Source organism: Actinomycetes bacterium (assembly GCA_035506535.1).
Lineage (GTDB): Bacteria > Actinomycetota > Actinomycetes > DATJPE01 > DATJPE01 > DATJPE01.
The window spans coordinates 1-89,895 of the sequence record DATJPE010000075.1 but is presented as its reverse complement, the minus strand read 5'-3'; the positions used below and the strand labels follow the sequence as shown (position 1 = coordinate 89,895).

The window sequence follows — 89,895 nt, the reverse complement described above, 5'->3', positions numbered from 1 at the left end:
GGTCGACCAGCACGAGGCGTACGGCGTCCTCGCCGTCCAGGGCCCCCGCTCCGCGGCCGTCCTCGACGCGCTCGGCCTGCCCAGCGGGCAGGCGTACCTGGGCTGGGCCGACGGGCGGTGGGAGGGCCGCCCCGTCCTGGTGTGTCGCACCGGCTACACGGGCGAGCACGGCTACGAGCTGCTCCCCGCGTGGGAGGACACCGCCGCGCTGTGGGACGCGTTGCTCGCCGCCGGCGCGGCGGAGGGCATCCGGCCCTGCGGACTCGGTGCCCGCGACACCCTGCGCACCGAGATGGGCTACCCACTGCACGGCCAGGACCTCTCCCCGTCCATCACGCCGGTCCAGGCCCGGCTGGGCTGGGCGGTCGGCTGGGACAAGCCGGCGTTCTGGGGCCGGGAGGCGCTGCTCGCCGAACGGGAGCGAGGTGCCGAGCGGCTGCTGCGCGGCCTCGAGGCGCTGGACCGGGGCATCCCGCGGCCGCACATGAGCGTGCTCGACGGCGCGGGGGAGCCGGTCGGTGAGGTCACGAGCGGGACGTTCTCCCCGACGCGGGGGCTCGGGATCGGCCTGGCCCTGCTCTCCCGCGCGGTCGGCGACGGCGACGAGGTCGTCGTGGACGTCCGCGGGCGGCCGAGCGCCTTCCGGGTCGTCCGCCCGCCCTTCGTGACGGCCGACCCGAGGCGCTGAACCGGGTGTATCAGGCGGGGCCGGGGTGGCTCTGTGCGACATGGGTTCGCTCTGCGTGATCCACCCGGACGACCGAGGCCGCGCCCGCAGGCGTGCGACAGAATGGCACCGACCGATCACCGTCCGCAGAGGATCTGTGACCCAGATGATGTCCGGCGAGGAGGTCTCGGCGCTGCTCGCGCGAGCCGCCGCGGGGGACCAGGCCGCGTGGGACGCCCTGGTGGACGGCTTCGCCAGCCTGCTCTGGGCCGTCGCCCGCGCGCACCGGCTCGACGACGCCGACTGCGCCGACGCGGTCCAGACCGCCTGGCTTCGCCTCCTGGAGAACCTCGAGCGGATCACCGAGCCCGACCGCCTGGGCGCCTGGCTGTCCACCACCGTGCGCCGGGAGTGCCTGCGCGTGATCCGGCGATCGGGGCGCGAGTACGTCGCCGACGCCGACCACCTCACGGCCATCCCCGAGCCCCGGGCCCCCGAGATGGGGGCCCGGCTCATGCTCGCCGAGCGAGACGCCGCGCTGTGGGCCGCCTTCGAGCGCATCCCCGACCGCTGCCGGCGCCTGCTTCGGGTGCTCCTGGCGGACCCGGCGCCGTCCTATCAGGACGTGTCCGCCGCTCTTGAGATGCCGATCGGCAGCATCGGGCCCACGCGCCAGCGCTGCCTGGAACGCCTTCGCCGCTTCGCGGAGGCCAACGACATGCTGTCGCTGGACAACCTGGGGGGTGCCTCGACATGAGCGAGGGCTTGGAGGAGTTCGAGGCGCGCCTTCGCCGCCTCGCCGCGGTGGCCGACCCGGTCCCGCGCCTGGTCGTCGAGTCCGGCCGGGCGGCCTTCGCGCTGCGAACGCTGGACGCCGAGCTGGCCGAGCTGGTGCACGACTCCGCGGTCGACGCCGAGCTCGTGCTGGTCCGTGGGCCCGGCGACGACGTACGGATGCTGTCCTTCGAGCACGGCAGCGTCGCCGTCGACGTGCAGGTGTCGGAGACCCCCGACGGGTGTGAGCTGCTCGGGCTGGTCACCGGCGCCGCCGGCGACGTAGAGCTCGAACAAGGCGGAGCGCGCGTCCCGGTGCCGCTCGACGCCGCCGGACGCTTCGTCGTCAGGGCGCTGCCACCCGGGCCGGTGCGGCTGCACGTGCGGGCCGCGGACGGTACCGCCGTGGCCACCTCGTGGGTGACCCTCTAGCCGGACCCGTCGTCCACAGCCTCCCCGCGGCGCCCTGTCCCGCGCGACTAGATTCGTCGGCACGCGAGGGCGCGTGCGGTGTCCCTCCGGTCCGGGGGTGGTGGGTGTGAGGACCCGATCGTCGAGCACGGGGCAGGGGCGCCCAGCACGTCAGCTCAGCGCGGCGCGGCGGCTCAGCGCAGCACGCTGGCCCGGGTCAGCGCCCGAGCCAGCCGACGCCGCTGCGTCGACGAGCGCTGGGCCGGGACCCTGACCTGAGCCACCCGCGCGGTCGCCGGCCCGCGATCGGAGGCCGCGACCGCCCGGCGGACCACCTCCGCCAGCCGGTCGGTCGTCGCCTCCGAGCGCAGGACCAGGGCAGTCGTCCCCGCCTCCAGGGCGGCGAGGACGTCGAAACCGTCGACGTCCGCGGCGACCAGGACGACGGGTACGCCGGCCCGGCGGGTGACCCGCAGCCGGATCAGCGTGGTGCGGTCCACCCGCTCGGTGGCGAGGACGGCGACCTCGGGCTGCCAGCGTGACGTCGACGGGCCGTCGATCGCCCGTACGTCGAGCTCGTGCGCGAGCGACAGGACGCCGAGCGCACCGGCGCGGCTGATCGGGTCGGCGGCGATCACCTGGACGCGGGTGCGGTGCGGCATGGGGACCGTCTCCTCCGCTGGGGGCTGTCCGCGGACAGAGCCGCGGGCACCGCACCTGATACGGACCTGCAGCTGATACGGACCCGGCCGGCGTGCGGTTCGGCCATGACCCGAAGGGGGGTGAGGGGTGTGCGCGTGCGAGCCACGACGTGGGTCGCGCGGGCGATGAGCGCCGCGGCGATGGCCGCGGTCCTCTACGCGCTCGCGGCCCCGAAGTACAAGGGCGGCTGATCGAGCGGCGGCCGGGTGAGGAGGAGCACGTGGCGGACCTGGCGTTCTTCCTGGTCCCGGCCGTCGCCGGCGTGGCGCTGGGGCTGCTCGCCGGCGGCCGGATGGGCCGCATCCGGCCGCTGCCGGCCCTCGCCTCGTCGTTCCTACTGGTCGCGGCCGCTGCCCAGGGCGTGGAGTACCGGACCCCGAGCACCCGGACCTGGGTCGAGACCCGGCTGCACCTGTCCCTGCTCGTCGTCGTGTACGTGCTCGGCGTCTGCGGCCTGCTCCTCGCCGCGGCCTCGCGCCACGGGTCCCGCTGCCGGGCGACCGCGCTCGCCGTGGTGCTCGGCGCGGTCATGAACGGCGCCGTCATCCTCGCCAACCAGGGGATGCCGAGCAGCGGGTGGGCCACGACGGCCGCGCGGGTCACCGCGAGCGATGAGCGAAAGGCCGAGCGCTCGCCCAAGTACCGCCCGCGACCGCATCCGCGCCTCGTGGCCCTCGGGGACGTGCTGCCGCTCCGGCCGGTGCACACGGTCGTCAGCATCGGCGACGTGGTCATGGCGCTCGGCCTCATGGCGTGGGTCGGCGCCGAGATGGGCTCGCGCGGCCCCGTCGTCACGTCACGACCGGCCGGGTCACGCCTCAGTGGAGAACCCCGTCGGACTCGGGCACAGTCGGGGGGTGACCGGCGTCGATTCCTCCGCCGATCTCGAGCTCTCCGCCCGCCGGGCGCTGGACCTGGTGGGCACCGACCCACGAGCAGCCCTGGGCGCGGCCGATGAGGTCCTCGCGGCGCCCCGCCGACTCCTGTCGGCCGAGGCCCGCGGCACTGCTGCCCGTGCGGCCGCGCTCGCCCTCAAGGAGCTCGGTGACCTGGACGCCGCCGAGGCGGTGCTGCGGAACGCCGTACGGGCCATCGGCGGGCAGTCCGACACGGCCGCTGCCGAGACGCGGATGTCGCTCGCCTTCATCCTGCTCGAGCGCGGCCGGACCAGGGCCGCGCTCCGCCAGGCGGACCGCGCCGCCGCCGCGCTGAGCGGGGCAGAGCATGCGCGCCTGCTCGGCCAGCGTGCGCTGGTGCTGCAGCGCTGCGGCGAGACCGAGCAGGCGCTGACCGCCTACGCGAGCGCCCTTCCCGTGCTCAGGCGGGCTGGGGACAGCCGGTGGGAGGCGCGGCTGCTCAACAACCGCGGTCTCCTCCACGCCTACCGCGGCTCGGCCGCCCAGGCCAGGGCCGACCTGCTCCGAGCCCGCGCGCTGACCCTCGCCGCCGGCCAGCACCTCGACGTCGCGGACGCCGACTGGAACCTGGGCTTCGTCGCGGCGGTGGAGGGCGACGTGCCGGAGGCGCTCACGCGGTACGCCGAGGCGGAGGCGTTCTACGCCTCCGCCGGACTTCCCCTCGGCCGCCTGCTCGTCGACCGCGCGCTGGTCCTCATGCGCTGCGGGCTGTTCGAGGACGCGCGCCGGGACGCCGGGCGGGCGGTCGAGGACCTGGCCGCGGCCGGAGCGGTGGCGGACGAGGCCGAGGCGCTGGTGGCCCTGGCCCAGGTGGAGCTGGCCGACGGGCGTACCGATCGCGCCCAGGCCGTGGCCGCATCGGCGGCGGCGCTGCTGCGTCGCCAGGACCGGCCGGCCTGGCTGCTGCTGGCCCGGTGGACGCAGCTCGTCGCGCGCTCCCCGGAGGCCGCCGATGCCCGCGTCGCGCTTCGGGCCGAGGTCCTCGCGAACGAGCTGCACGCGGCGGGCTGGCGCGAGGAGGAGCGGGCGGTGCGTCTCTGGCTGGCCCGACGCGCCCTCGCACGGGGCCGTCCGCAGCGGGCGCGCGCGTTGCTCGAGCGCGCGCGGTCGGCCGCCGCGGTCGGCACCGCGTCCCTCGAGTGGTGGGTGGTCGCGGCGATGCTGCGGCGGGCCGAGGGCAACCCGGCGGGCGCGACGCGCGCCGTCCGGGCCGGCTTGGCCCAGCTCGACAAGCAGCGCGCTCTGGTCGGCGCCACGGACCTGCGCGCCGGCGTGGCCGCTCGTGGCACCGACCTCGGCGAGCTCGCCCTCGTCCTGAGCCTCGACAGCCGTCAGGCCCGGCGCGTCCTCGAGGTCGCCGAACGGACCCGGGCCAACGCCCTGCTCATGCCGCCCGCGCGACCGCCCCGGGACCGCGACCTGGCTCGCGCCCTCACCCGGGTGCGGCGGGCGAGCGCCGCGCTCCAGGCATCCCGGCTCTCCGGCGGGCGCGACGTCGCCGCGGCCGCGGCGCTGGAACGAGCCGAGCGGGATGTCATCGCGCTGACCCGCGCGGCCCGCGGGGCGGCCTCCGCCCATCGCTCGGTCACGGTCGAGGAGCTGGCCGGCCGGCTCGGGTCGGCTGCGCTGGCCGAGTACGTCGTAGCCGGGGGCCGGCTGCACTTGCTCACCCTCGTCGACGGCCGGCTCCGCCTGCGCGACCTCGGCCCCGTCGACGCGGTGGGCGTCGAGGCCGACACGCTGCGCTTCGCCCTCCAGCGGCTGCTCACCGTCGGCTCGCCACGGCTGCACGGCGTCCTCGCGCGCTCGGCGGCGGCGGTCGCGCAGCTGGTGCTGGACCCGGCGCCGGAGCTGGGGGGCCGTGACCTGGTCATCAGCCCCGTCGGTCCCCTCCAGGCGCTCCCATGGCACTGCCTGCCCGGCCTGGAGGACCGCGCTGTCGCGGTCACCCCGTCGGCCACCCTGTGGGCCCGCGCGCCGCGCTCCGCGGCGGCGACGGAGGTCCTGCTCGTCGCCGGGCCGGACCTGCCCGCAGCCGGCCGCGAGGTCCGTGGCATCAGGCGGGCGTGGCGGCGAGGCAGGGTCCTGGAGGGGAGCGTGGCGAGCGTCGAGGCCACCATGAGGGAGCTCGGCCGCGCCGACGTGGCCCACGTGGCGGCCCACGGTCACCTGCGCGCGGACAACCCGATGTTCTCCTCGCTGCGGCTCGCCGACGGCGCCCTCACCATCTACGACCTGGAGCGGCTGCCCAGGGTCCCGCGGCTGGTCGTGCTGCCGGCCTGCCGGAGCGCGGTGAGCTCCGTGCGATCGGGCGAGGAGCTGCTGGGGCTCTCGGCCGGCTTCCTCGGGCTCGGCAGCTCGGCGGTGATCGCCGCGGTGGTCCCGCTGCCGGACGATGCGAGCGAGGTCGTCATGCGACGCGTGCACGCCCACCTGGCCCTGGGCGAGACCCCCTCCCGCGCGCTCGCTGCGGCCAGGGTCGAGCCCGCCGAGCCCGCCGTGGGGCTCGTGGCGGCGTCCTTCGTGTGCCTCGGCGCCGGGTGACTACCGCGCGACCACGTCCACGGGCGGTGAGTAGACCAGCCCCACGACGGGGTCGACGGGCAGCTCGGCCAGCAGGTCGTGCATGGCGGCGCGGGCGCTGCCGTTGACGGCCCGACGTGCGATCTCCGCCGCGACGAGGGGTGCCGCGAAGGACGTACCGCTCCATTTCGCCCAACCGGCGAACTGCGCGTCCTCATCAGCGGTCCGCCAGTGCCCGTCGACGTAGGTGCTGGCCAGGTCCACTCCCGGCGCCCAGACGTCCACCCACGACCCGTGGTTGCTGAAGGCGGCCGGCCGCGGGTGGTCGGGGTCGGTGGTGTCCAGCGCGCCCACCGCGACCACGTGCTTGAACGCGGCCGGCCAGAACGGCCGCGTGGTGGCGTCGTTGCCGGCCGCGGCCACGACGACGCGGTCCGGCCCGAGTGCCCCGAGCACGCCGTCGAGGGCGAGGGGTGCGCGGTCCTCGGCCGTGTAGCACCCCAGGGACAGGTTGATGACGGGCGCCTCGGTTCGCAACAGCTCGAGGGCCACCGAGAAGTCGGTGCCGATGCCGGTGGGGTCCAGCACCCGACCGGGGTCGATGCGCAGCGCGGGCGCCACCTGGGCCACCAGGCCGCAGATGAACGTGCCGTGACCCGCCTCGGTGTCGAGGATCCCGTCGTGGTCGGCGTCCAGGACGTCGATGTCGTCGGGGCCGAGCACGACGACCTCGCGCAGCGGGAGCTGGCTGGTCCAGCCGGCCCAGACGCCGGTGTCGAGGACCGCGATCTGCGCGCCGTCGGTGCGGGGCCGGTCCTCCCCGAGCGCCATCGCGGCGACCGGCTCCGGCTCGGTGGCCGGACCGCCCTTGTACTTCGGCCCGCCGCGCAGCACGTGGTTGGGCGCCACCGAGACCTCGGGGTCGTCGTCGGCCAGCCGCTGCAGGGTGGCGACGAGGGCTGGCACGTCGTGGTCGCCGAGCAGCCAGCGCCGTACGTCGACGCCGCCGCGCCGCATCACCTCGTTGGACTCCTGGTCGGGCTTCGCGAAGCGCTGCAGCAGCCCGTGGAAGCGGTCCTCGGCGGCCGTCGAGAGGAGCACCTCACCGGGGACGTACCAGTAGTCCGGTCCGGGGGCGACCTGGACAGCGCCGTCCCAGGTGCGGTGGCCGAGGTCGGCCGCGAGTCGCTGCTGGTAGGTGAGCCCGTCCCGCTTGCGCGGCGAGTACGACGAGTCCTGCACGGTGCCTCTCCCTCGTGTCGACCCCCAGCCGAGTGTCTATCGGGTCCACCGAGCCGGGCGGAAGCGTCCGCGCGGGTCAACGGGACGGCCGACCGACCGATCGACCGCCACCTCAGCACGCGGTCGGGCCACTCGTCCCGGTCGCGATCATCGTGACCAGTGCGGCGAGGCTAGCGCCCACCCAGAGCACGAAGAGCACTCCGAGCGCCCACGTGCGTGCACGCAGGTGGCGCGCACCGCCGGTGGCCCGTCGGCTTGGGCGCCCGGCGATGAGCAGACCGACAGCGAGGATGACCGCTTCGCCCGCGACCAGCAGGGCCACGCGCATCCCGCCGCGGCCGACCAGGCCCACCAGCAAGGCGATCGAGGCGAGCGCATAGACGAGGCGGAAGACGCGGTCCAGTCGGGGATACGCCGGAGGCGGCGCCGCCTCCGGAGCCCCTGAGCGTTCTTGCAGGAGCCCGCCCCAGAGACCACCGAGGATCAGGGCGCCCAGCCCGCCGACTACTGCCACCTCGACCAGCCAGTCGGGGCCGCCCGGGGACCAGCAGCCCCCTCCGCTGGCGCTGCTCGACGTGATGAGCCCGTGCCGCTCCAGTGAACGCGTCCCGAGGACCGCGGCGGGAATTCCGACGGCGGCGATGAGCGCCAGCGCACCCAGTCCGATCGCCCAGCCCAGGATCGTCCGCTGCCGCGTCGGGCGCTCGGCACGGTAGCCGTCCCCCATGCTGGGAAGGCTGCCACACCGGCTGGGCCGCCCGGCAGCGTTGTGCCCACTTGTGGCGGGATCGACGTCACTCCGCGGGCCCTGAGTGACGAGCAGGCCGCCACATGACGGGCAACGGGGACGAGACGCGGGCGCGCACTTGTGCTGGTGGCGCGCGGAGTGTTCGGTACCCGAAGGTGGGTCGGTCCGTTCGACGGCGTACGTCAGGAGGGGTGCGGATGATCTTCATCGTGGTGCGCTTCAAGGTGAAGCCGGACTGGCGCGACAGATGGCTGGACCTGGTCGCCGACTTCACCGCGGCCACCCGCGCCGAGCCGGGGAACCTGTGGTTCGACTGGTCGCGCAGCGTCGACGACCCGGATGAGTTCGTCCTGCTGGAGGCCTTCCGCGACGGTGCCGCCGGCGCGGCGCACGTGAGCTCCGAGCACTTCAAGAAGGCGGTGGTCGACCAACCGCAGGCGCTGGCCGAGGTCCCGCGCATCGTCAACGTCGAGGTGCCGGGTGAGGACTGGTCACGCCTGGCCGAGATGGCCCTGCCGAGGGAGTAGGTCGGCGATGGAGGACTTCGCGGGGCGCGACGCCGCGCTGGAGTACTGGTTCCTCAAGGTCGTGAGCGGCGACCTCGCGTTCCTCGTCGACTGGATCGTGCGCCGCGAGGTCGGCGAGGCCGAGGTCCGCGTCAGCCTGTGGGTGCGCGGGCGGGGCCGGGTCCTGCGCGACACGGCGCACACGTGGCGGGTGCGCGAGACGACGGTCGAGATCGCCGACGCCACGTTCACCCCCACGCTGATCGACGGCGCGGTCGACGACGTTCGGTGGGACCTGCGCGTCGTCCCTGGCACGGCCCGCCTCGATCCGGTGCCGCCCGCGGCGAAGCGGCTGCACCCCTTCGACCTGGAGCTCGTGTCGCGGCCCCGTGCCCGCTTCTCCGGGGTGGTGGAGGTCGCGGGGGAGCGCTTCACGCTGCTCGACGCGCGCGGAACGCTCACCCACTACTGGGGGCGGCGCCTGCCGGCCTCGTGGGTGTGGATCTCCGCCGACGGCCTCGACGGCGGCGACACGATCCTCGAGGCCGTCCTCATGCGGACCCGGCTGTGGCGGGTCCCGCGGGCGAGCGTGTACGGCGGGTACGTCGTCGTGGACGGTGGCGGGCGCACGACGCAGGTCGTCGCGCCGGCGTACGGCCGGATCACCGGCTCCGGGGACGAGACCTCGTTCGCGCTGCGCGCGCGGGCGCCGCGACGCCAGGTGCGGCTGACCGCGAGCGCCGACCGCGAGTCCTACAACGACCTCGGCGAGGACATCCGGCAGACGCTGCTGGCCGACGTCGCCGTCGAGGGGTGGGGTGGCGTCCGGGGCCGCTGCGGACTGGAGTTCCGCGGCCCGACGTAGCCGAGCCGGGCCCGGCGTCGGGTCAGATCAGGCCCTTGCGGACGGCGAACGCGACCGCGTGCGAGCGGTTGCGCAGCCCCAGCCGGGTCGTCATCGCGTGGACCGCGGCCTTGATGGTCCGCTCGCTGTAGGCGAGCTCGCGCGCGATCTCCAGGGTGGACAGGCCGTCGGCGAGCAGCCGCAGGATGCGCAGCTCGCGATGAGTGAAGGCGGGGACGGGTTCGCGCTGCTCGACCGGGTCGCGTTCTGCCCCGACCTGCTGCAGGAGGTGGTCGACCAGGTCGCCCGGCAGGGAGCCGTCCCCGGCGGCCGCCACCCGGATGGCCTCGGTCAGGCGTTCGTCGCTCGCCTCGACGCGGCGGACCATCGCGCTGACTCCCGCGTCGACCGTCTCGAGCGGGTCGACGCCGTCGAGGTCCCGCGCGAGCAGGACGACCCGGGCGCCGGCCTGACGGATCGCGCGCACCCGTCCCAGAGTCTCTCGGTCGATCCGGTCGGCGACGACCACGGCGACGTCGGCGCGGGCGCCGCTCGGGTCGGTGAGGGCGCTGAGCCCCACCATCTCGAGCTCCCCGCGGAAGCGGAGCACGCTGGCGACGCCGGCGCGGGAGACGGGGTCGGGGGCGAGGATGACGACGCGGGTACGGGTCGTCCGGCGGCCGAGAGTCTGGGTCATGGCGTGCTCCGGGGGCGGTCGTGGGCCTTTCGTCGTCCCGACAGAGCCCTCGCGTGCTGGCCTGATACGACCCACCTGTCCGTCCCGGGCCGCCGACGCTCAGCCGGGGGGCAGCCCGACCGGCCAGGCCGCGAGCACGAGCAGCGCCGCGGCGGTGGCCACCTCCAGGCAGGCGCCGAGGACGTCGCCGGTGATCCCGCCCAGCCGACGGCAGGCCGCGACGACGACGAGCCCGCCCGCGGCCACCCCGACGGGGACCGAGAGCACGGCCAGCAGCGCGGGCGTGCGCCCGGCGTCGTCGTCGAGGACGCCGCCGACCAGGAGACCGCCCCCGAGGACGGCCGCGGTGACGACGAGCGCGCCCGCGAGGGGTACCGAGCCCGCCACGGCCGACCCCAGGCCGTCGGGGCGTGCGGCGGGGACACCGCGCAGGCAGGCGTAGGTCACCGCGAGCCGCCCCACGACCGCGGCGCCGATCACCGCCTGCGTCCCGAGGCCGTGCAGCACCGCGTCGGAGAGCGCGGCGACCTGGAGCAGGACGACGAGCACCACGGCGGCGACACCGAACGGCCCGACGTCGCCGGACCGCATCACCTCCAGGGCCCGGGCACGGCCACGGGTGGCCCCCGCGCCGAACCCGTCGGCGGTGTCGGCCAGCCCGTCGAGGTGCAGCCCGCGGGTGAGCAGCGCCCACGTGGCCACCGCGAGCGCCGCGGGGAGCAGCGGCTCGTGGTAGGCGTGGCGGGCCGCGAAGAGCACGACCGCCGCCACCAGCCCGAGCACCCCGCCGGTCAGCGGGGCCAGCAGCATCGCCCGGCCCGCCACCGCACGGTCGACCCGGTCGGGAGGACGTACGGGCAGGGCGGTGAACGTGCCCACACAGAGCCGGGCGGCATCGCGCCACCGGGACCGTGCCGTCACGTCACGTCGGTGATGCCGTCGGACGCACCGGCCCGCTCGGAGACACCCGCCTCCTCGAAGGTCGCCATCTCGGCCAGGGTCGCCTGGGCCGCGCGCAGCAGGGGGAGGACGACGAGGGCCCCCGAGCCCTCGCCGAGGCGCAGCCCGAGGTCGAGGACCGGCTCGAGCTGCAGCCGTTCGAGGGCGTAGTGCTGGGCTGGCTCGGTCGAGCGGTGGGCGGCGAGGTACCAGCCGGTGGTCCGCGTCGAGATGCGCTGCGCCACGAGGGCGGCTGTCGCCGACACGACCCCGTCGAGCAGCACCGGGGTCCGGCGTACCGCGGCTTGCACGACGAAGCCGGTGGTGGCCGCGATGTCCGCGCCGCCGCACTCGGCGAGCAGGCCGATCAGGTCGCCGACCAGCGGGCGGCCACGGCGGGCGGCGTCGCGGACCGCCGCCGCCTTGCGCATCCACGTCTGGTCGTCGATCCCGGTGCCGCGACCCACTACCGAGGCCACGTCGGTCCCGGTCAGGACCGCGGTCAGCGCGGCGGCCGGCGTGGTGTTCCCGATCCCCATGTCACCGGGGACGAGGAGGTCGGCTCCGGCGTCGACCTCCTCGTCGGCGACGGCCACGCCCGCCTGGAAGGCCGCCTCGGCCTCCTCGCGGGTCAGCGCGGGTCCCGTCGACAGGTCGCCGCTGCCACGGCACACCTTGTACGCCGTCACGGCCTCGGGTACCGGTCCGGCGGCCTCCCAGTCCACGTCGACCCCGATGTCGAGGACCCGCACCGACGCCCCCGCGAGTCGGGCCAGCACGTTGACCGCCGCGCCGCCGGCCAAGAAGTTGCGGACCATCTGCGCGGTGACCTCGGGCGGGTACGCGCTGACGCCGGCCCGCGCCACGCCGTGGTCCGCGGCGAACACCACGACGCTCACCCGGTCGAGGGGGCGGGGCGGGCAGTCGCCCTGGACCCCGGCGAGCCACACGGCGAGCTCCTCCAGCCGGCCGAGCGACCCGGCCGGCTTGGTCAGCCGCGCCTGGCGCTCGGCCGCGCGCTGGGCGGAGAGGTCGTCGGGCAGCCCGACGGTGCGCTCGAAGGCGCCGAGGTCGACGCTCACGGTGCTTGCCTCCAGGTGGGGTCGCTTCGCTGCGCGTCCGGGGTCGACGCGTCCACGATGGTGCCCGACGGCTCGGCCAGCGCGAGAGCGCGCCCGGCGACCAGCCAGACGACCTCTTCGCACGCGGCGGCGACGGCCGCGTTGAGCCGGCCCAGCTCGTCACGGAACACCCGTCCGGACCGGGTCGCGGGGACGATCCCCTGCCCGACCTCGTTGGAGACGACGACCACACGGGCGGGGGTGGCGCGCAGGGCCGCGACGAGGTCGGCCGCTGCGGCGTCGGTGACGGCCGCCGCCCGGTCCGGGTCCTCCCACGCGCCGGAGACGTCGAGCAGCCGGGTCAGCCACAGGGTGAGGCAGTCGATGAGGACGGCGTCGCTGGGCGCGGCAGCGCGTACCGCCGCCGCCGGGTCCCCGGCCGTCCCCGGCGAGTCCCCGGCCTCGACCGTGCGCCACGACGGCGGCCGGCGACGCCGGTGGGCCGCCACCCGGGCCGACCACTCCTCGTCGCCGGGCCGCTCGCCGCCGGTGGCCACATAGGTCACCGCGGCCCGGTCGGCGAGCAGCGCCTCGGCGTACCCAGACTTCCCCGACCGTGCGCCACCCACCACGAACGTCCGCCCCCCACCCCCCGCCGGAGCTTGCTTCGAATGAACGCGGCGTTCAGTCGGACCTATTGGAGGAATGCCGCGTTCATTCGAACAAAGCTGCAGGAGGGTGGCGTCGTCGAGGACCTCGGCGCCCCAGGGGGCGAGACGGCGGCGCAGCTGGGAGGTGGGCGGGTTGTGGTGGCTCAGGTGGATGGCGACCACCCTCGTCGCGGGCGTCACCGCGCCGCGCCGGCGCAACTCGGCCAGGGTCGCCGGGAACGAGCGGAGGTCGTGGTGGTCGCCACCCAGCCCGACCGCGTCGCCGAAGGTCTCCTCCAGCAGCAGGAGGTCGTAGGTCCCCAGCGAGGCGAGCGCCCCCTCGGAGAGCGGGCCGGTGTCGGTCGCGTAGAGCAGGCGTGCGGCGTCCGGGCCGGTCACGTCCCACAGCACGCACTCGCCGGTCACCTCGTCGCCGTGGGTGGCGGGCAGCGCGGCGACCCGGTACCCGTCGCACTCGAACACCTCGCCCGCCCGCACCTCGTGCAGCGTCACCGGGTCCCGCGGCCCGAGCCACGGCCGGCACGCCTCGACCGCGGCCGCCGGCCCGTGCAACGTCAGCGGCTCCGCCCGCTCGGCCCAGGCCCGCCACAGCAGCGCCGCCGGCGCGGTGTGGTCGACGTGCGCGTGGGTGAGCAGCAGGTGCCGGACGCCAGCGAGCGAGCGCCCGGCCCGCCCCGCCGCGAACGGGGCGGTCGGCCCGCAGTCGAGCAGCAGGACGCCGTCGACCAGCGCGCACGTCTGCAGGCGGACCCGCCCCGCCGAGCGCTCGGCCGCGCAGGAGGCGCAGCGGCAGAACGCGTTCGGCCAGCCGTCCGCGGAGCCCGTACCGAGCAGGACGACGTCCATCAGCGACCCGCGGTGACGAACTCGACCGGGGCGTCGAAGGCCGCCCGCCGGGCCGAACGCCGCAGCGCGCGCAGCACCGGCCCGCCGACGACCAGGACCAGCACGAGGTTGCCCACGGCCCGCGGTACGTCGAACCCGAGCGACGTCGTCAGCCAGAACACGAGGAAGCGGTGCAGGTTCTCGGCCAGAGGTGCCCCGGCTACGAACGAGACGCTGGAGGTCGGCCCGGCGGTGAACGGCCAGAACCACAGATCGAGGAGGGCGCCGTACGCCAGGCCCGCGAGGGCCCCGTACGCCGCCACGAGCCGGACCTCCGCCCGCCCGGTCGCCCGCGGCAAGCAGCCCGCGAGCATCCCGACCCAGGCCGCCCCGAGCATCTGGAACGGCAGCCACGGCCCGACCCCGCCGGTGAGCAGCGCCGAGGCGAACAGCGTGGTCGCGCCGAGGACGAACCCGAAGCCGCGGCCCAGCGCCCGGCCGGCGAGCACGACGAGCAGGAACACGGGCGAGAAGCCGGTCACGCCGCCGCCGAGCGGTCGCAGCGCCGCGCCGACGGCGGCGAGCACGCCGAGCATCGCGATCGCCTTGGCGTCCAGGGCGCCGTCGCCGAGCTCGGCCAGCACGACGGCCAGCAGCAACGGCACCAGGACCGCGAACAGCAGCGGGGCGTCGCCGGCGTGCGCCAGCCCGCTGCCCGGGTCCGCGAGCAGCGGCCAGCCGAAGGCGACCACGCCGACCAGCGACACCAGCCCGAGTGCGGCCGTGGACCTCGGGGTCAGCCGCACGGCGCTCATCCGGTCGCCCGCAGGGTCTCGGCGGCGTCGGCCACCGTCAGCCACGGCAGGGGGGCGAACACCTTCGCGACCTGGGGGGCGTAGGCGGGGGAGGAGGTGATGACGGCGGTCGTCGGGCCGTCGGCGACCACCTCGCCGTCGGCCAGCACGACCACTCGCGTCGCGACCTCGGCGACGAGCTCGACGTCGTGCGTCGCGAGGACGACCGCGTGCCCGGCGGCGGCGCGGGCCGCGAGGATGGCGACCAGGCGCGCCTTGGTCGGGTAGTCCAAGCCGCGGGTCGGCTCGTCGAGCAGCAGCAGCGGCGGGTCTGCGGCGAGGACCACCGCCAGCGCCAGCGCCAAGCGGCCGCCCTCGGAGAGGTCGCGGGGGTGGGCGTCGGGCGCGACACCCGGCGCGAGGTGGGCGAGCAGCCGGTACGTCGTCCCGGCCGCGACGCCCGCATCCCGGTCCGCGGCCGCGCACTCCTCGGTGACGCTCTCGGCCCACAGCAGGTCACCGGCGTCCTGGGGGACCAGCCCCACGCGCTCGAGGAGGGCGGGGCCGGTCAGGGTGTCCGGGGGGACGCCGCCGACGCGGACCTCCCCGTGGTCGGGCTCGACCGCGCCGACGAGGGCCTGGAGCAGCGTGGACTTGCCGGCCCCGTTGCGGCCCATGACCGCGACCACCTCTGCTGGCCCCACCGCGAGGTCCACGGCGCGCAGCGCCACCGTGGCGCCGTAGCGCACGGAGAGGCCCCGCGCCGCGGCGATCCCAGGAGATGCCTGTCGTGAGCCGGCACCCGGGGAGACGCCGGGTCGGGAGGCGGCTGTGCTGAGGGGGTGGGGCGGGGCTGCCGCGGTGAGGCGCTCGCGCAGCGGGGCGGCGCGGCGGCGGGCGTCGCGCACCGACAGTGGCAGCGGGTCCCAGCCGGCGATGCGGCCGAGCTCGACGACGGGCGGGACCACCGGGGAGTCCGCCAGCACGGTGGCCGGGTCGCCGGCCACCAGTGGCCCGCCGTCCCCGGTGAGGCGGACCACGCGGTCGGCGTACTGCACCACCCGCTCGAGGCGGTGCTCGGTGACGAGCACGGTGAGCCCGAGGTCGTGGACCAGCCGCTGGAGCGCGGCGAGGACCTCCTCGGCCGCCGGGGGGTCCAGCGCCGAGGTCGGCTCGTCCAGGAGCAGGACCTTGGGGTGCATCGTGAGCACGGCCCCGAGCGCGACCCGCTGCCGCTGGCCCCCGGAGAGCGACAGCAGAGGCCGGCGACGCAGGTCGGCGAGCCCGAGCAGGTCCAGGGTCTCCTCGACCCGCCGCCGCATGACGTCGGCCGGCACGCCGAGGCTCTCCATGCCGTAGGCCAGCTCCTCCTCGACGACGTCGGCCACGAAGCCGGCCAGCGGGTCCTGGCCCACGATGCCGACCAGGTCAGCGAGCTCGCGCGGCGGGTGGGTCCGCGTGTCGCGGCCGCCGACGCTGACCCGTCCGGCGAGGCGCCCCCCGGAGAAGTGGGGGACCAGCCCGTTGACCGCCCGCAGCAGCGTGGACTTCCCCGACCCGGTGGGGCCGACGACGAGGCACAGCTCGCCCTCGGGCACGACGAGGTCGACCCCCGCGAGCACCGGCCGGGCCGCGCCCTCGTAGGTGATGGTGACGTCCTCGAAGCGGATCACGCCCGCACCCCCGCCCCGGCGCGCAGCGCGCTGTCAGGCGTTTCGCCAAGCCCTCGTTGCCGAACGCCTGACACGTCAGTCGGGTGGGGGGTGACCCAGGCCGGGAGCAGGCCGAGGAGGACGGCCAGCGCCGGCAGCACGGGCAGGCCCGGCCAGGTGAGGGTCCCGGCGGCCCCCTGCAGGGCCGCCGGGTCGAGCGTCGAGACGGCGACGAGCACCCCCGCCGCGACGGCCCCCGAGCCTGCGGTCAGCCACTCCGGGACCCGCCACGGGTCGGGGCGGTACCGCGAGCGCACGCGCCGCCGTCCGCCCAGCACGAGCCCGGCGACCGCGAGCAGCACCCCGCCGAGCAGGATCGGCAGTCCCAGCCAGGACGGCGAGCCCGCGTCCAGCAGGCCGTACGTCCCCGCGGTCACCCCGACCAGGCCGGCGAGCGTGCACGCGGCCGTCGTCCGGCGCACCGAGGGGCTGACGTCGGCGCGGCGCCCGTACCCGCGGGCGTCCATCGACGCGGCCAGCTGCACCGAGCGCTCCAGCGCGTCCTCCAGCACCGGCAGGCCGGTCGAGCGCACCGCCGCCATCCCGCGGGTCGGCCGGCCCCGCAGCCGTCGCGCCGCCCGCACCCTCCGGACGTCGGCCACGGCCTGCGGCGCCAGGCTCAGCGCCACCACGACGGTGAGGCCGACCTCGTACAGCGCCGTGGGCAGGCTGGCGAGCAGGCGCGACGGGCTGGCCAGGGACGACGCCGCCCCGATGCACGCGATCACCGCGGCGACTCGCAGGCCGTCCTGCAGGGCGGCGAGCAGTCCCTCCGCCGAGACCGGGCCGCCGACGCCCACCCCCGCCATCCACCCGGGCATCGGCACCTGGGGCAGCCGGAAGAGGACGGTCGGGCCGGCGTCGGCGCCGAACACGATCTCGAAGGCCATCCGCACGAGCAGGAACATGGCCCCCACGACCAGGGCGGCGCGGTAGGTGCCGGCCCACGGCGCGTCGGTACGCCGTGCCGCGACGACGTAGGCCGTCACGGCGATGACGAGCAGGAGCAGCAGCACCTGAGTCGTCCGGCTCGCGGCGGTCGCCAGGCCGAGGGCCCACAGCCACCAGGCTCCCGGATGCAGCGCACGCGGCAGTCTCACGCGCGCCTCCGCGCGGCCCAGGCACCGCCGGCCACGACCGCGACGACCGCGATCCCGCCGACGAAGGGCCAGGGCGAGCCGTGCCCCGAGGCGGCCCCGACATCACCGACGACGAGCGAGGGTCCCGCCGCGGCGATCGCCGGGGGAGGACTGGTTGCCGGGCCCGAGCTGGGCGGCCCGGCGGGGGCGTGGCTGGGCGCCGCGGAGCTCCTCGTCCCCGCGGGCGACGTCCGGGAGGCCGTGGCCGTCGCGGCCGACCGCGCCGACGCCCGGGTCGGGGAGGGGTCGGTCGGCCGGCTCGACGAGGGCCGCGCCGACGAGGGTGCCGGTGCGCCGTGCGCTGGCGAGGTGTGCGTCCCCCCGCTGTGCGCCGACCCGCTGTGCGCCGCCGAGGGCGTCGTCGTGACCAGCGGCGCGCACTCGGTTCGCGGATAGCCGTCGAGGCCGCAGACCAGGCCGCCCTGCTCGCGCACGCTCACGTGGGCGGCCCGCAGGACGTCGAACCCGTCGGCGTTCGCCGCCACGGTGGTGCAGGTGGCGACGACGCCACCCGGTGGCTTCTCGCCAGGCGGGGCGTCGGAGGCCGTCCCGTAGTCGACGACCAGCGCGACGAGCTTCTGCCCGGCGGCGGCCGTGAGTCCGGAGCAGGCGCGGTTGTACGCCGTCGCCGGGTCCGCCCGTGGCGCTGGCGCGCTGGCCGTGCCCGGCGAGACGGCGAAGCGCCAGCCCTCGACCGCGCCGGGGCTCGGTCGGTACGTCGCCCCGGCGCCGGCGAAGGTCCAGGTGGCGGACCCGGGTGCGGCGTGCCAGTACGACCAGTACCGGTACGCCGACGCGCGCGCTGGCGTCACCCCCAGCGCGAGCACCCCCGCCACGGCCGCCAGGACGGCCACCACCGCTGCGGCGGCGGCCCGGGGCGCGACGTAGCGGGAGGTGGGTCTCACGTCCGTCGCCGCCCGAACCGAAGCAGGGCAGCGCCCGCGACGACGAGCAGCAGCCCAGCGACGCCCAGGCCGGGTGCAGCCCCCGTCCGGGGCAGCGTGGCTGCGGGGGTCGTCGACGCGGCGGACGTCGCCGTCGACGGCGACGAGCTCGCTGACCCACCCTCCGAGGCTGAGGAGCTCGGGGACGGCGACGCTGAGGCACCTTCGCCGGTCAGCGTGGCCGCGATGCGCGAGGCGTAGGTCCGGGCCGTCCCGGGGTGGCCCAGCACCGCGGAGCTGAGCGCGGCCAGCCCGAGCGCTCCTGGGCTGTCCGTGCTCTGCGCGGCGCGGGCCGAGCCGCGAGCTCCCGCGGTGGTGATGGTCGAGGGCAGGCCGGCGTACAGCGACTCCGCGGCGTCGTGGTGGGTGAGCGTTGCAGCGAAGGACAGGATCGCCCAGCCCACGTTGGTGCCGGTCACCGCGCCGGACCTCGCCTGGGCGGCCAGCCAGGTGGCGGCCCAGTGCGCGACGTCCGCGCCGCTGGGCGAGGCGCTCGACGCGGTGCTCGGGGCGCTGGGGTCGGCGGCGGATGGGCTCGACGGCGTGGACGGCGACGTGGTGGGGGTGGCGGACGAGCTCGAGGTCGGCGTGCTGGTCGACGCGGCCGGGCACGGCAGCGCCGCGCCGCCGTCGGCCCAGGTGCCGGCGGCGGGGACGGGGTCGACGAGGCTCAGGCCGGCCAGCCCCGGCACCGCCTGCACCGTGGCCAGGACGTTGGGGGCGCCGCCGGAGTACGGCGTGGCCAGGCCGCCGCGATCGGCCTGGTCCGTCGGTGCCGAGCCGCTGCCGCAGCCGACCTGCAGGCCGGCCAGGTATGCCGTACCGCCCGCATCGACCCCGTCGCCCGCGGCGGCGAGCGCCGCCATCACCAGGCCGGTCGAGTTGGGGTCCGACGACCCGCCGCCGACGATGAACGGCCAGCCCCCGTCGCGGTCCTGGGCCTTGCGCAGCACCGTGGCGGCGCGATCGGCCTGCGCACGATGGCCGGTCGCGAGCAGGGCCTCGAGGGCGAGGGACGTCGCGTTCGTGTCGATGCCGCCGGTGTACTTCGCCGGGTCGTAGCCCGGGCAGCCCTTGGCCGGGTTCGGGTTGTACGACGAGAAGCCGCCGCCGGCGCACTGCTGGGCCAGCAGCCACGCCACCGCCGAGGCGTCCGGCGCGACCCCTGCCGCGTGGAGGCCGAGGATGGCCAGGGACTGGCGGAAGACACCGTCGTAGGTGGGGTCCCCGGAGCCGTACAGGCCGACGTTCGACCCGCCGGCCGCCTGCGACGGCGCGGCCCACCCGAGCAGGATCGCGGTCGTGACCGTGACGGCCGCGGCCACGCGGCGGGTGATGATCGGCACGGCAGGCCTTTCGCGCTGGGTCCGCGCGGGCGGGGCTCGGATGGCCCCGACATGGCTGCGCCCTCGCCGCAGGGATGCGGGCGAGGGCGCGAGCGGGTCGGTGACCCGGGCTCCGTCCCGCAGACCACGACGGGTTGGTGAGCATCTCGCGCCCGGCAGGTATCCCGGCTCGCCACGCGATGCGTGGCCCACGGTTGCGGGTCAGCGCCGGAGTTCGACCGGCTTCCCCTGCGCGAGTGCGTGTGTGGAGTTGTGCGCGTGACGCTCTCATGCGCCACGCGGCCTGTCAAAGCCCTGCGGGTCGGGGTTGTTGGTTGGCTCCGTCATGATGATGGCCGCCAGCCGAGTGCACATGGCTGTGCACCGTCTCGCCGCTGGGGCCGCCGTGGCGGTGGGTGTGCTCGTGCACCAGGTTGGTCGCCAGGAGCAGCGCACGGTCGGCCAGGATCTCTCCGGGCGAGCCGGTCGCCATGACGGTGTGATCCTCGCCGAAGACCACGCACCGGTCGGCGACCTGTTCGAGGACCTCGAGGTCATGGGTGGCGAGCACGATGGTCCTCCCAGCCTTGTTCAGCTCGAGGATCAGCTCAGCCAGCCACTGCTGGGTGCGTGGGTCCAACGCCGCGGTGGGCTCGTCGAAGAGCAGCACTTCCGGGTTCATCACCAGCACCGACGCGATGGCGACTCGCTTCTTCTGCCCCCCCGACAGTTGGAACGGGGCCCTGTCGATCAGGTCCGAGATGCCCAGCATCGCCAGGACGTCGTCGACCCTGGCGAGGGTCTCCTCGCGGTCCAAGCCCAGCTGGAGGCATCCGAACGCGACCTCCTCCCGCACGGTTGGCGAGAAGACCTGGGCGTCTGAGTTCTGGAACACGAAGCCGATCCGGGAGCGAAACCCCATCGCGAACTGCTCGTCCTCGAGCGCCTCCTCGGTCACCAGCTCACCGAATGCGTGGTAGGAGCCCTCGGCGGGATGAACCAGGCCGTCGAGAATCTTCAGCAAGGTTGACTTGCCGCAGCCGTTCGGGCCGAGAAGAGCGACGCGCTCGCCGCGCCGGACGTCCAGGGAGACCCCGCGAAGGGCGGGGAAGCGGTCGAGGTAGGAGTAGACGAGGTCGCGGCAGAAGAGGACAGCGTCATCCGGTACGTCTGCCGGCGGGGCCGGAGCCACCTTCGTCAGCGCCCGATTCCGGTTGATCGTCCCGCGATGACGATGGCTGCGCACACGAGAAGCGTCACCACCGCGAAGACGGCGTCGACCCGTCGAAGGCGCAGTGCCTGGACGGTCCGGGCATCGCCGCGATAGCCCCGGGCCACCATGGCTTGGTAGACCTCTTCGGAGAGCTGGTGCGCCTTGCCGAACAGCGCACCGGCGCTCGTCCCCAGGAACTCTCGGGCGGCACGGTCGTGCTTCTGGGCACCCACGCTGCGTGCCCGTCGTGACTCGTACATCTCCGTGACCGATCCGAGCAGCAGGAAGATGTACCGGTACGCCATGCCGATCACGAGCACGAACATGCGAGGTACGCCGAGGCTGCGCAGAGCCGCGAGCAGGCGTACCCAGGTCGTGGTGAGGGTGAGCAGGACCACGAGCGAGATCGAGACGGCGACCCGGCAGACCAGGAGGGCCGCTGTGGTCAGGCCCTGCTTCGTCAGCCCGACCGTCTGACCGTGCCAGGTCCACAACGGGACCACGACCTCTCCCGGCGTGACGATCGAGAGTGTGGCCGGCGCGACTACCACCAGGGTGAACACCGGGACGAAGAGCCACACCCGTTTCACGAAGAACCGCAACGGGATCTCGGAGGCGAACGCCAGAAGCAGCGTCAGCAGGTAGACCCCCGCCAGCACCACGATGCTGTGCACGGTGGAGGCGGCCACCAGAACGGCCAGCAGAGCTACGAGCTTGGCCCGCGGGTCGATGCGCTGCAGCAGGCCCTGCTGGGCCGCCGAGTCCTCGCTGAACATCACCTGGCGGAGCAGCTCTGCACTGCCGGTCAGGGTCTTCTCGACGAAGGATCCCTTGCGCCTCCTGCCGATGCAGCCGCAGGGGCAGAGCGCCACCTCACGTTGCAGCAGCCAGTCCGGAGCCACGCCGACCCCACGGTCGAGCGCGGTCCGAGCGGCCTCAGGCATGCACACCATTGTCGCTGCGCGGTTCGGTGACGGTCGGCGCGGGTGGTGCGCCGGTGCCCCGGACGAGTGCGAAGTCGATGATCTTGCCGATCACGAAGATCGCGAGGGCGATCACCGCGATGCCGACGATCGCGGACACGACGTAGCCGATGTTGGGGTGGTCGCCGTCGTGGAACCCGTACCCGCCCAGCAGCGTGTGGCTCCAGAAGCCGTTGTATCGCGCGAGCCCGGTGGGGATCGCGCTCAGGCCGAGCTTGTGGAGGTTGAGGTCGGCGGGAGCGTCCTCGCCGAACGCGCCTCCTGGCGCGAGCAGCCCGATCGGAGTCAGTACCACCATCACCGCGATGAACCCCAGCGCCACCTGTCCGGGTGTGATCCGGGTGGGCCGGACCGGCTGGTCCCCTGCATGCACCGGGATGCCCGGGTGGTTGGGCACCAGCCGGCTGACGTCGGCCCGCTGCAGGTAGGCCAGCACACCCGCGGTGAGGATCGCCTCCGCTGCTCCGGCCGCCGTGAGGTGGGCGAGCAGCATGGCCGGGATGGTCTGGCTCAGGTGGTAGGGGGAGTACAGCGGCGTGCCGTTGGCGGAGTGGAACAGGTCCGGCTGGATGCCGAGCTCGAATCCCGCGGCCAGCGCGGCGGCGTTGATTCCGACATAGCCGCCGACAGCCGCCGCCAGGACGCGCCGACCGCTGGTCAGGGGGGACCGTCCGGCCACGAGCCGGTACACCGCGAACCCGACGATCGGCAGGATGATGGCCATGTTCGTGACATTCACCCCGTAGCTCAGTACGCCGCCGTCGCCGAAGAGCAGCGCCTGGAAGAGGAGTGCCACCGATACCGCGATCACCGCCGCCGGGGGACCCAGGCAGATCGCGATGATCGTGCCTCCGACGGCATGGGCCGTCGTGCCGTCCGGGATCGGCACGTTGAACATCATCACGAGGAAGCTCATCGCCGAGAGCACGGCCAACATGGGGACGCTGCGGGTCTTCACGACCCGGGTCACCCGTCGTGAGGCGACGACCCATGTCGGGACGGCGATCGCGAAGCCGACCAGGCAGGTCTGGGGGCTCAGGTAGCCGTCCGGAATGTGCATGGCTCCTCCTCGCCGACCGTGCAGCGTGCGCCGCGTGATGCGTCGGGCTCAGTCTGCAGTTGCGAATCGTTCGCGACAAGCCCTCTTGCAAACAACTTGCAACAAGAGTCGGCCCTAGGCTCGGGTCATGAGCTGGACCTGGCGGTATGAGAACCGAGACGGCGAGACGTTGCCGCCCGAAGTCCTGCCGGAGCTGGGTGAGGTGGCCTCGTCGCCGTCGTTCCCGACCCAGGCCGACGCCGAGTCGTGGGTCGGTGAGGTCTGGCGCGACCTGGCTGCCCGCGGGGTGGACCAGGTCAGCCTCTTCGAGGACGGGCGCCTGGTCTACGGCCCGATGAGCCTGCACCCCGCCTGACCCTTGTATCCCTAATGCACCCCTTCTATCCCTAATGAACCCCTTCTATCCCGAATGAACGCGGCGTTCCTACGGACCTAGTGGAGGAACGCCGCGTTCATTCGACGACAGGGGGCCTCGGACAGGGGGCCTCGGTCAGGCGGCCTCGGCGATCGCGGCGGCCTCGAGCTCGGGGAGACGCTCCTCGGCCGGGCGCAGGGGGCGGGCGCCGATGCGCGAGGCGAGCAACGCCGCGAGCGCGACGAGGACGCCGGCGAGGACGAAGGCCCGGTCGGCGCCGTACACAAAGGCGTGCACCGGGCCGGCCTGGGCGGCGTGAGCCCGTACGGCGGACCCGAACACGGTGACCAGCACCGCGAGGCCGAGCGACCCGCCGACCTGCTGGGCGGCGTTGACCAGCCCGGACCCGGCACCGGAGTCCTCGGGCGCCACCCCGGCGAGCGCCGCCGCGGTCAGCGGCACGAACGCCAGGCCGTTCCCGATGCCCAGGGCGAGCAGAGACCCGATGACCTCCGGGTAGCCGCTGGTGATACCGAGGCGGCCCAGCAGGAGCAGGCCGGTCGCGGACAGGGCCATGCCGCCGACCATGACCAGTCGCGGGTTCACCCGGCCCATCAGCCGCCGCGCGCTCACCTGGCTGCTGATGAACAGCGCGATCGTCAGCGGCAGGAACGCCAGGCCGGTCCGCACCGCCGAGTAGTGCAGGACGTCCTGCAGGAACTGGGTGAGGAAGAAGAACACGCCCATCACCCCGCCCCAGAGCAGCATCCGCGAGACGTAGGCTGCCACCCGGTCCGGGCTGGCGAACAGCCGCAGCGGGGTGATCGGGTTCGTCGCGGTGCGCTCGACGGCGACGAAGGTCGCGATGAGGGCCAGGCCCACCGCGAACGCGATCAGCGTCCCCGGGTCACGCCAGCCGTCGGAGGCGGCGCGGACGAATCCGTAGACCAGTGCCGCCATGCCGATCGTCGAGCTGACGGCGCCGGGTACGTCGATCCCGCCGCGGGCCCGCTCGGTGTGCGGCAGCGCCCGACCGGCGAGGGCCACGAGCACGACGCCGACCGGCACGTTGATGAAGAAGACCCAGCGCCAGCTGAGGAACTCGGTCAGCGTGCCGCCGAGGATGAGGCCGACGGCGCTGCCGCCGATCGAGACCCCGGTGTACAGGCCCAGGGCCCGCGCGCGCTCGCGTCCCTCGGGAAAGCTGATCATGAGCAGGGCCAGCGCGGAGGGCGCGGCGAAGGCGGCGCCGACGCCTTGGACGGCGCGGGCGGCGAGGAGCACCGCCGGCGAGGCGGCGAGGCCGGCGACCATGGAGGCCGCCGTGAACACGACCACGCCGGCGACGAAGACCCGCCGTCGGCCGTACAGGTCCCCGGCGCGGGCGCCGAGCAGCAGCAGGCCGCCGAAGGTGAGGGTGTAGGCGTTGAGGACCCAGGACAGGTCGGTACGGCTGAAGCCGAGCGAGCTCTGCAGGTCCGGAAGCGCGATGTTCACGACGGTGACGTCGAGGACGACCATCAGCTGGGCGAGCAGGATGACGGACAGGGCGAGCAGGGAGCGTGGCCTGGTGGGGGCCGTGGCGGGGGTGACTGGCATTCGAGGCGCTCCTGAGCGATGATGAGAGGCGAAGCGGAGGTTTCCTCCGGAACTATACGGAGGCTACCTCCGTTTAGCAAGCGTTGCCGCGTCGGCGAAGGAGGTCGGGCATGGGGCAGACCGCCCTGCGCGCTGACGCCCGCCGCAACCGTGACCTGCTCCTCGAGGCGGCCGCCCAGGCCTTCGCCGAGAACGGGGTCGACACCTCCCTGGAGGACATCGCCCGCCGCGCCGGGGTCGGCATCGGCACCCTCTACCGCCACTTCCCGACCCGCGAGGCGCTGGTCATCGCGACCTACGAGCGCGGCGTCAGCCTGCTGTGCGACGCCGCGCCCGCCCTGCTCGCGGAGTACCCCGACAAGGCCGACGTCGCGCTGGAGCTGTGGATGGAGCGCTACGTCGAGTACGTCGCCACGAAGCGCGGCCTGGCCGCCACCCTCAAGGCTGCGGTGGAGAGCCACGACGAGATGTTCGCGCAGGTCCGGCAGCGCATCCACGGGGCTGCCGACTCGCTGCTCGACGCAGCGGTGTCCTCCGGGCGGATCCGCCCGGACGTCCAGGGCGCCGACCTGCTGCGCGCGCTCGGCGGGATCTGCATGGTCAGCGACTCCGACGGCTGGCAGGAGCAGTCGATGCGGCTGATCAAGCTCCTCGTCGACGGCCTCCGGTACGGCGCCCCGGCGTACCTGGACTGACGGTCAGGGCAGCCGGGACGGGCTGCGCGTCAGATCCGGGTCCCGCACGACCGAGTCGCCGAGGATCTCGTCGATGCGTGCCATCGCTTCCGCGGGCAGCCGCACGCCGGAGGCTCCCGAGTTCTCGATGACCTGCTCCGGCCGAGAGGCGCCGATGATGGCGCAGGCGACGTTGTCGTTCTGCAGCACCCAGGCGACCGCCAGCTGGGCCATGGTCAGCGCGGCCTCCTGGGCGACCGGGCGCAGCGCCTGGACCCGGGTGAGCAGCTCGTCGTCGAGCCACTCGCGGATGTCGGCGCCGCCGCCCTTCTCGTCGGTGGCGCGCGACCCCGGGGGCGGGGCCTCGCCCGGGCGGTACTTGCCGGTCAGGACGCCTTGCGCGATGGGCGACCACACCACCTGGCTGAGTCCCGCCTCCTTCGAGGCGGGGACGACCTCGGTCTCGATCACCCGCCACAGCATCGAGTACTGCGGCTGGTTGCTCACCAACGGGACGCGCAGCTCGCGGGCCAGCGGGACGGCGGCCCGGATCTCCTCCGCGCGCCACTCCGACACACCGATGTAGAGCGCCTTGCCGGCGCGGACCACGTCCGCGAAGGCGAGCATCGTCTCCTCGAGCGGCGTCGTGTGGTCGTAGCGATGCGCCTGGTACAGGTCGACGTAGTCGGTCCGCAGCCGGCGCAGGGAGCCGTCGATGGACTCGAGGATGTGCTTGCGCGACAAACCGCGGTCGTTCGGACCGGGGCCGGTCGGCCAGTAGACCTTGGTGAGGATCTCCAGCCCCTGGCGCCGCTCGCCCGCCAGCGCCTTGCCCAGAACGGTCTCGGCGCGCGTCGCGGCGTACACGTCAGCCGTGTCGAAGGTGGTGATGCCGACGTCGAGCGCGGCCCGCACGCAGGCGATCGCCGCCTCCTCCTCGACCTGGGACCCATGGGTGATCCAGTTGCCGTATGCGATCTCGCTGATCGTCAGGCCCGAGTGGCCGAGGCGTCGGTACTCCACGATCCTCGACCCTAGTGTCGGCCTCGCCGCGCCATGAGCCGCTGCCGCTGGGCCGCGTCGATCCGGGCCGGCTCGGTGGAGTCGAGGAACTGGCGCAGCACGCGCGCGAAGCGCGCCGGCTCGTCCCTGTGCGGGAAGTGCCGGGCCTGTTCGAAGACCTCGAGCATGCTGCCCGGTATGGCCGCGTGGGCGGCGAAGGCGTGGGCCACCGGTATCACGCTGTCCAGGGCCCCCCAGACGATCAGGGTGGGCCGGCCCTCACCCAGGTAGAGCCGCTCGCTCGCGCTGATCCGCTGCCCACCGGGTCCGACGGCGTGGCGCACCGTCTGGACGAAGGCGTCCCTGGTCCGGCGATCCGCAAGAGAGGCGTAGCCGCGAGCCACCTCGATCACCGACGGCCGCAGCCCCAGCGGGAGAGGGCGGAGCACTCGGGCGGCCAACACGCCGGCATTCCTCACGTGCTTGTTGGCGATGAGGTCCAGGGCAAGGCCGGCGCCGGGGAGCGTCGCCGATCGGAGCAGCCAGCTCACCTCCGAGCCCAGCCCGCCGCTGCCCACGAGGACCAGTCGCTCGCAGCGCTCGACGTACTGGTAGGCGAACTGCATGCCGACGCCACCGCCGAGGGAGTGGCCGACCACGGTGACGCGTTCATGCCCCAGGTGATCGAGCAGGTCGCGCACGCTGCTTGCGAACGCGGCCACCGAGTAGTCGGTCCGGGGCTTGTCCGAGTCGCCGTGGCCGAGCAGGTCCGGGGCGATGACGTGGGCGTACGGGGCCAGCGCCCTCATGACCGGTTCCCAGGTGGCGCTGCTGCTCGTCATGCCGTGGATCAGGACGAGGACGGGCAGGTCGCGGTCCCCCGCCACGCGGTAGGTCATGCGGTGGCCGTGCAGCGTGACGTCGCGTTGCTCCACGGCCGGCCTCCCAGTTCCTCGAGGTGGGGCAGGTGTCCTGGCGGCGTTTCTACCGCTGCGCAGCTCGGGAAGCGAGCCGCCAGGCCCCGTGCGCGCCCGCGGGGACGGCGGGCCGTCTCGGCGGCACCGGGGCCACCTGCCGGTAGGGCTCGTCCTGACCGGGACGCGGATCGGCGTCGCCGTGGTTGGGCCACAGCGCGAAGGCGCGCTCGGCCTGGGCGGTGATCGTCAAGGCCGGGTTGACGCCGAGGTTGGCCGAGATGGTCGACCCATCGGCGATGTGCAGCCCGGGGTAGCGCCAGACCCGGTCGTAGGGGTCGACGACGCCGCGCCGAGGTGAGGACCCGATCACGCACCCGCCCAGGAAGTGGGCCGTCATCGGGATGTCGAACAGGTCGGTCAGCGAGCCCCCGGCGATGGCAGGCACCCCTGTCCGCGCCTCCAGCCGCCTCGCAAGGTTGCGCATCGCGGCGTGGCCGGCGGGGATCCAGTTCGGGTTGGGCGCCCCGGTCCCCGGCCGCGAGGACAGCCGCCAGCCGGGCAGCAGTCGGCGTCGCATCGGCTGCACGGTGATCGAGTTGTCCACCGGCTGCATGACCAGGCCGATGATCGTGCGCTCGGAGAACCGGCGAGCCGGCGCCGGCAGGAGGAACCGGATCAAGCCGGGGCGAGCGGCGAGCTGCTTGAGGACTCCCTGGACCCGCCCTCCCTTCAACCCGCCGGGTCGTCCATCGGCCATGAGCGTGAGCAGGTTGCCCATCGCGTTGGATCCCTTGCCGTAGCGGACGTTCTCGACGTGGGTGTCGGCGTCGGGATGGAAGGACGAGGTGATGGCCACGCCGTGCGTCAGGTCGACGCCGGGGGGCACCGACCGGCTCATCGCGCCCACCAGCGCCTCGGAGTTGGTGCGGGTCAGCTCGCCCAGACGATCGGACAGGAGGGGGAGCACACCCGTGCGCTTCATCCGGTGCAGCAGGGTCTGCGTACCCCAGGTGCCCGCGGCCAGCACGACGTGGGTGGCCGTGACGCTCTGCGTGTCCTTGCGCAGCCACGCCCCGGTCCGCTCGCTGGTGACCCGCCAACCCGCGCCTGGATCCGCCGGGTCGACCGGGCGCACGTCGACCACGGTCCGCAGCGGCTGAACCCGCACCCCGAGCCGCTCCGCGAGCGCCAGGTAGTTCTTGACCACGGTGTTCTTCGCGCCCACCCGGCAGCCGACCATGCAGTTACCGCACTCGGTGCAGCCGGTGCGCGGGGGTCCGATACCCCCGAAGAACGGGTCGGGCACGGTACGTCCGGGCTCACTGCCGTCGTCCCTGCCGAAGAACACGCCGACGGGGGTCTTGCGGAAGGTGTGACCGACACCCATCGCGTCCGCGGTCTCGCGCATCAGCTCCTCGACGGGTCCCTCGCAGGGGTTCTCCTGGACGACTCCGAGCATGCGGGTCGCCTGCTCGTAGTAGGGGGCCAGCTCGGCGGACCAGTCGGTGACGTCGCTCCACTGCCGGTCGGTGAAGAACGACCTGGGGGGCACGTACAGCGTGTTCGCGTAGCCCAGGGACCCGCCGCCCACCCCTGCGCCGGCGAGGATCAAGACGTCGTTGAGCCAATGGATGCGCTGGAGGCCGTACCACCGCAGTCGCGGGACCCAGAAGTACCGGCTGAGTCGCCACGACGTGCGGGGGAAGTCGTCGTCCTCGAATCGGCGTCCCGCTTCGAGGACGAGCACGTCGTAGTCCTTCTCGGCCAGACGCAGAGCGGCGACGCTGCCACCGAAACCGGAGCCGACGACGACGACGTCGTGATCGGTCCGGCTCGGGGTCGCCTCGTGGGAGCGGGACTCGGTCATGCGGCATCCTCCAGGTAGGCCTTGAGCCCGGTGACCGTGCTGGACACGAGCCCTCCGATGACGCGTCGACGGACGAAGCCGGGGAGGGGCAGATTGTGGCTCACCGTGAGCTCGAAGGAGACCTCGGTCGAAGCGGCCCCCCTGCGTCGCAGGGTGTACCGCCCGTCCTGGCCGGTCTGCAGCCCTCCCTCGAGGAGGTGCCAGGCGTCGACGGTGATGGTCCGGCTGGCCGTGTCGGTGGGCATGACGCTCCTTTCGGGTGCGGTCGCCTCAGGCGGCCTGGGCCATCCGCAGCAGGACATCCATCTCCTCGTCGAAGGCGTGCACGAGCTTCTCGGGGTCGGGCACCACACCCGCGTCGACCTTGAAACCGACACGCACCGTCCGGTCGTAGCTGAAGATGCAGATCCCGACGGTCTGGCGACCGGATCCCGGCACCCAGCCGAGGACGCCGGCGATGCGGCTGCCTGCGACGTAACGCCCGACCAGAGGGCCTGGCACGTTCGTCGTCACCCCGATCGTCTTCCCGGCGAAGAAGTCGATGGCGACGCGGGCGAGCTCGGGTGTGGTCCGCCCGATGGCGTTGACGATCCCGAAGGTCAGTACCGCCTCCGGCGAGCTCTTGATCGAGTCCATCCGGCGCTTGGTCTCGGAGAGCCGCTGGAGAGGTGCCCGAACCCCGGTGGGCAGGGGCAACATCACGAGAGCGAACTTGTTGCCCAGGAAGGGTGGCAGCGGCCGGTCCAGGGGCCGGAGGTTGACCGGGACCATGGTCGTGAGGTCCACCGGGTCGCCCCCGTGGTCGACGAGGTAGGCGGTGAGGGCTCCCGAGACCGCGGCGACGAGGACGTCGTTGACGGTGGCGCCCGCCAGGTGGCTGATGCGCTTGACGTCGGAGATGAACCTCGGCCGCGACCACACGGCGCGCTTCGGCACACCGGGGGTCCCGCTCAACGGGGTGTCGGGGTTGGTCCCCAGGAACAGCTTGTCGGCGATCTGCCCCGTCTGCAGGCCCAGCTTGAGGACGTCGAGTGCCAGCAGCGGGTTCGCTGCGTCCGGCAGTGCCGAGATCAGCTGCCGCGCCTCGCGCAACCCCGCGGCCGCGGTGTCGCTCACCCAGGCGGCGGGACCAGACAACCAGCCCCGCCCGGCCGGAGCCGCCGTCCCTCGCGGCGCCTCGAGCTCCTCGAGGTCCGCGGTCGGGTCGGCGTCGGTGAGTGAGAGCAGCACATGGGTCAGCGCGATCCCGTCGGCGAGGGAGTGATGGAACCTGCTGATGACGACCGAGCCGCCGAGGTACCCGTCGACGAAGTGCAGCTCCCACAGGGGGTGCCGGCGGTCGAGAGGCTGACTCATCTGCTGCTCCACGTAATCCTGCAGGCACCCGTCGTCCCCGGGTCCCCGCAGCGCGACTCGGCGCAGGTGCCGGTCCAGCGAGAAGTCGGGGTCGTCCTCCCAGTGCGGCATTCCCAGCGGGGTCGAGGCCTCGACCGGGCGCTGGCGGAACACCGGGTAGCGGTCAACCAGGCGACGCCGGACGACCGCCGTCAGCCGCTCCCAGTCCACCGGCTCGTCGAACCACATGACGGAGTCGATGACCATGAGGTTGGCCGGCCGGTCCATGGCCAGCCAGATGCTGTCCACCGCTCCGATGGGTCGCCTGCCGCTCATCACCCACGCTGCCCGCCTCGACGTCGATGCCCATGTGAGCACCCGTCGAGGCCGCCAGCCAGGGCCCTTCGACCCGTTGCCGGCCTAGGGGCGCGGCGGCTCCTTGGTCTTTCGACGCCCGACGAGGATGCTCTGCCGAGGCACCGTGGGCTTGGGGATGCGCAGCCGCCGGAACTGGGTGGAGCGCAGGACGCCGTACATGCGCAGGCCCTTGAGCGGCTCGTCGGGGAAGCGCTCGCGGACCCCGTGCCGGATGCCGCGTGCGATGAGCAGGCTGTCCATGAGTGCGGACGCGAGCAGCACGTAGAACAGCGTGAACAGCGGGTGGTACAGGATGCCGAACAGCCAGGCGGCGCCGGTGCCGGGCAGCAGCCACTCGTTGACCGTCCAGCGCGCGTCGACGAAGTCGCGCACCCACTTGCGCACGGGGCCGCGGTCGCGGGCCGGCAGGTAGCGCGGGTCGCCCTCGGCCGCCGCCCGGCGGGCCTCCAGCCGCTGCGCGCTGGCCCGTTGCCGGTCGAGCTTGCGAGCCTCCCGGGAGTTCTTGGGCGGCTTCACGCGGGCGGCTCGGGCCGCCTCGGCGGACTTGCGGGTCGGCGTGGGCCGGCCCTTGCCCGCCAGGGAGGGGGTGGACTCCGGTGCGGGAGCCTCCGAGGCCCGACGTCTGAACACGGGGACGAGGGTAGATCAGTCGACGGGCTGGGCCGGCACCGCCGCGACCCCCGGCAGGGCGAGCATCCGGTCCAGGGCCACCCTCGCCCAGTGGGCCACGTCGGGATCCACGCTGATCCGGTTGACGACCCGGCCCTCGCCGAGGTTCTCCAGCGCCCAGACGAGGTGCGGCAGGTCGATGCGGTTCATCGTCGAGCAGAAGCACACGGTGCGGTCCAGGAACACCACCGTCTGCTCCGGGTGCTGCAGGGCCAGCCGCTGGACGAGGTTGAGCTCGGTCCCTACCGCCCAGGCCGAGCCCGCAGGCGCGTTCTCGATCGCGGCGATGATGGCCTCGGTGGACCCGACCAGGTCCGCCTTCGTCACGACGTCGTACGTGCACTCCGGGTGCACGATCACCCGGATCCCGGGGATGCGCTCCCGGACCTCGTCGACGGCGTCGGCGGGGAAGCGGCCATGCACCGAGCAGTGGCCCTTCCACAGGACCATCCTCGCGTCGCGCAGCTGCCCGGCCGTCAGCCCGCCGCCGGGGCGGTGCGGGTCGTAGACCACGCAGTCGCCGAGGGACATCCCGAGCTCGAGCACCGCCGTGTTGCGCCCCAGGTGCTGGTCCGGCAGGAAGAGCACCCGGTCGCCGTGCTCGAAGGCCCAGTCGAGGGCCCGCCGGGCGTTCGAGGAGGTGCAGACAGTGCCGCCGTGCCGCCCGGTGAAGGCCTTGATGGCGGCGGTGGAGTTCATGTACGTCACCGGGACCGTGCTCTTCTCCAGCCCGGCGTCGGCGAGGGTGTCCCAGGCGTCCTCGACCTGGCCGATCGCGGCCATGTCCGCCATCGAGCAGCCCGCGGCCAGGTCGGGGAGCACGACCTGCTGCTGGTCGCTCGTCAGGATGTCGGCCGACTCGGCCATGAAGTGCACGCCGCAGAAGACGATGTACGGCGCCTGCGGGCGCGCCGCGGCCTCGCGGGCCAGCTTGAAGGAGTCGCCCGTCACGTCGGCGAGGGCGATCACCTCGTCGCGCTGGTAGTGGTGGCCGAGGACGAAGACCCGCTCGCCGAGGCGTGCCTTGGCGGCCCGGGCCCGCTCGACCAGATCGGGGTCCGACGCTGGCGGGAGGGCGCCCGGACAGTCCACCCCGCGCTCGCTGTCGGGGTCGGCGCCGTGGCCGAGCAGCAGCAGCTGGAGGGGCGTCGCCGTGCTCACTCCTCGATGCTGTCACACCTCGGCCGAGGCAGCCCGGCCTAGGATCCGCCGGTGACGCGCGTGCTGCTCGCCCCGGACAAGTGGGCGGGAACGCTCTCCGCCCGCGAGGTCGCCGCCGCCCTCGCGCGCGGCTGGGCCCTCGGGGCGCCCTGGGTCGACGCCGTCGAGCTGCCGCTCTCGGACGGCGGGCCCGGCTTCGTCGACGTGCTGCACGCCGCCCTCGGCGGCGAGCTGCTCGCGGTGACCGCCGGCGGACCCCTGGGCGACCCGACACCCGCCGCCGTCCTCGTGGTGCAGGGCTCGCGTGCCACCACGGCCTACGTGGAGTCCGCCCAGGCGTGCGGCCTGCAGGCGCTGCCCGAGGGCGTACGTGCTCCGCTCGACGCGACCTCGGCCGGCGTCGCCGACCTGCTGCGCGTCGCGCTCGACGCGGGGGCCGCCACGGTCGTGGTCGGGGTCGGCGGCAGCGCGTGCACCGACGGCGGCCGTGGGCTCGTGGCCGCCCTCGGTGGGACCGGGGCGTGGCCGGCGGACGTCGAGCTCGTGGTCGCGACCGACGTCGACAGCCCGCTGCTCGGCCACCACGGGGCCGCGGCGACGTTCGGGCCGCAGAAGGGTGCCGACCCGGCACAGGTCGAGGAGCTCGAGCGCCGGTTGACGGCATGGGTCGCCGAGACCCGAGGCGACCCGGAGGCCCCGGGCTCGGGCGCGGGCGGCGGGACGGCGTACGGGCTCCTGCTCCTGGGCGGGCGACGGGTCAGCGGGGTCCAGACCGTGGTCGACGCGGTGGACCTGCCGGGCCGGGCCGAGAACGCCGACCTGCTGGTGACCGGCGAGGGTCGCCTGGACGCCACCTCGCTGCTGGGGAAGGTGCCCCGCGGGGTGGCCTGGGCCGCCCAGCGGGCCGGCCGGCCGTGCGTCGTCGTCGCGGGGGACAGCGTGGTGGGGCGCCGTGAGTACGCCGCCGCGGGGATCGATTCCGTCTACACCCTGGTCGAGACCTTCGGCCGCACCCAGGCGCTCGACCGCCCTGCCGAGCTGCTCGAGACCCTCGCGGTCCGCGTCGCCCGCGAGTGGTCACCGCGGGCCTAGCCGCCCGGGTCGGGGTCGCCCCGTGTGCGACGGCAGGTCGGCGTCGCCCCCGTGTGCGACCATGGGAATGTTCCGCCACGCGCGGGTGTTGCCCGCTCGGTACCAGTCGACACGCTCAAGGAGTTCTCGATGACGATCCAGGACGAGACCGCGACCAGCGGCGTCATCGTCACCGACGCGGCCGCCTCGAAGGTGCGCTCGCTGCTCGAGCAGGAGGGCCGTGACGACCTGGCCCTGCGGATCGCGGTGCAGCCCGGCGGCTGCTCGGGCCTGCGCTACCAGCTGTTCTTCGACGAGCGCGCGCTCGACGGCGACGTCGTCAAGGACTTCGGCGGCGTCAACGTCGTCGTCGACCGGATGAGCGTCCCGTACCTCAACGGCGCCACGATCGACTTCGTCGACACGATCGAGAAGCAGGGGTTCACCATCGACAACCCCAACGCCACCGGCTCCTGCGCCTGCGGCGACTCCTTCCACTGAGTCGACCTCAAACGCCTGCGGCGATTTCCCTTTCGAGGTCGGCCGATCTCAGGTGCGCCCGGCGAGCTGACTCGCAAGGGGAACCAGCTGGTCCTCGATCATCGCCCACGCATCGTCGGGCAGGTTCAGGTCCGCGGCGCCTGCGTTCGATCGCGCCCGCTCGGGGCTGCTCGACCCCGCGATGGCCGACGTGACGCCTGGCTGGTGCAGGACCCAGGCGAGGGCGACCTGGGCGACGCTCGCATCGACCCGGTCGGCGATGCGCCGAAGGCCGCCGACGATCTGACGCACCACCTCGGCGTTCTCCAGACACATCAGCTCCGGGTAGACGGTCAGGTCCTCCCAGGGGGTGCCGATCCAGCGTTGGCGTACCTGCTCGAACGACGTGTCGGTCAGCAGCCCGCCCGCGAGCGGTTCGTAGATGGTGACGGCGATGCCCTGGCGCCCGCACCAGGCGATCATGTCTCGGCTGTCCACGTAGTCGATCACGCTGAGACCGGTCTGGATCAGGTCGACCGGGCGTTCCCCGTGGCAGCGGGCGACGTCCTCCTGCGCGTAGTTCGACAGGCCGATGGTGCGGACCCGGCCGTCGTCGACCAGCGAGGCCATCGCCCCCCAGGTGTCCTCCAGGGGCACGCCGGTCCGGTCCGGCCAGTGCAGCAGGTAGATGTCGAGGTGGTCCCTGCCGAGGCGCCGCAGGCTGTTCTCGCAGGCCCGACGGATCTGCTCGGGTCGAAAGCCGCTTCCGCCGCCGCTGTGGACCGCGCCCGGAGCGGCCTTCGAGCAGACGAGGAAGGGTCCAGGCATCGCTTGCAGCGCGGCGCCGATGACCGCCTCGTTCTTGGTGTCGAAGTAGTTCTCCGAAGTGTCCACCCAGTTGACGCCGGACTCGTCTGCGGCGTGCAGCACCGCGTTGGCCCGCGTGACCTGCGATGCGTCGTCGGCGTCGTGGCCGAGCCATGCGCCGCCGAGACCGATCGCCGAGATCTCGACATCACTCGTCCCGATGCGCAGACGCTGCATCCTTCTCCCTTCGACCAGCGGATGGTCGCAGCGCGACCGGGTGGGGTCAACGGGCCTCGTCAGCTCGGGTGCCCCACGACCTGTGGCGAGGTCGGAGGGCCTGGGATCGCGACGGGCGGGCTCGGGGTGATCCGGTACGGCGGTGTGGAGCCGCTTCTCACCGGCATCGAGGAGCCCGGGCCGGCCGAGCCGGCACCGCTGCCGGCGGAACCGCCGCCGGTCGACCCGGGGCTCGTGGCCCCGCCGCCGGTGGGCGGGTGCGGCGCGGCGACGTACGCAGGGGAGAGCGCGCCCTGGATCGGTCCCGCGCCCCCACCCGCGACCTGGAAGCTCCACGCCGGCACCAGCAGAGGGTCCGTCCCGTCCTCCCACGCCGCCATGAGCGCGTACCTCGCACCCGTCACGACCACCGGGACGTTCGCCGGGCAGCGCTCGCCCGCCAGGCAGGCGATCTCGGGCACCGGCAGCAGCGCGAGTCCGTCGAAGGCCTGCCGCGCGCTGCGCAGGGGATAGGTCCCGACGGCCCGCAGGGCGTGCTCGACCGGCGCCAGCCACCCTCCCGCACTGACCGATCCGCCGGGACCGACCACGACCTCGGTGGGGAAGCCGGTCGTGGCCAGGCCCCCCACGCTCGGGTCCGCGCTCACCCAGCGCATCGACGGGTCGCCGGTGTACGTCGCTCCCGACAGGCCGAGCAGGGCCAGCAGCGGGCCGGCCACGCGACGCGCCTGGGCCTCGCTCACGCTCGGTCCGCCGGGGGCGGAGGAGACCGCGCAGGCGACGGAGGTGTCCGCGGCGTAGCCGTCGACCGGGAGCGGGCCGCAGGAGCCCAGCCGAACGTCCGAGACGTAGGCCCACGGCGAGCCCGCGGCGTCGTAGACGCGCACCTTCGCGCGGCCCTGCGTGATGCTCCACCCCTGCTCGTCGTGGACCACGGGGCCGCTGACGCCGAACACGCGGCCGATCGCGACCACCTTGGCCCGGGCGTCGCTCACCCGGCCGAGGGCCCACACCTGCCCGCGGGTCGGCTCGGTGGGCAGGGAGGCGCGCAGCACGTACCGGCCGGCGCGGGTGCCGGACGGCTCGGCCGCCGCTGCCGCGGGGACGTTGCCGGTGTACGTACCGATGCGCAGGGGCCGCAGCGAGGTGGCGCCGGCGCCCGGGTGGCTGGCGTGGTTGCCGATGACGACGACACCGGCCACGGTCACCGCGGCGGCGGCCGCGGCGAGGACCGGCAACACGACGGAGGACCTCATGCCGATGGGACGGTACGGATCGAGCCCGCGGTTCCCGGTACCCTCGTTCGGCCGAACGCGTCCAAAGGAGTGCTGCGTGCGCATCGCCGTGACCGGCTCGATCGCCACCGACCACCTGATGACCTTCCCGGGGCGCTTCAGCGACTCCCTCGTCGCGGACAAGCTCGACAAGGTGTCGTTGTCGTTCCTGGTCGAGGACCTCGACATCCGTCGGGGCGGCGTGGCCGCCAACATCGCCTTCGGGATGGCCTGCCTGGGCCTTCGGCCCGTCCTCGTGGGCGCGGTGGGCGCCGACTTCGCCGACTACCGGTCGTGGCTGGAGCGCCACGGCGTGGACACCGAGTCGGTTCACGTGAGCGACGTCCGGCACACCGCCCGATTCGTCTGCACCACGGACCTCGACGCCAACCAGATCGCGTCGTTCTACCCGGGAGCCATGAGCGAGGCGCGGGACATCGAGCTGGGCCCGGTCGTCGAGCGCGTTGGAGGGCTGGACCTCGTCGTCATCGGGGCCAACGACCCCGAGGCGATGCTGCGGCACACCCAGGAGTGCCGCCAGCGCGGCATCCCCTTCGCCGCCGACCCCAGCCAGCAGCTGGCCCGGATGGACGGCCCGGAGATCCGCGAGCTGATCGACGGGGCGGCGTACCTGTTCACCAACGAGTACGAGGCCGCGCTGACCGAGGCGAAGACCGGCTGGTCGGCGGAGGAGGTCCTCGACCGCGTCGGCGTACGGGTCACGACCTTGGGCAAGGACGGGGCGCGCGTCGAGAGCCGTGGCGAGCCGGCGGTCGTCGTCACCTGCCCCGAGGAGGAGCTCAAGGTCGACCCGACCGGAGTGGGTGACGCCTTCCGCGCCGGCTTCCTGGCCGGCCTGGCGTGGGACCTGCCGGCGCAGCGCTGCGCCCAGGTCGGCTCCCTGCTGGCGACCTACGTGATCGAGACGGTGGGGACCCAGGAGTACGCGCTCGCGCGGGCGCGCTTCCTCGAGCGCATCGGCAAGACCTACGGCGACGAGGCGGTCCTCGACATCGAGCCGCACGTCGTGTGCCCCCGCCCTTGACCGCTGCGACCGCCGGCGGGACCGCGCGGGGATGAACGACGACGACCTCGTGGGGGTCGGCCTCGACCTCCGGCCGGCCACCCTGCTGAAGGCCTATCGGGTGGGGCTGTTCCCGATGCGGCTGAGCGGGCGTACCGGCCAGCTCGGGTGGTGGTCCCCCGACCCGCGCGGGATCCTCCCGCTGGACCGGCTGCGGGTCTCCCGGTCCCTGCGCCAGTCCGCTCGTCGCTACACCGTGACGCTCGACCGCGACTTCACGGCCGTCATCGCCGCGTGCGCCGATCCCGCGCGTCCGGACGCCTGGATCGGCGAGGACTTCGTCGCGGCCTACACGCGACTGCACCGGATGGGCCGCGCGCACTCGGTGGAGACCTGGCTCGACGGCCGGCTCGTCGGGGGGCTGTACGGCGTGTGCGTCGGCGGCCTGTTCGCCGGGGAGTCGATGTTCCACCGCGCCACCGACGCCTCGAAGGTGGCCCTCGTCCGGCTGGTCGAGGTGCTGACGTCCGACGGCGTGCCCGGGCGGCTGCTGGACTGCCAGTGGACCACGCCCCACCTGGTCTCCCTCGGCGCGCGCGACGTCGCGCGCGCCGAGTACCTGGAGCTGCTCGCGGCGGCCCTGGAGCTGCCCGAGCCCCCGGAGTTCAGGCACCCCTGACACCTCGACGTCTCAGGCCTCCCGGCGCACGAGGTGGGCGCGCGCCCCGTCGACGGTCGTCTCGCCCAGGTAGGAGTGGCCCCGGAGGGCGCACCAGGCCGGGATGTCGCTGGCGCTCGCCGGGTCGTCGGCGAGCACGGCGACCACCTCGCCCACGGCGACGTCCCCGATGCGCCCGGCGAGGGTGATGACGGGCATGGGGCAGCCCTGGCCCCGCTGGTCCAGCAGGAGGGCGTAGGTCGTCACCGTCGGGCTCCGAGCCGTCCGCGGGCCCGTTCGACCACGCCGGGCAGGACGTCGAGGAAGCGGTGCACGTCGGCGTCGCTGACGCCGCGGGGCAGCGAGATACGAAGGTTGCCGTGGGACACCGCTCCCATCGCGACGAGCACGTGGGAGGGGCGCAGGGTGTCGGACGTGCACGCCGATCCGGAGGACACGGCGAAGCCGGCGCGGTCGAGCTCGTCGACCAGCGACTCCCCGTCGACGTAGAGGCAGGAGAATGTCACGACGTGCGGGAGCCGGTCCTCGGCGTCTCCGACGACCTGGACGTCGGGCACGTCCGCAGGCACCCGCTCGCGGACCATCGCGACGAGGGTGAACAGGCGAGCGTCCTCCGCGCGCGCCTCCTCGAGCGCCTGGGGGCCGGCCACGGCCTCCAGCGCCGCTGCTGCCGCGGCGATCGCTGGCACGGCGGGGCGTCCCGGCGCCCGGCCGCCCTCCCGGTCGTCCGTGGGCAGTGGGCTGCGCCACCGGGTCCCCGTGCGGACGGCGAGGACGCCGACGCCGGGCGGACCCCCCCACTTCGCGCTGCTCGCGGCCAGCAGCGACCAGGTCGAGGGGAGCCGTTCGGCTCGACCCACCACCTGCGCGGCGTCGACGAGCAGGGCCACTCCTGCCGCTCGGCACGCGGCCCACGCCTCCGCCACCGGCTGCCGCGTACCCACCTCGTGGTTGGCCGCCTGCAGGCAGGCGAGCACGGTGCCAGGGCCGCTGACCTCGGCCGCCCATGCGGTCGGGTCGACGCGCCCCGTCGCGTCCACGGGGACGATGGCCACGGAGCCGCCGCGGGCAGCGTGGTGCTCGGCCGCGTGCAGCACCGCCGAGTGCTCGACGGCGCTGGCGACCACGCGATCACCGGTACGCCGCCCGCCCTCGACGGCGCCCAGGACGGCCGCATGGACGGCGGTGGTACCGGAGGAGGTGAACACCACCTCCTCGGGGCGACAACCGAGCACGCCGGCGACGGTCTCCCTCGAGGTCTCGAGGACCTGGCGAGCGTGCCGGGCCGACGAGTAACGGCGACCGGGGTCCGCCCAGGCCAGCTCGCTCGCGGCCCGCAGCGCCTCCCGCGCGGCGGGGTGCAGCGGTTCGGTGGCCGCGGCGTCGAGGTAGCCCCGAGGGGGGTCCGGGAGCACGAGGATTCAACTTAGTCACGGACGCGACCGAGGGTGTGCCCCTGCCCTGCCGGGGCAGGGGTCCTGCGCTACGGTGACCTCTGCGAAACCCGCCGAGTTCCGCCGACCCTCGGGTCCCGACCAGCCCGGAGCAGCACCCCGTGACGACCCCTGCCCATCGCGCCAAACGGCTCGCCAGGCTGGGCGTGCTCTGCCTCGCGGCGGTGTCGCTGAGCGGCTGCGATCTCAAGCGGGTCGCTCGGCTGGGCATGCCCACCTCGGCCACCACCCAAGGCGATCGGATCGTCCACCTGTGGCAGGGGGCGTGGCTGGCGGCGACCGTGGTCGGGCTGATCGTGGTCGGGCTCATCATCTGGGCGGTCATCGCCTACCGCCGGCGCGGCGAGGCCGTCCCTGCCCAGACCCGCTACAACGTCCCGATCGAGATCCTCTACACCGCCGTCCCGCTCGTGGTCATCGCCGTGCTCTTCTTCTTCACCGCTCGCGACGAGGCGAAGCTCACGGCGGTCACCGACCATCCGGACCTGCGGGTCAACGTCGTCGGCTACCGGTGGAGCTGGACGTTCAACTACCTGGACTCCGACACCTTCGACGTCGGTTCCCCGGCGCAGCTGCCGACACTGTGGCTGCCGGTGAACCAGACCGTGCAGTTCGAGTTGACGTCGCCCGACGTCATCCACGACTTCTGGGTCGTGGAGTTCATCGAGAAGCGCGACATCATCCCCGGGCGGATCAACACCTATGACCTCACGCCCACGCGGATCGGGACCTATCGTGGTGAGTGCGCCGAGCTCTGTGGCACCTACCACTCGCGGATGCTGTTCCAGGTCAAGGTGGTCAGCAAGGCAGACTTCGATGCCCACATCGCGCTGCTGAAGTCCCTCGGCCAGAACGGGCAGATCAACGGCAAGGTGCTGACGAACGTGACGGGCAAGCAGGGCCGCACGCGGATCGGAGGCTAGGACCAGTGACGCTGCTCGAAGAGCCTCGGCGCCTCGCCCCCGAGCCGGAGCCGACGCCGGTCCGGCGCGAGCCACGCGGGCGCATCGTCGTGCGCTGGATCACGACGACCGACCACAAGACCATCGGGTTCCTCTACCTGATCACCTCGTTCGTCTTCTTCCTCTTCGGCGGGATCCTCGCGCTGATGATGCGCGCGGAGCTCGCCCGGCCGGGGCTGCAGTTCTTCAGCGAGGAGCAGTACAACCAGCTGTTCACCATGCACGGCTCGATCATGCTGCTGCTCTTCGCGACGCCGCTGTTCGTGGGTTTCGCCAACTGCATCGTCCCGCTGCAGATCGGGTCGCCCGACGTGGCGTTCCCGCGCCTGAACATGCTCAGCTACTGGCTCTTCCTGTTCGGCGGGCTGATCGTGTGCTCCGGGTTCATCACCCCGGGCGGCGCCGCCAGCTTCGGCTGGTTCCTCTACACACCGCTCAGCAGCGACCAGTTCAGTCCGGGCGCCGGGTCGGACCTGTGGATCATGGGCTTCGCCCTCACCGGTCTGGGCACGATCCTGGGTGGCGTCAACTTCATCACCACGATCCTTTGCATGCGAGCGCCGGGCATGACGATGTTCCGGATGCCGATCTTCACCTGGAACATCCTGGTGACCTCGCTGCTGGTGCTGCTGGCGTTCCCGATCCTCGCCGCCGCCCTGCTGGTGCTCGAGATCGACCGTAGGTTCGGAGCACAGGTCTTCACCGCGGCCAACGGCGGCCCGATCCTGTGGCAGCACCTGTTCTGGTTCTTCGGCCATCCCGAGGTCTACATCATCGCGCTGCCGTTCTTCGGCATCGTGAGCGAGATCATCCCGGTCTTCTCCCGCAAGCCGATCTTCGGCTACAAGGGGCTGATCTTCGCGACTATCGCGATCGCGGCGCTGTCAGTGGCCGTCTGGGCCCACCACATGTACGTCACCGGGGCGGTGCTGCTGCCGTTCTTCGCCTTCATGACGATGCTCATCGCGGTGCCCACGGGTGTGAAGTTCTTCAACTGGATCGGCACGATGTGGCGAGGCTCGCTGTCCTTCGACACCCCGCTGCTGTGGGTGCTGGGCTTCCTGGTGACCTTCCTCTTCGGCGGACTCACCGGGATCATCCTCAGCTCCCCGCCGCTGGACTTCGAGGTCAGCGACAGCTACTTCGTGGTGGCCCACTTCCACTACGTCGTGTTCGGCACCGTCGTCTTCGCGATGTTCGGCGGCTTCTACTACTGGTGGCCGAAGTTCACCGGGAAGATGCTGGACGAGCGGCTCGGCAAGATCCACTTCTGGCTGCTCTTCATCGGGTTCCACACCACCTTCTTCGTCCAGCACTGGCTCGGCGTCATGGGGATGCCACGTCGCTACGCCGACTACCTCGCCAGCGACCACTGGACCACGCTCAACACGGTGTCCACGATCGGCTCGTTCGTCCTCGGCGCCTCCACCCTGCCGTTCCTGTGGAACGTGTACACGACGTGGAAGTACGCGCCGCACGTCGAGGTGGACGACCCGTGGGGCTGGGGTCGCTCGCTCGAGTGGGCCACCTCGTGCCCGCCGCCTCGGCACAACTTCCACAGCCTGCCGCGCATCCGCTCGGAGTCCCCGGCCTTCGACCTCCACCACCCTGAGCTCGCGCCGGCGGCGGCCAGCGGTGCCAACCTGCTCGCCCAGGTCCAGCCCGAGCCGGACGTCGTCGCGTCGGCGGGGGAGGCGGAGCGATGAAGGTCGAGGGGTACCTCTTCGCGCTCGTGGCGGTGTTCTTCGGCATCGCCGCCGCGGCGTACTGGATCCTGTCGCGTGAGCCCGCGGGAACTGCCGCCTTGGTGCTCAGCGGGGGCCTCGGGTTCATCGTCGGCTACTACCTCATCTTCACCTCGCGGCGGATCGATCCGAGACCAGAGGATGACCTCGACGCGGACGTCGCCGACGGTGCGGGCGACCTCGGCTTCTTCAGCCCGTACAGCTGGTGGCCGCTGCCGGTCGGCGCCAGCGCCGCCGTGCTGGCCCTGGGCGTCGTGTTCGCGATGTGGCTCGTGGTGCTCGGGGTCTTTATGCTGGTCGCCTCGGCCATCGGGTTCGTGTTCGAGTACTACCGAGGGGTCCACGCGCACTAGGGCGGTGCGCGGAGGTTCCGCCTACCGCACGGGGAGCAGCATGGGCAGCGCAGGGACGGTCCAGGCCGTGCCGCGGCGCCGCCATGCGGCGGCACGGATCGCCCTGGCCGTCCTCGTGCCTGTCCTGCTGGCTGCGTGCACCTCGGCCAACGGCACGACCGGGGCCGACGGGCACGTCGCCGGCTCGCGCACCTCGGCGTCCCCCAGCCAGAAGCCGGTCTCCAAGGTGACCCTGAGCGTGACGCCGGCGCCGGACACCCACGGCGTGCAGCCGACCGCCCAGGTGGTCGTCCGGGCGGACAACGGCCGGGTGCAGACGGTGGTGCTGCGCTCGATGACCGGCCAGACCGTGCCGGGCAGCGTCGGCGCCGACGGTGCGTGGCGCTCGCAGGCCGGGCTGCTGCCCTACGCCACGACGTTCACCGTCACGGCCCGCGGGGTGGACTCCGACGGGGTGGGTCGGTCGGTGTCGACGAGCTTCACCACGGTCAAGCCGGGCCATCGCCTGGTGACCAGCGTCTCGCCCATCGGCGGGACGGTCGTCGGCGTGGGCATCCCGATCATCGTCCGGCTCAGCGCGCCGGTGTCGGACCGCGCCGCCGTCGAGCGCCGCCTCGTCGTCACCGCGTCGCGTCCGGTCGTCGGGGCCTGGAGCTGGGTCTCCGACTCCGAGGTCCACTGGCGGCCGAAGACGTACTGGCCGGCCGACACCGACGTGAAGCTGTCGATCGACCTCGACGGGGTGCACGCGGGCAAGGACACCTGGGGGGACGAGAAGCGTGTCGTCGCCTTCCACATCGGGTCCGCGATGGTCAGCACGGTCGACGTGGCCAGGCACACCCTGACCGTGACCCGCGACGGACAGGTCCTGCGCGTGATCCCGGTGACCACCGGGAAGGCCGGGTTCATCACCCGCGATGGGATCAAGGTCATCCTGGACAAGGAACCCAGCCGCGTCATGGACGCGTCGTCGATCAACATCCCCAAGAACTCACCGAACTACTACCGGCTGACCGTGTACTGGGCGATGCGGGTGACCTGGTCGGGTGAGTTCCTGCACGCCGCGCCCTGGTCCCAGGCCGAACAGGGGTTCGCCAACGTGTCCCACGGCTGCACGGGCATGTCGCTGGCGAACGCCAAGTGGCTCTACGGCATCTCGAAGGTCGGGGACGTGGTCAGGTTCATCAACTCCCCGCGCCACCTCGAGCCGGGCAACGGCTGGACCGACTGGAACGTCCCGTGGTCCACCTGGCTCAAGGGCGACGCCCTGCGCACGGCCTAGCCGAACAGGCTCAGTGACCGGTGGTGAGCTGCTGCTCGTCCTCGGCGCTCGGGGCGACGCCGATGGCGTCGAGCTGGCGCTGCTGGTTCTCCAACTCTTCCTGGGCGTGGTGGGCCGCCTCGTGCAGCTCCTCCTCGGTCGGCGTCGACACGCTCTCCGAGTAGTACCAGCGCGAGAGCCGTGAGCGCAGGCGGGCCATCCGGCCGCCCGGAGCCGGCACACCGTTCTCGTCGGTCTCCGGCGGGGCGGGGAGCGCAGCGGGCTTCGTGCGACCCGCCTGCAGGATGGTGACCTGCTCCTCCTCCTCGATCGGCGCGTGGATCTCGACGAACTCACCCGAGGGCAGCCGGCGGATGATGCCGGTCTCCCAGCCGTGCATGAGCTTGTCGTGGTCACGGTGCTGCAGCCCGAGACAGATGCGCTTCGTGGCGACGTACACGAGCGGTGGGACGACGAAGACGAGCACCTGCATGGCGCGGGTGATCTCGTTGATGGTCAGGTCGAAGCGGGTGGCGATGATGTCGTTGCCGCCGGAGATCCACAACAGCAGGTAGAACGAGATCGCCATCGCCCCGAGCCCGGTCCGGGTCGGCATGTTGCGCGGCCGGTCGAGCAGGTGGTGGTCGCGGCGGTCACCGGTCACCCACGCCTCGATGAAGGGATAGGCGCCGAGCACGGTGAACAGGATCCCGGGGATCACGACGGCGGGCAGCAGGATGTTCCAGCTGATGGTGTGCCCGAGGATGTGGGACTCCCAGTTGGGCATGATGCGCAGGGCGCCGTCGAGGAAGCCGATGTACCAGTCGGGCTGGGAGCCGGCGCTGATCTGGGAGGGGTTGTACGGGCCGAACAGCCACACCGGGTTGATGGTCACCACCGCAGCCAGCAGCGTGATGACGCCGAAGACCACGAAGAAGAACCCGCCCGCCTTGGCGGTATACACCGGCAGCAGGGGGTAGCCGACCACGTTGTTCTCGGTACGCCCGGGCCCCGGGTACTGCGTGTGCTTGTGGTAGACGACGAGGAACAGGTGCGCCGTGATCAGGGCCAGGATCAGGCCGGGCACGAGCAGGATGTGGATCGCGTACAGCCGCGGGATGAAGTCGTTGCCGGGGAACTCCCCGCCGAAGACGAAGCTCGCCAGATACGTGCCGACCACGGGGATCGCCTGCACGATGCCCTCGGCGATGCGCAGGCCCGTGCCCGACAGCAGGTCGTCGGGCAGCGAGTAGCCCGCGAAGCCCTCGACGAGGCCCAGGGTCAGCAGGCCGACGCCGATGAGCCAGTTCAGCTCGCGCGGCTTGCGGAACGCGCCGGTGAAGAAGACGCGGAAGAGGTGCACCGTGATGGCGGCGACGAACAGCAGCGCCGCCCAGTGGTGCATCTGACGCATGAGCAGACCGCCGCGCACGTCGAAGGAGATGTGCAGCGTGGAGGAGTACGCCTCTGTCATCGGCAGCCCGTCCAGCGGGACGTACGAGCCGTGGTAGATGACCTCGGTCTGCGAGGGCTTGAAGAACAGGGTCAGGTACACGCCCGAGAGCAGCAGCACGATGAAGCTGTAGAGGGCGATCTCGCCGAGCATGAACGACCAGTGGTCGGGGAAGACCTTGCCCAGCAGACCCTTCAGGCCCTTCGCACCGCCGGTGCGGTCGTCGAGGAAGGTGCCTGTCTTGCCGAGTGCCGTGCGCGGCTTGGTCTCCTCGCCCGCAGGGGCGGGCTCGGCGTGCTCGCTCATGAGCGCTCCCAGAAGCTCGGCCCGACCGGCTGGGTGAATCCCTGTGCCGCCACCAAGTATCCGTCCGCATTCGTGGTGATCGCGAGTTGAGGGAGGCTCCGTGCCGCCGGACCGAAGATCACGCGACCAGCGTCGGAGAGGTCGAAGGTCGACTGGTGGCAGGGGCAGAGCATGTGGTGCGTCTGCTGCTCGTAGAGACCGAGCGGGCAGCCGGCGTGCGTGCACACCTTGCTGAAGCAGAGGATGCCCTCGACATCCCAGTTCGCTCCCTGCTGGGCGATGATCTGGTCCGGCCGCATCCGGATGATCATGAGTGCGTCCTTGCCGCGCTCGTCGAGGGTCCCGGCGGCCTCCTCGATGGCCTGCAGGTTCTCGGGCACGACGTTGACGAGCGCCCCGATGGGGATGTCCGACGGACGCAGGGGAGCTTGCGTCCCGTCGACCACGAGCCGTACGCCCTTGTGGATAGCGGTCGTCGACAGCTTCTTGCGCGGGAGCGGCCCGAGGTCGCGGAAGAGCAGGAGCGCCGGGATCGGGAGCACGAGCATCGCCCCGATCAGGGTGCGTCGGATGAGCTTGTACTCCTTGATCCCGCTGCTCGCGACCCCGGTCTCGAAGACCTCCTGGAACTCAGCGCGATCCTGCGCGGAGGACGCCGACGGGTGGCGCAGCTCGACGATCTCCACGTCGGACATGAGCTTCTTCGCCCAGTGGATGGCCCCGACCCCGATGGCCAGCAACGAGATGGCGAGGGTCATGCCGAGGAAGAAGTTGGACGCGCTGATGTCCTGCAGGACGCCGGGGATGATGGTGATGTACTTGTGCGGCGACGGGAACGCCACGAAGGCGACGACGAACCCGACGGTCGCGATGATGGCGACGAGGAACAGGTTCGCGACCTGTCGCTCTGCCCGCTTCGTCGCGATCGGGTCGACGTCGGTGCGGCGCAGCCGGTGCGCGGGCAGACCGGGGGCGTCGGGGTTCTCTGGGGCGAGGTGCTCGGAGTCCGGGCGGACGATCTCGCTCATGACACCTTCGCTCCGATCCAGACGGCGACACCGGCGAGCAGCCCGAGGCCGACGACCCAGATGACCACGCCCTCAGGGACCGGCCCGACGTGCCCGAGCGCGAAGCCGCCGGGGTTGGGCGCGTTCTGCATGCGCACGATGTAGGCCATGATCGCGCGCTTGTCGTCCGGGGTGAGGGTCGTGTTGGCGAACACCGGCATGTTCTCCGGCCCCGTGACCATCGCCTCCCACATGTGCTGCAGGGACGTGTGGGTCAGGCTCGGGGCGTAGCGGCCGCGGCTGAGCGCGCCACCGGCCCCGACGAAGTTGTGGCAGGAGGCGCAGTTGGTCCGGAACAGCTTGCCGCCGAGCGCGATCTGCGCGTCGGACACGTTGCTGATGTCCAGGTCCTGCTGGGTGGGTATCGCCGGTCCGGGGCCGAGCGTGGCGACGTACGCCGCCATCGCGGCGATCTCCTGGTCGGTGTACTGGACCGGTCGGCGCTGGGCCTGCGGCCCGGGCTGGGCCAGCGGCATCCGGCCGGTGCCCACCTGGAAGTCGACGGCGGCCGCGCCGACGCCGATGAGCGAGGGCCCGAAGCTGGTCCCCTGTGCGTTGACCCCGTGGCAGGTGGAGCAGCCGTCGATGAACAGCTGCCGTCCCGTCTCGACCGTCGACGTGCTCGTCGCCGAGTCGGCCGACGCCCGGCCCGACCCGCCGAGGGCGGCGTAGATCACCCCGACCGCCATCAGGGCGACCAGCAGCAGCAGCGGTGTGGCGAGGCGGCTGCGCCGCATGCGGGTGAGAGGAGCCAACGGTCTGCCTGTCACTTGAGGAGGTAGATGGTGCAGAAGAGGCCGATCCACACCACGTCGACGAAGTGCCAGTAGTACGAGACGACGATGGCGCTGGTCGCCTGCTCGTGGGTGAAGCGTCGTGCGGCGTACGTGCGGCCCAGGACGAACAGGAACGCGATGAGGCCACCGGTGACGTGCGCCCCGTGGAACCCGGTGGTCAGGTAGAAGACCGATCCGTACCCCGAGCTGCTCAGCGTGATGCCCTCGTGGACCAGGCTGACGTACTCGTAGATCTGCCCTCCGATGAAGAAGGCACCCATGAGGAAGGTGATCCCGAACCAGCGGCGCAGCAGCTTGACGTCGCCGCGCTCGGCGGCGAAGACGCCGATCTGGCAGGTCACGGACGAGAGCACCAGGACCGTGGTGTTGAGCAGGGCGAAGTGCACGTTGAGCGCAGAGTTGGTCTCGCGCCAGAGCTTCTCGCCGGCGACCGAGCGAAGGGTGAAGTACATGGCGAACAGGCCCGCGAAGAACATCAGCTCCGAGCTGAGCCAGACGATCGTCCCGACCGCGACCATGTTCGGCCGGTTGACCCCCGCCGGGTGCGCCGCTGGGGAGGTCCGGAGCGGGGCCGTCGTCGTCGCCACGCGGGTGATTCTGGCAGCAACCCGTCCCGACGACACCCCGACCCCCCGAAGTACCTCGCACTTGTACGATCGCGACCCGTGAGCAGCTCCTCGACGCCTCGCGACGACGCGCCCCAGCCACGGGCGCGGGTGGTCGTCTACAGCGACGACCGGACGACCCGAGCGGCCGTGGTGCGCGCGCTCGGGCGCCGCCCGGCCAGGGACGTCCCGTTCGTGGACGTGGTCGAGGTGGCCACCGAGCCGGCCCTGATCCGGGTGATGGACGCGGGGGGCGTCGACCTCGCCATCCTCGACGGGGAGGCGGTCCCGGCCGGTGGCATGGGCATCGCCCGGCAACTGAAGGACGAGATCTACCGTTGCCCGCCGCTGCTCGTCCTCACCGGGCGCCCGACGGACCTGTGGCTGGCGACGTGGTCGCGCGCCGACGCCGCCGTCCCGCACCCCCTCGACCCCCGGGTGCTGGCCGACACCGCGGCGACCCTGCTGCGTCGCCGGCTCGCCCGCCCCGTGGCCTGAGCGTGACCTCCCCGGCCTGGCCGGCGGTCCTGGGCACGCTCCTGCGCCGGGAGCCCCTCACGGCGGAGGTGGCGTCGTGGGCCATGGACCGCGTCATGGACGGCGAGGCGACCGACGCCCAGGTGGCAGCGTTCGTGGTGGCCCTGCGCGCGAAGGGGGAGTCGCCGGAGGAGATGGACGGCCTGGCCGCGGCCATGCTGGGCCACGCCCACCGCATCGAGGTCCCCGGCCCGGCGGTCGACGTCGTCGGGACCGGCGGCGACCTGGCGCACACGGTCAACGTGTCGACGATGGCGGCGCTGGTCGCCGCGGGCGCCGGGGCGCGCGTGGTCAAGCACGGCAACCGCGCCGCGTCCTCCGCCTGCGGCACCGCGGACGTGCTCGAGGCCCTCGGCCTGCCGCTCACCCTGACGCCCGCTCAGGTCGCCGAGGTGGGTGCCCGTGCCGGCATCACCTTCTGCTTCGCGCAGGTGTTCCACCCGGCCATGCGCCACGCAGCCGGGGTCCGCCGCGAGCTCGGTGTCCCGACGGTCTTCAACTTCCTGGGCCCGCTGACCAACCCGGCACAGCCGGGCGCCCAGGCGATCGGGTGCGCCGACCCACGGCTCGCGGCGGTGATGGCCCAGGTGTTCGCGCGCCGCGGGCAGCGAGCCCTGGTCTTCCGCGGCGACGACGGCCTCGACGAGCTGACCACGACGACGACCTCCCGGGTGTGGTGGGTCGCGGACGGCCAGGTCCGGGAGCGAAGCCTCGACCCCCGCGAGCTCGGGATCCCCGCGTCGTCGCCCGGCGACCTGCGCGGAGCGGACCCGGCCTTCAACGCGGCCGTGGTCCGGCGGGTGCTCGCGGGGGAGCCCGGCCCGGTCCGGGACGCGGTCCTGCTCAACGCCGCCGCGGCCCTGGTCGCGCTGGAGGGGGGCGACGAGACCCCCGTCGAGGCACTTCGGGCCGCCCTCGAACGGGCGAGCGCGGCGGTGGACGGCGGCGCCGCCGCGGCCGTCCTGGCGCGTTGGGTGGAGACCGCCCAGGAGGTGGCCGGGAGGGGCTGAGCCGACCGGCGCTCAGACCCCCTCGTCGAGGCCGAGCGAGAAGGCCGCCTCGAGGTCGTGCCGGGAGTACGTGCGGAACGCGATGTGCGTCTCCGTGGCGACGATGCCGTCGACCGCGTTGATCCGGCCTGGTATCACCTCGGCGAGCTCCTCGTGGGCACGTACGCGCACGATCGCCACCAGGTCGATGTCGCCGGTGACGGAGTAGACCTCGCTCACGCCGTCGATGGCGGCGACGGCCTCGGCCACCTCGGGGATGCGATGGACGTCGCAGCGGATCTGGACGAGCGCGGTCACCATGGGCCGGACTGTACGCGGCCGCCGTAGCGCTCCAGGAGGCCCGCGTCCCACCCGGCGGGGGAGGCCCAGGTGCCCTCGAGGCGGACCAGCCGGACCCCGTCGCCGTCGAGCCAGCGCAGCACGCAGTCGAGCTCCTCCGCCGACCCGGCCGAGGTCGGGCCGACGCCCGCACCGACCTGCTCCCCGGTCGCCACGAGCGCATCGATCCACGGCAGCGGGGCGACGGCGCGGGGCACGACCGAGGTGCCGGCCAGGCGCCCATGCCGCACGAGGGCGAGCTCCCAGCCCCCGTCCGGCCGCGGTCGGGCCGCGAGCAGCTCGGCGCACGCGGACACGCCTGCGTAGCGGTGCATCCGCCCGGCGGCGCGCAGGAACGCGGCCAGCCGGTCGCGGTGGGCGGCAGCGTCCTCGAAGCGCTGGGCGTCGCTGAGCAGCCCGATCCGCCGCTCGATCCCGCGCACCAGGGGGGTGGCGTCGGCGAGCATCGCCGATCGGACGAGCGCCACGTGCGCGGCGTAGGCCTCGGGGGTCTCCCGGCCCGCGCAGGGGGCGCCGCAGCGGCCCATCTCGGCCAGCGCGCACGGGCTCACGCGCCGCCGGGGCGACAGCCGCCCGCTGCACTGCCGCAGCGGGACGGCCTCGTGGACGGCCGTCATCGCGTCCTCGGCGGCTCGTCTCGAGCCGAACGGGCCCAGGTAGGTCGCTCCGTCGTCGCGCACCGCGCGGACGATGGACAGCCGAGGGAAGGCCTCGACGGTGAGCTTGAGCCACAGCGCCCGCTCCGGGAAGCGCGACCGGCGGTTGTACGGCGGCTTGTGCTCGCCGATCAGCCGCAGCTCCCGGACCTCGGCTTCCAGGGTGGTCGGGCAGGGCACGTGACGCACGCGCTCGGCGAGGCGCACCATCTCGGCCATTCGCGCACGTGTCTCCGCGGCGGTGAAGTACGTGCGTACGCGCGCCGCCACGTCGACCGACTTGCCGACGTAGAGCACCCGCCCGCGCCCGTCCTCGAACAGGTACACCCCGGGGGCGTGCGGCAGGCCCTCGGCGAGGTGCCGCTTGCGGCGTACCGCCGCGGGGACCCGAGAGGAGTAGGTGGACAGCTCCTCGAGGGAGGCGACCCCCTCGGTGCCGACCCGTTCGATGAGGCCGTGCAGCACGTCGACCGTGGCGCGGGCGTCGGACAGCGCGCGGTGCTCCGGCGCGGTGGTGGCGCGGAAGTAGCGCGCGAGCGTGGCCAGCTTGCAGTCGGGGACGTCGTCGTGGGCGAGCACCCGCCGCGCCAGCCGAGCTGTGTCCAGCACCCCCCACGTGGGCCACGCGAGGCCGCAGCGCCCGGCCGCCTCGCGCAGGAAGCCGACGTCGAACGGCGCGTTGTGGGCCACGAGGACGGCGCCCTTGGCGAACTCGAGGAAGGCCGGCAGCACCGCCCCGACCGTGGGCGCCGAGGCGACCATGCCGTCGGTGATGCCGGTGAGCACGCTGATGAACGGGGGGATCGGGGCGTTCGGGCGGACCAGCGTCTGGAACTCCCCGAGGACCCTCCCGGCACGGACCTTCACCGCACCGATCTCGGTGATCTCGCAGTCCTGCGCCGACCCGCCGGTGGTCTCGAGGTCGACGACGACGAAGGTGACCTCGCGCAGCGGCGTCCCCAGCTCGTCGAAGCTCGCCTGGTGCGGGCGGGCCGGGAGGGTCTCGGCGCTCATCTCCTCCCCGACGGTAGGTGCGGGCACCGACAACTTCGCGCAGGCGTGCCGGGCGGACGCGGGCCGGTGCCGCCTAGCCTTGAGGACCCCGCCCCTTCCCGGAGGTCCGTGTGCCCATCCCCTTGCCCCGCGCCGACACTCGCTGGCGCTGCACCAGGTGCGGCAACCTCACCCGCTTCGACGTGACCCGTTCCTCGCGGGTCCGCGAGTTCGTCCACCTCGACCTCGCGGGGGAGGCACGGGTCGAGGAGTCCGAGGTCCTCTCGGAGCAGATCGAGTCCGTGCGCTGCCGTTGGTGCGACGCGCTGGACTCCGTCGAGCTGGTACGCCGTGCCGACGCCGACGTGCGAGCCGACGTAGCGGTCCAGGAGGTGCAGGCCGACCTCCCGCCGCCGCCGACGGAGCGCGAGTGACCTCCGAGCCGCCGGACCTCGTCGGCGAGTCGCCGGACGGCCAACCCCTGCCGGACGCCGTCCGGGACCGGGTGGCCGTCCTGGCCGCGGCCGCGCTCGGGACCCTGGCCGCCGACCAGGTGCCGCCGCGGCTGCGGGCCGTCGCGCGCTTCGCGCCGGCCAAGCGCGCCCGCGCGGGCGCCACGGCCCTCGCGGCCGCGCTCGAGAACGACCCCGGGTTCCGGGTGCGGGTCGCGGCCCGCGCCCGCGAGGACGCGCCGGACCTGGCGGAGGCCCTCGAGGCGGGCCGGCTCCCGGTGGCCGCGGACCCCGTCGAGGTCGCCGCCGTGGCCTACCTGCTGGACGCCGAGGTGTGGCCGGCGGCCGTCCGGCAGGTCCGGGACGAGGCACGGACCGGGCGCGGCGCCCAGGAAAGAGCCGAGCTCGCGCGCGTGCGCGAGCAGCTCGAGACGGCCCGCGCCCAGGCGCGCGCCGAGCAGGCGAGCGCCCGGGAGGCGCTCGAGGCCGTGCGCCGCGAGCTCGCCGCCTCCCGGCGCGAGGTCCGAGAGCTACGCGCGTCGTACGCCGAGGAGCAGGCCCGGGCGCAGGCGGCGGCCGCGTCCGCGGAGGCCGCCTCCGCGGACGCGCGGCGGCAGGTCGCGGCCGCGGAGGCCGACCTGCGTCGGGTGCGTGCCCGGCTGGCCGAGGCGGAGGCGGGGCTGGAGGCCGGGCGCCGGGCCGCCCGCGAGGGGCGCAGCGTGGCGGAGGTCCGGCTCCGGCTGCTCCTGGACACCGTGCTGGACGCCGCGGCGGGCCTGCGCCGCGAGCTGGCGCTGCCTCCGGTCCCGGAGGGCGCACGGCCCGGGGACGGGGTGGACGCCCGCGCGGGCGCTGCGGAGGACGTACGGGCCCGCGCCCTCGACCGCGATGACCCCGCGCACCTGGACCAGCTGCTCGCCCTGCCGCAGGTGCACCTGGTCGTGGACGGCTACAACGTGACCAAGACCGGATTCGGCGGGCTGTCGCTGGAGGAGCAGCGGGCCCGCCTCACGACCCGCCTGGCCGCCCTGGTCGCGCAGACCGGGGCGGAGGTGAGCGTCGTCTTCGACGGGGCCAGCCTCGACGTCCCGGCACCGAGCCCCGCCCCGCGCGGGGTGCGGGTCCTGTTCAGCCCGGCCGGCACGACCGCGGACGAGGTGATCCGCCGGCTGGTCCGCGCCGAGCCCACCGGACGGCCCGTCGTCGTGGTGTCGAGCGATCGGGAGGTGGCCGACGGCGTGCGCGCCGCGGGCGCTCGCCCGGTGGCGTCGACCGCCCTCCTGCGCCGTCTCGAGCGCTCCTAGCCGCCGGACATCCTCCTGGTCCACGGACACCAAGGCGGCCGGTCACCGGGGTTGTCGGGGGGTCGTCCTAGCGTGGCGGGCGCCGACGAGGGCCGAGGGCCGCTGGAGGACGCGATGATCATCGAGTGCGCGACGTGCGCGGTCCGGGACGTGGCCTGCCACGACTGCGTGGTCACGGTCCTGCTGGGGCCGCCCGGGGCCGAGCGGGACGGGACCGGCGCGGTTGCCGCGGTGGAGCTGGAGGAGGCCGAGCGCGCAGCGATCGCGGTCCTGGCCGGCTCCGGCCTGGTACCCCCGCTGCGGCTGGTGCCGGCACCCGGCGAACCCGGCGACCCTGGCGCACACCCCCACGGCCCGCCGGATCTTCCGCCGGCCATCGGCGTGGGGGTTTGATCTGTCACGCCGGACGTCGCTAAGGTGCACGCCGGGTGTCGGACCTCGTCCCTGCCAGGGGCGCCGCCACCCCCGCCGAGTCGGGCCAGTCGCGACCGTGGTCGCGAGGACGCCCGAGCCGGGGACCCAAGTCCCTGGGGTGAATCGCCGGGCCGCTCGTCGGGCCGGCGTAGGGCGCGCTTCCCCGCCCGAACCCGTCAGCTCACCCGGTAGGCGGCCGAGGAAGAGGAGAGCCGCCACCCGTGGCGACCCGCCGCCAACTGCGTCTGCCGCTGCGACGCGCGCTCGTCGCCCTCGCCATCGCCGGATGCGCGCTGACGCTGCTCCCCGCGTCGAGCCAGGCCGCGCCCACCCGCAGCATCGCCCAGGTCTCCCGTGACCTGGACCGGCTGCAGAACCAGGCCGAGATCGCCGCCGAGCGCTACAACGCCGCCGAGATGAACCTGGCGACCGCGCAGAGCGCCTACACCAAGCTGCAGGCCAAGGTCGCCGCCGCCCAGGCCACCCTGGACAGCCTCAAGGGCGACATCGCCACCATCGTGGCGACGCTGTACCGCAGCGATGCCGGCGGCTCGTCGCTGTCCCTGCTGTCCGCGGCCAGCCCCGCGACCTATCTGGCGCAGGCGGCCGCCGTGGAGAGCCTGACCCGCCAGCGCGAGGACGTCCTGCGCCGGGTCCAGACCGCCGAGCAGGAGCTCGCCTCCGACCAGCTGGCGGCCGGCCAGAAGCTCGCCCTGGTCCGCACCGCGCGCGCCGACGCGGCTGCGGCCAAGGCCCAGATCAACGCCAAGGTGGCGGCCGAGAAGCGGCTGCTCGCCTCGATGCGCGCCGACCAGCGGGCCAAGCTGCTCGCCGAGCGGGCCGCTGCCGCCCGGGCGGCGGCCGCCCGCGCACGCGCGTACGTCCACGCGCAGCCCTCGCGCGTGCGCACGCGCAGCGTCCAGCTGCCGAAGGTCGTCGGGCACGCGTCCGGGCGCGCCGCCGGCGCCGTCGCCTTCGCGCTGCGCCAGGTCGGCAAGCGCTACGTCTACGGTGCCGCGGGGCCTTCCGCCTTCGACTGCTCGGGCCTGACCATGGCGGCCTACCGCTCGGTGGGGGTCTATCTGCCCCACCAGTCCGGCCAGCAGTTCCACTACGGCCGCCACGTCTCCGCGAACGACCTGCAGCCCGGCGACCTGGTCTTCTACTACTCACCGATCCACCACGTCGGCATCTACATCGGCAACGGCCGCATCGTGCACGCGGCCAACCCCGGTGAGGGAGTGACCGTGGCCGGGGTCTTCTCGATGCCCTTCAGCGGAGCCGTCCGCCTGGTGTGAGGAGCCGGCGGGCCCTGCTGACCGGCTCGCTGGCCGCCGTCGCGGCCGCCGGCCTGCTCCTGGCCCCTACGCCACGCGCCGGCCGGTCGGTTGCGCGCCCGATCGCCCCGCCTCGGGTCAGCCAGCCGCCGGCGAGCCAGCCGCAGCACGCGGTCGGCTTCACGCTCGGGGGCCCCCGGGCGTGGACCGAGGCGCAGGTGGGCGCCGCTGTGGCGGCGCACGTGCGTGCCCGAGCCCTGGCCGCCACCCCGCTGGGCGGCCCCCGGCTCGTCATGACGGACACCCCGGCGCCAGGTGGCTACCTCACCGGCGCTCGCGTCGAGGGCGGCGCGCTTGTCGTGCGGGCCGGCGAGACCACGCGCCTGCTCGGCTGGGAGGAGGTGGGCCTGGTGACCCGGCGGGAGCTCACCCTGCGCCCCGATGCCGCCGGGCGGCCCGTGGTCGTCCGCGACGCCGCGCTCGGGCCGGCCGACCTGGCCGACCTCGCGCCGCCCCCGGCGCGCCTACGCGCGCTCGCCGACGGCCCGGCCCTGGGCGTCGGCGACGCCTCGCGGGGCACCCTGGCCGCGCTGGCGGCGGCCGGCGCCCGAGCCGTACCCCGCGTCAGCGGGTTCTGGGGCGGTGACTGGAGCCGCCGGGTGGTGATCGTCGGTGCCGCGACGCTGGGGGAGTTCGCCGCCCAGATCGGGGACGCGCCCGCTCTCGCGGCCGGCTTCGCCGCGGTCACCACCGGCCAGGGCCCGCCGGGGCTGCCGCCCGGAGCCTTCGTCGGCAGCCGCGTCTATCCCAACCCGGGTGTCTGGGCGCGGCTCGATGCCCTCGGGCGCCGCGTGGTGGTGACCCACGAGACGACCCATGTGGCGGCCCAGGCGGCCGCGCGCCCGGGGCCGCCGACCTGGCTGTCCGAGGGAGTGGCCGACGAGGTGGGCTTCGCCGGCACCGGCGTGCCCGAGCGGGTCCTCGCGCAGGCGGGCCTCGCCGCCGCTGCCCGGACCGGACCCCCGGCTCGGCTGCCGTCGGCGGCCGCCTTCAGCGGCGCGGACCCGCGGGTCGGGGCCGTCGCGTACGCCGACGCCGATGTCGCCGTCCGGCTGCTGGTGCGCACGTACGGGACGGCCGGGCTGCGCCGGTTCTTCCGGGACGTGACCGCCGAGGTCCGGTCGGGCACGGCCCCGGGCGTGGCCACCGCGCGGGTCATGCGCCGCGACCTGGGCACCTCGTTGGCTGCCTTCACCGCTGCCTGGCGAGCCGAGCTGAGGAGGCTGGCGCACTAGGGTGCTCGCTCGTGTCGCGGACGCTGGTGGTGACCAACGACTTCCCGCCGCGGCCCGGCGGCATCCAGACCTTCGTCCACGAGCTGCTACGGCGACAAGAGGCTGACTCGGTCGTCGTGTACGCCTCCCAGTGGCGCGGCGCCGCCGCCTTCGACGCCGTCCAGCCCTTCCCGGTGGTGCGCCACCCGCACCGGGTGCTGCTGCCCACCCCAGCCGTGGGCGGGCGGGCCGCGGAGCTGCTGCGAGGCTTCTCCTGCGACCGAGTCCTGTTCGGCGCGGCGGCGCCCCTGGGTCTGCTCGCGCCCCGCCTGCGAGCCGCCGGAGCCCGTCGCATCGTCGCCTTGACCCACGGCCACGAGGCCGGCTGGGCTGGGCTGCCCGGGACCGCCCAGGTGGTGCGCCGGGTGGCCGCCGGAGTTGACGTGCTCACCTTCCTGGGGGCCTACACCAGGGGCCGGATCGCAGCCGCCGTGGCCGCCCCTGACGTCGCGAAGCTGGTCCGGCTCACCCCGGGCGTGGACGACTCGACCTTCCGGCCCGGGCTCGACGGTGGCGCCATCCGTGCCCGGTACGGCCTGCAGGGACGCCCGGTCGTCGTGTGCGTCTCCCGTCTGATGCCGCGCAAGGGCCAGGACACGCTGATCCGCGCGCTGCCCGCCCTGCGCCGGCAGGTCGACGGCGTGGCCCTGCTGCTCGTGGGCGGCGGCCCGTACCGCGACCGCTTGCGTGGCCTCGCCGAGCGGCTCGGCGTGGCCGACGACGTCGTGCTGACCGGGTCGGTGCCGGGCGCGGAGCTCGCCCTGCACTACGCGGCGGGCGACGTCTTCGCGATGCCGTGCCGGACGCGCCACCGCGGCCTCGACGTCGAGGGCCTCGGCATCGTCTACCTCGAGGCCTCAGCGACCGGGCTGCCGGTCCTGGCCGGCGACTCCGGCGGCGCCCCCGACGCCGTCCTGGACGGGGAGACCGGCTACGTCGTGCCCGGAGCGGACCTCGACGCCGTCGTCGCGCGGCTCGCGCGGCTGCTCAGCGACGCGGAACTGGCCGCGGCCATGGGCCGAGCGGGTCGCGCGTGGGTGGAGCGGGACTGGCGGTGGGACACGGCGGCCGTCCGGCTGGCCCTGCTCCTCGACCCGGACCTCCCCCTGCCGGTCCGGGGGCCGTGATGTGGCACCCTGGTCTGACGTCGCGGGGAAGTTGGGGAAGCCGAGCGTCGTCGAAGGGATGAACAGCAGGTGACCGCGCTCTCTCCTGACCTGGTGCTGGTCCGACGCCTGGTCTCCTGGCGCGCCCTGGCCGTCCTGCTCGCCGTCGGCGCGTTCTTCTACTCGTGGTGGATCATGGGCCCGCCCGTCACCCGGCTCGGCCAGATGATCTGGGTCCTCGTCGTGATCCTCGTGGCCAACGTGGGCCGCGGGGTGAAGGTGCACCGCATCCTGCTCGATTGGCTGCCGCTCTTCGCCGTCCTGTGGCTCTACGACTACACCCGCGGCTGGGCGACCATGCTCGGCATCCCCACGCACTACACCTGGACGATCGACACCGACAAGCTGCTCTTCCACGGCGTCGTGCCGACCGCGTGGCTGCAGGCGCACTTCTACAACCCCTCCGTCGTGCACTGGTACGACGAGGCCGCCGGACTGGTCTACCTGTCGCACTTCATCGCCACGTTCGCGCTCGGGACCGCCCTGTACATCGTGTCCCGGCGGCGCTGGGCCCGCTTCATGCGGCGCTTCCTCGTGCTGGCGATCGCCGGCCTGGCCACGTACGTGCTCTACCCGGCCGCGCCGCCCTGGCTGGCTGACTACCAGGGCTACATCACCGGGGTGCGCCCGATCACCGGGCACGGGATGGCGGCCCTGCACATGGCCCCCACGGAGCACTGGCTGCGGGTCGGTTCGGCTCACGCGAACTACGTCGCGGCGGTCCCGTCGCTGCACGCCGGATTCTCGATGCTCATCGCGTTGTTCCTCATCTTCGAACGCCGTCCCGTGTGGCCCCGGCTGTGGCTGTTCGCCTACCCGGTGGCGATGGGGCTGGCGCTGGTCTACTGCGGGGAGCACTACGTCACCGACGTGCTCCTCGGGTGGCTCTACGCCGTGGCCACGATGCTCGCGGTCGGGGCGTGGGAGCGCTGGCGCGAGCGCCGCCGGATCGTGCGTCTGGAGCGCGACATGGGCCTCTCCGACACCGCCCGGCCGCCGGGCGGCATCGATCAGCGGCAGACGGCCGGGACGGTCGCGCTCGCGGACTGAGCCAGGCTCTCGCACCCCTGGCCGAGCAGGTGGTGGGCGGTGAGGGCGGCGACGCCGGCCACCACGAGGACGGTCAGCAGGGTCGCCGCGGCGAGCGCGTACTCGCTCGCGAGGCTTCGACGTTCGTCGACGGTGGCCGTGCGGCCGTCGTCGGGCACGGTGTGGTCCATGACGGTCCCCCCCAGGACGTCGGGTCGCTCCGACGCCGGGGCTTCGACCGACGTCGGTGGTGGTGGTGCACGGGAACGGCGGGCACCGGCCGTCGCCGGTCAGCCCCCGCTGCTCCCGTTGCCGCAGTCGGAGCTGGAGTTGCTCGTCTTGTCCTTCAGGTCGTTGCAGGTGTTCTGGAAGATGCTGCGGACCAGACCACCGAAGGCGAAGACCACGACGATGATCAGGGCCGCGATCGCAGCGACCAGCAGGGCGTACTCGACCGCCGACGCGCCGTCCTCCCCACGTGCGTTCAGGGTGCGGCGTACGCGCGCGAACATCCAGGTCCTTCCTGTGACGAACTGCTGAGCCCCCCTCGAGCCCAGCCTCACCATCGTGAAGGGCGATGGGCACCCACCGTCATCGGGCCAGCGGTCCCGTTGCCATCCCCCGAATGGAGGACCCGGGGATCCTCGGTTCGGACCCCGTGGCTAGGGGCAGGGGCTCGGGGCGGCGCTCACCCCGCCGGTCCCCACCTGGGTGCAGTCGGTCGTGTACCGCTCCCCGACGACGCGGGTGAGCGCCACGACCGAAGCGATGACGACGAGGATGATCCCGGCGAGCAGCAGGGCGTACTCGACCGCGGAGACCCCCGCGTCGCGTCCGCTCACAGCGGCGACGGGCCGTCCTGCTTGATCAGTCCCAGTCGCAGCGCGGTCATCAGCGCCTGTGCCCGGTTGGCGGCACCCAGCTTCTCGTACAGCTTCGAGATGTGGGTCTTCGTCGTCGACTCGCTGATGTAGAGCCGTCGGGAGATCTGGGCGACGCCGAGACCGTCGGCGAGCAGCTGCAGCACCTCCTTCTCCCGGGGGGACAGCTGAGGCCCGGTCGGGGTCAGGCGGCGCTTCATCGCCTCGCCGAGGTCGCTCGCGGTGAACGCGCGGGGGTTCGCCGCGGCGTGTCGGGCAGCGGCCACCACGTCGTCGGTGGGAGCGTCCTTGGGCACGAACGCGCTGGCCCCCGCGTCCAGCGCCGCGAACAGCTGCTCGTCGCCGGCGTACATGGTGAGGACCACGATCCCGATGTCGTCGCGCTCCCCGCGGATCTGGCGGACCAGCTCGAGCCCGCTGCCGTCCGGCAGCCGTACGTCGACCACGACGACGTCCGGCCGCAGGGCGCCAGCCTGACGGACCCCGTCGCTCACCGTTCCCGACTCGGCGAGGACCTCGAAGTCGCCGCTTCGCTCGAACGCCCGCCGCAGCCCCTGCCTGATCAGCTCGTGGTCATCGACGAGCAGCACTGTCGTGGGCACCGAGCTCTCCCTCCCGCCGGGTACGCCCACCCGGCTCTTCCTGGCCGCCGATGACGACCTCCACCACCGTGCCACGCTCGTCACGCTCGGCGACGTTGAGGCTGGCCCCGATCCTGGCAGCCCGCTCCTTCATGATCTCCAACCCGTAGCTGTCGAGTCGTCCCGGGCCCAGCCCGCGCCCGTCGTCCTCGACTCGCAGGAGCGCCGCCGGAGGCGCGATCCGGCAGGTGACCCAGAGTGTGCGCGCCCCGGCGTGCTTGCGGACGTTGGTGATGGCCTCCTGCGCGATCCGCAGCAGCTCGGTCTCGACGTCGGCCCGCAGGCGAGACGGCGACTCGTCGAGCACGAGGTGCACGGTCAGGTGCGAGGTGGCCCCAACCTGGCGGGCGTAGTCCGACAGGGCCGTGGCCAGGCCGGCCGACGGCTGCACCTCGCTGCGCAGGTCGAAGATCGACAGTCGCAGCTCGCTGATGATCCGGGTGATCTCGCGGCGCAGTGCCTGCAGCTGCTCGCGGGCCTCCTCGTCGGTGGCGCGGTAGGACATGTCGTCGACCGCGTAGCCCAGCGAGGCGAGCTCTTGGGCGATCCCGTCGTGGATCTCCCGCGCGACCCGGCGGCGCTCCTCCGCGGTGGCGATCTGGCGGATCTCGCTGAACAGCAGCGCGGTCTCCAGCCGCAGCGCGCCCTCGTCGAGCAGCGCCTCCGCGTCGGCCAGCGCGTCGTCGTGGAAGGGCGCCTCGACGCGCTCGACCCCCACCAGCCCGATCGTGCGCATGCCGACCCGCAGCGGGAGCACCGCCGCGAAGCCGCCCTCGCCGGCGGTGAACGTCTGGCCCACCCGCTGCGGGGCGCCGGTCGACCAGGCCTCGGCCCACGGCGAGTCGTCGTCGATGGCCGGCGTCCAGTCGACCCGGTCGGTCCCGGCGCACGCCAGGGGGATCAGCCGACCGCCCTCGGAGCGCACGAAGAGCGCGGCGCGCGCGTAGCGCAGCCGGGCCCGGATCCCCTGCAGCATCGCCTGGCCCAGCACGACGGCGTCCAGGCCGCCGGAGAGCTGCCTCGAGACCAGGCGCAGCTGGGAGAGCAGGCGATAGGCCGCCGCGTAGGACGAGGAGGAGTTGACCGCCTGCTGGACCCGGATCCGGCGTACCCACGCGGCCAGCAGGCCGACGGCCAGGGAGAGCACGACCCACTGCGCAGCGAAGGAGGTGAAGTCGCGGATGTCGTCGGGCTGCTCGAGGAAGCCGCACACCAGCAGGGTGGCGGAGGCGAACCCGGTCTCGTAGAGCACGACCCGCAGCCCGCCCAGCAGTCCCGCGTCCAGCGCCGGGGCGATCAGGTAGGGGAGCAGGGCCTGCTCGACGTGCCCGGTGCCGCAGGTGAGCGCCACGGTGGCCACCGCCTCGCCCACCGGCCGCCAGCGGTTCACCGTGTCCGAGCCGCTCGGCACGCTCGCCGCGACGGCCACGACGAACAGGCCGACCACCGTGAGGCCGTGGTTGGGGATGGTCCCGCTGAGCAGGACGAGGGTGAGACAGACCGCGTAGACGAACATCCGGACCAGGACGACGGTCATGCGGACGTCGACCCGGACGCGCGTCACCCCTGCCACAGGGTCAAGACTGACAGACGAGGGCGGGGATCAGCCGGACACGCGCTCGGGGAGGGCCTCCACGTCACGCAACGGGGCCAGCGCCCTGGCCAGCGAGCGGGCGTCCTGCGCGGCCACGAGCAGAGGCCCGGCCTCCTCGGCCAGGTCGACGAGCGAGGACACCTCGCCGTCGGTGAACGCCGGGTCCTCCCTGGCGAGGACGACGACGGCCCCGGACGGGGCCATCGGAGCCACGAGGACGTGGCGCCGCGCGCCGAGTCCGACGCCGTCGAGGCGTTCCCGGGCCAGGTCGGTGTCCTCGACGACGAGGCCACGGCGGGCCGAGCCGATCGTCGAGGCCACCCAGGACGACGGGGGGAGCACGTCCACCCGTTCCTCGTCCGTCAGCCCCTCGACCGCCGCCGGGCGCCAGCGCTCGCCGTCGGCCACGAGCAGGACCGCGGCGTCCGCGCCGACCCGCGCCCGAGCCTCCGCGAGGACCACGGCCGCGCTCTCGGGCACGCCGTACACCTCGTCGACCTGCTCGAGCAGGCGCCGCACCGCGGCGCGGACGTCGGCGGCGCGCGCCTGCTCCGCCTCGCCGCCTCGAAGGTCGATGACGTGCCCGGCCGGCGGGACCGGTGCGGGTGCCTCGTCCGCCTCCGACGGCTCGTCGGCCGGACGCGACGGGGCCGCCGCCGGCCCCGCGAGCCGGGTCGGCGCGACGGCGGTCGGCGCCGAGGGGGCCCCCAGCGCCCCCTCGACCGCGGCCACCAGGTCCGGTCCGGTGACCGGGAGAGGCAGCAGGCGCGACGCCGGGTCCCCGCCCGGTGCGGTGTCCTCCAGGGCCGCCCAGGCGTCCCCGTCTCCGGAGAGGATCAGCGCCGGTGCGGACACCCCGGCGTCGCGCAGCCGGAACAGGGTCGCCAGGGCGTCCTCCGGCCAGGGCTGGGCGATGACCACGACGGCCGGCGTCGGGCGGGCCGGCCCCGACAGCCAGGCCGCCAGCCCCGGAGGGCGGACCTCGATGACGTCGTGGGCGGACCCGGACCCGCCCAGCGCCAGCGCGAGGTTGGGGCTGCGGGTCACCACGAGCACGACGGCCACGGCTCAGCCGCCGATCCCGAACAGGGTTCTTGCGATGGTCACGATCGACGGGCCGAGGATCACGACCATGAGCAGCGGGAAGATGCAGAAGATCAGCGGGAAGAGGATCTTGACCGGGATCTTCTGCGCCTGCTCCTCCGCGCGTTGCGACCGCTTGATCCGCATCTCGCGCGCCTGCACCCGCAGGACGCCGGCGATGGGGATCCCGAAGGTGTCGGCCTGGACCATCGCGGAGGAGAACTGCCGCAGGTCGGGCAGGTCCGTTCGCTCGCCCATCGCCCGGATCGCCGTCGTCCGCCCGACCCCGATCTGCATCTCCTGCAGGACGCGGAAGAACTCACTCGCGAGCGGGCCCTCGGTGTTGCGCGCGACCTGGGCGAGCGCGCCGTCGAAGGACAGGCCGGACTCGACCGAGATGGTGAGCAGGTCCAGCGCGTCGGGGAGCTCCCGCCGCATCCGCTGGGTCCGTTCGTAGCCCATCTGGTAGAGCACGAGATCGGGGACGAACCAGCCCAGCACCCCGGCGAGCACCACGACCGCCAGCAGCGCGCCGACGCCCCAGGAGAGCAGCAGTCCCAGGGCGAGCCCGACCAGCAGGCCGACGAGGAGCCCGAGCGCCTTGAACGCCAGGACCCGGTCGACGTCCCAGCCGTCGGGGTTGCCCGCCAGGTCGAGGCGGCGGCGCAGGTGGTGGGTCCGACCGGTCGGGTCGAGGCGGCGGCCGAGCACGGTGAGGCGGCGCAGGAGGGGGCTGCCCAGGCGCGCGCCGACCGTACGGTCCGGCTCCGCCCGAGGGGTGGGGGGCTTGGGGCCGGTTTGCATCGTCCGTACGGCCTCCAGCGACCGGCTCACGCCACGCGTGGGAGCGGGCCGGTCGAAGGCCAGCACGAGCAGGAGGAGCGCGGCGAAGACGCAGGCGAGCCCGAGGGCGAGCACGTCAGACCTCGACCTTGGTGACCTGGCGCAGCCAGATCACGCCGATCACGAAGAGCACCGAAGCGGTGATGAGCATCAGCCCGCCGAGCGCGGTCGTGTACAGCGGTCGCAGGTACTGCGGGCGGGCGATGACCGCGATGACGATGAAGATGACCGGCAGCAGGGAGATCACCACGGCGGAGAGCCGTCCCTCGGCGGAGAGGACCCGCACCTCGCGGCGCAGGCGCTCGCGCTCGCGCAGCGTGGCCGCCACGGTGCCGAGGACCTCCGCCAGGTTGCCGCCGACCTCGCGCTGGATGCGCACGGCCATGACGACCCAGTGGAAGTCCCGGGAGCGCATCCGGTCGGCGACGCTGTCCAGGGCGTCCTCCAGCGGCACGCCCAGCCGCGTCTCCGCCAGCGCCCGGTAGAGCTCCCCGGCCATCGGCTGGTTGCCCTCCCGGACCACGGCGTCGACGGCCTGCGGCATCGAGTAGCCGGCGGACAGGCTGCCCGCGACGAGCTGGAGGGTGTCGGGCAGCTGCTCGTAGAACGCGGCGCGCCGCCGGCTCTGCCGCGAGACGACGTACCACCACGGGATCGCCACCCCGAGGGCCAGGCCGGCGAAGGTCGCCAGCGGGCGTCCCTCGGTGAGCACGAGCAGCAGCAGTCCCGAACCGACCGCGATCCCGGTGTGCACCAAGACCCACTCGGCCGGCCTGAGTGCGATCCCCGCCGCGTCCAGGGCGCGCGCCAGGCGCTCCTGCGGATCCCGACGGGAGACCACCCGGCCGGTCAGCTCGACGACCGAGCGGGCGACGTGGACGCGAGCAGTGGGACGCCGCTCACCGGGCGTCCGGGTCCGCCCCGTGAGCGTGTAGATCGACATCCGCCGTTCCACCGACTCTCCGCCCGGGCGGCCCAGGGCGAGCACGAGCAGGACCACGAGGCCCGCGAAGAGCAGGCCGAGCCCCAGCCACAGCTGCACGCTCAGCCCCCGAACCGCTCGAAGGTGAACAGGCCGGGGGGCAGGGTCACGCCGTGGTGCGCGAGCTTGTCCACGAAGCGTGGGGAGATCCCCGTGGAGCGCAGCCGGCCGAGGGAGCGTCCGGTGTCGTCGAAGCCCTGCGCGTGGTCGAAGAGGAACAGGTCCTGGAGGGTCACGACGTCACCCTCCATGCCCACGACCTCGGTGACGTGCGTGACGTGACGGGTGCCGTCCTTGAACCGGGTCTGCTGGATGATCAGGTCGATGGCGCTCGCCACCTGCTCGCGGATCGCGCGGATCGGCAGGTCGAACCCGGCCAACAGCACCATGGTCTCGACCCGGTGCAGCGCGTCGCGGGGGCTGTTGGCGTGCACCGTGCTGATCGAGCCGTCGTGGCCGGTGTTCATCGCCTGGAGCATGTCCAGCGCGGCGGCGTCACGGATCTCCCCGACGACGATGCGGTCCGGGCGCATCCGCAGCGCGTTGCGGACCAGGTCGCGGATGGTGACCTCGCCACGGTTCTCGATGTTCGGGGGCCGGGCCTCCAGCCGCAGCACGTGCTGCTGGTTCAGCTGCAGCTCCGCGGCGTCCTCGATGGTGATCACCCGCTCCTCCTCGGGGATGAACGAGGACAGCACGTTGAGCGTGGTCGTCTTGCCGGCGCCGGTCCCTCCTGACACCAGGATGTTGAGCCGTCCTCGCACGCACGCGCGCAGCAGGTCTGCGACCGGCTGGGTGATCGTCCCGAAGCTGACGAGGTCGTCGTCGGTGTAGGGGTCGTTGGCGAACTTGCGGATGGTGAGCAGGCTGCCGTCCAGTGCCAGTGGCGGGATGATCGCGTTGATCCGGCTGCCGTCCGGGAGCCGGGCGTCGACCATCGGGCTGGACTCGTCCACCCGCCGGCCCACGCGCGCGACGATCTTGTCGATGGTCCGGCGCAGGTGGGCCTCGTCGTTGAACTGGCCCTCCACGCCGAAGATGCGCCCGCCGCGCTCGACGTAGATGGAGTCCGGCCCGTTCACCATGACCTCGGTGATGTCCGGGTCGCGCAGGTACGGCTCGATCGGGCCGTAGCCGAGGATGTCGTCGGCGATGTCCTGGGCGATCCGTGCCCGGTCGCTGACCGTGAGCGGCGTGTCGTCGGCGGCGAGCACCTCGGACAGCGTGAGTCGTACCCGCTGCTCGAGCTCGGCCTGGGTCAGCTGGGCGTCGTAGAGCTGTGGGCCGAGATTCTCCAGCAGGGTCTGGTGGACGGTGCGCTTGAGGTCGGCGAAGGGGTCGGTGCTGTGCCGGGCCGGCTGCGCGTCGCGGTTGCGCGGCTGGGCCGAGGTGTCCGCGCTGCGTGCCCGGCGGGCCTCGGCGAGACGGTCGGAGAGGCTCATGTCGCTCGCGTCCTCCAGCGGAGGAAGCCGCGTCGGTCGCGCCGCAGCGGCGAGGGGATGGACTGCTCGGCCGACGCGGCGGGTGCGAGGTAGGCGTCCGCGAAGGCCTTGAGGGCGAGGGTGACCGGGTGGCGCGGCTGCTCCAGCGCCAGGGGCACCCCGCGGTTGGTGCTGGCGGGGACGTCGCGGGAGGACGGCACCTGGGCCACGACCTTGGTGCCGAGGGTCTTCTCCACCTCCGAGACCAGCAGCCCGACCTTCGCGTCGGCGCGGTTCATGACCACGCAGTACCGCTCGGGCGGGTAGTTCAGCAGCTCCATCGTCTCGAGGGTGAGCTTCAGGTTCTTCACCGCGGGGATGTCGAGGGTCGCGAGCAGGGCGATGACGTCGCTGCGGTCGAACGCCGCGAGCACCTGGTCGTCGAAGGCGGGCGGGGTGTCCACCACCACGAAGTCGAACTGCTCGCGCAGCACGTCGAGGATGCGCCCGACGAGCTCCGCGGGCACCGAGGAGGCCACCCCGGGCTCGAGGGGGGCGACGAGCGTCGTCAGGCCCGGGGAGTGCGGGGTCAGCAGGCCCGCGACGCCGCGGGCGTCGAGGGTGTCCCCGAGGGGGATGGCGTCGGCGATCGTGTGCGAGGGGAACAGCTGCAGCGCGATGGCGACGTCGCCGAACGCGAGGTCGAGGTCGACCAGGCACACCTGACGCTTGCCCTTGTCGGCGAGAACCGCGGCCAGGTTGGTGGCGACGGTCGTCTTCCCGCAGCCGCCCTTGGCCGAGAAGACGGTGAGCACCCGGCCGCGGGCACCGGCGTCCTCCAGGCCGCCCACGTGCTCGGCCTGGTCGCGCAGGGCGCGGGCGAGCTGGCGGGTACGTCGTACCGCGGCGGTCAGCGCGGCCAGGTCCCGGGAGTCGACCACCTCGCGCACCCCCGAGCGCAGGGCGTCGGCCAGCACGCCGGTGTCGATGCGACGACGGACGAGCACGACGCCCAGGGTCGGCCGGGACAGGCGCAGCTCCTCGGCCAGGCGCAGCGCCGTCGTCTGGTCCACACCCGGCCCGAGGACGACGCAGTCCTCGCCGAGGGTGTCCTCGAGGTGGCGCCGCAGCGCGTCGACCGAGGGCAGTACGAGCGCCTCGCCGCCGAGGGCCGCATTGAGGGTCTCGGCGCCGGCGGGGTCGTGGTCGACGATGACGGGCACGGAACTCAGTTCAGCAGGTTGGACAGGGACGTGGGAGGCAGGGACCGCACCGGCGTGCTGGCGGACACCAGCCCGAGGTAGAGCTGGCCCCGGCTCTGCGCGTAGATCACCTTCTGCGCGTCCTCCTGGGTCAGGGCGAGGGTGACGATGGTCGGTGAGACCGACCCGTTGCTCGAGGCCGACGGCGAGGCCTGCGGGATCGGCTGCGTGCTGCCGACCGTGATGACCGTCACCTTGGGCAGCAGGGTCGTGGTGACGGTGCCCCCCGAGCCCGCGGTCGCCGTCGGGTCGGGCACGGTCGCGAACACGGTGACCTGCGAGCCGGGACCGAGGAAGCCCGCGACCCGCTGCGGGTCGCCGAGCTGGATCGAGACGGCGAGGTAGCCGCGGGGCACCGGGATCGCGGTGACCCCCTGCGGCTGGCCGAAGCCCGCCCGCACGAGCTGCTGGCCGGGGTAGAAGGTGGTGATCGCGACCAGGTCGTTGACCGCGTCGATGCTGGTGAGGGCGCCCTCGGCCACGGCGTCCTGCGGGATGGCCTTGGTCGTGAACGCCCCCGCCGCGCTCGCCTGCGCCCCCGACGTGCCTACCGCGATGGTCGAGGTCGCCACGAGCACGTTCTCGGTGCGGCCCCGGGACGAGGCGCGGTGGTCGGCCCCGCGGACGTACCCGTAGACCAGCAGCGTGCCGAGGGCGGCGAGCAGCACCGCACTGACCAGCAGGATGGTGCGGCGTCCCATGGCGTCCTTCGCGGCTTGCGGGCCCCGACCGTACGCCCGGAAGGCTACCCAGTCCGCCCCGACGTCCCGGGCCCGGCACGCCTGCCCGACGCCGGCGTGGGCCCGTTCGGAGGGTCAAGGGCAGGGGCGGACCTGCCGAGGTCCACCCGTATGGAGTACGTCTCGCGCTGCCCCGCCTGCTCCTCCCTGGTGCGTCGCGGCCAGGAGTGGTGCACGCTCTGCCACGCCGACCTGCGCCCGCCGGAGGCGCGTCCGACCGCCCGGGCCGTCGTGGCCACCGAGGCCGCCGAGGGCATCGAGCCCGGCGAGCACCCGCACGCGGACGCGAGCCCCGAGGCGGGGGTCGGGGACCTCGACGTGGCGGCGGTCCAGGAGCTGCGGGCGCTGCTGCTGTCCGACCCCCCGGAACCGTTCACCGAGCAGCCGGCCCCCGCGGTCGGCAAGCACGCGCGCGCGGTGGAGCCCGAGACCCCGACGGGGGTCGACCCGGCCACGATGTCGGAGCTCATGGCCCGGCTGGCCGCGGAGTCCGGGGAGCCCCTCGGCGGCCTGCTCGCCCGGCTGCCGGAGTCCCAGGGGATGCGCATCCTGCTCGCGCTGGGCGTCGGTGGCACGCTGGCGGTGCTGTTCGTCGGCATCTGCTGGCTGCTCGGCCTCGTGCTGGGCTGACGCCCGGGGTCGCCTCGTCGGTAGGCTCCTCGGGTGGCCGATCGCACCGAGTCGAGCATCCACGTCGGGGCGCCGCCCGCGGACGTGATGGCCGTGATCGCCGACCTCGAGGCCTACCCGGAGTGGTCCAGCGACGTGAAGTCGGTCGAGGTGCTCTCGAGCGTCGAGCCCGACGGGCGCCCGTACGAGGCCCGCTTCGTCATCGACTCGGGCGCGTTCAAGGACAGCTACACCCTCGAGTACACCTGGACCGGGGACGAGCACGTGTCGTGGGTGATGTCCGAACCTGGCTCGCTGCTGAAGTCCATGGACGGGGAGTACGTCCTCGAGGCGGACGAGGGAGGCACCCAGCTGACCTACCGGCTGACCGTCGAGGTGAAGATCCCGATGATCGGGATGATCAAGCGCAAGGCCGAGAAGGTCATCGTCGACACCGCCCTCAAGGGCCTCAAGGCCCGGGTCGAGGGCTGACCTCCCCGTGCGCGTCGTCCTGTTCACGGGCAAGGGTGGGGTCGGGAAGACCACGACGGCTGCCGGTACCGCCGCGCTGGCAGCCGCGCGCGGCCTCAAGGCGCTGGTGGTCTCGACCGACGCCGCGCACTCCCTGCAGGACACTCTCGGCGCCGGGCGCGACGGCGTACCCGCCCTCGGGCCCGAGCCGGTCGAGGTGGCGGGCGGGCTCTTCGCCCAGCAGGTCGACGCGCGGGGCCGCTTCGAGCGCAGCTGGGAGGAGGTCCAGACCTACCTGCTCGAGGTCCTCGACTCGGTGGGCGTGGACCCGGTTGAGGCCGAGGAGCTGACCGTGCTGCCGGGGGCCGAGGAGGTCCTCGCGCTCCTCGAGGTGCGCGACCAGGTGCGCTCGGACCGCTGGGACCTGGTGGCGGTCGACTGCGCGCCCACCGCGGAGACCCTTCGCCTGCTGGCCCTTCCCGAGGCGCTCACCCGATACGCGGAGCGGGTGTTCCCGGTCGAGCGGCGCCTCGTACGGACGCTGCGCCCCATGCTCGACCGGGTGGTCGGCGTGCCGCTGCCCCGCGACCGCGTCCTCGACGCCGTCCAGCGCCTGGTCGCCGACCTCCGAGACGTGCGCGCGCTGCTGACCGGCAGCGACGCGAGCGTGCGCCTGGTGCTCACGCCGGAGGCGGTGGTCGTCGCCGAGGCGCGCCGCACGCTGACCTCGCTGGCCCTGCACGGCTACCGGGTCGACGCGGTCGTGGCCAACCGGGTGTTCCCGGCCTCCGTCGACGACGGCTGGCTCGCCGGCTGGGCGAAGGCCCAGGCAGAGCGGCTGCGCGAGGTGGAGGACTCCTTCGCCCCGCTGCCCGTCCACCGCTCGCCCTACCGCGCGGTCGAGCCGGTCGGCCTGGAGGAGCTGCTCGGGGTCGCCGAGCTGACCTACGCCGGCAGCGACCCGCTGGCCCTGCCCGAGGTCGCGGCCGGGATCAGCGTCAGCCACGACGGGGAGTGCTGGGTGCTGCAGCTGCCGCTGCCGCTGGCCCGCCGCACGGACCTCGACCTCATGCGCGCGGGCGAGGACCTCGTGGTCTGCGCGGGGACCGACCGGCGGGTGATCGCGCTGCCGAGCTTCCTGCGCCGCTGCAGCGTCGTCGGGGCGGCGTTCGAGGACGACAGACTGCTGGTGCGCTTCGTCCCGGACCAGGAGCGAGGGGCGCGGTGAGCGAGCACTCCCACCCGGCCGGGCTGGCCGAGGAGCTGGCCCGTCTCGTCCAGGCCCTCGACGGCATGGTGGCCACCGGCTCGGAGGACTGCCGCCTGTGCCCGGTGTGCCGGCTGATCGCCTTCGTCCGAGACCGCGACGACACCGAGGTGCGCCACGTCGTGGAGTCGGTGGGAGTCGCCGCAGCGTCCTTGTTGGGGCTGCTCGACTCCGTGCTGGATGATCGTCGGTTGGACGAGATGCGCAGGCGCCGCGGCGGCGTCGAGCACATCGACATCGGCTGAGCGGTCACGAGCGGTTCGGAGGCGAGAGGTGGCACTGGCCATCGGGGTCGACATCGGCGGCACGAAGGTCGCCGGTGGGCTCGTGGACGAGGACGGCGACGTCGTCCTGCGCATGCGACGCGACACCCCGTCCGTGGATGCCGCGGCCACCGAGGCGACCATCGCCGAGCTGGTGCTCGCCCTGGCCGCGGAGGCCGGCGAGGTGGAGGCGGTCGGGCTCGGCGCGGCCGGGTTCGTCGACCCCACCGGCTCGACGGTGCGCTTCGCCCCGAACCTCGTCTGGCGCGAGGAACCGCTGCGGGCCCGGGTGGAGACGCTGACCGGCTTGCCGGTCAGCGTCGAGAACGACGGCAACACCGCGGCGTGGGCCGAGGTGCGCTTCGGCGCCGGCCGCGGCGAGTCCGACGTCATCGTGGTGGGCGTGGGGACCGGCATCGCCGGCGGTCTGGTGATGTTCGGCCGGATCTACCGCGGCAAGTGGGGCACGGCGGGGGAGTGGGGTCACCTGCGCCTGGTCCCGGACGGGCGTCCGTGCGGGTGCGGCCGCCGCGGCTGCTGGGAGCAGTACGCGAGCGGCAACGCGCTCGTGCGTGAGGCTCGCGAGCGGGCCGCGGCGCTGCCGGAGGCGGCTGCCGCGCTCCTCGCGCGCGGCGACGGCACGCCCGCCGGTCTCACCGGCCCCATGGTGACCGCGGCCGCCCAGGCGGGCGACCCGCTGGCGCTGGCCTGCTTCGCGGAGGTGGGCCGCTGGCTGGGGCGGGGCGTCGCCGAGATCGTGGCCGTGCTCGACCCGGGGCTGGTCGTCATCGGCGGTGGGGTGTCGGAGGCCGGCGAGCTGCTCATCGCCCCGGCCCGTGAGGAGTTCGCCTCCGCCGTGGTGGGGGCGGCCTACCGCCCGCTCCCCGAGTTCGTCGCGGCCACGCTCGGCAACGACGCGGGCCTGGTCGGCGCCGCCGACCTCGCCCGGCTGCGCCGGGCCGAGCGCGGCTGAGCGGAGCCGGACGTGCTGCGCCGCCGCGCCCGCCTCGACGGCGACCGTGGGGCGGTCGCCGTCGAGGCGGCGCTGATCACCCCGCTGCTGCTGTTCCTGCTGCTGGGCATCATCGAGGTCACCATGCTGCTCAGGGACGACATCGCGGTCTCCGCGTCGGTGCGCGCCGGGGCGAGGACCGCGTCGGCGGAGCCGCGTACGGACGGGTTCACCGACGACGCGGCCGCGCAGGTCACCCGTGCCGTCGCGTCGCTGGACGGCGCCGGCCTCAAGGCGGGGGAGCTCTGGGTCTACAAGGCCGGGCCCAACGGCGAGGCGCCGGACGCCTGCTCGGTGGACTGCGTGCGCTACACGTGGGACGGCTCGCGCTTCGTCCGCGCCTCGGGCAGCTGGGACCCGATGACCATCAACGCCTGCCCGATGGACGCCCAGCATCCCGACGGTCCCGACGCGGTCGGGGTGATGCTGCGGTACCGCCACTTCTTCGTGACCGGGCTGTTCGGGACCGGGGTCACGCTGTCCGACAGCTCGGTGCTCAACTTCGAGCCCGTGCCTCCGACCCAGGGGTGCGCGTAGCGATGCGGCGGCTGCACGGCGACGACTCCGGTTACGTGGCCGTCCTCGTCGCGCTGTGCCTGCCGCTGTTCCTCGGGCTGTGCGCTCTCGCCGTCGACGTCGCCACGTGGTACGTCACCGGCGTCCGCGCCCAGAAGGCCGCGGACGCCGCGGCGCTGGGCGGCGCCGTGTACCTGCCGGCCGACACCGCCACCGCCCGCAGCGTGGCCCTGTCGCTGGTCGACGAGAACGGCTTCACCGTGGGCGGCGGCACCGCCGTCGAGGTCAACGAGGACGAGTCGCCGACCCGCCTGCGCGTCACGGTCAGCACGACGGTGCACAACACCTTCGGTGTCGTCCTGGGCCATCCGACGACGGTCGTGACCCGCACCGCCGTCGCCGACTACGCCGGCCCGATCCAGATGGGCAGCCCGTGCAACGTGCTGGGCAACGAGGCCATGGAGACGAGCCGGATCGGCTCCCCGGCGTGCGCCGGACAGACCGGCATCTACTGGCTCAACATCGCCGGGACCGACGTCAACAAGGCCCGAGGGGACGCCTACGCGTCCGGCTACTGCACCGTGCCCGACACGGACAACACGATCGACGGGTGCAGCAGCCTCGCACCGGCCGGCAACCTCTGGGGCGGGCCGACGAACAACCTCGACCACGCCGAGTTCACCAACCCCCCGTCGGACTCCGGCTACCTCTACGCCGTCCACGTGGCGAGCCCCGTCGCCGAGCTGAGCATCCAGGGCTTCGACCTGGGCTGGGTCGCCGTCGGGGACCGGTGCAACGCGCCGAGCCTCGCCGGCGCCGACGCGAGCGACGCGCCGAACCCCTACGTCGACGACGCGAAGAAGCGCTACGCCCCGGGGCCGGGGCCGTTCTGCACCGGTGACTCGCAGATGTCCAACCCGCAAGGGGACCCGACGTCGAAGGTCGAGACGGTGATCCGCTTCTACCGGCCCTCGCCGAGCGCGTCGCAACCGCTCGCCGGCGGGCAGGTCTGCCCGCCGCTCGTCCTGCCGGGCTGGGACCAGACCACGAAGCTCGCCGACGCGCTGGACGCGACGAGCCCGGCGTACGACCCGCTGCTCGCCCAGACCTTCCGCCGCTGGGACTCGGTGTGCACCGTGACCGCGCCCGAGACCGGCGACTACATCGTGCGGGTCACCACCAACGGGGGCGGGGGGCAGAACCGCTTCGCGCTGCGTGCCGACGTCGGCGGTCCGGCCGCGAATGCCGACGTCTCGGTGTCGGCGCTGGGTCGTGAGTCGCTGTTCAACAACGTGCCGGCCGGCACGACGGACTTCTACGTGGCCCGCCTCGACTCCGGCGCCGCGGGCCACGTGCTGCGGGTGGGCTTCTTCGACCTGGCCGACGCCGCCCAGCCGGTCGACGTCACGCTCCTGCAGCCCGACTCCGACACCCCGTTCACCGGGTGCAGCAGCGTGCCCGTCCAGGGCGCCACTGGCCACGGCCCGCTCTCGGGGTGCACGGTCACCACGACGACGACGACCAACGGGGGGCTGTGGCAGGAGGTCACCGTCCCCATCGACCCCGGCTACCGGTGCAGCGACGACCGGGACCTGTCCGCGTGCTGGGTCCGGGTACGTCTCACGACGGCCGCCGGCCAGGAGGACACGACGACCTGGCGGGCCGCCCTCGACGGCGACCCGGTGCGACTCGTCCAGTGACCGGGCTGCGCCTGGTCTCGTGGAACATCCGCTCGCTGCGCGACGACGCCGCGATGGTCGCCCGCGTGCTGCGTCACCTCGAACCGGACGTCGTGTGCCTGCAGGAGGTCCCGCGATTCCTCGGCGGGTCGCGGGCGTTGCGGCGCATGACGTCGCAGGCCGGACTCGACGTGCTCGTGCACCGCCGGCCGGCGCGACCGCTGGCCGTACTCGGTCGTCCCGGCATCACCGCTGGACGGTCGGTCGCCGTACGGCTGACGTACACCCCACGCCTGCACCGCCGCTCCTTCGTCGCGACCGAGGTGAACGTGCCGGACCGGCCCCGAGTGGTCGTCGGGTCGATGCACCTCGGGCTGCATGAGGACGAACGAAGCCGTCACGTCCCGGAGGTCCTGACCGCGCTGGCCGACCTCGGCCCGGGGCGGCGGATCCTCGCCGGCGACGTGAACGCGAGGCCGGGGGATCCTCCGTGGCGGGCCCTCGTGGCCTCGGGCCTGGTGGATGCCGGGGCGGCAGAGGGCGTACCCACGAGCACGGCGGCGAACCCCCACCAGCGCATCGACGCCGTGTTCGTGGGACCGGGGCTGCGGGTGCTGACATGCCGTCCCCCGGCCGGCATCGCCGACCTGCACCGAGCGAGCGACCACCTGCCGCTCGTCTGCGACCTCGAGTACGCCTGAACGCTCCGCCGCCGGAGGACCACTCGGGGCCTAGACGACCGCGCCGCCGTGGGGGTCGTCGTCGACGTCGCGGTTGCCCAGGCGGGCGACGAGGACCACGAACCCCGCCACGAACGCGATGCTGAGCAGCAGCGCCTGCCAGCCGAGGAAGGTCCAGCCGGCGAGGACGTACACGAGGCCGATGACCGGGACGCCGAGCACGGCCAGCCACGCGAAGCGGCTGAGCAGGTCGCCTCGGGGCACCGGCGGCGGGGGCGGGGGGACGTAGTGCTCCTCCTCGAGCGCCGCCGGCAGCTCGCCCTCAGCGGTGGTCGACGCGACCAGGTCCCAGCTCGTCGTCGTCGGCGTCGGGGCGGACTCGAGCCCCGCCACGATGCGGGCGAACTCCGCGTCCACCGCGGCGTCGTCCAGCCCGTCGGGACGATGCTCGACCTCCTCGCCGTCCGGGCCGTCCTCGTCCTGCAGCCCGCGCAGCACCGCGCTCGCCTGCTCGCGCGCCGCGGCGTCGACGTAGAGCCGGTCGGTCGGCACGAGGTTCGGGGTCACGTCGAGGTAGGGCCGCCGGATCCCCGGGTGCGGGTTGGTGTACGCGGCGACGCCGGCGCGACGCAGCGCCTCGAGGGCGGCGTCGGCCACGCGCGGGTCGAGGTCGGCGAGCAGGACCCACGAGGAGGCCGGGAGCCCGTTGTCGCGCACCGCGGGCCCCTCAGCCGGCCGCCGGGGCGGTGTGCCGCTGTACGAAGTTCCACGACCCCTCGAAGATCTCCTCGGCGTCGTAATCCAGGGTCGCGACGTGGTAGCTGCGCTGCAGCACGCGCTGTTCCACCTCCGCGGAGCCGACGCGGTCGAGCAGTACGCGGGTGCTGGACTCCTCCACGACGTGGTCCTGCGCGCTGCGGAAGACCAGCAGCGGGGCGCTGACCTCGTCGAGGTCAGCGGTCACGATGCGCCAGAACTTGGTGAGGGAGTACAGGGGCTTGAGCGGGGTGCGGTCGTAGGCGACCTCGTCCTGGCCGGGTTTGGCGATGTCGTTCGACAGCCCCTTGACGGAGGGGACCACGAGGCGAAGTGCCGGCAGGGCGAGGAGCACCTTGTTGTCGCTGCGCAACGCGGGGTTGACGAGGACGAGGCCGCGCACGATCTCCGGGTGCTGCTCGGCGAGGCGCAGCGCGAGCGTGCCGCCCATGGACAGCCCCATGACGAAGACGTCGCTGCAGCGGTCGGCGAGGTCGAGCAGCGCGCGCTGCTCCTCGGCGTACCAGTCGATCCAGCGGGTGCCCTGCATCTCCTTGACCGTGGTGCCGTGCCCCGGGAGGCGGGGGACGCTCACGCTGGCACCCCGGTCGGCCAGGTAGTCCGCCCACGGCCGCATCGAGGCGGGTGAGCCGGTGAAGCCGTGGCAGAGCAGCACCCCCACCGGACCGCCGTCGCGCCGGTAGGCCTCGGCCCCGGGTCTGACGCTCACGTGACCTCCTGGCATCACCGACGCGCTACCTTGGCGCTGCTCGACCGTGGGTCCCCGCGGACCTACGCTTCCTCGCATCGTCGCACGCGGAGGTGGCGGTTGTTCTACTGGATCCTGAAGTACCTCGCCGTCGGGCCGCTGCTGCGCGTCCTCTTCCGGCCGTGGGTCGAGGGCGAGGAGAACGTACCCGCCGAGGGGCCGGCGATCATCGCGAGCAACCACCTGTCCTTCATCGACTCCTTCTTCATGCCCCTCGTCATCCAGCGGCGGGTCACGTTCCTGGCCAAGTCGGACTACTTCCGCGGGCGCGGCCTGAAGGGCCGCCTGACGGCCGGCTTCTTCAAGGGCGCGGGCCAGCTCCCGGTCGACCGCTCCGGCGGCCGAGCCTCTGAGGCGGCGATCCGCACCGGACTGCGCGTCCTCGGGCAGGGCGAGCTGCTCGGCATCTACCCCGAGGGCACCCGCTCCCCGGACGGCCGGCTCTACCGGGGACGTACCGGCGTGGCCCGCCTCGCGCTGGAGGCCAAGGTGCCGGTGATCCCGGTGGCCATGATCGGCACCGACAAGGTGCAGCCGATCGGGCGCCGGCTTCCCCGCCTCGGGCGGGTCGGGATCCGCTTCGGCAAGCCGCTGGACTTCTCCCGCTACGAGGGCATGGAGGGCGACCGGTTCATCCTGCGCTCGGTGACCGACCAGATCATGTACGAGCTGATGGAGATCGGCGGCCAGGAGTACGTCGACGTCTACGCCACCAAGGCCAAGGCGGACATCGCCGAGGCGCGGCGCGCGGCGCGCGCCGAGGCGACCGAGTTCAGCGAGGACGACGCCCCCGCCGCCTGAGCCCCTCTCCCCGCTCCCACGTGTGTCGGGATCAACGTCACTCCGAGCCCCGGGAACGACGGACAACCCGCCACCTGACGCACGATCGGGTGGGGACGAGGGATCGATCGGTGGGGGGCAGGGGTCAGGAGATCGCGGCCCAGCCCTTCGCGCGCTCGACGGCGGCTCGCCAGCACCGGTACGCCCCCGGGTCCGGCGGCCCCGCCGGCTCGAAGCGGCGGTCGAGCTCCCAGGTGGCGCGCAGCTCCTGGGTCGAGCCCCAGACGCCGGTGCCGAGCCCGGCGAGGAAGGCCGCGCCCAGGCCGGTCGTCTCCAGCACCCGCGGCCGCTCGACGGGGACGCCGAGCTGCCCGGCCTGCAGCTCGCAGAGCAGGTCGTTGGCCGCCGCCCCGCCGTCCACGGCCAGTCGCGGCAGGGGCACCGCGGCCTCGCTGGTCATCAGGTCGCAGACGTCGCGCACCTCGAAGGCGATCGCCTCGAGGGTCGCCCGGGCGAGGTGCGCGCGCGTCGTGCCCCTCGTGATGCCGATGATCAGCCCGCGGGCCTCCGGATCCCAGTCCGGCGCCCCGAGGCCGGTCAGGGCCGGGACGAAGACCACCCCGCCGGAGTCGGGCACGCTGCGGGCCAGGTGCTCGGTGTCGTTGGCCGAGGCGACCATCTCCAGGCCGTCGCGCAGCCACTGGACGGCCGCGCCGGTGACGAAGACCGCGCCCTCGAGGGCGTACGTCGTCTCGCCCCGGGGGGAGCGCCACGCGACCGTCGTGAGCAGACCCGAGGTGGAGGCGACGGCGACCGGGCCGGTGTTGGCGAGGATGAAGGAGCCGGTGCCGTACGTGCACTTGCTGGCGCCGACGTCGTAGCAGGTCTGGCCGAACATCGCCGCCTGCTGGTCGCCCGCGATCCCGGCGATCGGCAGGTCGAGGCCCAGGAACGCCGAGGGATCGGTCCGAGCGACCTCGCCCCAGGAGGGGACGACCTCGGGCAGCGCGTCCAGCGGCACGCGCAGCACGTCGGCGAGCTCGGCGGACCAGGCCCCGGCGTGGATGTCGAAGAGCAGGGTGCGCGAGGCGTTCGACGCGTCGGTGACGTGGTGCAGGCCACGGGTCATCCGCCCCACCAGATAGGAGTCCACGGTCCCCACCGCCACCCGTCCGGACGTCACGCCCGCCCACACGTGCGGCTCGTTCTCGGCCAGCCAGGTCAGCTTGGTGCCCGTGAAGTACGGGTCGAGGCGAAGGCCCGTCCGGGCTCGGACCAGGTCCTCGTGCCCGGCCTCGCGCAGCCGCGCGCACAGCGCCGAGGTGCGTCGGTCCTGCCAGACGATGGCGGGTCGGGGCGCGCCGAGGGTCTCGCGGTCCCAGAGCACCGCGGTCTCGCGCTGGTTGGTGATGCCGACCGCGGTCGGGACGTCGTCGACACCGTCGAGCGCGGCCCGGACCGCGAACAGGGTCGCCTGCCAGATCTCCTCCGGGACGTGCTCCACCCAGCCCTCGCGCGGGAAGTGCTGCGGGAACTCGCGGTAGCCGCGGGCCAGCACGCGGCCGTCCTCGGAGACGACGAGCGCGGTGACCCCGGTGGTCCCGGCGTCGACGGACAGGACGCTCATCGGGTCAGCAGCCGAAGGTGCTCGAGGACCAGCGGGTCGATGCGTCCGGGCACGAGTCGCTCCTCGAGGTTCTCCACCCCGGCCCACGAGGCGAGGGCCGCCTCGACCGGGTCCTGCTCATGACCGACCCTGGACAGCCGCTCGGCGACCTCGGCTGCCAGCGGGCCCTCGAGCGGCAGGCAGGTGTCGGGGTCGGGGCGGCCGAAGAGCATCTCGTGGATGTCGAGCAGGCGCTCGAGCTCGGGCACCGGGTCGGCGTGGTCGTCGACCCTCAGGTCGACGAGGACGTCGCTGCCCCCGCCGTAGCCGCCCTCGGGCGTGACGACGTACACGGCCGCGCTCTGCCTCCCTCGCGCGTCCCCGCCGGCCCGGTCGCCCGCGGCGATCACCGCGAGCAGCCGGCGGGCGAACGGCGCGCCCTCGTCGGTCGCGAGCCACGCCCGCTCCATCGCCTCGACCACGTCGGGGCCGGTCAGGATGTTGCCCTGGATGGCGTACCCGTCGCCGTGCACGCCGCCGGCCCAGGACAGGCAGGTCGAGCCCGTGTAGGTCGCCGAGCCGCCGTGCGCGTCCACGACACCGAGCTGGCGGTCCGCGGCCTGCTCGTCGGCCGCGACGAGGATGTCCACGGTCTCCCGGGCGCTGCGGCCCTCGCCGAGCAGGGCCATCCCGTCGCGGCGATAGGCGAGGTTCGCCCACGCCTGGGTCGCCAGGGCGCCGACACCGGCCGCGGCGGCCGGGACGACGGCCCCGACAGCGAGGAACTTGGAGGCGACGGCGACGCCGTACGTCGTCCCGTCCGCGCTTCGCGCCACGATGGAGAAGGTCACCCGGCGCACACTAGTTACCCTCGTTCCCGTGAGCGACGCTGACCTCCTGCGCTGGCCGGACCTGCCCGCCGCGCAGCAGCCGGAGTGGCCGGACGCCGAGGCGCTGGCGGCCTCCCTCGCCGAGCTGCGCTCGCTGCCACCGCTCGTCTTCGCGGGGGAGTGCGACGACCTCAAGGCCCGCCTGGCGTCGGTGGCCCGCGGCGAGGCGTTCCTGCTGCAGGGCGGGGACTGTGCCGAGACCTTCGACGGGGTCGTGGCGGACACCATCCGCGGCAAGCTGCGCACCGTGCTGCAGATGGCGGTCGTGCTGACCTACGGCGCCTCGCTTCCGGTCGTGAAGCTCGGCCGCATCGCGGGCCAGTTCGGCAAGCCACGCTCGGCGGCCTTCGAGACGCGCGAGGGCGTGACGCTGCCGGCGTATCGCGGGGACATGGTCAACGCCCTGCCGTTCACGCCCGAGTCGCGCCGCCACGACCCGCGGCGCCTGGTCGAGGCCTACCACCGCTCGTCGGCGACGCTGAACCTGGTGCGCGCCTTCACCCAGGGCGGCTACGCCGACCTGCGCCAGGTGCACGCCTGGAACCAGGACTTCGTGCGCGAGACCGCTGCCGGGGAGCGCTACGAGCGCCTCGCCGGCGAGATCGACCGGGCGATGGCGTTCATGCACGCCGCCGGGGTGGACCAGGAGTCCTTCAAGCGGGTCGACTTCTACGCCGGCCACGAGATGCTGGTCCTGGACTACGAGAAGGCGCTGACCCGCATCGACTCGCGGACCGGCCAGCCCTACGACGTCTCCGGGCACTTCGTGTGGGTGGGCGAGCGCACCCGCCAGATCGACGGCGCGCACGTGGACTTCGCCGCGCGCATCCGCAACCCGATCGGGGTCAAGATCGGTCCGACCGCCTCGCCCGAGGACGTCCTCGAGCTCATCGCCCGGCTCGACCCGGACCGCGAGCCCGGTCGGCTGACGCTGATCTCGCGGATGGGCGCGCGCCACGTCCGTACCGCGCTGCGTCCCATCGTGGAGAAGGTCGTGTCGCACGGCCACGAGGTGGTGTGGGTCTGCGACCCCATGCACGGCAACACCTTCGAGACCGCGTCCGGGGTGAAGACCCGCTCCTTCGACGACGTCGTCGAGGAGGTGCGCGGCTTCTTCGACGTGCACCGGGGCGTGGGGACCTGGCCCGGCGGCATCCACGTGGAGCTCACCGGCGACGACGTGACCGAGTGCGTGGGCGGCGCCGAGGGGCTGACCGAGGACGGCCTGGAGCACCGGTACGAGACGGCCTGCGACCCCCGGCTGAACCGGCGGCAGGCCCTCGAGCTGGCCTTCCTCGTCGCCGAGACGTTGGCCTCCGCCTGACAGCGGGACCGAGGCCGGCCAGCGGCGGGTCCGAAAACCGCCAGCCGTACGTCGGACCGCCGAGGCAGCATGGACGCGTGGAGATCGGGACCGGCCTGCCGGACGTCGAGACGGCCTACCGCGCCGTGCAGGGGCGCGATCCGCGCTTCGACGGCCGGCTGTTCCTCGGCGTCACCTCCACCGGGATCTACTGCCGCCCGTCCTGCCCGGCGCGTACGCCCAAGCCGGAGAACGTCCGCTTCTACGCGACCGCCGCGGCGGCGGTCGCGGCCGGGTTCCGGGCGTGCAAGCGGTGCCGGCCGGACGCGCTGCCGGGCAGCCGCGACTGGGACCACCGGGGCGACCTCGTGGGCCGCGCGTTGCGGCTGATCGCGGCCGGTGCGGTCGACGACGCAGGGGTGGCCGCGCTGGCCCGCCGGCTGCATGTGAGCGAACGCCACCTCCACCGCTCCCTGGTCGCCGAGCTCGGCGTCGGGGCGCTCGCCCTCGCCAGGACCAGAAGGGCGCAGACCGCGCGGCTGCTGGTCGACGAGACCGACCTCCCCCTCACCGAGGTCGCGTTCGCCGCGGGGTTCGCCAGCATCCGCCAGTTCAACGACGTCATGCGCGAGGAGTTCGGCTGCCCACCCTCGGCGCTGCGCCGCGCGTTGCGCGCCCCGCACGAGACCGACGGACGGACGCCCGGCCGGGGCGCACCGCTCGTCCTGCGCCTGGTCCACCGCGAGCCGTACGCCGCCGGCGCCTGGCTGCGCTGGCACGAGGCGCACGCGGTTCCTGGCCTGGAGGAGGTCGTCGACGGGACCTATCGGCGGACGCTGACCACCACCAAGGGCCCCGCCGTGGTCGAGCTGACGCCCGGCGCGGGGCACCTGCTCGCGCGCCTGCACCTCGAGGACCTCGGCGACCTCACCGCCACCGTCGCGGCGCTTCGGCGCAGCGCCGACCTCGACGCCGACCCGACGGCGGTGGACGGCGTCCTGGCCGCCGACCCCCACCTCGCGCCGCTGGTCGCGAGGCGGCCCGGGGTGCGCGTCCCGGGCACGGTCGACGGTCTCGAGGTCGCCGTGCGGACCGTGATCTCCCAACAGGTCTCACTCGCCGGAGCCCGGCGTCTCACGACGCGGCTCGTCGAGGCGTACGGCGACCCGCTCGCGCCCGCCGCGCTGGTCGGCACCCTCACGACCTGCTTCCCCACGGCTGAGGCGCTGCTGCGCGCCGACCTCACCTCCCTCGGCCTGACCGGCACGAGGCAGCGCACGATCCAGGCCCTGGCGCGCCAGGTCGAAGCCGGGGACCTCGACCTGACGCCGGGCGCGGACCGCGAGGACACGCGTCGGAGACTGCTCTCGCTGCCGGGCGTCGGCCCCTGGACCGCGGACGTCATCGCGATGCGCGCCCTCGCCGACCCGGACGCCTGGGTGGCCGGCGACCTCATCCTGCGGCGCGCCGTGTCGCGACGTGGCGCTGATCCGGAGGCCTGGCGCCCCTGGCGGGCCTACGCCGCCCTCCACCTGTGGACCAACGATGCCCTCGAACCGACCCTGGAGGTCCGATGAACCCGCTCGACGTCCTGATGACGCCCATCACCGGCGGGACGCTCACCGTCGTGGCCGACGGCGGGGTGGTCGTGGCCTCGGGCTACGACGACGGCGTCGTCGCGCGCATCCCGGCCTCGCTGCGGTCCCGCGGGACGCGGAACGTGGGCCGGATCGAGGCGGTGTCGGAGGCGATCGAGGCCTACGAGGCCGGCGACGTGGGCGCCCTGGACCGGGTTCCGGTCGACCAGCCGGGCGGGGAGTTCTACCAGGCCGCGTGGCAGGCGATGCGGCAGATCCCGCCGGGGCAGACGTGGAGCTACGCCGAGCTCGCGGCCAAGGTCGGCAAGCCGACGGCCGTACGCGCCGCGGGGTCAGCCTGCGCGCGCAACAACGTGGCGCCGTTCGTGCCCTGCCACCGGGTCGTGCGCAGCGACGGTTCGCTGGGCGGCTACGCGTACGGCCTACCGGTCAAGCGGGCCCTGCTGGCCCACGAGCGCGGCACCCCCGCCGGCTGACCGAGCCAGCGGCGTCAGGAGGAGGGCTGCTCGATCAGCTGGGCCACGAACAGCGGCTCGCCGAGTCGGGCCAGCAGCTCCAGCTGGGTCTGCAGGTAGTCGATGTGCTCCTCCTCGTTGGCGAGGATCTCCTCGAAGAGGCGGGCGGAGGTCACGTCGCCGATGGAGCGCATGTACTCGATGCCGGAGCGCAGCCGGTCCACCGCGTCCACCTCGACCGCCAGGTCGGACTCGAACTGCTCCTGCAGGGTCTGGCCCACCCGCAGCGAGAACAGGCGCTGGAAGTTCGGCAGCCCCTCGAGGAACAGGATCCGGTCGGTGAGGACCTCGGCGTGGTGCATCTCCTCGATGGACTCGGCCCTGGTGTGCGCGGCGAGCTTCACCAGGCCCCAGCTCTCCTGCATCCTCGCGTGCAGGAAGTACTGGTTGATCGCGGTCAGCTCACCGGTCAGCTGGTCGTTGAGGAACTCCAGGACGCGCGCGTCTCCCTGCATGCGCGCGAGCCTAGCGTCAGCCCGCCAGCGCCTGCGGGGCCAGGCGCGGGCGGACCTCGCCGCACTCGCGCCGGATGACCTGCTCGATGTGGTCGCGGCAGCCGCCGCAGCCGGTTCCCGCGCCGGTACGGGCGCCGACCGCCTGGACGTCACGCGCGCCGTCGGCGACCGACGCCGCGACCTGCGCGACGGTGACGGCGCGGCACATGCAGACGTACACGGGTAGCCCCTCCCAGCCAGGCAAGCCTCACCTTATCGGCTCTCGAGGGGCTCCCGCGTCCGCCGTTCGGTCCTCACCCGACGGCCACCCGGACGGCGTCGAGCGCCGGCCGGCGTCCCAGCAGCGGCGGCAGCTGGCGCACCGCGGCGGCCAGCGCCCGCAGGTCGCCGTCGACGAGGGCCTGCGCGCCGTCGCAGCGGGCGGTCTCCGGCTCGGGGTGCACGTCGACGATGAGGCCGTCCGCGCCGACTGCGATCGCGGCGCGGGACAGCGGGACGACCAGGTCGCGCCGCCCGCCGCTGTGCGACGGGTCGACGATCACCGGCAGGTGCGAGAGGCCGTGCGAGACGGCCACCGCGGCGATGTCCAGGGTGTTGCGCGTGGCGGTCTCGAAGGTACGGATCCCGCGCTCGCACAACACGATGTCGAGGTTGCCGCGCTGCGCGACGTACTCCGCCGCCATCAGCCACTCCTCGACCGTCGCGCTCATCCCACGCTTGAGCAGCACCGGCTTGCCCACCGACCCGACCGCCTGCAGGAGCCCGAAGTTCTGCATGTTTCGGGTCCCGACCTGCAGCATGTCCGCGTACGTCGCCACGAGCTCGACGTCGTGGGCGTCGACGACCTCGGTCACCACCGGCAGCCCGGTCTCCGCGCGGACGTCGGCCAGGATCCGCAGCCCCGCCTCGCCGAGGCCCTGGAAGGCGTACGGCGAGGTACGGGGCTTGTACGCGCCGCCGCGCAGCAGCGCGGCGCCGGCGGCGGCGGCCATCCGCGCCGACTCCAGGGTCTGGTCCGCGGACTCCACGGCGCACGGCCCGGCGATGAGGGTGAAGGTGTCCGGCCCGATCGGGACGCGACCCTCCGCCGGCCCGACGTACACCGTCGTCATCGCCGGATGGTGCTCGCGCGAGACGAGCTTGTACGGCGAGGAGATCCGCATCACGTCGGCGACGCCGTGCATCGCGCGCAGGTCGAGCGAGGCGAACAGGTCCACGTCTCCCACGAGCCCGACGACCGTGCGGGTCACCCCGCGGCTGACGAAGGCCTGCCCGCCCGCGTCCGCCACGACGGTGACGAGGGCCTCGACGTCCTCGTCCGTGGCCTCGGCGGCCATCACCACGACCATGTCCTCGCTCCTGCTCTGGCAAACGAAAGAGCCCCGGGGGTTCCCGGGGCTCTGGCGGTCGGTGCGCGGCGTGTCAGGCCGACCGGCGGGGGAGCCCCGGGCGGTAGTAGCCGAAGAACCACGAACGACGCACAGCACAGACCCTACCAGCCGGGCGGGATCAGACGATGGTGAGGGTGATCACGGTCCCCTTGGGCTGCATGCTGCCCGCCCCCGGGCTCTCGCGGCGGACGGTGTCGAAGAAGCCGCCGAGGATGTTGTAGCGGCGTACCTGGAATCCGGCCTGGGTGAGGATCTGGGCCGCGTCCTCGTAGCTCTTGCCGGTGACGTTGGGCACGGCGAACAGCTGCGGACCCTTCGACACGACGAGCGCGACGGTCCGGCCCTTGGCGAGCGTCCCGTGGTCGGGGGACTGGCTGATGACGTCGCCCTGCGGCACGGTGGAGCTGTAGGCGCTGGTGGTGCTCGCCTGCAGCCCGAGCTGGGCGAGCTGCGCGGTCGCGGCCGTGACGTTGGTCCCGGTCAGGTCGGGGACCGGGACCGGCTTGGGCCCGCGGCTGACGACGACGTCGACGGCCGTGTTGCGGGCCACCGGGGGATCCGTCGGGCCGAGGCTGGCGCGGATGATCAGGCCCTTGGCGACCGTGTCGGAGTAGGCGCGGGTCTGCTCCCCGAGGGCAAGGTGTGCCTTGCCGAGAGCGGCCTGCGCCGCCGGCACTGTCAGGAGGGTCACGTCGGGCACGGCGTAGCGCTCGGGTCCTTTCGACAGCACGAGGGTCACGGTGGCGTGGCGGTGCATGCGAGCGCCCGGTGGCGGGTCGGTCGACTTCACCTGTCCGGCCGGCACGGTCTCGCTGAACTGCGGGGCCGCGGTGCGCACCCGTAGCCCGGCGGCGGTCAGCTTCGCGGTGGCGCGCGCCTGGGAGAGGGCGAGCACCGACGGCGTGCGTACCCACTGCCCGTTGGTCATCCACCAGGTGCCGTACCCGGCGCCGGAGGCGAGGGCGAGAAGCAGGAGGAGGACCAGGGGGACCAGCCACCAGCGCCGGCGGCGCCGGGCCCCGGTGGGCAGCTGCGGCGGACCGCCGACGGCGCCGGGACCCTTGCGCGGCGTGGCCGGGCCGGAGGAGGCGGTCGTGTCCGGGAGCGCCACGACCGGCTCGGCCGCGGTGGGTCGGGTCACGGGAGTGGCGAGCGCGATCGTGGGCATCCGCTGCGGGTCCGCGGCCGGGCCGAGGGCGTCGGCGGGAATCGCGCGGCGCACCTCGCGGACCGCCTGCAGGAGCCGGCCCGCGTCGGCGGGCCGCTCGTCGGGGTCGCGCCGGGTCGCCCGGGCCACCAGGGCGTCGACGGCCGGGTGGATGCCGGGCAGCGCGCGCGAGGGAGGCGGCACGTCCTCGTTGACGTGCTGGAAGGCGACGCTGAGCGGGGAGTCGCCGGTGAACGGCGTCGTCCCGGTCAGCAGCTCGTAGAGCATGACCCCGACGGCGTAGACGTCCGAGCGCGCGTCTCCCGGCTGGCCCTTGGCCTGCTCGGGAGACAGGTAGGCCATGGTGCCGAGGATCACCCCCTGGGTGCGGGTCGTCGCCCCGGCGCCCGCGGCGGAGGCGAACGCGCGGGCCAGGCCGAAGTCCACGACCCGCACGCGGCCGTCGTCGGCCAGCAGCACGTTCTCCGGCTTGACGTCGCGGTGCACGATGCCCGCGGCGTGGGCCGACGCCAGCGCGGCGAGGACCGGGTCGATGGTCTCCAGCGCCTCGGCGGCCGAGAGTCGCCCCTGCCGGTTCAGCAGGTCGCGCAGCGTCTCCCCGGGGACGTACTCCATGACCAGGAAGACGCAGCCGGCATCCTCGCCCTGGTCGTAGACCGCGACCACGCCGGGGTCGTTGAGCCGCGCCGCGGCCCGCGCCTCCCGGCCGAAGCGGGCCACGAAGTCAGCGTCCTCGGCGTAGTGGCCGTGCATGACCTTGATGGCCACCGGGCGGTCGAGACGTACGTCGACGCCGCGGTAGACCGTCGCCATGCCCCCGCGCGCGATCAGCTCGTCGACCCGGTAGCGGCCGTCGAGCACCCGCCCGACGACCGGGTCGGACACGCGCGTCGTCACTCGCACCACTGTACGTGCGCTGTGACGGATGAGCCCGGAGGTGCGAGCAGGGGTCTGGCAGGCTGGTCCCATGAGCGAAGCGCCGACCGCGCTGGTCCCGAGCTGGCTCACCCTCCCCGACGCGGCCGAGGCGCTCGGCACCGACGTCATCCGGGTGCGTCAGGCGATCCGCGACCGGGCGCTGCTCGCCTTCCGGGTCGACGGGGTCCTCGCCGTGCCCGCCGCCTTCGTCCAGGACGGCCACGTCCTCAAGGGCCTGCCGGGGCTGCTCACCGTGCTCCACGACGCCGGGTTCTCCGACGACGACGCGCTGCGCTGGGCGTTCACCCCTGACGACTCCCTGCCGGGGACCCCCATCGAGGCGCTGCGCGCGAACCGCGGCAAGGAGGTACGTCGCCGCGCGCAGTCGCTCGCCTGGTGAGCCATCTGGCCTACCTCGCGGTGCTCGCGCTCGTCCTCGTCGGCTCCGGCTGGCTGGAGGTGCTGCTCGGCGTGCGGGTGTGGCGCCGCCCGCGCCGGCTGGCGCTGACCCTGCTGCCCGTGGTGGCCGTGTTCTATGCCTGGGACGTCTACGCGATCGCGCACGGCCAGTGGAGCTTCGACCCGCGTCGGGTGCTCGGGGTCCGGTTGCCGGGCCACGTCCCGGTGGAGGAGCTCGCCTTCTTCGTCGTCGTACCGGTCGCGGCGCTGCTCACGCTGGAGGCGGTGCGCAAGGTCCGGGGCTGGCCGGTCGGCGACGAGGACGACGGGCGGCCGCGATGACCTACACCGCCTTGTCGCTCACCGCGGTGGGCTTCGCGCTCGTTCTGGACCTCGTGCTGCTGCGCACCCGCCTCGTGCGCCGTCGCGTGTTCTGGGTGTCCTACGCGATCGTCCTCGCCGGACAACTGGTCACGAACGGGGTGCTCGCGGGGACACGCATCGTGCGCTACGACGCCGCCACGATCACCGGGCTGCGCGTCGCCTGGGCACCGGTCGAGGACCTGGGCTTCGGGTTCTCACTCATCCTGCAGACGCTGGCGTGGTGGGTGTTCTGGGGGCGTCGATCGGCGCGCCGCGCGCCCGCGGACGTACGCCCGGCCGGCGACGGCCAGCCGTCGCCGTAGCGGCACGGACGCCCGCCGGTCGAAGACCTGGAAGTCGATGCGCTCGACCTCGTCGACGATGCCGCAGTAGAGCACCCGCGCCGCCTCGATGCACGGCCGGCTGGTGGGGTGCAGCAGCGCGATGCCGGGATCGGCGGCGAGGGCGAGCCGGCGTACCCGCGCGATCTCGAACCGCAGCAGGTCCCGCACCCGCTCGTCCACGACCCGCTGCTCGAGGTCGGCCCGATTGAGGCCGAAGCGGGCCAGGTCCTCCAGCGGGAGATAGACGCGGCCGCGGTCGAGGTCCTCGCCGACGTCGCGGATGAAGTTGGCGAGCTGGAAGGCGGTGCCGAGGTCGCGCGCGTAGGGGGCGGCGCGGGCGGCGTCGAGCGGCTCGAGGATCGGCACCATCTGCTCGCCGATGACCGAGGCCGAGCCGTGCACGTAGCCCATCAGGTCGTCGTAGGTCTGGTACTCGCCGACGGTGAGGTCCATGGCCATGGACGCCAGGAAGTCCTCGACGTGGGACACGTCGATGTCCCAGCGCCGGATGGTGTCGACGACGGCGCGCAGCACCGGGTGCTCGTTCACCCTGGGGGACCCGACCGCCTCGTGGAACGCCTTGGTCAGCTCGTCCAGCCGGGCCGCCGGGTCCTGGCCGGTCTCGGGGGCGTCGACGATCTCGTCGGCGTAGCGGGCGAAGCCGTACAGCGCGTGGACGTACGGCCGCTTCTCCCGCGGCAGCAGCAGCGTCGCCAGGTAGTACGTCTTGCCGTGCCGGGCGTTCAGCCTCCGGCACTCCTCGTAGGCCGCCCGCAGGCCGGCATCGGTGATGCCGGCCGCATCCAGGTCGCGCCCGCTCACGGCCCCCACCGTACGGACCGGCGGCCCGCCCCGCAGGCGGAGCCTGGCCCCGGTCAGCCTGGTGGTCAGTTGGCGCCGGCGGAGTGCCGGGCCGCACCGTAGGCCCCCGGGGCCGCACCCCGCCGGCCACGGCCGCACCCCGCCGACCAGGTCTTCTGCAGAAGTCCCATTTGTCCGATTTCCTGGCTCGCAGAACTGCACAAAAGGGACTTCTGCAGTGTGGACAACCGACGGAGGCGTCCACAACTGCTGCACCGGCCCACCGCCGGGTGGGTCCATCGGCGCAGCCTCGCGAGGGTGTACGCGTACGCGGTGCTGTCCCACACGTCGGCGGCCGAGTACGACGACCTGCCGCTGGTACGCCGTCCCGACGAGCGACACCTGACGGTGCCCCGTGCCTGTCGACCGAGCGTCGGACCCGACGTCCACATCTGGTGGGCCGACCTCAAACCGTCGGAGGTCCGCCGGATGGCCGACCCTCCGCCCGGGTCCACGGCCTTCGTGACGGCTCCGACGCGCACCGTCCTGGACTGCGCCAGGTACCTGCCCTTCCGGGAAGCCCTGGTGGTGGCCGACGCCGCGGTTCGCCGCGGGTTGACCACGCGGTCGGCCCTCAGACGGCGGGCGAGCAGGATGCGCGGCCCCGGATCCCCGGCCGCCCGGCAGGTCGCCGAGCACGTCGACCGGCGCTCGGAGTCCCCGCTCGAGTCCATGCAGCGAGGACTGCACATCCTGTTCGGCTTCGGCGATCTGGTCCCACAGGTCCTCATCGAGGCGGCGGGCGTCCGATTGCGGGCCGACTTCGCCGACGTCCGGCGCAAGATCGTCGTCGAGACGGAGGGGGCGACGCACCGGACGCCCACCGGGCTCGCCGCCGACGTGCGCCGCTACACCGCGCTGGCTGTCGACGGGTGGCTGGTGGTGCGTTTCACCTGGGCTCAGGTCGTGTTCGACCCGGCGTACGTCGTGAGCGTCCTGCGCGCCGCGTATGCCGCTCGCCCCCGGTCCTGACCGCGTTCACCGGCCCTGACCCGGCCCTGAGCGCGTTCCTCCGTCGAAGCCGATCCCAACTCCCCGTCGTTCTGCAGAAGTCCCATTTGTCCGGCCGATGGTCCCCGCAGAACTGCACAAATG

General features: G+C 73.7%; 95 protein-coding genes and 2 riboswitches. Of the genes, 42 read left to right on the top strand and 53 right to left on the bottom strand.

All coding sequences use genetic code 11. From position 1 onward, the window contains the following. From VMI11_12485 to VMI11_12475, 3 genes are all read left to right on the top strand, one after another. The coding region (locus VMI11_12485; GenBank protein ID HTY73225.1) for a glycine cleavage T C-terminal barrel domain-containing protein at window positions 1-688 on the top strand (688 nt) is incomplete at its 5' end. A 145-nt stretch (window positions 689-833) separates the two neighbouring features. Continuing rightward, window positions 834-1,424: a sigma-70 family RNA polymerase sigma factor gene (locus VMI11_12480; GenBank protein ID HTY73224.1), complete on the top strand. Its 591-nt coding sequence runs from the start codon at window positions 834-836 to the stop codon at window positions 1,422-1,424. Then, a complete protein-coding gene (locus VMI11_12475; protein HTY73223.1) occupies window positions 1,421-1,873 on the top strand; it encodes a hypothetical protein in 453 nt (150 codons plus the stop codon). The genes VMI11_12480 and VMI11_12475 overlap by 4 nt, the downstream gene beginning before the upstream one ends. A gap of 173 nt (window positions 1,874-2,046) precedes the next feature. Here the strand turns inward: VMI11_12475 and VMI11_12470 are convergent, their stop codons facing one another. Then, a complete protein-coding gene (locus VMI11_12470) occupies window positions 2,047-2,514 on the bottom strand; it encodes a hypothetical protein (protein ID HTY73222.1) in 468 nt (155 codons plus the stop codon). 260 nt (window positions 2,515-2,774) lie between these two features. On the opposite strand from VMI11_12470, the gene VMI11_12465 reads away from it, so the two are divergent. Together VMI11_12465 and VMI11_12460 are read left to right on the top strand one after the other, a co-directional pair. Next, entirely contained in the window at window positions 2,775-3,512 is a 738-nt protein-coding gene (locus VMI11_12465) for a DUF5317 family protein (GenBank protein ID HTY73221.1), read from the top strand. Beyond that, entirely contained in the window at window positions 3,412-6,015 is a 2,604-nt protein-coding gene (locus VMI11_12460; GenBank protein ID HTY73220.1) for a CHAT domain-containing protein, read from the top strand. Before VMI11_12465 ends, VMI11_12460 begins: the two co-directional genes overlap by 101 nt. Here VMI11_12460 and VMI11_12455 read toward each other — a convergent pair whose 3' ends face one another. Beyond that, window positions 6,016-7,236, bottom strand: a complete 1,221-nt coding sequence (locus tag VMI11_12455) for a S8 family serine peptidase (protein ID HTY73219.1) — start codon at window positions 7,234-7,236, stop codon at window positions 6,016-6,018. It abuts the gene before it with no gap. A gap of 112 nt (window positions 7,237-7,348) precedes the next feature. After that, complete coding sequence (locus tag VMI11_12450; GenBank protein ID HTY73218.1) at window positions 7,349-7,963, bottom strand: hypothetical protein; 615 nt, start codon at window positions 7,961-7,963, stop codon at window positions 7,349-7,351. Between the two features lie 218 nt (window positions 7,964-8,181). On the opposite strand from VMI11_12450, the gene VMI11_12445 reads away from it, so the two are divergent. Then, on the top strand, window positions 8,182-8,511 hold the full coding sequence (locus tag VMI11_12445; protein HTY73217.1) for a putative quinol monooxygenase: 330 nt from the start codon (window positions 8,182-8,184) through the stop codon (window positions 8,509-8,511). Window positions 8,512-8,518: 7 nt separating this feature from the next. Next, a complete protein-coding gene (locus tag VMI11_12440; protein ID HTY73216.1) occupies window positions 8,519-9,355 on the top strand; it encodes a hypothetical protein in 837 nt (278 codons plus the stop codon). 22 nt (window positions 9,356-9,377) lie between these two features. Here VMI11_12440 and VMI11_12435 read toward each other — a convergent pair whose 3' ends face one another. From VMI11_12435 to cbiM, 12 genes are all read right to left on the bottom strand, one after another. Continuing rightward, window positions 9,378-10,031 carry a response regulator transcription factor gene (locus tag VMI11_12435; GenBank protein ID HTY73215.1) on the bottom strand — a complete coding sequence of 218 codons (654 nt, stop codon included), beginning with the start codon at window positions 10,029-10,031 and terminating at the stop codon, window positions 9,378-9,380. 99 nt (window positions 10,032-10,130) lie between these two features. Continuing rightward, window positions 10,131-10,952, bottom strand: coding sequence for an adenosylcobinamide-GDP ribazoletransferase (locus VMI11_12430; protein HTY73214.1), 822 nt, complete (start codon window positions 10,950-10,952; stop codon window positions 10,131-10,133). Beyond that, the gene (gene cobT, locus VMI11_12425) at window positions 10,949-12,013 is read right to left on the bottom strand and encodes a nicotinate-nucleotide--dimethylbenzimidazole phosphoribosyltransferase (GenBank protein HTY73213.1); all 1,065 of its coding nucleotides are present in this window, start codon (window positions 12,011-12,013) and stop codon (window positions 10,949-10,951) included. Before cobT ends, VMI11_12430 begins: the two co-directional genes overlap by 4 nt. 35 nt (window positions 12,014-12,048) lie before the next feature. After that, entirely contained in the window at window positions 12,049-13,548 is a 1,500-nt protein-coding gene (gene cobU / locus VMI11_12420) for a bifunctional adenosylcobinamide kinase/adenosylcobinamide-phosphate guanylyltransferase (GenBank protein HTY73212.1), read from the bottom strand. Next, a complete protein-coding gene (locus VMI11_12415; GenBank protein ID HTY73211.1) occupies window positions 13,548-14,342 on the bottom strand; it encodes an ECF transporter S component in 795 nt (264 codons plus the stop codon). Before VMI11_12415 ends, cobU begins: the two co-directional genes overlap by 1 nt. Further along, window positions 14,339-15,994 carry an ATP-binding cassette domain-containing protein gene (locus tag VMI11_12410; protein ID HTY73210.1) on the bottom strand — a complete coding sequence of 552 codons (1,656 nt, stop codon included), beginning with the start codon at window positions 15,992-15,994 and terminating at the stop codon, window positions 14,339-14,341. The genes VMI11_12415 and VMI11_12410 overlap by 4 nt, the downstream gene beginning before the upstream one ends. After that, entirely contained in the window at window positions 15,991-17,133 is a 1,143-nt protein-coding gene (locus VMI11_12405) for a CbiQ family ECF transporter T component (protein HTY73209.1), read from the bottom strand. Before VMI11_12405 ends, VMI11_12410 begins: the two co-directional genes overlap by 4 nt. After that, the gene (locus VMI11_12400) at window positions 17,130-18,077 is read right to left on the bottom strand and encodes an SCO2322 family protein (protein ID HTY73208.1); all 948 of its coding nucleotides are present in this window, start codon (window positions 18,075-18,077) and stop codon (window positions 17,130-17,132) included. The genes VMI11_12405 and VMI11_12400 overlap by 4 nt, the downstream gene beginning before the upstream one ends. Next, window positions 18,074-19,462 carry a prenyltransferase/squalene oxidase repeat-containing protein gene (locus tag VMI11_12395; GenBank protein HTY73207.1) on the bottom strand — a complete coding sequence of 463 codons (1,389 nt, stop codon included), beginning with the start codon at window positions 19,460-19,462 and terminating at the stop codon, window positions 18,074-18,076. The genes VMI11_12400 and VMI11_12395 overlap by 4 nt, the downstream gene beginning before the upstream one ends. A gap of 158 nt (window positions 19,463-19,620) precedes the next feature. Next, window positions 19,621-19,690, bottom strand: a riboswitch (cobalamin riboswitch). Between the two features lie 58 nt (window positions 19,691-19,748). Further along, window positions 19,749-20,633, bottom strand: coding sequence for an ABC transporter ATP-binding protein (locus tag VMI11_12390; GenBank protein ID HTY73206.1), 885 nt, complete (start codon window positions 20,631-20,633; stop codon window positions 19,749-19,751). A 5-nt stretch (window positions 20,634-20,638) separates the two neighbouring features. Further along, the gene (cbiQ, locus tag VMI11_12385; protein HTY73205.1) at window positions 20,639-21,598 is read right to left on the bottom strand and encodes a cobalt ECF transporter T component CbiQ; all 960 of its coding nucleotides are present in this window, start codon (window positions 21,596-21,598) and stop codon (window positions 20,639-20,641) included. Next, window positions 21,591-22,697, bottom strand: a complete 1,107-nt coding sequence (gene cbiM / locus VMI11_12380; protein HTY73204.1) for a cobalt transporter CbiM — start codon at window positions 22,695-22,697, stop codon at window positions 21,591-21,593. The genes cbiQ and cbiM overlap by 8 nt, the downstream gene beginning before the upstream one ends. A 127-nt stretch (window positions 22,698-22,824) precedes the next feature. Here cbiM and VMI11_12375 point away from each other — a divergent pair, with 127 nt between their 5' ends. Continuing rightward, window positions 22,825-23,052: a hypothetical protein gene (locus tag VMI11_12375; protein HTY73203.1), complete on the top strand. Its 228-nt coding sequence runs from the start codon at window positions 22,825-22,827 to the stop codon at window positions 23,050-23,052. Window positions 23,053-23,187: 135 nt separating this feature from the next. Here VMI11_12375 and VMI11_12370 read toward each other — a convergent pair whose 3' ends face one another. Next, a complete protein-coding gene (locus VMI11_12370; protein HTY73202.1) occupies window positions 23,188-24,651 on the bottom strand; it encodes an MFS transporter in 1,464 nt (487 codons plus the stop codon). Window positions 24,652-24,761: 110 nt separating this feature from the next. Here VMI11_12370 and VMI11_12365 point away from each other — a divergent pair, with 110 nt between their 5' ends. Continuing rightward, the gene (locus VMI11_12365) at window positions 24,762-25,346 is read left to right on the top strand and encodes a helix-turn-helix domain-containing protein (protein ID HTY73201.1); all 585 of its coding nucleotides are present in this window, start codon (window positions 24,762-24,764) and stop codon (window positions 25,344-25,346) included. Between the two features lie 3 nt (window positions 25,347-25,349). Here the strand turns inward: VMI11_12365 and VMI11_12360 are convergent, their stop codons facing one another. From VMI11_12360 to nadA, 7 genes are all read right to left on the bottom strand, one after another. Beyond that, window positions 25,350-26,348, bottom strand: a complete 999-nt coding sequence (locus tag VMI11_12360) for an aldo/keto reductase family protein (protein HTY73200.1) — start codon at window positions 26,346-26,348, stop codon at window positions 25,350-25,352. Window positions 26,349-26,359: 11 nt separating this feature from the next. Then, window positions 26,360-27,262 (bottom strand): alpha/beta hydrolase, encoded by a 903-nt coding sequence (locus tag VMI11_12355; GenBank protein HTY73199.1) that lies wholly within the window; start codon window positions 27,260-27,262, stop codon window positions 26,360-26,362. Window positions 27,263-27,311: 49 nt separating this feature from the next. Next, the gene (locus VMI11_12350) at window positions 27,312-29,111 is read right to left on the bottom strand and encodes a GMC family oxidoreductase (protein ID HTY73198.1); all 1,800 of its coding nucleotides are present in this window, start codon (window positions 29,109-29,111) and stop codon (window positions 27,312-27,314) included. Beyond that, window positions 29,108-29,356: a hypothetical protein gene (locus tag VMI11_12345; GenBank protein ID HTY73197.1), complete on the bottom strand. Its 249-nt coding sequence runs from the start codon at window positions 29,354-29,356 to the stop codon at window positions 29,108-29,110. The genes VMI11_12350 and VMI11_12345 overlap by 4 nt, the downstream gene beginning before the upstream one ends. A gap of 25 nt (window positions 29,357-29,381) precedes the next feature. Beyond that, window positions 29,382-30,782, bottom strand: a complete 1,401-nt coding sequence (locus VMI11_12340) for a wax ester/triacylglycerol synthase family O-acyltransferase (GenBank protein ID HTY73196.1) — start codon at window positions 30,780-30,782, stop codon at window positions 29,382-29,384. Between the two features lie 84 nt (window positions 30,783-30,866). Then, window positions 30,867-31,454, bottom strand: coding sequence for a DUF3043 domain-containing protein (locus VMI11_12335; protein HTY73195.1), 588 nt, complete (start codon window positions 31,452-31,454; stop codon window positions 30,867-30,869). Between the two features lie 15 nt (window positions 31,455-31,469). Continuing rightward, entirely contained in the window at window positions 31,470-32,654 is a 1,185-nt protein-coding gene (gene nadA, locus VMI11_12330) for a quinolinate synthase NadA (GenBank protein ID HTY73194.1), read from the bottom strand. Window positions 32,655-32,705: 51 nt separating this feature from the next. Here nadA and VMI11_12325 point away from each other — a divergent pair, with 51 nt between their 5' ends. Then, complete coding sequence (locus VMI11_12325) at window positions 32,706-33,746, top strand: glycerate kinase (GenBank protein HTY73193.1); 1,041 nt, start codon at window positions 32,706-32,708, stop codon at window positions 33,744-33,746. Between the two features lie 129 nt (window positions 33,747-33,875). After that, complete coding sequence (gene erpA / locus VMI11_12320) at window positions 33,876-34,226, top strand: iron-sulfur cluster insertion protein ErpA (protein ID HTY73192.1); 351 nt, start codon at window positions 33,876-33,878, stop codon at window positions 34,224-34,226. A gap of 48 nt (window positions 34,227-34,274) precedes the next feature. Here erpA and VMI11_12315 read toward each other — a convergent pair whose 3' ends face one another. Together VMI11_12315 and VMI11_12310 are read right to left on the bottom strand one after the other, a co-directional pair. Beyond that, a complete protein-coding gene (locus VMI11_12315; GenBank protein ID HTY73191.1) occupies window positions 34,275-35,249 on the bottom strand; it encodes an aldo/keto reductase in 975 nt (324 codons plus the stop codon). Between the two features lie 59 nt (window positions 35,250-35,308). After that, entirely contained in the window at window positions 35,309-36,505 is a 1,197-nt protein-coding gene (locus tag VMI11_12310) for a hypothetical protein (GenBank protein HTY73190.1), read from the bottom strand. A 76-nt stretch (window positions 36,506-36,581) separates the two neighbouring features. Between VMI11_12310 and VMI11_12305 the strand changes: the two genes are divergently transcribed. Together VMI11_12305 and aat are read left to right on the top strand one after the other, a co-directional pair. Further along, a complete protein-coding gene (locus tag VMI11_12305; protein ID HTY73189.1) occupies window positions 36,582-37,568 on the top strand; it encodes a carbohydrate kinase family protein in 987 nt (328 codons plus the stop codon). Between the two features lie 31 nt (window positions 37,569-37,599). Then, window positions 37,600-38,226, top strand: coding sequence for a leucyl/phenylalanyl-tRNA--protein transferase (gene aat, locus VMI11_12300; GenBank protein ID HTY73188.1), 627 nt, complete (start codon window positions 37,600-37,602; stop codon window positions 38,224-38,226). 12 nt (window positions 38,227-38,238) lie between these two features. Here aat and VMI11_12295 read toward each other — a convergent pair whose 3' ends face one another. Further along, window positions 38,239-38,472, bottom strand: a complete 234-nt coding sequence (locus tag VMI11_12295) for a sulfurtransferase TusA family protein (protein ID HTY73187.1) — start codon at window positions 38,470-38,472, stop codon at window positions 38,239-38,241. Further along, the gene (locus tag VMI11_12290; protein ID HTY73186.1) at window positions 38,469-39,641 is read right to left on the bottom strand and encodes an aminotransferase class V-fold PLP-dependent enzyme; all 1,173 of its coding nucleotides are present in this window, start codon (window positions 39,639-39,641) and stop codon (window positions 38,469-38,471) included. Before VMI11_12290 ends, VMI11_12295 begins: the two co-directional genes overlap by 4 nt. 140 nt (window positions 39,642-39,781) lie before the next feature. Between VMI11_12290 and coxB the strand changes: the two genes are divergently transcribed. Genes coxB through VMI11_12270 form a run of 4 tightly spaced genes read left to right on the top strand, consistent with a single transcriptional unit; the run spans window position 39,782 to window position 44,022 of the window. Beyond that, window positions 39,782-40,603 carry a cytochrome c oxidase subunit II gene (gene coxB, locus VMI11_12285; GenBank protein ID HTY73185.1) on the top strand — a complete coding sequence of 274 codons (822 nt, stop codon included), beginning with the start codon at window positions 39,782-39,784 and terminating at the stop codon, window positions 40,601-40,603. A 5-nt stretch (window positions 40,604-40,608) separates the two neighbouring features. Continuing rightward, window positions 40,609-42,348, top strand: coding sequence for a cytochrome c oxidase subunit I (gene ctaD / locus VMI11_12280; protein HTY73184.1), 1,740 nt, complete (start codon window positions 40,609-40,611; stop codon window positions 42,346-42,348). After that, complete coding sequence (locus VMI11_12275; protein HTY73183.1) at window positions 42,345-42,740, top strand: cytochrome c oxidase subunit 4; 396 nt, start codon at window positions 42,345-42,347, stop codon at window positions 42,738-42,740. The genes ctaD and VMI11_12275 overlap by 4 nt, the downstream gene beginning before the upstream one ends. 40 nt (window positions 42,741-42,780) lie before the next feature. Continuing rightward, a complete protein-coding gene (locus tag VMI11_12270) occupies window positions 42,781-44,022 on the top strand; it encodes an Ig-like domain-containing protein (protein HTY73182.1) in 1,242 nt (413 codons plus the stop codon). Window positions 44,023-44,032: 10 nt separating this feature from the next. Here VMI11_12270 and VMI11_12265 read toward each other — a convergent pair whose 3' ends face one another. Genes VMI11_12265 through VMI11_12250 form a run of 4 tightly spaced genes read right to left on the bottom strand, consistent with a single transcriptional unit; the run spans window position 44,033 to window position 48,220 of the window. Beyond that, complete coding sequence (locus VMI11_12265) at window positions 44,033-45,760, bottom strand: ubiquinol-cytochrome c reductase cytochrome b subunit (protein ID HTY73181.1); 1,728 nt, start codon at window positions 45,758-45,760, stop codon at window positions 44,033-44,035. Then, on the bottom strand, window positions 45,757-46,788 hold the full coding sequence (locus tag VMI11_12260; GenBank protein HTY73180.1) for a Rieske 2Fe-2S domain-containing protein: 1,032 nt from the start codon (window positions 46,786-46,788) through the stop codon (window positions 45,757-45,759). Before VMI11_12260 ends, VMI11_12265 begins: the two co-directional genes overlap by 4 nt. Next, window positions 46,785-47,564 (bottom strand): cytochrome c, encoded by a 780-nt coding sequence (locus VMI11_12255; GenBank protein ID HTY73179.1) that lies wholly within the window; start codon window positions 47,562-47,564, stop codon window positions 46,785-46,787. Before VMI11_12255 ends, VMI11_12260 begins: the two co-directional genes overlap by 4 nt. Before the next feature lie 29 nt (window positions 47,565-47,593). Continuing rightward, window positions 47,594-48,220, bottom strand: a complete 627-nt coding sequence (locus VMI11_12250; GenBank protein HTY73178.1) for a heme-copper oxidase subunit III — start codon at window positions 48,218-48,220, stop codon at window positions 47,594-47,596. Window positions 48,221-48,289: 69 nt separating this feature from the next. Here VMI11_12250 and VMI11_12245 point away from each other — a divergent pair, with 69 nt between their 5' ends. Both VMI11_12245 and trpD read left to right on the top strand, forming a co-directional pair. After that, window positions 48,290-48,727, top strand: coding sequence for a hypothetical protein (locus VMI11_12245; protein ID HTY73177.1), 438 nt, complete (start codon window positions 48,290-48,292; stop codon window positions 48,725-48,727). A gap of 2 nt (window positions 48,728-48,729) precedes the next feature. Then, window positions 48,730-49,776: an anthranilate phosphoribosyltransferase gene (gene trpD / locus VMI11_12240; GenBank protein HTY73176.1), complete on the top strand. Its 1,047-nt coding sequence runs from the start codon at window positions 48,730-48,732 to the stop codon at window positions 49,774-49,776. Window positions 49,777-49,788: 12 nt separating this feature from the next. On the opposite strand, the gene VMI11_12235 is transcribed toward trpD, so the two are convergent. Both VMI11_12235 and VMI11_12230 read right to left on the bottom strand, forming a co-directional pair. Next, window positions 49,789-50,076, bottom strand: coding sequence for an Lrp/AsnC ligand binding domain-containing protein (locus VMI11_12235; protein ID HTY73175.1), 288 nt, complete (start codon window positions 50,074-50,076; stop codon window positions 49,789-49,791). Then, entirely contained in the window at window positions 50,070-51,785 is a 1,716-nt protein-coding gene (locus VMI11_12230) for a DEDD exonuclease domain-containing protein (GenBank protein ID HTY73174.1), read from the bottom strand. Before VMI11_12230 ends, VMI11_12235 begins: the two co-directional genes overlap by 7 nt. 110 nt (window positions 51,786-51,895) lie before the next feature. Between VMI11_12230 and VMI11_12225 the strand changes: the two genes are divergently transcribed. The 7 genes from VMI11_12225 (at window position 51,896) to VMI11_12195 (ending at window position 58,761) form a co-directional block, all read left to right on the top strand. Continuing rightward, a complete protein-coding gene (locus VMI11_12225) occupies window positions 51,896-52,198 on the top strand; it encodes a hypothetical protein (GenBank protein ID HTY73173.1) in 303 nt (100 codons plus the stop codon). Beyond that, window positions 52,195-53,520 (top strand): NYN domain-containing protein, encoded by a 1,326-nt coding sequence (locus VMI11_12220; GenBank protein ID HTY73172.1) that lies wholly within the window; start codon window positions 52,195-52,197, stop codon window positions 53,518-53,520. Before VMI11_12225 ends, VMI11_12220 begins: the two co-directional genes overlap by 4 nt. A 72-nt stretch (window positions 53,521-53,592) precedes the next feature. Further along, window positions 53,593-53,913 carry a hypothetical protein gene (locus VMI11_12215; protein ID HTY73171.1) on the top strand — a complete coding sequence of 107 codons (321 nt, stop codon included), beginning with the start codon at window positions 53,593-53,595 and terminating at the stop codon, window positions 53,911-53,913. A 100-nt stretch (window positions 53,914-54,013) separates the two neighbouring features. Continuing rightward, a riboswitch (cyclic di-AMP (ydaO/yuaA leader) is annotated at window positions 54,014-54,144 on the top strand. Between the two features lie 11 nt (window positions 54,145-54,155). Further along, window positions 54,156-55,232, top strand: coding sequence for an NlpC/P60 family protein (locus tag VMI11_12210; GenBank protein HTY73170.1), 1,077 nt, complete (start codon window positions 54,156-54,158; stop codon window positions 55,230-55,232). After that, on the top strand, window positions 55,229-56,506 hold the full coding sequence (locus tag VMI11_12205) for a hypothetical protein (protein HTY73169.1): 1,278 nt from the start codon (window positions 55,229-55,231) through the stop codon (window positions 56,504-56,506). The genes VMI11_12210 and VMI11_12205 overlap by 4 nt, the downstream gene beginning before the upstream one ends. Before the next feature lie 11 nt (window positions 56,507-56,517). Further along, window positions 56,518-57,672: a glycosyltransferase family 4 protein gene (locus VMI11_12200; protein ID HTY73168.1), complete on the top strand. Its 1,155-nt coding sequence runs from the start codon at window positions 56,518-56,520 to the stop codon at window positions 57,670-57,672. Window positions 57,673-57,741: 69 nt separating this feature from the next. Continuing rightward, window positions 57,742-58,761 (top strand): phosphatase PAP2 family protein, encoded by a 1,020-nt coding sequence (locus tag VMI11_12195; protein HTY73167.1) that lies wholly within the window; start codon window positions 57,742-57,744, stop codon window positions 58,759-58,761. Here VMI11_12195 and VMI11_12190 read toward each other — a convergent pair. From VMI11_12190 to cpaB, 11 genes are all read right to left on the bottom strand, one after another. After that, window positions 58,722-58,931, bottom strand: a complete 210-nt coding sequence (locus tag VMI11_12190) for a hypothetical protein (GenBank protein ID HTY73166.1) — start codon at window positions 58,929-58,931, stop codon at window positions 58,722-58,724. The two genes, VMI11_12195 and VMI11_12190, sit on opposite strands and share 40 nt — an antisense overlap. Window positions 58,932-59,030: 99 nt before the next feature. Next, on the bottom strand, window positions 59,031-59,252 hold the full coding sequence (locus tag VMI11_12185) for a Flp family type IVb pilin (protein ID HTY73165.1): 222 nt from the start codon (window positions 59,250-59,252) through the stop codon (window positions 59,031-59,033). Between the two features lie 150 nt (window positions 59,253-59,402). Further along, window positions 59,403-59,582 carry a hypothetical protein gene (locus VMI11_12180; GenBank protein HTY73164.1) on the bottom strand — a complete coding sequence of 60 codons (180 nt, stop codon included), beginning with the start codon at window positions 59,580-59,582 and terminating at the stop codon, window positions 59,403-59,405. Next, the gene (locus tag VMI11_12175) at window positions 59,579-60,223 is read right to left on the bottom strand and encodes a response regulator transcription factor (GenBank protein ID HTY73163.1); all 645 of its coding nucleotides are present in this window, start codon (window positions 60,221-60,223) and stop codon (window positions 59,579-59,581) included. The genes VMI11_12180 and VMI11_12175 overlap by 4 nt, the downstream gene beginning before the upstream one ends. Further along, the gene (locus VMI11_12170; protein ID HTY73162.1) at window positions 60,195-61,826 is read right to left on the bottom strand and encodes a sensor histidine kinase; all 1,632 of its coding nucleotides are present in this window, start codon (window positions 61,824-61,826) and stop codon (window positions 60,195-60,197) included. The genes VMI11_12175 and VMI11_12170 overlap by 29 nt, the downstream gene beginning before the upstream one ends. A gap of 39 nt (window positions 61,827-61,865) precedes the next feature. Then, window positions 61,866-62,921 carry a hypothetical protein gene (locus VMI11_12165; GenBank protein HTY73161.1) on the bottom strand — a complete coding sequence of 352 codons (1,056 nt, stop codon included), beginning with the start codon at window positions 62,919-62,921 and terminating at the stop codon, window positions 61,866-61,868. A 3-nt stretch (window positions 62,922-62,924) separates the two neighbouring features. Continuing rightward, on the bottom strand, window positions 62,925-63,857 hold the full coding sequence (locus tag VMI11_12160) for a type II secretion system F family protein (GenBank protein HTY73160.1): 933 nt from the start codon (window positions 63,855-63,857) through the stop codon (window positions 62,925-62,927). Between the two features lies 1 nt (window position 63,858). Then, a complete protein-coding gene (locus VMI11_12155) occupies window positions 63,859-64,824 on the bottom strand; it encodes a type II secretion system F family protein (protein HTY73159.1) in 966 nt (321 codons plus the stop codon). Window positions 64,825-64,826: 2 nt separating this feature from the next. Then, window positions 64,827-66,206, bottom strand: coding sequence for a CpaF family protein (locus VMI11_12150; GenBank protein HTY73158.1), 1,380 nt, complete (start codon window positions 66,204-66,206; stop codon window positions 64,827-64,829). Next, window positions 66,203-67,408 carry an AAA family ATPase gene (locus VMI11_12145; GenBank protein ID HTY73157.1) on the bottom strand — a complete coding sequence of 402 codons (1,206 nt, stop codon included), beginning with the start codon at window positions 67,406-67,408 and terminating at the stop codon, window positions 66,203-66,205. Before VMI11_12145 ends, VMI11_12150 begins: the two co-directional genes overlap by 4 nt. A gap of 5 nt (window positions 67,409-67,413) precedes the next feature. After that, window positions 67,414-68,148, bottom strand: coding sequence for a Flp pilus assembly protein CpaB (cpaB, locus tag VMI11_12140; protein ID HTY73156.1), 735 nt, complete (start codon window positions 68,146-68,148; stop codon window positions 67,414-67,416). Between the two features lie 150 nt (window positions 68,149-68,298). On the opposite strand from cpaB, the gene VMI11_12135 reads away from it, so the two are divergent. Genes VMI11_12135 through VMI11_12100 form a run of 8 tightly spaced genes read left to right on the top strand, consistent with a single transcriptional unit; the run spans window position 68,299 to window position 74,705 of the window. Further along, window positions 68,299-68,817 (top strand): hypothetical protein, encoded by a 519-nt coding sequence (locus tag VMI11_12135; GenBank protein HTY73155.1) that lies wholly within the window; start codon window positions 68,299-68,301, stop codon window positions 68,815-68,817. A gap of 33 nt (window positions 68,818-68,850) precedes the next feature. Then, window positions 68,851-69,288 carry an SRPBCC family protein gene (locus tag VMI11_12130; protein HTY73154.1) on the top strand — a complete coding sequence of 146 codons (438 nt, stop codon included), beginning with the start codon at window positions 68,851-68,853 and terminating at the stop codon, window positions 69,286-69,288. A gap of 7 nt (window positions 69,289-69,295) precedes the next feature. Beyond that, the gene (locus VMI11_12125; GenBank protein HTY73153.1) at window positions 69,296-70,495 is read left to right on the top strand and encodes an ArsA family ATPase; all 1,200 of its coding nucleotides are present in this window, start codon (window positions 69,296-69,298) and stop codon (window positions 70,493-70,495) included. Further along, a complete protein-coding gene (locus VMI11_12120; GenBank protein ID HTY73152.1) occupies window positions 70,492-70,779 on the top strand; it encodes a hypothetical protein in 288 nt (95 codons plus the stop codon). Before VMI11_12125 ends, VMI11_12120 begins: the two co-directional genes overlap by 4 nt. Before the next feature lie 28 nt (window positions 70,780-70,807). Beyond that, window positions 70,808-71,770: an ROK family glucokinase gene (locus VMI11_12115; protein HTY73151.1), complete on the top strand. Its 963-nt coding sequence runs from the start codon at window positions 70,808-70,810 to the stop codon at window positions 71,768-71,770. Window positions 71,771-71,782: 12 nt separating this feature from the next. Continuing rightward, on the top strand, window positions 71,783-72,346 hold the full coding sequence (locus tag VMI11_12110) for a TadE/TadG family type IV pilus assembly protein (GenBank protein HTY73150.1): 564 nt from the start codon (window positions 71,783-71,785) through the stop codon (window positions 72,344-72,346). Between the two features lie 2 nt (window positions 72,347-72,348). Next, window positions 72,349-74,025, top strand: a complete 1,677-nt coding sequence (locus tag VMI11_12105) for a pilus assembly protein TadG-related protein (protein HTY73149.1) — start codon at window positions 72,349-72,351, stop codon at window positions 74,023-74,025. Continuing rightward, entirely contained in the window at window positions 74,022-74,705 is a 684-nt protein-coding gene (locus tag VMI11_12100; protein HTY73148.1) for an endonuclease/exonuclease/phosphatase family protein, read from the top strand. The genes VMI11_12105 and VMI11_12100 overlap by 4 nt, the downstream gene beginning before the upstream one ends. Before the next feature lie 30 nt (window positions 74,706-74,735). Here the strand turns inward: VMI11_12100 and VMI11_12095 are convergent, their stop codons facing one another. Then, entirely contained in the window at window positions 74,736-75,401 is a 666-nt protein-coding gene (locus VMI11_12095; GenBank protein ID HTY73147.1) for a hypothetical protein, read from the bottom strand. A gap of 10 nt (window positions 75,402-75,411) precedes the next feature. Further along, window positions 75,412-76,170 carry an alpha/beta fold hydrolase gene (locus tag VMI11_12090; protein ID HTY73146.1) on the bottom strand — a complete coding sequence of 253 codons (759 nt, stop codon included), beginning with the start codon at window positions 76,168-76,170 and terminating at the stop codon, window positions 75,412-75,414. Between the two features lie 99 nt (window positions 76,171-76,269). Between VMI11_12090 and VMI11_12085 the strand changes: the two genes are divergently transcribed. Beyond that, window positions 76,270-77,010, top strand: a complete 741-nt coding sequence (locus VMI11_12085) for a lysophospholipid acyltransferase family protein (GenBank protein ID HTY73145.1) — start codon at window positions 76,270-76,272, stop codon at window positions 77,008-77,010. Between the two features lie 124 nt (window positions 77,011-77,134). On the opposite strand, the gene VMI11_12080 is transcribed toward VMI11_12085, so the two are convergent. Then, a complete protein-coding gene (locus VMI11_12080) occupies window positions 77,135-78,616 on the bottom strand; it encodes a glycerol kinase (protein HTY73144.1) in 1,482 nt (493 codons plus the stop codon). Next, window positions 78,613-79,446, bottom strand: coding sequence for a DUF1028 domain-containing protein (locus VMI11_12075; protein ID HTY73143.1), 834 nt, complete (start codon window positions 79,444-79,446; stop codon window positions 78,613-78,615). The genes VMI11_12080 and VMI11_12075 overlap by 4 nt, the downstream gene beginning before the upstream one ends. A 28-nt stretch (window positions 79,447-79,474) precedes the next feature. Between VMI11_12075 and VMI11_12070 the strand changes: the two genes are divergently transcribed. From VMI11_12070 to VMI11_12060, 3 genes are all read left to right on the top strand, one after another. Beyond that, window positions 79,475-80,809 carry a 3-deoxy-7-phosphoheptulonate synthase class II gene (locus VMI11_12070; protein ID HTY73142.1) on the top strand — a complete coding sequence of 445 codons (1,335 nt, stop codon included), beginning with the start codon at window positions 79,475-79,477 and terminating at the stop codon, window positions 80,807-80,809. Window positions 80,810-80,886: 77 nt separating this feature from the next. Next, the gene (locus tag VMI11_12065; GenBank protein ID HTY73141.1) at window positions 80,887-82,365 is read left to right on the top strand and encodes an Ada metal-binding domain-containing protein; all 1,479 of its coding nucleotides are present in this window, start codon (window positions 80,887-80,889) and stop codon (window positions 82,363-82,365) included. Continuing rightward, window positions 82,362-82,862, top strand: a complete 501-nt coding sequence (locus VMI11_12060; protein ID HTY73140.1) for a methylated-DNA--[protein]-cysteine S-methyltransferase — start codon at window positions 82,362-82,364, stop codon at window positions 82,860-82,862. Before VMI11_12065 ends, VMI11_12060 begins: the two co-directional genes overlap by 4 nt. Window positions 82,863-82,876: 14 nt before the next feature. Here VMI11_12060 and bfr read toward each other — a convergent pair whose 3' ends face one another. From bfr to pknB, 4 genes are all read right to left on the bottom strand, one after another. Beyond that, on the bottom strand, window positions 82,877-83,356 hold the full coding sequence (bfr, locus tag VMI11_12055) for a bacterioferritin (protein ID HTY73139.1): 480 nt from the start codon (window positions 83,354-83,356) through the stop codon (window positions 82,877-82,879). Window positions 83,357-83,372: 16 nt separating this feature from the next. Further along, a complete protein-coding gene (locus VMI11_12050) occupies window positions 83,373-83,576 on the bottom strand; it encodes a (2Fe-2S)-binding protein (protein ID HTY73138.1) in 204 nt (67 codons plus the stop codon). Between the two features lie 73 nt (window positions 83,577-83,649). Further along, a complete protein-coding gene (gene aroF, locus VMI11_12045; protein HTY73137.1) occupies window positions 83,650-84,705 on the bottom strand; it encodes a 3-deoxy-7-phosphoheptulonate synthase in 1,056 nt (351 codons plus the stop codon). 160 nt (window positions 84,706-84,865) lie between these two features. Then, window positions 84,866-86,812, bottom strand: coding sequence for a Stk1 family PASTA domain-containing Ser/Thr kinase (gene pknB, locus VMI11_12040; protein ID HTY73136.1), 1,947 nt, complete (start codon window positions 86,810-86,812; stop codon window positions 84,866-84,868). A gap of 70 nt (window positions 86,813-86,882) precedes the next feature. Here pknB and VMI11_12035 point away from each other — a divergent pair, with 70 nt between their 5' ends. From VMI11_12035 to VMI11_12025, 3 genes are read left to right on the top strand one after another with little or no spacing between them, the layout of a single operon-like run. Then, window positions 86,883-87,233 carry an Rv2175c family DNA-binding protein gene (locus tag VMI11_12035; GenBank protein HTY73135.1) on the top strand — a complete coding sequence of 117 codons (351 nt, stop codon included), beginning with the start codon at window positions 86,883-86,885 and terminating at the stop codon, window positions 87,231-87,233. After that, window positions 87,230-87,574, top strand: coding sequence for a lycopene cyclase domain-containing protein (locus VMI11_12030; protein HTY73134.1), 345 nt, complete (start codon window positions 87,230-87,232; stop codon window positions 87,572-87,574). Before VMI11_12035 ends, VMI11_12030 begins: the two co-directional genes overlap by 4 nt. Continuing rightward, complete coding sequence (locus VMI11_12025; GenBank protein ID HTY73133.1) at window positions 87,571-87,918, top strand: lycopene cyclase domain-containing protein; 348 nt, start codon at window positions 87,571-87,573, stop codon at window positions 87,916-87,918. Before VMI11_12030 ends, VMI11_12025 begins: the two co-directional genes overlap by 4 nt. On the opposite strand, the gene VMI11_12020 is transcribed toward VMI11_12025, so the two are convergent. After that, window positions 87,811-88,761 carry a phytoene/squalene synthase family protein gene (locus VMI11_12020; GenBank protein HTY73132.1) on the bottom strand — a complete coding sequence of 317 codons (951 nt, stop codon included), beginning with the start codon at window positions 88,759-88,761 and terminating at the stop codon, window positions 87,811-87,813. The genes VMI11_12025 and VMI11_12020 overlap by 108 nt on opposite strands. Window positions 88,762-89,058: 297 nt before the next feature. Here VMI11_12020 and VMI11_12015 point away from each other — a divergent pair, with 297 nt between their 5' ends. Beyond that, window positions 89,059-89,772, top strand: coding sequence for a DUF559 domain-containing protein (locus VMI11_12015; GenBank protein ID HTY73131.1), 714 nt, complete (start codon window positions 89,059-89,061; stop codon window positions 89,770-89,772). Window positions 89,773-89,895 lie beyond the last annotated feature (123 nt).

Bases quoted from the DNA above. Each gene is read 5' to 3' on its own strand.
- VMI11_12150 (HTY73158.1), bottom strand. From the start codon at position 66,206: ATGAGCCTCTCCGACCGTCTCGCCGAGGCCCGCCGGGCACGCAGCGCG.
- cobU (HTY73212.1), bottom strand. From the start codon at position 13,548: ATGGACGTCGTCCTGCTCGGTACGGGCTCCGCGGACGGCTGGCCGAAC.
- VMI11_12415 (HTY73211.1), bottom strand. From the start codon at position 14,342: ATGAGCGCCGTGCGGCTGACCCCGAGGTCCACGGCCGCACTCGGGCTG.
- VMI11_12235 (HTY73175.1), bottom strand. From the start codon at position 50,076: ATGGTGACCGCGCTCGTCCAGATCCGCTGCGACGTCCATCGCATCCCC.
- VMI11_12230 (HTY73174.1), bottom strand. From the start codon at position 51,785: ATGAGCGCCGAGACCCTCCCGGCCCGCCCGCACCAGGCGAGCTTCGAC.
- VMI11_12310 (HTY73190.1), bottom strand. From the start codon at position 36,505: ATGAGGTCCTCCGTCGTGTTGCCGGTCCTCGCCGCGGCCGCCGCCGCG.
- VMI11_12060 (HTY73140.1), top strand. From the start codon at position 82,362: ATGAACCCGCTCGACGTCCTGATGACGCCCATCACCGGCGGGACGCTC.
- erpA (HTY73192.1), top strand. From the start codon at position 33,876: ATGACGATCCAGGACGAGACCGCGACCAGCGGCGTCATCGTCACCGAC.
- VMI11_12135 (HTY73155.1), top strand. From the start codon at position 68,299: ATGGAGTACGTCTCGCGCTGCCCCGCCTGCTCCTCCCTGGTGCGTCGC.
- VMI11_12035 (HTY73135.1), top strand. From the start codon at position 86,883: ATGAGCGAAGCGCCGACCGCGCTGGTCCCGAGCTGGCTCACCCTCCCC.
- VMI11_12185 (HTY73165.1), bottom strand. From the start codon at position 59,252: ATGTTCGCGCGCGTACGCCGCACCCTGAACGCACGTGGGGAGGACGGC.
- VMI11_12375 (HTY73203.1), top strand. From the start codon at position 22,825: ATGAGCTGGACCTGGCGGTATGAGAACCGAGACGGCGAGACGTTGCCG.
- bfr (HTY73139.1), bottom strand. From the start codon at position 83,356: ATGCAGGGAGACGCGCGCGTCCTGGAGTTCCTCAACGACCAGCTGACC.
- VMI11_12345 (HTY73197.1), bottom strand. From the start codon at position 29,356: ATGCCCACCGACACGGCCAGCCGGACCATCACCGTCGACGCCTGGCAC.
- VMI11_12340 (HTY73196.1), bottom strand. From the start codon at position 30,782: ATGAGCGGCAGGCGACCCATCGGAGCGGTGGACAGCATCTGGCTGGCC.
- VMI11_12265 (HTY73181.1), bottom strand. From the start codon at position 45,760: ATGAGCGAGCACGCCGAGCCCGCCCCTGCGGGCGAGGAGACCAAGCCG.
- VMI11_12370 (HTY73202.1), bottom strand. From the start codon at position 24,651: ATGCCAGTCACCCCCGCCACGGCCCCCACCAGGCCACGCTCCCTGCTC.
- VMI11_12275 (HTY73183.1), top strand. From the start codon at position 42,345: ATGAAGGTCGAGGGGTACCTCTTCGCGCTCGTGGCGGTGTTCTTCGGC.
- VMI11_12080 (HTY73144.1), bottom strand. From the start codon at position 78,616: ATGAGCGTCCTGTCCGTCGACGCCGGGACCACCGGGGTCACCGCGCTC.
- aat (HTY73188.1), top strand. From the start codon at position 37,600: ATGAACGACGACGACCTCGTGGGGGTCGGCCTCGACCTCCGGCCGGCC.
- cpaB (HTY73156.1), bottom strand. From the start codon at position 68,148: ATGGGACGCCGCACCATCCTGCTGGTCAGTGCGGTGCTGCTCGCCGCC.
- VMI11_12480 (HTY73224.1), top strand. From the start codon at position 834: ATGATGTCCGGCGAGGAGGTCTCGGCGCTGCTCGCGCGAGCCGCCGCG.
- VMI11_12365 (HTY73201.1), top strand. From the start codon at position 24,762: ATGGGGCAGACCGCCCTGCGCGCTGACGCCCGCCGCAACCGTGACCTG.
- VMI11_12260 (HTY73180.1), bottom strand. From the start codon at position 46,788: ATGAGCGAGATCGTCCGCCCGGACTCCGAGCACCTCGCCCCAGAGAAC.
- VMI11_12445 (HTY73217.1), top strand. From the start codon at position 8,182: ATGATCTTCATCGTGGTGCGCTTCAAGGTGAAGCCGGACTGGCGCGAC.
- VMI11_12435 (HTY73215.1), bottom strand. From the start codon at position 10,031: ATGACCCAGACTCTCGGCCGCCGGACGACCCGTACCCGCGTCGTCATC.
- VMI11_12350 (HTY73198.1), bottom strand. From the start codon at position 29,111: ATGACCGAGTCCCGCTCCCACGAGGCGACCCCGAGCCGGACCGATCAC.
- VMI11_12025 (HTY73133.1), top strand. From the start codon at position 87,571: ATGACCTACACCGCCTTGTCGCTCACCGCGGTGGGCTTCGCGCTCGTT.
- VMI11_12190 (HTY73166.1), bottom strand. From the start codon at position 58,931: ATGGACCACACCGTGCCCGACGACGGCCGCACGGCCACCGTCGACGAA.
- VMI11_12470 (HTY73222.1), bottom strand. From the start codon at position 2,514: ATGCCGCACCGCACCCGCGTCCAGGTGATCGCCGCCGACCCGATCAGC.
- VMI11_12270 (HTY73182.1), top strand. From the start codon at position 42,781: ATGGGCAGCGCAGGGACGGTCCAGGCCGTGCCGCGGCGCCGCCATGCG.
- cbiM (HTY73204.1), bottom strand. From the start codon at position 22,697: ATGCACATTCCGGACGGCTACCTGAGCCCCCAGACCTGCCTGGTCGGC.
- VMI11_12450 (HTY73218.1), bottom strand. From the start codon at position 7,963: ATGGGGGACGGCTACCGTGCCGAGCGCCCGACGCGGCAGCGGACGATC.
- VMI11_12440 (HTY73216.1), top strand. From the start codon at position 8,519: ATGGAGGACTTCGCGGGGCGCGACGCCGCGCTGGAGTACTGGTTCCTC.
- VMI11_12255 (HTY73179.1), bottom strand. From the start codon at position 47,564: ATGCGGCGCAGCCGCCTCGCCACACCGCTGCTGCTGCTGGTCGCCCTG.
- VMI11_12475 (HTY73223.1), top strand. From the start codon at position 1,421: ATGAGCGAGGGCTTGGAGGAGTTCGAGGCGCGCCTTCGCCGCCTCGCC.
- cbiQ (HTY73205.1), bottom strand. From the start codon at position 21,598: ATGCCTGAGGCCGCTCGGACCGCGCTCGACCGTGGGGTCGGCGTGGCT.
- VMI11_12105 (HTY73149.1), top strand. From the start codon at position 72,349: ATGCGGCGGCTGCACGGCGACGACTCCGGTTACGTGGCCGTCCTCGTC.
- VMI11_12315 (HTY73191.1), bottom strand. From the start codon at position 35,249: ATGCAGCGTCTGCGCATCGGGACGAGTGATGTCGAGATCTCGGCGATC.
- aroF (HTY73137.1), bottom strand. From the start codon at position 84,705: ATGGTCGTGGTGATGGCCGCCGAGGCCACGGACGAGGACGTCGAGGCC.